General features: G+C 71.4%; 103 protein-coding genes, 1 other RNA gene and 3 pseudogenes (1 of these 107 cut by a window edge). 57 read left to right on the forward strand and 50 right to left on the reverse strand.

Features of this window, described 5'->3' with window-relative positions:
* Positions 1 to 308: 308 nt before the first annotated feature.
* From ABD466_RS21740 to ABD466_RS21760, 6 genes are all read right to left on the reverse strand, one after another.
* On the reverse strand, positions 309 to 1220 hold the full coding sequence (locus tag ABD466_RS21740) for an esterase/lipase family protein (RefSeq protein WP_344658966.1): 912 nt from the start codon (positions 1218 to 1220) through the stop codon (positions 309 to 311).
* A 351-nt stretch (positions 1221 to 1571) separates the two neighbouring features.
* Positions 1572 to 2348 carry a nucleotidyltransferase domain-containing protein gene (locus ABD466_RS21745; protein ID WP_344658967.1) on the reverse strand — a complete coding sequence of 259 codons (777 nt, stop codon included), beginning with the start codon at positions 2346 to 2348 and terminating at the stop codon, positions 1572 to 1574.
* 120 nt (positions 2349 to 2468) lie between these two features.
* Positions 2469 to 4379, reverse strand: a complete 1911-nt coding sequence (locus ABD466_RS21750) for an ABC transporter ATP-binding protein (protein ID WP_344659085.1) — start codon at positions 4377 to 4379, stop codon at positions 2469 to 2471.
* A gap of 290 nt (positions 4380 to 4669) precedes the next feature.
* Positions 4670 to 6403, reverse strand: coding sequence for an ABC transporter ATP-binding protein (locus ABD466_RS21755; protein ID WP_344658968.1), 1734 nt, complete (start codon positions 6401 to 6403; stop codon positions 4670 to 4672).
* Positions 6404 to 6682: 279 nt separating this feature from the next.
* Positions 6683 to 7096 carry a GIY-YIG nuclease family protein gene (locus ABD466_RS44445; protein WP_425558700.1) on the reverse strand — a complete coding sequence of 138 codons (414 nt, stop codon included), beginning with the start codon at positions 7094 to 7096 and terminating at the stop codon, positions 6683 to 6685.
* Positions 7097 to 7143: 47 nt separating this feature from the next.
* Complete coding sequence (locus ABD466_RS21760) at positions 7144 to 7758, reverse strand: NADPH-dependent FMN reductase (RefSeq protein WP_344658969.1); 615 nt, start codon at positions 7756 to 7758, stop codon at positions 7144 to 7146.
* Between the two features lie 84 nt (positions 7759 to 7842).
* Between ABD466_RS21760 and ABD466_RS21765 the strand changes: the two genes are divergently transcribed.
* Positions 7843 to 8595, forward strand: a complete 753-nt coding sequence (locus ABD466_RS21765) for a TetR/AcrR family transcriptional regulator (protein ID WP_344658970.1) — start codon at positions 7843 to 7845, stop codon at positions 8593 to 8595.
* A gap of 72 nt (positions 8596 to 8667) precedes the next feature.
* On the forward strand, positions 8668 to 9675 hold the full coding sequence (locus ABD466_RS21770; RefSeq protein ID WP_344658971.1) for a hypothetical protein: 1008 nt from the start codon (positions 8668 to 8670) through the stop codon (positions 9673 to 9675).
* 6 nt (positions 9676 to 9681) lie between these two features.
* Here the strand turns inward: ABD466_RS21770 and ABD466_RS21775 are convergent, their stop codons facing one another.
* Positions 9682 to 10587 carry a LysR family transcriptional regulator ArgP gene (locus tag ABD466_RS21775; RefSeq protein ID WP_344658972.1) on the reverse strand — a complete coding sequence of 302 codons (906 nt, stop codon included), beginning with the start codon at positions 10585 to 10587 and terminating at the stop codon, positions 9682 to 9684.
* 66 nt (positions 10588 to 10653) lie between these two features.
* On the opposite strand from ABD466_RS21775, the gene ABD466_RS21780 reads away from it, so the two are divergent.
* Together ABD466_RS21780 and ABD466_RS21785 are read left to right on the forward strand one after the other, a co-directional pair.
* Complete coding sequence (locus ABD466_RS21780) at positions 10654 to 11268, forward strand: LysE/ArgO family amino acid transporter (RefSeq protein WP_344658973.1); 615 nt, start codon at positions 10654 to 10656, stop codon at positions 11266 to 11268.
* Between the two features lie 45 nt (positions 11269 to 11313).
* Complete coding sequence (locus tag ABD466_RS21785; protein WP_344658974.1) at positions 11314 to 11793, forward strand: hypothetical protein; 480 nt, start codon at positions 11314 to 11316, stop codon at positions 11791 to 11793.
* On the opposite strand, the gene ABD466_RS21790 is transcribed toward ABD466_RS21785, so the two are convergent.
* The 4 genes and pseudogenes from ABD466_RS21790 to ggt form a co-directional block, all read right to left on the reverse strand.
* Positions 11771 to 12637, reverse strand: coding sequence for a MetQ/NlpA family ABC transporter substrate-binding protein (locus ABD466_RS21790; RefSeq protein WP_344658975.1), 867 nt, complete (start codon positions 12635 to 12637; stop codon positions 11771 to 11773). The genes ABD466_RS21785 and ABD466_RS21790 overlap by 23 nt on opposite strands.
* Before the next feature lie 62 nt (positions 12638 to 12699).
* Positions 12700 to 13353, reverse strand: a pseudogene (locus tag ABD466_RS21795) (methionine ABC transporter permease); the annotation flags it as partial.
* Positions 13350 to 14402 (reverse strand): methionine ABC transporter ATP-binding protein, encoded by a 1053-nt coding sequence (locus ABD466_RS21800; RefSeq protein WP_344658976.1) that lies wholly within the window; start codon positions 14400 to 14402, stop codon positions 13350 to 13352. The pseudogene ABD466_RS21795 and the gene ABD466_RS21800, both read right to left, overlap by 4 nt.
* A gap of 460 nt (positions 14403 to 14862) precedes the next feature.
* Positions 14863 to 16719, reverse strand: coding sequence for a gamma-glutamyltransferase (ggt, locus tag ABD466_RS21805; protein ID WP_344658977.1), 1857 nt, complete (start codon positions 16717 to 16719; stop codon positions 14863 to 14865).
* 182 nt (positions 16720 to 16901) lie between these two features.
* On the opposite strand from ggt, the gene ABD466_RS21810 reads away from it, so the two are divergent.
* Positions 16902 to 17846, forward strand: a complete 945-nt coding sequence (locus ABD466_RS21810; RefSeq protein ID WP_344658978.1) for a DMT family transporter — start codon at positions 16902 to 16904, stop codon at positions 17844 to 17846.
* Here ABD466_RS21810 and ABD466_RS21815 read toward each other — a convergent pair.
* Positions 17836 to 18582, reverse strand: coding sequence for an SDR family NAD(P)-dependent oxidoreductase (locus tag ABD466_RS21815; protein WP_344658979.1), 747 nt, complete (start codon positions 18580 to 18582; stop codon positions 17836 to 17838). The two genes, ABD466_RS21810 and ABD466_RS21815, sit on opposite strands and share 11 nt — an antisense overlap.
* 54 nt (positions 18583 to 18636) lie before the next feature.
* On the opposite strand from ABD466_RS21815, the gene ABD466_RS21820 reads away from it, so the two are divergent.
* The 4 genes from ABD466_RS21820 (at position 18637) to ABD466_RS21835 (ending at position 23797) form a co-directional block, all read left to right on the forward strand.
* Positions 18637 to 20340: a bifunctional 3'-5' exonuclease/DNA polymerase gene (locus ABD466_RS21820; RefSeq protein WP_344658980.1), complete on the forward strand. Its 1704-nt coding sequence runs from the start codon at positions 18637 to 18639 to the stop codon at positions 20338 to 20340.
* 35 nt (positions 20341 to 20375) lie between these two features.
* Entirely contained in the window at positions 20376 to 20933 is a 558-nt protein-coding gene (idi, locus tag ABD466_RS21825) for an isopentenyl-diphosphate Delta-isomerase (protein ID WP_344658981.1), read from the forward strand.
* Between the two features lie 159 nt (positions 20934 to 21092).
* Positions 21093 to 22088 carry a hypothetical protein gene (locus ABD466_RS21830; RefSeq protein ID WP_344658982.1) on the forward strand — a complete coding sequence of 332 codons (996 nt, stop codon included), beginning with the start codon at positions 21093 to 21095 and terminating at the stop codon, positions 22086 to 22088.
* Positions 22089 to 22249: 161 nt separating this feature from the next.
* Positions 22250 to 23797: an amino acid permease gene (locus tag ABD466_RS21835; RefSeq protein ID WP_344658983.1), complete on the forward strand. Its 1548-nt coding sequence runs from the start codon at positions 22250 to 22252 to the stop codon at positions 23795 to 23797.
* An 89-nt stretch (positions 23798 to 23886) separates the two neighbouring features.
* On the opposite strand, the gene ABD466_RS21840 is transcribed toward ABD466_RS21835, so the two are convergent.
* Genes ABD466_RS21840 through ABD466_RS21850 form a run of 3 tightly spaced genes read right to left on the reverse strand, consistent with a single transcriptional unit; the run spans position 23887 to position 27322 of the window.
* Positions 23887 to 24645, reverse strand: coding sequence for a bestrophin-like domain (locus tag ABD466_RS21840; protein ID WP_344658984.1), 759 nt, complete (start codon positions 24643 to 24645; stop codon positions 23887 to 23889).
* A 45-nt stretch (positions 24646 to 24690) separates the two neighbouring features.
* Entirely contained in the window at positions 24691 to 25881 is a 1191-nt protein-coding gene (locus ABD466_RS21845; protein WP_344658985.1) for a polyprenyl synthetase family protein, read from the reverse strand.
* Positions 25874 to 27322 (reverse strand): family 2B encapsulin nanocompartment shell protein, encoded by a 1449-nt coding sequence (locus ABD466_RS21850; RefSeq protein ID WP_344658986.1) that lies wholly within the window; start codon positions 27320 to 27322, stop codon positions 25874 to 25876. The genes ABD466_RS21845 and ABD466_RS21850 overlap by 8 nt, the downstream gene beginning before the upstream one ends.
* Before the next feature lie 138 nt (positions 27323 to 27460).
* On the opposite strand from ABD466_RS21850, the gene ABD466_RS21855 reads away from it, so the two are divergent.
* The 7 genes from ABD466_RS21855 to ABD466_RS21885 all read left to right on the forward strand — a co-directional run bounded on the left by ABD466_RS21855 (position 27461) and on the right by ABD466_RS21885 (position 34827).
* Positions 27461 to 28612 (forward strand): NAD(P)/FAD-dependent oxidoreductase, encoded by a 1152-nt coding sequence (locus ABD466_RS21855; protein WP_344658987.1) that lies wholly within the window; start codon positions 27461 to 27463, stop codon positions 28610 to 28612.
* Positions 28609 to 28869, forward strand: a complete 261-nt coding sequence (locus tag ABD466_RS21860) for a (2Fe-2S)-binding protein (protein WP_344658988.1) — start codon at positions 28609 to 28611, stop codon at positions 28867 to 28869. The genes ABD466_RS21855 and ABD466_RS21860 overlap by 4 nt, the downstream gene beginning before the upstream one ends.
* The gene (locus tag ABD466_RS21865) at positions 28862 to 30268 is read left to right on the forward strand and encodes an FAD/NAD(P)-dependent oxidoreductase (protein ID WP_344658989.1); all 1407 of its coding nucleotides are present in this window, start codon (positions 28862 to 28864) and stop codon (positions 30266 to 30268) included. The genes ABD466_RS21860 and ABD466_RS21865 overlap by 8 nt, the downstream gene beginning before the upstream one ends.
* A gap of 3 nt (positions 30269 to 30271) precedes the next feature.
* Positions 30272 to 31186, forward strand: a complete 915-nt coding sequence (locus ABD466_RS21870) for a dihydrodipicolinate synthase family protein (protein ID WP_344658990.1) — start codon at positions 30272 to 30274, stop codon at positions 31184 to 31186.
* A gap of 7 nt (positions 31187 to 31193) precedes the next feature.
* Positions 31194 to 32195, forward strand: a complete 1002-nt coding sequence (locus tag ABD466_RS21875) for a proline racemase family protein (RefSeq protein WP_344658991.1) — start codon at positions 31194 to 31196, stop codon at positions 32193 to 32195.
* A gap of 20 nt (positions 32196 to 32215) precedes the next feature.
* Positions 32216 to 32947 (forward strand): GntR family transcriptional regulator, encoded by a 732-nt coding sequence (locus tag ABD466_RS21880; protein WP_344658992.1) that lies wholly within the window; start codon positions 32216 to 32218, stop codon positions 32945 to 32947.
* A gap of 83 nt (positions 32948 to 33030) precedes the next feature.
* Entirely contained in the window at positions 33031 to 34827 is a 1797-nt protein-coding gene (locus ABD466_RS21885) for a DUF6461 domain-containing protein (protein ID WP_344658993.1), read from the forward strand.
* A gap of 144 nt (positions 34828 to 34971) precedes the next feature.
* Here the strand turns inward: ABD466_RS21885 and ABD466_RS21895 are convergent, their stop codons facing one another.
* Entirely contained in the window at positions 34972 to 36411 is a 1440-nt protein-coding gene (locus tag ABD466_RS21895) for an aminopeptidase P family protein (protein WP_344658994.1), read from the reverse strand.
* Positions 36412 to 36591: 180 nt separating this feature from the next.
* On the opposite strand from ABD466_RS21895, the gene ABD466_RS21900 reads away from it, so the two are divergent.
* Positions 36592 to 37095: a SigE family RNA polymerase sigma factor gene (locus ABD466_RS21900; RefSeq protein WP_344658995.1), complete on the forward strand. Its 504-nt coding sequence runs from the start codon at positions 36592 to 36594 to the stop codon at positions 37093 to 37095.
* Positions 37092 to 38009: a hypothetical protein gene (locus tag ABD466_RS21905; RefSeq protein ID WP_344658996.1), complete on the forward strand. Its 918-nt coding sequence runs from the start codon at positions 37092 to 37094 to the stop codon at positions 38007 to 38009. Before ABD466_RS21900 ends, ABD466_RS21905 begins: the two co-directional genes overlap by 4 nt.
* A 63-nt stretch (positions 38010 to 38072) precedes the next feature.
* On the opposite strand, the gene aspS is transcribed toward ABD466_RS21905, so the two are convergent.
* From aspS to ABD466_RS21945, 8 genes are all read right to left on the reverse strand, one after another.
* Positions 38073 to 39416, reverse strand: a complete 1344-nt coding sequence (gene aspS / locus ABD466_RS21910; protein WP_344658997.1) for an aspartate--tRNA(Asn) ligase — start codon at positions 39414 to 39416, stop codon at positions 38073 to 38075.
* A gap of 297 nt (positions 39417 to 39713) precedes the next feature.
* Positions 39714 to 41639, reverse strand: coding sequence for an ArnT family glycosyltransferase (locus ABD466_RS21915; protein ID WP_344658998.1), 1926 nt, complete (start codon positions 41637 to 41639; stop codon positions 39714 to 39716).
* 76 nt (positions 41640 to 41715) lie between these two features.
* Entirely contained in the window at positions 41716 to 42789 is a 1074-nt protein-coding gene (locus tag ABD466_RS21920) for a LacI family DNA-binding transcriptional regulator (protein WP_344658999.1), read from the reverse strand.
* The gene (locus tag ABD466_RS21925) at positions 42786 to 44513 is read right to left on the reverse strand and encodes a glycoside hydrolase family 36 protein (protein ID WP_344659000.1); all 1728 of its coding nucleotides are present in this window, start codon (positions 44511 to 44513) and stop codon (positions 42786 to 42788) included. Before ABD466_RS21925 ends, ABD466_RS21920 begins: the two co-directional genes overlap by 4 nt.
* 7 nt (positions 44514 to 44520) lie before the next feature.
* Entirely contained in the window at positions 44521 to 45351 is an 831-nt protein-coding gene (locus tag ABD466_RS21930) for a carbohydrate ABC transporter permease (protein ID WP_344659001.1), read from the reverse strand.
* The gene (locus tag ABD466_RS21935) at positions 45348 to 46313 is read right to left on the reverse strand and encodes a carbohydrate ABC transporter permease (protein WP_344659002.1); all 966 of its coding nucleotides are present in this window, start codon (positions 46311 to 46313) and stop codon (positions 45348 to 45350) included. Before ABD466_RS21935 ends, ABD466_RS21930 begins: the two co-directional genes overlap by 4 nt.
* Complete coding sequence (locus ABD466_RS21940; protein ID WP_344659003.1) at positions 46310 to 47662, reverse strand: ABC transporter substrate-binding protein; 1353 nt, start codon at positions 47660 to 47662, stop codon at positions 46310 to 46312. Before ABD466_RS21940 ends, ABD466_RS21935 begins: the two co-directional genes overlap by 4 nt.
* Positions 47663 to 47806: 144 nt before the next feature.
* The gene (locus ABD466_RS21945; RefSeq protein WP_344659004.1) at positions 47807 to 49243 is read right to left on the reverse strand and encodes an aminotransferase class V-fold PLP-dependent enzyme; all 1437 of its coding nucleotides are present in this window, start codon (positions 49241 to 49243) and stop codon (positions 47807 to 47809) included.
* Between the two features lie 281 nt (positions 49244 to 49524).
* On the opposite strand from ABD466_RS21945, the gene ABD466_RS21950 reads away from it, so the two are divergent.
* From ABD466_RS21950 to ABD466_RS21980, 7 genes are all read left to right on the forward strand, one after another.
* Positions 49525 to 50289 (forward strand): DeoR/GlpR family DNA-binding transcription regulator, encoded by a 765-nt coding sequence (locus ABD466_RS21950; RefSeq protein ID WP_344659005.1) that lies wholly within the window; start codon positions 49525 to 49527, stop codon positions 50287 to 50289.
* Positions 50290 to 50501: 212 nt separating this feature from the next.
* Positions 50502 to 51425: an SIS domain-containing protein gene (locus ABD466_RS21955; protein WP_344659006.1), complete on the forward strand. Its 924-nt coding sequence runs from the start codon at positions 50502 to 50504 to the stop codon at positions 51423 to 51425.
* Between the two features lies 1 nt (position 51426).
* The gene (locus ABD466_RS21960) at positions 51427 to 52359 is read left to right on the forward strand and encodes an ROK family protein (protein ID WP_344659007.1); all 933 of its coding nucleotides are present in this window, start codon (positions 51427 to 51429) and stop codon (positions 52357 to 52359) included.
* Positions 52356 to 53366 carry a 1-phosphofructokinase family hexose kinase gene (locus tag ABD466_RS21965; RefSeq protein WP_344659008.1) on the forward strand — a complete coding sequence of 337 codons (1011 nt, stop codon included), beginning with the start codon at positions 52356 to 52358 and terminating at the stop codon, positions 53364 to 53366. The genes ABD466_RS21960 and ABD466_RS21965 overlap by 4 nt, the downstream gene beginning before the upstream one ends.
* A gap of 8 nt (positions 53367 to 53374) precedes the next feature.
* Positions 53375 to 54226 (forward strand): class II fructose-bisphosphate aldolase, encoded by an 852-nt coding sequence (locus tag ABD466_RS21970; RefSeq protein WP_344659009.1) that lies wholly within the window; start codon positions 53375 to 53377, stop codon positions 54224 to 54226.
* Between the two features lie 39 nt (positions 54227 to 54265).
* On the forward strand, positions 54266 to 55513 hold the full coding sequence (locus tag ABD466_RS21975; RefSeq protein ID WP_344659010.1) for an MFS transporter: 1248 nt from the start codon (positions 54266 to 54268) through the stop codon (positions 55511 to 55513).
* Positions 55514 to 55625: 112 nt separating this feature from the next.
* On the forward strand, positions 55626 to 56342 hold the full coding sequence (locus tag ABD466_RS21980; RefSeq protein WP_344659011.1) for a hypothetical protein: 717 nt from the start codon (positions 55626 to 55628) through the stop codon (positions 56340 to 56342).
* On the opposite strand, the gene ABD466_RS21985 is transcribed toward ABD466_RS21980, so the two are convergent.
* The gene (locus tag ABD466_RS21985) at positions 56320 to 56823 is read right to left on the reverse strand and encodes a MarR family winged helix-turn-helix transcriptional regulator (RefSeq protein WP_344659012.1); all 504 of its coding nucleotides are present in this window, start codon (positions 56821 to 56823) and stop codon (positions 56320 to 56322) included. The genes ABD466_RS21980 and ABD466_RS21985 overlap by 23 nt on opposite strands.
* A gap of 111 nt (positions 56824 to 56934) precedes the next feature.
* Here ABD466_RS21985 and ABD466_RS21990 point away from each other — a divergent pair, with 111 nt between their 5' ends.
* Entirely contained in the window at positions 56935 to 58398 is a 1464-nt protein-coding gene (locus ABD466_RS21990) for an MFS transporter (RefSeq protein ID WP_344659013.1), read from the forward strand.
* Positions 58399 to 58690: 292 nt separating this feature from the next.
* Here the strand turns inward: ABD466_RS21990 and ABD466_RS21995 are convergent, their stop codons facing one another.
* Positions 58691 to 59311 carry a DUF4253 domain-containing protein gene (locus ABD466_RS21995; RefSeq protein ID WP_344659014.1) on the reverse strand — a complete coding sequence of 207 codons (621 nt, stop codon included), beginning with the start codon at positions 59309 to 59311 and terminating at the stop codon, positions 58691 to 58693.
* A gap of 200 nt (positions 59312 to 59511) precedes the next feature.
* Here ABD466_RS21995 and ABD466_RS22000 point away from each other — a divergent pair, with 200 nt between their 5' ends.
* Positions 59512 to 61164, forward strand: a complete 1653-nt coding sequence (locus ABD466_RS22000) for an AMP-binding protein (RefSeq protein ID WP_344659015.1) — start codon at positions 59512 to 59514, stop codon at positions 61162 to 61164.
* Between the two features lie 63 nt (positions 61165 to 61227).
* Positions 61228 to 62166, forward strand: a complete 939-nt coding sequence (locus ABD466_RS22005; protein WP_344659016.1) for a cation diffusion facilitator family transporter — start codon at positions 61228 to 61230, stop codon at positions 62164 to 62166.
* Between the two features lie 63 nt (positions 62167 to 62229).
* Here the strand turns inward: ABD466_RS22005 and ABD466_RS22010 are convergent, their stop codons facing one another.
* On the reverse strand, positions 62230 to 63258 hold the full coding sequence (locus tag ABD466_RS22010) for an aldo/keto reductase family protein (protein ID WP_344659017.1): 1029 nt from the start codon (positions 63256 to 63258) through the stop codon (positions 62230 to 62232).
* 45 nt (positions 63259 to 63303) lie between these two features.
* Positions 63304 to 64191, reverse strand: coding sequence for a hotdog family protein (locus tag ABD466_RS22015; protein ID WP_344659018.1), 888 nt, complete (start codon positions 64189 to 64191; stop codon positions 63304 to 63306).
* A gap of 105 nt (positions 64192 to 64296) precedes the next feature.
* Between ABD466_RS22015 and ABD466_RS22020 the strand changes: the two genes are divergently transcribed.
* The 5 genes from ABD466_RS22020 to ABD466_RS22040 are packed head-to-tail and all read left to right on the forward strand — an operon-like array spanning position 64297 to position 68383.
* Positions 64297 to 65154, forward strand: coding sequence for a MaoC/PaaZ C-terminal domain-containing protein (locus ABD466_RS22020; RefSeq protein ID WP_344659019.1), 858 nt, complete (start codon positions 64297 to 64299; stop codon positions 65152 to 65154).
* Between the two features lie 18 nt (positions 65155 to 65172).
* On the forward strand, positions 65173 to 66252 hold the full coding sequence (locus ABD466_RS22025) for a Zn-dependent alcohol dehydrogenase (protein WP_344659020.1): 1080 nt from the start codon (positions 65173 to 65175) through the stop codon (positions 66250 to 66252).
* Positions 66253 to 66258: 6 nt separating this feature from the next.
* The gene (locus tag ABD466_RS22030) at positions 66259 to 67164 is read left to right on the forward strand and encodes a 3-oxoacyl-ACP reductase (RefSeq protein ID WP_344659021.1); all 906 of its coding nucleotides are present in this window, start codon (positions 66259 to 66261) and stop codon (positions 67162 to 67164) included.
* A gap of 45 nt (positions 67165 to 67209) precedes the next feature.
* Positions 67210 to 67869, forward strand: a complete 660-nt coding sequence (locus ABD466_RS22035) for a zinc ribbon domain-containing protein (RefSeq protein ID WP_344659022.1) — start codon at positions 67210 to 67212, stop codon at positions 67867 to 67869.
* Positions 67870 to 67894: 25 nt separating this feature from the next.
* Positions 67895 to 68383, forward strand: a complete 489-nt coding sequence (locus tag ABD466_RS22040; protein ID WP_344659023.1) for an isochorismatase family protein — start codon at positions 67895 to 67897, stop codon at positions 68381 to 68383.
* 7 nt (positions 68384 to 68390) lie between these two features.
* Here the strand turns inward: ABD466_RS22040 and ABD466_RS22045 are convergent, their stop codons facing one another.
* Entirely contained in the window at positions 68391 to 69314 is a 924-nt protein-coding gene (locus tag ABD466_RS22045; RefSeq protein ID WP_344659024.1) for an NADP-dependent oxidoreductase, read from the reverse strand.
* 116 nt (positions 69315 to 69430) lie between these two features.
* Between ABD466_RS22045 and ABD466_RS22050 the strand changes: the two genes are divergently transcribed.
* From ABD466_RS22050 to ABD466_RS22065, 4 genes are all read left to right on the forward strand, one after another.
* Entirely contained in the window at positions 69431 to 70276 is an 846-nt protein-coding gene (locus ABD466_RS22050; RefSeq protein WP_344659025.1) for a Nif3-like dinuclear metal center hexameric protein, read from the forward strand.
* Between the two features lie 103 nt (positions 70277 to 70379).
* Positions 70380 to 71060 (forward strand): zinc ribbon domain-containing protein, encoded by a 681-nt coding sequence (locus tag ABD466_RS22055; protein WP_425558704.1) that lies wholly within the window; start codon positions 70380 to 70382, stop codon positions 71058 to 71060.
* Positions 71061 to 71066: 6 nt separating this feature from the next.
* A complete protein-coding gene (locus ABD466_RS22060) occupies positions 71067 to 72407 on the forward strand; it encodes a bifunctional RNase H/acid phosphatase (RefSeq protein ID WP_344659027.1) in 1341 nt (446 codons plus the stop codon).
* A 68-nt stretch (positions 72408 to 72475) separates the two neighbouring features.
* Positions 72476 to 73051 carry a hypothetical protein gene (locus ABD466_RS22065; protein ID WP_344659028.1) on the forward strand — a complete coding sequence of 192 codons (576 nt, stop codon included), beginning with the start codon at positions 72476 to 72478 and terminating at the stop codon, positions 73049 to 73051.
* 57 nt (positions 73052 to 73108) lie between these two features.
* On the opposite strand, the gene yaaA is transcribed toward ABD466_RS22065, so the two are convergent.
* Positions 73109 to 73918 (reverse strand): peroxide stress protein YaaA, encoded by an 810-nt coding sequence (yaaA, locus tag ABD466_RS22070; RefSeq protein WP_344659029.1) that lies wholly within the window; start codon positions 73916 to 73918, stop codon positions 73109 to 73111.
* Positions 73919 to 74030: 112 nt separating this feature from the next.
* Between yaaA and ABD466_RS22075 the strand changes: the two genes are divergently transcribed.
* From ABD466_RS22075 to ABD466_RS22100, 5 genes are all read left to right on the forward strand, one after another.
* Entirely contained in the window at positions 74031 to 74228 is a 198-nt protein-coding gene (locus ABD466_RS22075) for a hypothetical protein (RefSeq protein ID WP_344659030.1), read from the forward strand.
* Positions 74229 to 74269: 41 nt separating this feature from the next.
* Positions 74270 to 75211: a PadR family transcriptional regulator gene (locus ABD466_RS22080; RefSeq protein ID WP_344659031.1), complete on the forward strand. Its 942-nt coding sequence runs from the start codon at positions 74270 to 74272 to the stop codon at positions 75209 to 75211.
* Between the two features lie 121 nt (positions 75212 to 75332).
* Positions 75333 to 76922, forward strand: coding sequence for an RNB domain-containing ribonuclease (locus ABD466_RS22085; protein ID WP_344659032.1), 1590 nt, complete (start codon positions 75333 to 75335; stop codon positions 76920 to 76922).
* Positions 76915 to 77625, forward strand: coding sequence for a VOC family protein (locus ABD466_RS22090; RefSeq protein ID WP_344659033.1), 711 nt, complete (start codon positions 76915 to 76917; stop codon positions 77623 to 77625). The genes ABD466_RS22085 and ABD466_RS22090 overlap by 8 nt, the downstream gene beginning before the upstream one ends.
* 199 nt (positions 77626 to 77824) lie before the next feature.
* Positions 77825 to 78235 carry a VOC family protein gene (locus tag ABD466_RS22100; RefSeq protein ID WP_344659034.1) on the forward strand — a complete coding sequence of 137 codons (411 nt, stop codon included), beginning with the start codon at positions 77825 to 77827 and terminating at the stop codon, positions 78233 to 78235.
* Positions 78236 to 78664: 429 nt separating this feature from the next.
* On the opposite strand, the gene ABD466_RS22105 is transcribed toward ABD466_RS22100, so the two are convergent.
* The 3 genes from ABD466_RS22105 to ABD466_RS22115 form a co-directional block, all read right to left on the reverse strand.
* Positions 78665 to 79192: a flavodoxin domain-containing protein gene (locus ABD466_RS22105; protein WP_344659035.1), complete on the reverse strand. Its 528-nt coding sequence runs from the start codon at positions 79190 to 79192 to the stop codon at positions 78665 to 78667.
* A gap of 11 nt (positions 79193 to 79203) precedes the next feature.
* Positions 79204 to 80106 carry a universal stress protein gene (locus ABD466_RS22110; protein ID WP_344659036.1) on the reverse strand — a complete coding sequence of 301 codons (903 nt, stop codon included), beginning with the start codon at positions 80104 to 80106 and terminating at the stop codon, positions 79204 to 79206.
* A gap of 1055 nt (positions 80107 to 81161) precedes the next feature.
* On the reverse strand, positions 81162 to 81905 hold the full coding sequence (locus tag ABD466_RS22115; RefSeq protein ID WP_344659037.1) for a L,D-transpeptidase: 744 nt from the start codon (positions 81903 to 81905) through the stop codon (positions 81162 to 81164).
* Between the two features lie 187 nt (positions 81906 to 82092).
* On the opposite strand from ABD466_RS22115, the gene ABD466_RS22120 reads away from it, so the two are divergent.
* Entirely contained in the window at positions 82093 to 82464 is a 372-nt protein-coding gene (locus ABD466_RS22120) for a VOC family protein (protein ID WP_344659038.1), read from the forward strand.
* Between the two features lie 278 nt (positions 82465 to 82742).
* Here the strand turns inward: ABD466_RS22120 and ABD466_RS22125 are convergent, their stop codons facing one another.
* From ABD466_RS22125 to ABD466_RS22140, 3 genes and pseudogenes are all read right to left on the reverse strand, one after another.
* Complete coding sequence (locus ABD466_RS22125; RefSeq protein WP_344659039.1) at positions 82743 to 84086, reverse strand: hypothetical protein; 1344 nt, start codon at positions 84084 to 84086, stop codon at positions 82743 to 82745.
* Positions 84083 to 84504, reverse strand: a pseudogene (locus ABD466_RS22130) (ATP-binding cassette domain-containing protein); the annotation flags it as partial. The gene ABD466_RS22125 and the pseudogene ABD466_RS22130, both read right to left, overlap by 4 nt.
* A gap of 812 nt (positions 84505 to 85316) precedes the next feature.
* The gene (locus tag ABD466_RS22140; RefSeq protein ID WP_344659040.1) at positions 85317 to 85778 is read right to left on the reverse strand and encodes a VOC family protein; all 462 of its coding nucleotides are present in this window, start codon (positions 85776 to 85778) and stop codon (positions 85317 to 85319) included.
* Between the two features lie 98 nt (positions 85779 to 85876).
* Here ABD466_RS22140 and rnpB point away from each other — a divergent pair.
* An RNA gene (rnpB, locus tag ABD466_RS22145) (RNase P RNA component class A) lies at positions 85877 to 86279 on the forward strand.
* Between the two features lie 31 nt (positions 86280 to 86310).
* On the opposite strand, the gene ABD466_RS22150 is transcribed toward rnpB, so the two are convergent.
* Complete coding sequence (locus ABD466_RS22150) at positions 86311 to 86619, reverse strand: hypothetical protein (RefSeq protein ID WP_344659041.1); 309 nt, start codon at positions 86617 to 86619, stop codon at positions 86311 to 86313.
* Positions 86620 to 86786: 167 nt separating this feature from the next.
* Here ABD466_RS22150 and ABD466_RS22155 point away from each other — a divergent pair, with 167 nt between their 5' ends.
* Positions 86787 to 87221, forward strand: a complete 435-nt coding sequence (locus tag ABD466_RS22155; protein ID WP_344659042.1) for a hypothetical protein — start codon at positions 86787 to 86789, stop codon at positions 87219 to 87221.
* Positions 87222 to 87298: 77 nt separating this feature from the next.
* Here the strand turns inward: ABD466_RS22155 and ABD466_RS22160 are convergent, their stop codons facing one another.
* On the reverse strand, positions 87299 to 88144 hold the full coding sequence (locus ABD466_RS22160) for a hypothetical protein (RefSeq protein WP_344659043.1): 846 nt from the start codon (positions 88142 to 88144) through the stop codon (positions 87299 to 87301).
* Positions 88145 to 88342: 198 nt separating this feature from the next.
* Between ABD466_RS22160 and pth the strand changes: the two genes are divergently transcribed.
* Complete coding sequence (pth, locus tag ABD466_RS22165) at positions 88343 to 88921, forward strand: aminoacyl-tRNA hydrolase (RefSeq protein ID WP_344659044.1); 579 nt, start codon at positions 88343 to 88345, stop codon at positions 88919 to 88921.
* A 127-nt stretch (positions 88922 to 89048) separates the two neighbouring features.
* A complete protein-coding gene (locus ABD466_RS22170) occupies positions 89049 to 89258 on the forward strand; it encodes a hypothetical protein (protein WP_344659045.1) in 210 nt (69 codons plus the stop codon).
* 485 nt (positions 89259 to 89743) lie between these two features.
* Here ABD466_RS22170 and ABD466_RS22175 read toward each other — a convergent pair whose 3' ends face one another.
* Positions 89744 to 90691 (reverse strand): AraC family transcriptional regulator, encoded by a 948-nt coding sequence (locus ABD466_RS22175; RefSeq protein WP_344659046.1) that lies wholly within the window; start codon positions 90689 to 90691, stop codon positions 89744 to 89746.
* 144 nt (positions 90692 to 90835) lie between these two features.
* Between ABD466_RS22175 and ABD466_RS22180 the strand changes: the two genes are divergently transcribed.
* From ABD466_RS22180 to ABD466_RS22190, 3 genes are all read left to right on the forward strand, one after another.
* The gene (locus tag ABD466_RS22180) at positions 90836 to 91552 is read left to right on the forward strand and encodes an SDR family oxidoreductase (protein ID WP_344659047.1); all 717 of its coding nucleotides are present in this window, start codon (positions 90836 to 90838) and stop codon (positions 91550 to 91552) included.
* A gap of 356 nt (positions 91553 to 91908) precedes the next feature.
* Positions 91909 to 92880: a GNAT family N-acetyltransferase gene (locus ABD466_RS22185; RefSeq protein ID WP_344659048.1), complete on the forward strand. Its 972-nt coding sequence runs from the start codon at positions 91909 to 91911 to the stop codon at positions 92878 to 92880.
* Between the two features lie 648 nt (positions 92881 to 93528).
* On the forward strand, positions 93529 to 93993 hold the full coding sequence (locus ABD466_RS22190) for a hypothetical protein (RefSeq protein ID WP_344659049.1): 465 nt from the start codon (positions 93529 to 93531) through the stop codon (positions 93991 to 93993).
* Between the two features lie 310 nt (positions 93994 to 94303).
* On the opposite strand, the gene ABD466_RS22195 is transcribed toward ABD466_RS22190, so the two are convergent.
* From ABD466_RS22195 to ABD466_RS22220, 6 genes are all read right to left on the reverse strand, one after another.
* Entirely contained in the window at positions 94304 to 94645 is a 342-nt protein-coding gene (locus ABD466_RS22195) for a hypothetical protein (RefSeq protein WP_344659050.1), read from the reverse strand.
* 163 nt (positions 94646 to 94808) lie between these two features.
* Positions 94809 to 95687, reverse strand: a complete 879-nt coding sequence (locus tag ABD466_RS22200; protein WP_344659051.1) for a P-loop NTPase family protein — start codon at positions 95685 to 95687, stop codon at positions 94809 to 94811.
* Positions 95688 to 95724: 37 nt separating this feature from the next.
* Positions 95725 to 99009, reverse strand: a complete 3285-nt coding sequence (locus ABD466_RS22205; RefSeq protein ID WP_344659052.1) for a hypothetical protein — start codon at positions 99007 to 99009, stop codon at positions 95725 to 95727.
* A 123-nt stretch (positions 99010 to 99132) separates the two neighbouring features.
* Complete coding sequence (locus ABD466_RS22210) at positions 99133 to 100230, reverse strand: LacI family DNA-binding transcriptional regulator (protein ID WP_425558702.1); 1098 nt, start codon at positions 100228 to 100230, stop codon at positions 99133 to 99135.
* Positions 100231 to 100357: 127 nt separating this feature from the next.
* Positions 100358 to 101230, reverse strand: coding sequence for a nucleoside hydrolase (locus ABD466_RS22215; protein WP_344659053.1), 873 nt, complete (start codon positions 101228 to 101230; stop codon positions 100358 to 100360).
* A gap of 188 nt (positions 101231 to 101418) precedes the next feature.
* A complete protein-coding gene (locus tag ABD466_RS22220; protein ID WP_344659054.1) occupies positions 101419 to 102051 on the reverse strand; it encodes a hypothetical protein in 633 nt (210 codons plus the stop codon).
* A 148-nt stretch (positions 102052 to 102199) separates the two neighbouring features.
* Here ABD466_RS22220 and ABD466_RS22225 point away from each other — a divergent pair, with 148 nt between their 5' ends.
* Both ABD466_RS22225 and ABD466_RS22230 read left to right on the forward strand, forming a co-directional pair.
* On the forward strand, positions 102200 to 103462 hold the full coding sequence (locus tag ABD466_RS22225) for an ATP-binding protein (protein ID WP_344659055.1): 1263 nt from the start codon (positions 102200 to 102202) through the stop codon (positions 103460 to 103462).
* The gene (locus tag ABD466_RS22230) at positions 103455 to 104123 is read left to right on the forward strand and encodes a LuxR C-terminal-related transcriptional regulator (protein ID WP_344659056.1); all 669 of its coding nucleotides are present in this window, start codon (positions 103455 to 103457) and stop codon (positions 104121 to 104123) included. The genes ABD466_RS22225 and ABD466_RS22230 overlap by 8 nt, the downstream gene beginning before the upstream one ends.
* Before the next feature lie 195 nt (positions 104124 to 104318).
* Here the strand turns inward: ABD466_RS22230 and ABD466_RS22235 are convergent.
* A pseudogene (locus ABD466_RS22235) lies at positions 104319 to 104675 on the reverse strand (DUF805 domain-containing protein); the annotation flags it as partial.
* Between the two features lie 108 nt (positions 104676 to 104783).
* Here ABD466_RS22235 and ABD466_RS22240 point away from each other — a divergent pair.
* Positions 104784 to 105359, forward strand: a complete 576-nt coding sequence (locus ABD466_RS22240; protein ID WP_344659057.1) for a YciI family protein — start codon at positions 104784 to 104786, stop codon at positions 105357 to 105359.
* Between the two features lie 34 nt (positions 105360 to 105393).
* On the opposite strand, the gene ABD466_RS22245 is transcribed toward ABD466_RS22240, so the two are convergent.
* Positions 105394 to 106197: a response regulator gene (locus ABD466_RS22245; protein WP_344659058.1), complete on the reverse strand. Its 804-nt coding sequence runs from the start codon at positions 106195 to 106197 to the stop codon at positions 105394 to 105396.
* A complete protein-coding gene (locus ABD466_RS22250) occupies positions 106194 to 107780 on the reverse strand; it encodes a sensor histidine kinase (protein WP_344659059.1) in 1587 nt (528 codons plus the stop codon). The genes ABD466_RS22245 and ABD466_RS22250 overlap by 4 nt, the downstream gene beginning before the upstream one ends.
* Before the next feature lie 135 nt (positions 107781 to 107915).
* Between ABD466_RS22250 and ABD466_RS22255 the strand changes: the two genes are divergently transcribed.
* Genes ABD466_RS22255 through ABD466_RS22265 form a run of 3 tightly spaced genes read left to right on the forward strand, consistent with a single transcriptional unit; the run spans position 107916 to position 111297 of the window.
* Positions 107916 to 108884: an ABC transporter ATP-binding protein gene (locus tag ABD466_RS22255; protein ID WP_344659060.1), complete on the forward strand. Its 969-nt coding sequence runs from the start codon at positions 107916 to 107918 to the stop codon at positions 108882 to 108884.
* Positions 108884 to 110515, forward strand: a complete 1632-nt coding sequence (locus ABD466_RS22260; protein WP_344659061.1) for a DUF1349 domain-containing protein — start codon at positions 108884 to 108886, stop codon at positions 110513 to 110515. Before ABD466_RS22255 ends, ABD466_RS22260 begins: the two co-directional genes overlap by 1 nt.
* The gene (locus ABD466_RS22265; protein WP_344659062.1) at positions 110512 to 111297 is read left to right on the forward strand and encodes an ABC transporter permease; all 786 of its coding nucleotides are present in this window, start codon (positions 110512 to 110514) and stop codon (positions 111295 to 111297) included. Before ABD466_RS22260 ends, ABD466_RS22265 begins: the two co-directional genes overlap by 4 nt.
* On the opposite strand, the gene ABD466_RS22270 is transcribed toward ABD466_RS22265, so the two are convergent.
* Both ABD466_RS22270 and ybiA read right to left on the reverse strand, forming a co-directional pair.
* Positions 111294 to 111929 (reverse strand): hypothetical protein, encoded by a 636-nt coding sequence (locus ABD466_RS22270; RefSeq protein ID WP_344659063.1) that lies wholly within the window; start codon positions 111927 to 111929, stop codon positions 111294 to 111296. The two genes, ABD466_RS22265 and ABD466_RS22270, sit on opposite strands and share 4 nt — an antisense overlap.
* Positions 111930 to 112439: a riboflavin biosynthesis intermediates N-glycosidase gene (gene ybiA / locus ABD466_RS22275; RefSeq protein WP_344659064.1), complete on the reverse strand. Its 510-nt coding sequence runs from the start codon at positions 112437 to 112439 to the stop codon at positions 111930 to 111932.
* Positions 112440 to 112501: 62 nt separating this feature from the next.
* Here ybiA and ABD466_RS22280 point away from each other — a divergent pair, with 62 nt between their 5' ends.
* Positions 112502 to 112903, forward strand: the 5' portion of a protein-coding gene (locus ABD466_RS22280) for a nitroreductase family deazaflavin-dependent oxidoreductase (protein ID WP_344659065.1). The gene runs 33 nt beyond the window's last position; 402 of the gene's 435 nt are visible here — the first part of the coding sequence; it begins with the start codon at positions 112502 to 112504; its stop codon lies off the right edge, out of view.

Consider the following 112903-nt stretch of genomic DNA (forward strand, 5'->3'; position numbering starts at 1 on the left):
TCCCCGAGGGAACTGAGGCCCTGCCGGGAGGCCCGCCTTTGATCTTCCGCAGCCCTTACACGCTGCCGCCACCCGCCAACGCACCCGGACACGCACCCGCCAACGCACCCGGACACGCACCCGGACCCCGACCCGCGCCCGGACACGCGCCCGGACACGCACCCGCCAACGCACCCGCCAACGCATCCGCACCACCAAACTGCGAGCCCCCGCGCACCAGCTACGCCACCGCGAAAAGCCCGCCGGCGGTGTCGCGTCAACGAGAACCGCGACACCGCACGGCGGGCCGCCGCACGCCGGGCCCCGTGCTACGAGAGCGCGGCCCAGCAGTCGGTGGTGGTGGCGTGCGCCGGGTCCAGGGCGTTGACCGCCTCGTGCAGGGCGATCTTGTCGGTGGTTCCGATCGCCACGTGCTCCGAGAGATCGGCGGCGCACAGGTCCTGCAGCACGACGTTGTGCACGTCGGATCCGCTCAGGAACTGCGACTGGTACGGGGTCACGACCTCGTCATACCGCGTGGCGATGACCGTGTAGTGCACGCCGGGGACCGTGTCGCCGCCGGCGTTCAGGCTCTGCATCAGCGGCGAGCCGATCACCTGGTCGGTGCATGCCGGGCAGGCCGTGCCGACCAGGTCGACCGCGCCGGGGAAGTACTTCGCGGCCAAGGTCTCGATGCCGTCCAGCGTGGTGCCGTGGTTGGACGGCGCCAGCCCGACCAGGGTGTGCACCTTCGCCGCTCCGCCGAGGAACTTGAGGTAGTACCGGGGCATCATCCCGCCCTGGCTGTGCCCGACGATGTCGACCTGCGTGGCGCCGGTGGCGGACAGCACCTGGTCGACGTAGTCCTTCAGCTGCTGCGCGGACTGCGCGACGGGGGCGATGCCGTGGAACAGGGGGACGCCGGGCTCCTGCCCGTAGTCGAGTTCGAACACGCAGAAGCCGCGCGAGGCGATGTACGGCGCCCCGACGAGCCAGTTGTCCCAGGCGTTACCGAACGTTCCGTGCACCAGCACCACCGGGCGCGGATGGGCGGTGCTGGGCTTGCAGGAGAAGTCGTTGATTCCGGAGGACGTGGTGGCGCGTGCCGGGGTCGCCAGAGCGGCGAACGGCGCGGCCAGGAGCAGAGCGATCAGGGCGCGGGTGATACGGCTCGGGCCCCTGGGAAACGAGCGGCGTGCGGACTCCGCTGGAATCCACCCGCGAGAACGGTAGGGACGCATGCTGACTCCTTCAGACCGGTAAGTGGGGGATGCGGGGTGTGGTGGGGGTCACACCCGGCGGGTTACCGGTCGGTAAAGCTACTCGCAAGTAGCGGAGAAGTCACGGGTTACGCGTGACGGTTCGGTGTGTCGCGGAAATGCCGCGACGGGCGGTGGACCTGCAAGATCCCTGGCGCACTGCCAGTCGCCAGTCGCCAGTCGCCAGTCGCCAGTCGCCAGTCGCTCATCGCTTGCTGCTTGTCATGCGCTGTGCGCTGTGCGCCGTAGCCCCGCCCGACCTTCGCCTGGCCGCCGATCGCGCAGACCTCCGGCCTCTCGTGCTTGACGTTCGGCAGCTGCGACACACCAAGTTCAGGGCAACTTGCGCGCCGAGTCGCACACCGCTTCCACCAGGTCCAAAGCCCGCAGCGCCTCGGAAGCGGTGTGTGTGACGGTCTGATTGCCGAGCCGGTACGCCATCGCCCGCGCGCACAGGTCCGCGTAGTGCGGGAACAAGTCGGCCGTGTAGTCGGCCGCCGCCTCCTTGGAGATGATCTGGCCGGTCGCGATCGTCGCGTGGAGCCGTCCCGGGCCGGTCACGTCCCAGGCCAGCAGGTACGGGTCGATCGCCGACTTCGGGTCCCGGGTGGCCAGCCTGCTGCGGTGCGTGAGCTGCGACCTCCAGTACGACTCGAGGTTCCGGTGGTTCCACTCCCGCAGCCACGCCGGATCGGGGGCGGCGCCGAGTTCCGACGCCTTCGGCCCCCGCAGGGTGATGCCGTTGCGGTCCAGCAGGGCCCACAGCACCGGATCCGTGCGGTGCGGCTCCGGATCGAGGACGCCGTCGACGACCGTCGGCACCCCGGCCTCGCTCCGGACACCGAGCGTGTCGGGGGTGACGTAGTGTCCGTCGGAGTGCGGGCCGGCGCCGCGGCTGGCTTCCAGTTCGGCGTGCATCGCGCTGACGGCTGCGAGCTCTGATGCGGTCAGGGCGCGCTCCAGCAGCACGAGCACGTCCAGGTCGCTGCGGCCCGGGCGCCAGCTCCCCAGCGCGGCCGAGCCGACGACGTAGAAACCGCGGACCAGACCCGGGGCGAGGGTCGCGTTCAGGGACCTCAGGAAGCGGTTCGCCGCGAGTTCATACGCCATCTTCGAAAGGTTAACCGAAACGTCTGGATCCGTCCCGAACGCGATGCGGGCCGGTCGGTCCCCTGGGTGGGGGAGCGGCCGGCCCGCTGTCAGGATCCTGGGACGCGGTGCTTCGCCGGGTCAGTCCACCTCGGCCAGCGCCTGGGCGAACTGGGCGGCGTAGAGCCGGGAGTACGCGCCGTCGGCTTCCAGCAGCGCCGTGTGCGTCCCCTGCTCCACGATCCGGCCGTTCTCCATGACCAGGATCAGGTCGGCGTCCCGGATGGTGGACAGCCGGTGCGCGATGACGAACGACGTCCGGCCCTCGCGCAGTTTGTTCATCGCCCGCTGGATGAGCACCTCGGTGCGGGTGTCCACCGAGGAGGTGGCCTCGTCCAGGATCAGGATCGCCGGCTGGGCCAGGAAGGCGCGGGCGATCGTCATCAGCTGCTTCTCGCCGGCCGAGAGGTTCGAGCCCTCCTCGTCGACCACCGTGTCGTAGCCGTCCGGCAGCGTGCGCACGAAGTGGTCCACGTGGGTGGCCGCGGCCGCCGCGCGGATCTCCTCGTGGGTGGCGCCGGCGGTGCCGTAGGCGATGTTCTCGGCGATCGTGCCGCCGAACAGCCACGCGTCCTGCAGCACCATGCCGGTCTGGGACCGCAGGTACTCGCGGGACATGGTGGCGGTGTCGACGCCGTCCAGCAGGATCGCGCCGGAGTCGACCTCGTAGAACCGCATCAGGAGGTTGACGAGGGTGGTCTTGCCGGCGCCGGTCGGGCCGACGATGGCCACCGTCTGCCCGGGCTGCACGGTCAGGGACAGGTCCTCGATCAGCGGCCGCTCCGGGGAGTAGCCGAAGTCCACGTCCCGGAACTCCACGCGGCCGCGCACGTGCTCCAGCTCCACCGGCCGCGCCGGCTCCGGCGTCATCTCCTCGGCGTCCAGGATCTGGAAGATCCGCTCGGCCGAGGCCACGCCGGACTGCATCAGGTTCGCCATGGCGGCCACCTGGGACAGCGGCATCGTGAACTGGCGGGTGTACTGGATCGAGGCCTGAACGCTGCCCAGCGACAGCGCGCCGGCCGAGACCCGCAGGCCGCCGACCACGGCCACCAGCACGTAGGTGACGTTGCCCAGGAACATCATCGCCGGCTGGATCAGGCCGCTGATGAACTGGGCGCGGAAGCTGGCGTCGTTCAGCGCGTCGTTCTGGGTCTTGAACTCGGCCGCCGCCTCGTCCTGCCGGCCGAACGCCTTCACCAGCTGGTGGCCGGTGTACATCTCCTCGATGTGCGCGTTCAGCCGCCCGGTGGCCGCCCACTGCTTCACGAACTGCGGCTTGGACTTCTTGCCGATCCGGCCGGCCACGAACACCGACAGCGGCACCGTGGCCACCGCGATCAGCGCCAGCAGCCACGAGGTCCAGAACATGAAGACCGTCACGCCGATCAGCGTGAAGATCTGCATGACCACCTGGGCCAGCGACTGCTGCAGCGACTGCGCCAGGTTGTCGACGTCGTTGGTGGCCCGGGAGAGCACCTCGCCGCGCGGCTGCTTGTCGAAGTACGACAGCGGCAGCCGGGTCAGCTTGTCCTCGATGTCGGTGCGCAACCGCGCCATCGCGCGGTTCACCACCACGATGACCAGCCGGGACTGGAGCATCATGCACAGGAACACCAGGACGTAGATGCCCAGCAGGATCAGCAGGACGTGGCCGACCGCGGTGAAGTCGATCCCCCGGCCCGGTGTGAAGTCGACGGAGTTCACGAGGTCCGCCATCCGGCCCTGGCCGGTGGCCCGCAGGTGCTCGACCGCCTGCTGCTTGGTCGGGTACGTGCCGTTCGGCAGGGGCTTGACCGAGCGGCCGATCACGCCGGCGAAGATCAGGTCGGTGGCCTTGCCGAGCAGCTTGGGGCCCCAGACCGTCATCCCGACGCCGAGGGCCGCGAGCACCATCGAGGCGATGAGCAGCGGGCGCTCGGGGCGCAGGTAGCCCAGCAGACGGCGTCCGGAGCCCTTGAAGTCCTTGGACTTGGCCGCCGGCCCGGACATGAAGGCCGCCGGCCCTCGCAGGGCGCCGCCCTGCTGGGGGCGGGGCGCGTCGCCCTCCTTCTCGGTCTCCAGGCGCTCGGTGTCCGACGCGCCCCTCGCGGTACCGTTCGCGCCCGCCTCCGCGGTGGGCGCGGTGGGCGCAGTGGGCGCGACGGACACGGTGGGCGCGGTGGGCGCCGACGTGGCGCCGTTCCGGGTGATCGCCGCGCCGTCGGGGGCGAACGCCGTCCCCTCGGCACCGTTGTGCTGGACCGGTGCGCCGTTCAGCTCGGTCTCGCCGATGTCGTCGCTCACGCCGCCGCCTCCTCTTCCGTCAGCTGCGAGAGCACGATCTCCCGGTAGGTCTCGTTGGTGTCCATCAGTTCGCTGTGCGTCCCGGACCCGACCACCACGCCCTGGTCCAGGACGATGATCCGGTCCGCGTTGCGGATCGTGGACACGCGCTGCGCCACGATGACGACCGTCGCGTCCCGGGTCTGGTCCACCAGCGCCGCGCGCAGCCGCGCGTCGGTGCTGTAGTCCAGGGCCGAGAACGAGTCGTCGAACAGGAAGATCTCCGGCCGGTGCACGAGGGCGCGGGCGATCGCCAGCCGCTGCCGCTGTCCGCCGGAGACGTTGGTGCCGCCCTGGGCGATCGGGGCGTTCAGGCCCTCGGGCATCCGCTCCACGAAGTCCCGGGCCTGGGCGATCTCCAAGGCCTGCCACAGGTCCTCGTCGGTGGCGTCCGGGCGGCCGTAGCGCAGGTTCGAGGCGATGGTGCCGGTGAACAGGTACGGCTTCTGCGGCACGATGGCCACCGCCTTGGTGAGCACCTCGGGGGCCAGGTCGCGGACGTCCACGCCGTCCACCAGCACCTGGCCGTCGGTGACGTCGGCCAGCCGCGGCACCAGGTTCAGCAGCGTGGTCTTGCCCGAGCCGGTGGAGCCGATGATCGCGGTGGTCTCCCCGGGCCGCGCGGTCAGCGACACGTCGGTCAGGACGCGCTCCTCGGCGCCGGGGTAGCGGAAGCCCGCGGAGCGCAGCTCCAGGGTGCCGCCGCCGGCCTTCCGCTTCGGTGCCGCCGGCGGCACGACGCTGGACTCGGTCTCCAGGACCTCGCCGATCCGGTCGGCGCACACCGCGGCGCGCGGGACCATCATGAACATGAAGGTGGTCATCATGACCGACATCAGGATCTGCATCAGGTACGACAGGAACGCGGTCAGCGAGCCGACCTGCATGCCGCCGGAGTCGATGCGCATGCCGCCGAACCACAGCACGCCGACGCCGGCGACGTTCACGATCCCCATCACGACCGGGAACATCAGCGCCATCAGCTTGCCGACGCGCAGCGACACGTCCATCAGCTCGTCGTTGGCGACGCCGAAGCGCCGCCGCTCGTGGCCGTCCTTCACGAACGCGCGGATCACCCGGATGCCGGTGATCTGCTCCCGCATCACGCCGTTGATCTTGTCGATCCGGACCTGCACGATGCGGAACAGCGGGCCCATCCGCCGGATGATCAGGCCGATCGCCAGCGCCATCGTCGGGATGATGGCCACCAGCAGCCCGGACAGCGGCACGTCCTGGCGCAGCGCCAGGATCACGCCGCCGACCATCATCACCGGGGCGGCGGCCGCCATGGTGAAGGTCATCAGCACGACCATCTGGACCTGCAACACGTCGTTGGTGGTGCGGGTGAGCAGCGAGGGCGCGCCGAACCGGCCGACCTCCCGGGTGGAGAAGGCCTGGACCCGGTCGAAGATGCCGGCGCGCAGGTCCCGGCCCAGCGCCGTCGCGGTCCGCGCCCCGAAGTAGACCGCGCCGATCGAGCAGGTGATCTGCAGCAGCGAGAAGGCCAGCATCACCCCGCCGGTCTTGAGCACGTAGCCGGTGTCGCCCTTCACCACGCCGCCGTCGATGATGTCGGCGTTCAGCGTGGGCAGGTACAGCGCGGCCAGCGTCTGCACGAACTGCAGCACCAGCACCAGGGTGATGGACCCGCGGTAGGGCCGGAGATAGTGTTTCAGTAGTTTGACAAGCATGGCGGTCGATCCCATCTCTCTCGGCACGCCGGACGGGGGTCCGCGCGGCGGGGCCGGGCGAGCACAATAGGCGAAATCAGGGCTTTGTGTTTTCCGGTAGACTGGCCCCGGGAGGGCAGGACGGTCCCGGCGGGTGGTCTCGGTGCTCGGCCGGGGCCGGGGCGACGGTCATCGCCCGGCGCAGCAGGGCAGTGTAAGGGGCGTCGACGTCCTCGCGCAGCTGAATTTCGGGCCGGTCATCTCAGCCGCCCATCAGGGCGGCCAGGAGTTCGGCCGGACTCAGGGACGCCGGCGCCGTTCCGCCGAGCGCTGTTGTGGACCCGCTCGTCGCCGTCCTGCGATACCTGGTCGGACCGGCTTTTCCACGCCGGGCGCCAGGCGGGGAACGCGGGCAGCCGGGGGTTCGGGCGACGCGGTGAACGCGTTCGCCGCGGCCTCGATGAGGGCGCACGCATCGGCCTCACGGAAATCGAACCACTCAGCATGCCGCCGCCTCTCGCGGAAAACCCGATGGAGGTGTTGTTCCAGGTCTCGCCCGCCGGTGGTGCGCCAAAGGAGCTCCAGGGCGACCGGACTCGCGGCCCGGAGCTCGGCGAGGCGTCGTTCGACCCTCACGCTGTGCCCGATCTTCACGCTGTGTCCATCCATGGTGCCGATCGCGTAGACGAAGGCGGTGCAGCTTTGGTTTCGCATCTGTTCCGGACTCCCAGCCCCGCAGCCGAGTGAGCGGACGGTTGTCGCTATGCTCGCACGGCACTCGCGGCAAGCGTGGTACGCCCGCCGCGCAGCGTCGCCCCCATCCAGGTCAGCTGATCGAGCAGGGAGCGCACGGCCCGGTCCCGCGCCTCGGCCGGACGCGGCCACGAGCCGTCCTCGGCGAACTGGCCCCAGTACTCGTGGAAGCTGACCGAGTCCCGGATCGGGACGGCCTGCAGCTCGATGAAGACCTGGCGCAGGTGCTGGACGGCGCGGAGGCCGCCGGACAGGCCGCCGTAGGAGACGAAGGCGACCGGCTTGTTGCGCCACTCGGCGCTGTACCAGTCGACGGCGTTCTTCAGGGCGGCGGGGAAGCTGTGGTTGTACTCCGGCGTGACGACGACGAACGCGTCGGCGCCGGCCAGGCGCGGGGCCAGGTCCTCGACGGCGGCCGGGCGCGGCCGGCCGAAGCCGGACATGGTCAGCGGCAGATCGGCCTCGGCGAGGTCGATCACGTCCAGGTCCAGATCGGGATGCGAGTCCGCGGCCTGTTCGGTGAACCACGAGGCGACCCTCGGGCCGAACCGGCCGTCGCGGGTGCTGCCGATGATGACGGCGACGCGGAGCGGGTGTGCGGACAGGTCGGCGGTGCCGGTCACGGTCGTCCCCCAGGGAGTGCGGCGGTTGATGCGTACGGCGTACGCGCCAGCCGTACTCTACACAGCGACGCGTATGGTGTACACATGGGCAAGACGAAGAGCGCCGGTGCCCCGGCGAAGGAAGCCGATGTCCCGCGCAGCATCTGGGAACGGTTGGAGACGGCACCGCGCAGCGGCCGGGCGACCCTGACGCATCCGCAGATCGCCGCCGCCGCCGTGGCGCTCGCCGACGCCGAGGGGCTGGAGGCGCTGTCGATGCGCAAGCTCGCCGAGAGCCTCGGCGTCGCGACGATGGCGCTGTACCGGTACGTCGACAGCAAGGACGAGTTGCTGGAACTGATGATCGACGCCGTCGTCGACCCCTCGGTGCTCACCGCGGACCTCGGCGACTGGCGGGCGGTGTTCCGGGAGATCGCGACGCGGCACCGCGAGACCTCGCTGGCCCATCCCTGGCTGGTCGCGGCCCAGGCGCAGGTGCCGAACCTGCTGACGCCAGCGCGGAACGAGGTCGCCGAGCGGATGATCGGGGCGCTGGATCCGTTGCCGCTCACCGGTGACCAGAAGATGCAGTTCATCCGCGCGATCGACGGCTTCGCCCGCGGCGCGTCGGGCGCCGAGGTGAACCGGCGGATGATGATGGAGCGGCGGGGCTACGGTCCGGACGGCGATGTCAGGTTGCTGCTTCGCGGGAGCATGCAGTGGCTGCTGCGGAGCGGGCGCTATCCCCGGATGGCGAAGCTGGTGCGGGACGGGCTGGCGCCGGTCGACTCGGCGGCGGAGTTCGAGATCGGGGTCGACGCGATGCTGGACGGGCTGGCGGTGCGGTTCGGGATCTGACATACCGGGGGAGCCGTCCCGGCGCGAAGGGGTAGGGTCCAAGCGCCGGCTGGACCCAGGGGAGGGATTCGCATGACGGGGAACGGGTGGAAGCGGAGCGCCGTCGCGCTCGTCGCGGTGGCGCTGACGGCGGCCGGGTGCTCCAGCGGCGGGTCGTCGGACTCCGGGTCCGGCGGTGCGCCGAAGAGCCTCGCCGAGGCGCTGAAGAGCGTGCACGCCACCGCCGCCACCAGGACCGAGCTGGGCTGGGGCGACGACGGCGGGGGGAACGGGCGCGACTTCGACCAGGTGCTGTCGCCGGTGCTCGGATTCAGTGTGACCAAGCAGCCGTTCGTCCTGACCGTCGGCAGACCGCCGAACCAGTTCAACGTCGTGTACGGGAGCTTCGATCCGGCGGCGATCGGCGCCAAACTGCAGGGGCTGGGCTACAAGCCGACCGATCGGGGCCACGGGGAGACCCAGTGGCTGATCCGGGACGACCACCGGATCGACATGAGCCAGCAGCCGGAGGAGCTGGCCATGACGGTGAGCACCTACAACGTGATCCGGGTGTCCAAGGACCGGCTCGTCTACGGCGGCGCGACCTCCGACCTGGACGCGGGCCTGCCCGCGCAGTCGGCGTCACTGGCCGACGACCCGGTGGTGGGCGGCGTGGCCAAGTGCCTTGATAAGGACGCCACCGGCATGTACGACGCCACCACGGTCCCCATCGCCGTGGGCGTCGGGCCGAACGGCACCGAGACGATCTGCGTCTCGGCGCCCGACGACGCCACCGCCAAGAAGTACGGCGACGCCTTCACCAAAGCGGTCACCAGCGGCAAGTCCACGGTCACGGAGCAGCCGTGGAGCGCGATGTTCACCTCGCCGAAGGTGGAGTCGCTCGGCGGCAAGGGCCACGTGATGCGGCTGACCGTGACCGACGTCGAGGCGTCGCACCCGCGGCTGGAGAAGGCGATGGTGACGCAGGACCTGATGTCGCTGATCGGGCTGCCGGTGCCGCTCGGCAAGAACCGCACGCCGGCCATGAGCCAGACCGGCTCCTCGTCGCCGGACGACGCGACGAGCAGTTCGGCGGGCTGAGCGAGCTCACGCCAACCGCCGCGCCGCCACCTCCGCCGCCGCCTCCCCGACCTCGGTGAGCAGCGGCGGCGCCAGCTTCCACTGCTGCCAGTACAGCGGCACGTCCACCGGCTGCCCCGGCGCCAGCTCGACCAGCTCCACCTGCCCGAACTGCGCCGCCTGCACATCCGGGATCAGGCCCCATCCGAGCCCGATCTCGACCGCGTACAGGAACGCGTCGGTGGCGGGCACGTAGTGCCGCGGTCCGCTGCCGCCGGCGCCGAGCCGGCGCAGGAATCCGTCCTGCAGGTCGTCCTTGTGGTTGAAGACGACCACCGGGGCGGTGCCCAGGGACGCCGCCGTCGTCCCGCCCGGCAGCCACCGCTCCACGAACCCCCGCGTCGCCACCGCGCGGTAGCGCATCCGGCCCAGCGGCCGGACCACGCAGCCCTGCACCGGCTTCGGCGACGACGACACGGCCGCCATCACCAGTCCGGCGCGCAGCAGTTCGTCCGTGTAGTCCTGGTCCTCGCGGTGCAGATCGAAACAGGCTCCTGATTCGGGTCCGAACCGGGCCGCCACCTCGGGGAACCATGTGCTCAGCGAGTCCGAGTTCACCGCGATCGACAGGGTCGTCGGCACCGGTGCGCCGGCTTCGGCGTCCGAGCCGGTCAGGCCGAGCTCGGCGCGGGCGTTGTCCTCCAGCCACGCCAGCTGCCGGGCGAACCGCACCACCGCGACGCCGGAGTCCGTCGGTCGCAGAGGCTTGGAGCGCACCAGCAGCACCCGCCCCGTGCGCTGCTCCAGGGCTTTGACGCGCTGGCTCACCGCGGACGGTGTCACGTGCAGGATCCGCGCCGCGGCCTCGAAGGTGCCCGCGTCGACCGCGACCAGGAGGGTGCGCACGTGGTCCAGCGGCAGATCCGTCATCATGATCTCTCATGATACCGAAGAAAGATGAGCTGGCCTGAGGAAATGCCCCTTCCTAGCATCGTTCTCATGAGCACCCCCCTCGCCGCCGCCGCGGCCGGACTCGGCACCGGCCTGTCACTGATCGTCGCCATCGGAGCCCAGAACGCCTACGTGCTGCGCCAGGGCGTGCGCCGCGAGCACGTCGGCCCGATCGTGGCGATCTGCGCGGCCTCCGACGCGGTGCTGATCGCGGCGGGGATCGGCGGCCTCGGCGCGGTGGTGCGCTCGATGCCCACGGCGGTGACCGTGATCGCCTGGATCGGCGCGGTGTTCCTGGTGACCTACGGGCTCCTCGCGGCGCGGCGGGCCTGGAAGCAGAACGACCACCTGGACTCCGGCGGGAACGCCGAACAGTCGCCGCGCACCGCGATCCTCACCTGCCTGGCGCTGACCTGGCTGAACCCGCACGTGTACCTGGACACGGTGCTGCTGCTCGGAACGGTCGGCAACAGTTATGGCGCGGCGCACTGGTACTTCGCCGCCGGCGCCGTGACCGGCAGCGTGATCTGGTTCTCCGGCCTCGGATTCGGCGCCGGTCGGCTCGGGGGGCTGCTGGCCCGGCCCCGGGCCTGGCGGGTGCTGGACGGGATCATCGCGGTCACGATGATCACGCTGGGGGTGGCGATGGTGACCCGCGCCTGAACGGCCCTGGTGATGGTTTTTTGGCGGGCTGGGTACCATCGCGACGTGGAGGACTTGGTCTTCAAACGTCCGCGCAAGCTCAACCAGTGGGGAACCTATCCGCTCGCCATGGCCGGCTGGCTGGTGATGAAGCTCCCCAGCGTGGTCTACGAGCTGGCCGTCGTGGTCCCCGCGATACCGTTCGCCGTCCTGGCGGCCCGGGTCAACTCCACCACCGTCACCGCCGACGGCGTCCTGATCCGCTCGGTGCGCGCCCGGTTCGTCCCGTGGGACCAGATCAAGGCCATCACCGTCGCAGACGGGGCCGGCGACCGTTCGATCGACCTCCGCCTGGTCGACGGTTCCCACCGCCGCCTGCCCGCCCCGGTCGAACGGCACTGGCGGTCCCACGACGCCGAGTTCGACGCCAAGTACGCCGCCCTCATGCAGGCGTGGCTGCGGAGTTCCGGCCCGGGGGACGATGACCGCGGCCCGGGCCGGAAGCGGGGGATCGAGGGGACGCTCAGCCGGCGGCGGCCGGAATGACCGACCCGTTGAACGTCGTCTCGATGTACTTCTTCACGTCGTCCGACGTCAGCAGCGTCGCCAGCTTCCTCACCGCCGGGTCGTTCTCGTGGCCCTTCTTCACCACCAGGATGTTGACGTAGGGGTTCCCTTGCGTCTTCTCCAGCACCAGCGCGTCCTTGCTCGGCGTGAGCTTGGCCTCCAGCGCGTAGTTGCCGTTGATGACCGCGGCGTCCACGTCCGGCAGGGTCCGCGGCAGCTGCGCGGCCTCCAGCGGCTTGAACTTCAGGTTCTTCGGGTTCGAGGCCACGTCCTTCTCCGTGGCCTCGGCGCCGACGCCGTCCTTCAGCGTGATCAGGTTGTTGTCGGCCAGGAGCTTCAGCGCCCGGCCCTCGTTGGTGGCGTCGTTCGGCAGCGCGACGGTGGCGCCGTCCTTGAGCTGGTCGAGCGACTTGGCCTTGTTGGAGTACAGGCCCAGCGGTTCCAGGTGCACGCCGACCACCGGGACCAGGTCGGTGCCCTTGGACTTGTTGAAGTCGTCCAGGTAGGGCTGGTGCTGGAAGAAGTTGGCGCCGACCTCGCCGTCCTGGGTGGCCAGGTTCGGCTGCACGTAGTCGGTGAACTCCTTCACCGTCAGCTTCAGCCCGGCCTTGGCGGCCAGATTGTCGCGGACGTAGTCCAGGATCTGCGCGTGCGGCACCGGGGAGGCGGCGACGATGATCGAGTCGACGGCGGCGCCGGCCGGGGCGGCCGCGGCGGAGGAGCCGGAGGAGCCGGAGGACTTCGAGGAGGAGCAGGCGGTGAGACCCACGGCCAGGACGCCGGCGACGGCGGTCAGGGACGCGGCGAGCTTCTTGTTGCGCATGAACAAGTTCTTCTTTCTTCCGTGTACTGAGGGGTGGGGGTGTTGCTTGGCCGGGGTGTTCACCGGTGAGCCAGCCGCTTGGCGGCGAAGTCGCCGAGCCACTGGACGATCTGGACGAGGACGACGAGCAGCACGACCGTGGCGATCATGAGGCCGTTCTCGAAGCGCTGGTAGCCGTAGCGGATGGCCAGGTCGCCCAGGCCGCCGCCGCCGATCGCGCCGGCCATGGCCGAGTAGCCGACCAGCGCGATCACGGTCGTGGTGAGTCCGCTGACCAGCGCGGGCAGCGACTCCGGGAGCAGGACCTTGCGGACCGTGGTCAGGTGCGAGGCGCCCATCGCGGCCGAGGCCTCGATCAGGCCCCTGTCGACCTCGCGCACCGCCGTCTCGACGAGCCGGGCGAAGAACGGCACCGCGCCGACGGCCAGCGGCACGATCGCCGCGTCCACGCCGATGGTCGTGCCGACGATCCCGCGGGTGAACGGCGTGATGGCGATCAGCAGGATGATGAACGGCAGCGAGCGGCCGACGTTGACCACGGTGCCCAGCACCTTGTTCGCGGCCTGGTTCGCCAGCAGCCCGCCCTTGTCGGTCAGCACCAGCGCCAGACCCAGCGGCAAGCCGATCAGCACCGTGAACAGGGCCGACCAGCCGACCATCTGGAACGTCTCCAAGGTCGCCTGCCACAGCAGCGGCCGCATCTCCGACCAGCTCACGACGCGACCTCCTCAAGGCGTGCGGTGCCGGCGCCCGCACCGGTCTCGCCCACGGTCTCCACGCTCAGCCCCCGCTCCCGCAGGAACCCGATCTGCACGACGTTGTCCTCGTACCGGCCCGGCAGCCCGATCCGCATCCGTCCGACCGTCTGCCCGTTCACCGTCTCGATCGCGGCGCCCAGGATCGTGACGTCGATCGCGTACGTCCGCGACAGCTGCGCGATCAGCGGCCGCGCCGTGGCGTCGCCGTGGAACGTGACGTCCAGCACCGTGGTGTCCGGCAGCGCCGTGTGCGCCGGCGCCTCGCCGAGCTGGAACAGCTCCCGGGCCAGCTCGGAGCGCTCGCGGGTGAGCAGGTCGCCGATGGTGCCGGACTCGGCGATCCGCCCGTCCTCCATCAGCGCCGCGCTGTCGCACACCGCCTTCACGACCTCCATCTCGTGCGTGATCAGCAGCACCGTCACGCCGAGGTGCTCGTTGACCCGCTTGAGCAGCTTCAGCACGCTGCGCGTGGTCTCCGGGTCCAGCGCCGAGGTGGCCTCGTCGGACAGCAGCACGTGCGGGTCCGCGGCCAGCGCGCGGGCGATGCCGACCCGCTGCTTCTGCCCGCCGGACAGCTGCGCCGGGTGCGCGTCGGCCCGGTCGGCCAGGCCCACCACGTCCAGCAGCTCCAGGGCCCGGGTCCGGCGCTCACGCCGGGTCAGGCGCGCGCCGCCCGGCCCGATCTCCAGCGGCAGCTCCACGTTCTCCCGCGCGGTGCGGCTGGAGAGCAGGTTGAAGTGCTGGAAGACCATGCCGATGCGGCGCCGCTCGGCGCGCAGCTGCTTGGGGGACAGGGCGGTCAGTTCCCGGCCCGCCACCCACACCGTGCCGGAGGTGGGGCGCTCCAGCAGGTTCACGCAGCGGATCAGGGTGCTCTTGCCGGCGCCCGAGCGGCCGACGACGCCGTACACGGAGCCCGGCGCGACGCTCAGGTCGACGCCGTCCAGGGCGGTGACGGCCCCGCCCCGTGACGGGTAAACCTTTGTCAGATTCTTGATTTCGATCATGATGCTTTCCGCAAGGTCCGCACACGACGGTGCGGCGGGCGCGCGCAGGGGCGGCCGCGAAGCCTACAAGAGAGAAAGTGCTGCTAAAACCAGGTCTGGGAGTGAGAACTCAGCAGCTGTGCATTCGACACGAAAGCAGGCAGCGCATCATCCGCGGCGCCATGGCGGCGGCGGACATGCGGCGGCTCTCGTTCGTGATCATGTCGATGACTATAGGTGCCGGGCGGCAGCGGGGATTACCGCGTCCAGTCCCTGAGACGGCGCATCCGGCGGTGATTGGCGATACTTGGCCCGACCTGCGCAGATATCCCCGATCCGGGGCCATCGCCCGGGCTCGCGCCGCGCCCCTGCCGACCGCGCTGGTGTGCGCCGCCTCACTCGTCCCCCGTGCGTCGGTGTGGCCGGACCGGAAGCTGCCGCGAGCCCCGGTCCAGCCACAGAGGAGTCGTCCCCGGTGCGCCTACCGCGCCGGGTGCACGACCATCGCCGCACCACCGCCGCGCCGGGCGGGCTCGGCCGCGGCCTGGATCTCGCCGTTCGGCAGGAACTGCAGTCCGGTCGCCGCGCCGATCTCCGGCGTCGGGGTGCCCGACGGCGCGACGAGGACGAAGTTCTCGCCGAGGGCCTTGAGCGCCGGGACCTGGGGCAGGTTCAGGAAGGCCGGTTCGGCGTCGGTCACCGACCGGTCGCGCTGCGAGGCCCGCGGCGCCGCGATCGCGTCCGGGAGGCTCATGCCCAGATCGAGGTGGTTGACCAGGATCTGCAGCACCGTGGTGATGATCGACGCGCCGCCGGGGGAGCCGACCGCCATGTACGGGCGGCCGTCCTTCAGCACGATGGTCGGCGACATGGACGAGCGCGGCCGCTTGCCGGCGTCCGGCAGGTTCGGGTCCGGCGCGCCGGGGTGGATCGGCGTGAAGTCGAAGTCGGTCATCTCGTTGTTCAGCAGGAAGCCGCGGCCGGGGACGGTGATGGCCGAACCGCCGGTCTGCTCGATGGTAAGGGTGTAGGAGACGACGTCGCCCCACTTGTCAGCGGTCACCAGGTGCGTGGTCGACAGACCTTCGGTGCCGGTGACCTCGGTGCCCACGGGGGCACCGCCGGGGCACGTGGTCCCGCCGCCGGGAGCCGACGGGTCGCCGGGCGCCACCGGGCTCGTCAGAGTGCTCGTCGGGCTGATCAGGCAGGACCGCTCCTTGCCGTAGGCGGCCGAAGTCAGACCCTTGACCGGGACGTCGTTGAACGCCGCGTCGCCGACCCAGCGGTTGCGGTCCGCGAAGGCGATCCGGGACGCCTCGTCGTACAGGTGCAGCGCCTGGACCTGGTCGGCGGGGGAGACGTCGAAGTTCGACAGGATGTTGAGAGCCTCGCCGACCGTGGTGCCGCCGGAGGACGGCGGGGCGATCGAATAGACGTCCAAGCCCTGATATCGCACGTGGGTCGGTGCCTGCACCGGCGCGGTGTACGCGGCGATGTCCGCCGCGGTCAGCACGCCCGGGCGGAAGTTCATCGTCGGGTTCGCGATCGTCGGCGGGTGCTGCGCGGTGTTCGCCACCTCCTGGCCCAGGACGCCCTTGTAGAACACGTCAGGGCCGTCTTTGGCGATCAGCTTGTAAGTGTTCGCCAGATCAGGGTTCTTGAACACGGAGCCGACCGCCGGCGGGGCGCCGTGGGGCAGGAACAACTGCGCGGTCGGGGCGATCTGCGAGAACCGCGTCTGGTTCAGCGCGGTGAAGCCGTTGAAGGTCGGGTCGACGATGAACCCGTTCTGGGCCACGTCGATGCCGCCCTGCAGGGCCTTCTTCAACGAGATGGAGCCCCACTTGTCCAGGGCGGTGGTCCACGTCTTCAACGTGCCCGGCACGCCGACCGAAAGGCCGGAGTTGACCGCGTCCGTGAAAGCCAGCGGCTGGCCGGTCGCGGGGTCTATGAAGAAGTCGGTGTTCATCGCGGCGGGGCCGGTCTCGCGGCCGTCGATGGTCGAGACCTTGTGGCTGCGCGCGTCGTAGTAGACGAAGAAGCCGCCGCCGCCGATGCCGGCGGAGTACGGCTCCGTGACGCCCAGGGCCGCCGCGGTGGCGACGGCCGCGTCGACGGCGTTGCCGCCGTGTTTCAGGACGTCCAGGCCGACTTGGGTGGCGTAGGGGCTGACGCTCGCCACCGCGCCGCCGTAGCCGGTGGCGACCGGGGTGCGGGGCGGCTCGCCGGGATGGCGGCCGTCCGGAGCGGCCCGGGCCGCGCTCAGACTGGTGGTCAGGGCGGCTGCCGTGACCAGAGCGGCGACCGTTCTGGAGCGTCTGCGTGTCGGCGTGGGCATTGACCTACCTCCGCGTGATCGTCTTGTAGCTCCCTGCAGGGTCCCCACTCTGGCAGAGTGCTCATTTCCTGGGAAGCGGCGGTGGAATAAGCTCAGGCGGCCCACGGCTGTTACAAAGGGCCCGGGAACAGGCTCGATCCGCGGTTCGTCTCTCGTCTATTTCGTCCTTTTAGGGGGTCCAGGTGTCCAAGCGCGGGTGGTTGCTGTTCGCCGCGATGTCGGTGATCTGGGGCATCCCCTATCTGCTGATCAAGGTCGCCCTGGAAGGCATGCCGGCGCCGTTCATCGTCTTCGCCCGCACGGCGATCGGCGCCGCGGTGCTGCTGCCGGTGGCGATGAAGCGCGACCTGGTCCGGCCGGCCCTGAAGTACTGGCGGTACATAGCGCTGTTCGCCGCACTGGAGATCGCCGGCCCGTGGCTGTTGCTGGGCGACGCCGAACAGCACATGACGTCCTCCCTGGCCGGGCTCCTGATCGCGGCCGTGCCGTTCTTCGTCGCCCTCATCATGTGGCGCATCCTCGGCGAGAAGGACGCCGTCTCCGGCACCCGCCTGGCCGGCCTCTTCATCGGCCTGGCCGGCGTCGTCGCGATCGTCGGCCTGAACGTCGGCGAAGTGAACGTCTGGCGCATGCTCGAAGTGATCGCCGTGGCCCTCGGCTACGCCGTCGCCCCGACCCTCGTCCTGCGCCGCCTGGAGGACGTCCCGCCCCTCGCGGTGATCGCCCTCTCCCTGGCCGGCGTCGCGGCCCTCTACGTCCCCATCGCCGCCTTCAGCCTCCCGAAGCACACCCCCCACGCCAACGCCATCGCCGCCGCCGTGGCCCTCGGCCTGATCTGCACCGCTCTGGCGTTCCTCTTCTTCTTCGCCCTGATCGCCGAAGTCGGCGCCGCGAAGTCCTCGATGATCACCTTCGTGAACCCGGCCATCGCGGTCGCCGGCGGCGTGATCTTCCTCGGCGAGGACCTCAAGGCCGGCGTGATCGTCGGCTTCCCGCTGGTGATGATCGGCCTGGTGCTGTCGACGCTGCGCAAGGGCGGGGCGGTGGCGCCTGAGGGCGTCGACGCCGCGCCGGCGGCGGTGGTCCCGGTCGCCGACGCGGGGCTGGCGGAGCCCGCTACCCCGTGACCCGATGCACCTTGTGCTGCGCCGCCTGCGCCCGCGGCCGCACCACCAGCAGGTCCACGTTCACGTGCGCCGGGCGCGTCACCGTCCAGGCCACGCAGTCCGCGATGTCCTCGGCCAGCAGCGGTTCGGCGACGCCGGCGTAGACGGCCGCGGCCTTGGCGGTGTCGCCGGCGAAGCGGTTGAGGGCGAACTCCTCGGTCTTGACCATGCCGGGGGCGATCTCGATGACGCGGACCGGCTGGTCGAAGAGCTCCAGGCGGAGGGTCTCGGCCAGGACGTGGGTGCCGTGCTTCGCCGCGGCGTAGCCGGCGCCGCCTTCGTAGACGATGTGGCCCGCGGTGGAGGACATCATCACGATGGTGCCCGCTCCGGTGGCGATCAGCTTGGGGAGCAGGGCCTGGGTCAGGTGCAGGGAGCCCAGGACGTTGACCTCGTACATCGCGCGCCAGTCCGCGGCGTCGGCGGTGGCCACGTAGTCCGCGCCGACCGCGCCGCCGGCGTTGTTCACCAGCACGTCGCAGGCTTCGAGCCCGGCCGCGAAGGCCTGGACCGCCGCGGCGTCGGTGACGTCCAGCGCCACCGCCTCCGCCGCGTCGCCCAGCTCCGCGGCCAGCGTCTCCAGCCGGTCCCTGCGGCGGGCGACGAGCACCACGCGGTAGCCCTCGGCGGCCAGGCGGCGCGCGGTGGCGGCCCCGATGCCGCTGCTGGCTCCGGTGACGACGGCGGTCTTGGTCATGGGCGGTCCCTCGGGCTGCGGAAACTTGTCGGTGCGATCGCGGACAATCATCTCGTGCCGATCGCCGCGACCTACGACCCCGAGGGTTTCAAGGATCGCGGTTTCGTTCAAGAGATCTCCGAGGGGGGAGACGCCGCAGGTCCGGCGCGTGCCGTCGCCGACCTCGAAGCGGAGGTCGGCGTGCTGGAGGCCGGCGCCCCGCGCTGGGTCTGGCCCGCGACCGCCGACCTCGCCCCGGCCCTGCTGCGGCGCGGCGTCCGCGTCGACCGCTGCCACGATCTGGCGCTCACCGAGGCCCTGCTGCTCGCCTCCGAGGGCCGGTGCGGGGAGCCGCGCTCGCTCGGCGCCGCGTGGGCCCGCCTGCACGGCCTCCCGGTCCCCGAGGACCGCGCCGAGGGCACGCTGGAGGCCCCCGCCGACAACCCGACCACCCAGCCCGCGCTGTTCGAGCCGGACCGCTCCGGCCTGCCGCCGGACGCCGACCCGTTGCGCGCCGTCCGCGAGGTCTACGCCGACCAGCTCCGCCGCATCGCCGCCACCGGGCATCCCGGGCGGTTCCGCCTGCTGGTCGCCGCCGAGTCCGCGGCGTCGCTGGCCGCCGCCGAGATGGCGCACCACGGCCTGCCCTGGCGGGCCGACGTGCACGGCCGGATCCTGGAGGAGGTCCTCGGTCCCCGGCCGGTCGACGGCTCCCCGCCGCGGGAGATGGCCGCGGTGGCCGCGCAGCTCGCCGCGGCCCTCGGTGTCCGGGCCCTGAACCCCGACTCCGCCCCGCAGGTCACCAAGGCCTTCGCCGACGTCGGCGTGAAGCTGCCCTCGCTGCGCAAATGGGACCTCGAAGACGTCGACCATCCGGCGATCCCGCTGCTGCTGAAGTACAAGGAGCTCTCCCGCCTGTACTCGTTCAACGGCTGGGCCTGGCGCGACACCTGGGTCGTCGCCGGCCGCTTCCGCCCCGAGTACTCCGTCGGCGGCGTCGTCACCGGACGCTGGGCGGCCCGCGGCGGCGGCGCCCTGCAGATTGCGCGCCGGTTGCGCAAAGCCGTCATCGCCGACCCCGGCTGGATCTTCGTGTCCGCCGACGCCGCGCAGCTGGAGCCGCGGATCCTGGCCGCGATGGCGCAGGACCCCGGCATGGCCGAGGCTACGCAGAGCGATGACATGTACGCCGCCCTGGCCGGCGTCTTCGAGGGCTCCCGCGATCAGGCCAAGCTCGGTCTGCTCGGCGCCATGTACGGCCAGACCGGCGGCGGCGCCGCCGAGCCGCTGGCCCTGATGCGCCGCCGCTTCCCGAAGGCCACCGCGCTGCTCGACGACGCCGCCCGCGAGGGCGAGCGCGGCCGCCTGGTCCGCTCGCACCTGGGGCGCACCTGCCCGCCGCCGTCGGAGCGCTGGCAGAGCGTGGTCGCCGGGGACGCCGAGGCCGACGCCGCAGACGACAGCAACCGCCGCTCCGGCCAGGTGGCCCGGGCCCGCGGCCGCTTCACCCGGAACTTCGTCATCCAGGCCACCGCGGCCGAGTGGGCCGAGGTGCTGCTGGCCCTGCTGCGGCGGCGGCTGCGCCCGCTCGACGGCCCCGAGCTGGTCTTCTTCCAGCATGACGAGGTCCTGGTGCACACACCGCGGGAGCACGCGGAAGCCGTGGCCGCGCTGATCGCCGAGTGCGCCACGCTCGCCGGGAGCCTGGTCTTCGGCCCGAACCCGGTCCGTTTCCCGATGAGCGTTCACTCAGTCGGGTGCTATGGCGACGCGAAATAACAGACCGGAGGTGACATGTGGGTATCGCTGTGGGCATGCGTGACATCGTGGAAGTCGAAGAAGTCGTCCTGCTGGCCGAGGACGGGACCCCGGTCGGCACCGCGCCCAAGGCCGGGGTGCACACCGAGCACACCCCGCTGCACCTGGCGTTCTCGTGCTACGTGTTCGACGACGACGATCGGCTGCTGGTGACCCGGCGGGCCCTGGACAAGCGCACGTGGCCCGGCGTCTGGACCAACTCCGCCTGCGGCCATCCGGCCCCGGGGGAGGAGATCGAGGACGCGGTCCGGCGCCGTCTGGACACCGAGCTCGGGCTCATGGTCGACCGGGTCTGGCCGATCCTGCCCGACTTCCGCTACCGGGCCGTGATGCCGAACGGGATCGTCGAGAACGAGATCTGCCCGGTGTTCCGGGCGGCCGTGCCGTCGGGCACCGTGCCGGACCCGTCGCCCGACGAGGTGGCCGAGGTCAAATGGATCCCATGGGCGGATTTCTCGACTCGCGTGCTATCAGGTGATTTCGATGTGTCTCCGTGGTGCCGGTTACAAGTCGAACAGCTCGCGGAGCGTGATACGAGCACGTGGATGCCATGATCACCATTTGTTGATCATGTAGTCACACAGGGGCTTGTTCGGCACCTGTGATGTCGGGCATCATTGCGCGGTGCCCGATGCCATTGCGTGGTCAGGTGATAAGCGCTGCGTCGCCTCGCCTTCGCTCACTCACCCCCCACCGCACACCCCCCGGACGCCATGAGCGCCGACTTCAAACCCGTCATGCACCCGGCGGGCTTCGACGAGGCCCTCGCCCGCATTCTGGGCGAGGTCCGTACCGGCCATTACTTCTCCATGGCCGAGCTGCTGGCCGCTCCCGGACAGGACCGGCAGCTGCGGTGCTCGCGCACCGCGCTGCTGGCCCAGGTCGCGGCCGGCTCCAACGCCGTGGACCAGTGGGCCGCCGAGCGGCCGCGGGACCCCAACGCGATCATCATGGCGGCCCGGGTGGCCGTCGAGCGCGCCTGCCGGGCCGTGGCCAACGACGCCCCGCAGGCCCAGGTCCTGGGCCGGCGCGCGGCGGAGCTGTGCGCCGAGGCCGCCGCGAGCAGCCCCGGCGACCCGGTGCCGTACCTGGGCCGGCTGGCCCTGGCGGCCGGCTTCGACGAGCGCATCGACGGTCCCGCGTCCTGCCCGGTGCCCGGTCCCTGGCACGCGTTCCGCGACCTGTGGCGCGTCGACCCCGCCAACCGCGAGGGCTGTCACCGGATGCTGGCCGCGGTCGGCAACGGTTCCGGGCCCAGTCCGGCCGACGCCCAGCTCTTCGCCGCCAGCATCGTCGGCAGCGTCGGGCTCAGCAGCACGTCCCCCCTGCAGCTGCTGCCGCTCTACGCGCTCGTGGTCGCCTACGAGTACCGCAAGGCGAACCGCGACAACCTGGCGCACCTGATGTGGAGCACCGACGCGGCCCGCGCCGAGATGGCCCGCGGCTGGAACTGGTTCACGAGCACCAGCAAGGACGACTGGCTGGTGGTCGACCTGTCGCACCTGGCGCACGCCCTGGTCGCCGGCGGCCGGTCGGACCTGGCCCACGACGTGTTCCAGGCGCTGGGCCCGTACGGAGCGACCAAACCCTGGGCCTCGGTGTCGTCGACGGGCGACGCCGTGGAGGAGTTCACGCGTGCCCGCACCACGGCGTTGTCCTCGGGCTCGCGCCGCCGCGAGCCTCCCGGACGGTCGAGAGGCGGCGCGTAGCGACGGCGGCGGCGCCCCACCAGGGTCAGCCCTTTGATGTCCCCCCTTACTGTCCCCCCACCAGCAGTAAAGAGTTGTAAAGCACCGAAGGCAGTACCCATCTCGTCCCACATCACCAGGTGGCCCACCCCCCGGGCCTTGAAGGGAACACGAACGACGTTATGTCGACGACTCAATCAACCAATCCGGCCTGGAGCGAGGCCGACCAGGCGGATGCCGACCAGTTGCGCGCCATCGGCTACGAGCCGGTGCTGTCCCGCCGGATGTCCGGCTTCGGCAACTTCGCCATCAGCTTCTCGATCATCTCCATCCTCTCCGGATGTATGACCCTGTTCGGCTTCGGCATGGCCACCGGCGGCCCCCGGGTGATGGTCTGGGGCTGGGTCGGCGTCACCCTGGCCGTGCTGCTCATCGGGCTGAGCCTGGCCGAGGTCACCAGCGTCTACCCGACCTCCGGCGCGCTGTTCTTCATGGCCCACCGCCTCGGCGGCAAGGGCTGGGGCTGGATCACCGGCTGGCTGAACATGCTCGGTCTGTTCGGCGTCATCGCCGGCATCGACTACGGCGCCGCCGAGTTCATCGGCGCCTTCACCGGCATGGCGTTCGGCTGGACGCCGGACAAGTACGGGCTGATAGCCGTCTTCGCCGGCGTGCTGCTCCTGCACGGTGTGCTGAACAGCTTCGGCGTCAAGGTGCTGGACCTGCTGAACCGGGTCAGCGTCTGGTGGCACCTGCTGGGCGTGGCGTTCATCGTGGCCGTGCTGTTCGTCGTCCCGGCCCACCACCAGAGCGCGTCGTTCGTGTTCTCGCACTACGCCAACAGCACCGGTTTCAAGAGCGCGATCTACGTCAGCGCCATCGGTCTGCTGCTCACCGGCTACACCCTGACCGGCTACGACGCCTCGGCCCACATGTCCGAGGAGACCGCCCAGGCCTCGGTCCTGGCCCCCAAGGGCATCGTCCGCTCCATCTGGGTCTCCGGCATCGCGGGCCTCGTCCTGATCGTGGCCTTCCTGTTCGCGATCCAGGGCGGCGACGACAACTACGCCACCGAGGCGGCCGGCTCCGGCTACGGCGGATCCGTGACGGCGCCGTCCCTCATCATGATCGACGCTCTCGGCCAGCACTGGGCCGAGATCCTGACCCTGGTCATCATCGTCGCGCAGCTGTGCTGCGGCCTGGCCGCCATCGGCTCCGCCGCCCGCATGGTCTTCGCCTTCTCCCGTGACGGCGCCCTCCCCGGCTCCCCGACCTGGCGCAAGGTGAACCGCTCGGCCGTGCCGACCAACGCCATGTGGCTCGTCGTGGCGGTGGCCTTCGTCCTGGCCCTGCCCTCGCTGTGGACCATCCAGGCCTACGGCGCCGTGACCGCCATCGCCTCCATCGGTCTGGCGCCCGCCTACGTGATCCCCGGCTTCCTGCGCGCCCGTCAGGGCAAGAACTTCAAGAAGGGCGCCTGGAACCTCGGCAAGTGGGGCCCGCTCGTCGGCTACGCCGCCACGGTGTGGGTCGTGATCGAGACCGTGCTGTTCTGCCTGCCGCAGGCCGCGCCGGGTACGACAGCGCTCACGTTCAACTACGCGCCCATCGCCCTCGTGGCGGCGCTGCTGCTGTCCGGCGTGTGGTGGCTGGTCCGCGGGCGCGACTCGTACGCGCCGCCGGCCGGTTCGGTCGAGGCGGAGCAGTTCGCCGACCTGGACGTGATCTGATCACGGCTGTGATCGGTTTCTGAGTCCGCTCACTGATACGGCGCGCTCCGGGGATGCCCGGGGCGCGCCGTATCGCGTTCGCGAACTCCTCACCGTGGCACCGGCAATCGCGCCAGGAACACCTCGAACGCCGTCGGATGCACCTTCATCGTCCCCGCGTACGGGTAGCTCATCTCCCGGACGGCCACCAGCGACACCACGACGAGCCCCGCCAACGTCAGCACCATCAGCGTGTGCGCGAACGAACTCGACAGCCCGAACAGGAACGTGAACACGATCGTGATCAGCGCGCTCCCGATCAGGATCGCCCAGAGCAGCTTCGGCAACGACTCCTCGGCCTGGTTCAGCCGCTGTCTCCGTTCTCCCGCCAAGGCCTCCACGTGCGTCAGCGCGTGGTCGTACTCCACCTGCTCCGCCGTGTTGCGCGGCTTGAAGGCGAACATGCTGTCCCGCATCTGGTAGACCAGCGCCGTCGCCTGCGGGCTCGTCTCGTGCTTCGCCAGCAGCGGCCACTCCTGGTCGACGACGGTTTTCGCGTACTCCAGCGTCTGGTGCTCGACCTGGGAACCGAGGGGGAGCGGCATCTGGCGGGCGATCCAGTAGACGCCGGCGAGCTCGTTGGCCTCCTTGAACGTCGTCTGTTTGGCGGTGTCGTTGTTCGTCCAGAGCGCCACGACGACGAAGGCCAGCGGCACCGCGAACACCACGCTGACGGTGGCGAAGATGAAGCCGGCCACGTCGTTGTGCGGTTCGCGGCGGTGGTGCGGGATGAGGCGCTGCGTCAGACGCAGGGCGACGAAGGTGAGGAGGAGGACGGCGACGATGATGCCGTAGTCCTTCGCGGTCATGCGGACGTCTCCCGAGTGTTCACAGTGCGATGGCGGACGGGCGGACTAGAACGTCCGCCCGGTGATGAGATCGGCTATCGCGCGCAGATCGCGGACCGCCGCCTGGTGGACGCCGGGTGCCTTCCCCAGGTGGGCGTGCGCTTTCGCGACGCGGGCGGAAGCCTCCGCGGCGGCCCACGCGCGGCCGCCGGCGCGGTCCACGGCGTCGGCGGCGTGGCGGAGTTCGGGCTCGGTGAAGTCGCGGGTGAGCGCGTAGAGCCCGGCCAGGTCGGCGGCCGCCGCCGACCTGGCCGACAGCGCCGCCACCACCGGCAGCGACTTCTTGCGGGCGGCCAGGTCCGACCCCACCGGTTTGCCGGTGGCCGCCGGGTCGCCCCAGATCCCGAGCAGGTCGTCGGTGAGCTGGAAGGCCATCCCGAGCTCGCGGCCGAAGGCGTCCAGCGCCGCCACCGCCGCCGGCTCCGCCCGGACCGCCAGCGCCCCGAGCGCGCAGGCGCAGCCGAGCAGGGCCCCGGTCTTCTTCCCGGCCATGGCCAGGCACTCGTCGAGGGTGACGTCGTCACGCTGCTCGAAGGCGCAGTCCTCGTACTGGCCGTCGCAGATCTCGATGACGCACTCCGCCAGCCGCTCGGCGGCCTCCCCGCCGACCAGCCGCAGCGCCAGCGCCAGCATCGCGTCCCCGGTCAGGATCGCGTTCTCGGCGCCGAACACGGTCCACGCGGTGGGACGGTGGCGCCGGGTGCGGTCGCGGTCGATCACGTCGTCGTGCAGCAGCGTGAAGTTGTGGGCGAGCTCGACCGCGGCGGCGGTGGCCAGCAGCGTCCGGCCGGCTCCGGCGACGGTCGCCGTGGACAGGCCGGGTGGCCGGCCCGGGGACGGTCCCGAGGACGACGCGGCCGCCACCCCGCCCGATGACCTCGCCGCCCCGATCGCCGCCGCCACCGCGGCCGGTCCGGCCACGGCGGTGGCGGCGGCCAGCACCAGACCCGGCCGGAGCAGCTTCCCGCCGGACCCGCCGATTTCAGCGGCGCTCCCGTCACCCTCCTTGTCCGGCTCCGCCCCCGGCTCCCGCCCCACCTCCCCCCACCCCAGGTGATACGCGGCGATGGTCCGTATCCTCCCCGGCAGCGTGTCCACCGCCAACCGCATCACCGGCTCGACCGCCTCCCGGGCCCGCCGTAACGCCTCCCGTGCGGAGGTGCCCGGATCGGCGGCCACCCCGGCCGGCTCAGCCACGGGGCCGCGCGATCTCGACGTTCTCCAGAACGCCCAGCGCGTCCGGCACCAGCACCGCCGCCGAGTAGTAGGCGCTCACCAGATAGCTGGTGATGGCCTTGTCGTCGACGCCCATGAACCGGACCGACAGCCCCGGCTGGTACTCGTCCGGGATCCCGGTCTGGTGCAGCCCGACGACGCCCTGCTCCTCCTGGCCGGCGCGCATGGCCAGGATCGACGTCGTGTGCCCGTCGGCGACCGGGATCTTCGGGCACGGCAGCAGCGGCACCCCCCGCCACGACGGCACGTGGCTCCCCATCAGGTCCACCGTCGGCGGGTAGACGCCCCGCTTCGTGCACTCCCGCCCGAACGCGGCGATCGCCTTGGGGTGGGCCAGCAGGTAGTGCGTGTCGCGGCGCAGCGACAGCAGCTCGTCCAGATCGTCCGGCGTCGGCGGCCCGGAGTGCGTGTGCAGCCGCTGGCCGAAGTCGGCGTTGTGCAGCAGCCCGAAGCTCCGGTTGTTGACGAGCTCGTCCTCCTGCCGCTCGCGCAGCGCCTCGATGGTGAGCCGCAGCTGCTCCTCCATCTGGTTCATCGGCTTGTTGTAGAGGTCCGCGACGCGCGTGTGGACCCGCAGCACGGTCTGCGCGACCGAGAGCTCGTACTCGCGCGGCTTGAGCTCGTAGTCGGCGAACGTGCCCGGCAGCACCGTCTCGCCCTCGTGCCCGGCGGCAAGCTCGATCTCGGCCTCGCCGTGCCGGTTCTGGGCCTTCGCCCGGGTCCGGCGGTGCGCGGCGAGGTGCTCGCGCAGCGTGTCCGACCGGTCGATCAGGGCCCGGATCTCCGCGGCCGGGACCGCCAGCGCGATGACCGGCGTGGCGGCCCGGGCGGTGGTCTTCCAAGACGGGACGCGCCCGTTCGATCCGCCGTTTCCAGCTCCGGCGTGGAACACCTCGTCGCCGAGATGGTCGCCGTCGGCGAGGTGCCCGTGCACCGCGTGGTCCCCGTACTTCCCCCGGCCGGACAGGTCCACCTTGCCGTGCGCGATCAGCCAGAGCGTCGCGATCGGCGCACCGGCCTCGGCGATCGTGTCCCCGGTCCGGAACTCGCGGACGACGAACCGCGAGGCCAGCTCGCTCAGCAGCGCCTGGTCTTCCAGACCGCGCAACGGCGGCAGCTCGGCCAGCGTCGGCGGCACCACGGTGACGTCGTCGTCCCCGGCCTGCCCGAACGCCACCCGGCCGCGTCCGACGGCATGGCTCAGCCGCCGGTTCACCCGGTACGCGCCGCCGTCGGCCTGCACCCAGGGCAGGACCCGCAGCAGCCAGCGCGAGGTGATGCCCTGCATCTGCGGCGGCGTCTTGGTCGTGGTGGCCAGGTTCCGCGCCGCCGCGGTGTCCAGGCTGAGCCGACCGCCCTCGGCCGCGCCCCCCGGTGCCGCCGTGCTCTGCTCGACCGTCATCGTGCCCCCTCCAGGCGATGGATGCTGTGGCCTTCTCATCGTGGAGGCGGGGGGTGATCCGGTCTATTACCGCAAAGGGTGACAAAAATCGAACAAGTGCCGCTGGCGGAGGTCTAGAACATGTGACATAGTACTGGGGTGAGGGCAACGGACGTGGTGGTGATCGGCGCCGGCATGGTCGGCGCCGCCTGCGCGCTGTACGCCGCCCGCGCCGGGTTCTCGGTGACGGTCGTCGACCGCGGCCCGGTCGGCGGCGGCACGTCCGGGGCCGGCGAGGGCAACCTGCTGGTGTCGGACAAGGAGCCGGGACCGGAGCTGGACCTCGCGCTGCGGTCGCAGGACCTGTGGCGGGAGCTGGACGCCGAGGGCTTGGGGGAGAGCTTCGAGTACGAGGCCAAGGGCGGACTGGTGGTCGCCTTCTCCCCGGCGGACCACTCGGCGTTGCGGGCTTTCGCGGCGACACAGCGCGACAGGGGGGTCGTCGCGGAGGAAGTCGCCGCCGATCGTTTGTCAGAGTTCGAACCGCATCTCGCGCCGGGCCTGGCCGGCGGCTTCTTTTACCCGCAGGATTCGCAGGTGATGCCCGCCCTCGCGGTGGCCCGGCTGCTGAAGGCGTCCAGGGCCGAGGTCCGGCTCGGCAGCGCGGTCACCGGACTGCTGATCACGGACGGCGCGGTGCGCGGGGTGCGCACGACGCTCGGCGAGATTCCCGCGCGGTACGTGGTCAACGCGGCCGGTTTGTGGGGCGGCGAGGTCGCCCGCCTGGCCGGGTCCAGGCTGCCGGTGCAGCCGCGGCGCGGTTTCGTGCTGGTGACCGAGCCGCTTCCGCCGTTGATCCGGCACAAGGTGTACTCGGCCGCGTACGTCTCCGACGTTTCGAGTTCCGACGCCGCGTTGCAGTCCTCCGGGGTGGTCGAGGGCACGCCGTCCGGGCCGGTACTGGTCGGGGCCAGCCGGGAACGTGTGGGCCTGGACCGGACGCCGTCCTACGACGCGCTGGGCCGGCTGGCGGGTCAGGCCGCTGAGCTGTTCCCGTTCCTCGCTTCGGTCGATGTCCAGCGCTACTACTGCGGATTCCGGCCCTATCTGCCGGATCACCTGCCGGCCATCGGCCCGGACGCGAACGTCGCAGGACTCTTCCACGCCTGCGGGCACGAAGGCGCCGGGATCGGGCTGGCCCCGGCGACCGGCGAGCTGATCGCGGCTCTGCTGGCCGCGGACAAGCCGATGGTGGATCCCGAGCCGTTCCGGCCCGCGCGGTTCGACAGCCCCGAGGAGGCGGTGGGATGAGCGTGGATTTCACCTTTGACGGGCGGCCGATGACGGCCCGCCCGGGCCAGACGGTCGGCGGGGCGCTGCTGGCCGCCGGCGTGCAGTCGTGGCGCACGACGAGGTTCGGGGGCAAGCCGCGGGGCCTGTTCTGCGGGATCGGGGTGTGCTTCGACTGCCTGGTGACCGTGAACGGGGAGCCGAACGTGCGGGCTTGTCTGGCGCCGGTGTCAGCCGGGGACGTCGTCGTGACACAGGTGGGTGACGGCCGTGAGTAGCGAAGCTTTCGACCTCGCCGTCATCGGTGCCGGTCCGGCGGGGATGGCCGCCGCGGCCACCGCCGCCGAACAAGGGCTGCGGGTCGCGCTGATCGAGGGCGGACGCCAACTAGGCGGCCAGTACTTCCGGCAACCCGGGCCCGGACTCACCGCGCCCTGGCTGCCGAAGCTGCACCACGGCCGGTCGCGGTTCGAGCGGCTGGCGGCGCGCGTCGAGACCTCGCCGCGCATCGAGGTGCTGTTCGAGCACCAGGTGTGGGCGGTCGAACCCGGATTCACCGTCCTGACGGACCGCGGCCCGGTCACCGCCGCCGACGTCGTCCTGGCCACGGGTTCCTACGAGCGCGTCGTCCCCTTCCCCGGCTGGGACCTGCCGGGCGTCTTCACCGCCGGCGGCGCCCAGGCGCTGCTGAAGGGCAACCTGGTGCTCGCCGGACGCCGGGTGGTCGTCGCCGGCACCGGACCGCTGCTGCTCCCGGTCGCCGCCGGGCTGGCCACGGCCGGGGCGAAGGTCCTCGGCCTGTTCGAGGCCAACCGGATCCGCGGCTACGCCAAGCACCCGCTGCCGGTGCTGACCAACCCCGCGAAGCTCGTCGAGGGCATCGACTTCGCCCGGCAGTTCATCCGCAACCGGGTACCGGTGCGCAGCGGCTTGATGGTCGTGGAGGCCCAGGGCACGGACTTCCTCGAAGCAGTCGTGGTCGCCCGGCCTGACGGCTCCGGCCGCCGCCGTATCGCGTGCGACGCGCTCGCCGTCGGCTACGGCCTCGTCCCGCAGATCGATCTCGGCCTGACCCTCGGCTGCGAGCACAGGATGCTGGCCGACGGCACCGTGGGGCTGCGCGTCGACACGAACCAGCGCACGAGCGTCCCCGGCTTCTACGCGGCCGGGGAGACCGCGGGCATCGCCGGTGTGGAGACCTCCCTTGTCGAGGGGGAGATCGCCGGGCTCGCTGTCGCCGCCGCGTTCGCCAGGAGCCGCGCGCGTCAGGCCGCTGTTCCGGATGCGGCTGCCGCACCGGCCGACTTGCGCCGTCGCCGCGACCGTCAGCGCGGCTTCGCCGATGTCATCCGCGTTCAGCACCCCGTACCGGCGGCGTGGCGCGACCACCTCACCCCCGACACCCTCGTCTGCCGTTGCGAGGAGGTCCCGGCGCGCGCCGTCACCGAGGCCGTCGAAGACCTCGGGGCCTGCGACGCCCGCACCGTCAAGCTGCTCACCCGCGCCGGCATGGGATGGTGCCAGGGCCGGGTGTGCGGGTACGCCGTGGCATGCCTGGCTCGCCGCGATCCCACCGAACCGCCCGCTGCCACCGACCTCCTCGCCGCCGCCAAGCGACCCTTGGCGCGTCCCGTCCCGCTCGGCGTGTTAGCCGAGCAAGACCGAAGGAACAAGTGATCCATGTCCCTGCGCAAGCCTTGGCACGGTGTCGTCGTCGCCACCGCCCTGCCGTTCCGCGACGACCTGTCGGTCGACCTCGACAAGTACGCGGAGAACCTCCGCGGGCTCATCGAGGCCGGCTGTGACGGCGTCTGCCCCAACGGCTCGCTCGGCGAGTACCAGACGCTGACGCCCGAGGAGCGGGCCGCCGTGGTGCGCACCGCGGTCGAGGCCGTCGGCGGGGACCGGGTGCTGGCCGGCGTCGCCGCCTACGGATCCCAGGAGGCGGCGCGGTGGGCCGAGCAGGCCGCCGAGGCCGGGGCCGGCGCCGTCATGCTGCTGCCGCCGAACGCCTACCGCGCCGACGAGCGCTCGGTGGTCGCGCACTACCGCGCGGTCGCCGAGGTGGGCATACCGGTCGTCGCCTACAACAACCCCATCGACACCAAGGTCGACCTCGTACCGGAACTGCTCGCCGAGCTCCACGCCGCCGGCCACATCCAGGCCGTCAAGGAGTTCTCCGGCGACACCCGGCGGGCGTACCGCATCAAGGAACTGGCCCCGGAGCTGGACCTGCTCATCGGCGCCGACGACGTGCTGCTGGAGCTGGCGCTGGCCGGCGCGGTCGGCTGGATCTCGGGCTACCCGAACGCGATCCCGTACGTCTGCAACGAGCTCTACCGCGCCGCCACCGAGGGCGACCTGGTCACGGCGCTGCCCCTCTACCGCGAGCTGCACCCGCTGCTGCGCTGGGACTCCCGCACCGAGTTCGTCCAGGCCATCAAGCTGTCCATGGACCTGGCCGGCCGGCACGGCGGCGGCTGCCGTCCGCCGCGCGTCCCCCTGCTCCCGGACCAGTACGAGACCGTCAAGGCCGACACCCTCCGCGTCCTGCCGCTGGAGGACAAGGCCCGCGCCCAGAAGGCGGGGTTGTAGAGCAGCGATGCGGACCAAGAACGTCTACCACGCCGTCGACTCCCACACCGAGGGCATGCCGACCCGGGTCATCACCGGTGGCGTCGGCGTCATCCCGGGCGACACGATGACGGCCCGGCGGCTGTACTTCATGGAGCATCTCGACGACCTGCGCACGCTGCTGATGTACGAGCCGCGCGGCCACGCCGCGATGTCCGGCGCGATCCTGCAGCCGCCGACCCGGCCGGACGCCGACTACGGCGTGCTGTACATCGAGGTCTCCGGGCTGCTCCCGATGTGCGGGCACGGCACGATCGGCGTGGCGACGGTCCTGGTCGAGACCGGGATGGTGCCGGTCGTCGAACCGGTGACCACCGTCCGGCTGGACACCCCGGCCGGGCTGGTGCTGGCCGACGTCCACGTGGAGGACGGCGCCGCGCGCTCGGTGACCATCCGCAACGTCCCCAGCTTCGCCGAGCGGCTGGACGCCGAGGTGGACGTCCCCGGCTTCGGGCGGATCCGCTACGACCTCGCCTACGGCGGCAACTTCTACGCGATCGTGGACCTGGACGACTACAAGCTGCCGTTCGACCGCGGGGCCAAGAACGAGATCATCGCCGCCGGACTGGCCACGATGGACGCCGTCAACGAGGCCGACGAGCCGGTGCATCCCCTCGACGACGGCATCCGGGCGGTCCACCACGTGTACTTCCGTGCCCCCGGGTCCACCGCGCGGCACTCCCGGCACGCGATGGCCATCTTCCCCGGCTGGTTCGACCGGTCGCCGTGCGGGACCGGGACCTCGGCCCGGATGGCGCAGCTCCACGCCCGCGGCGAGCTGGCCCTGGACACCGACTTCACGAACGAGTCGTTCATCGGCACCCGCTTCATCGGCCGCCTGGTCGAGGAGACCGAGGTCGCCGGCCGCCGCGCGGTGATCCCCACCGTGACCGGCCGCGCCTGGATCACCGGCACCGCCCAGTACTTCCTCGACCCGACGGATCCGTTCCCTGCTGGGTTCTTGCTCTGATCGCGAGATAGGGTTCGGGCATGCCTGACAGGAGTACCAGCGGCACCGGCCTCATGGGTGCATCGGCGGCCGGGGCCGCCGGCGACCAGAGCCCGTCCCTGAACCTGCCCCGCGTGCTGGGCCACCACTCGCTGCGCGAGCAGGTCTCGCACGCGCTGCGGGCGGCGCTGATCGCGGGCGAGCTGCGGCCCGGCGTGGTGTACTCCGCGCCGGTGCTGGCCGCCGGCTTCGGGGTGTCGGCCACCCCGGTGCGCGAGGCCATGCTGGACCTGGCGAAGGAAGGGCTGGTCGAGGTCGTCCGGAACAAGGGCTTCCGGGTCACCGAACTGTCCGAGGCGGACCTGGACCAGTTCACCGAGATCAGAGCCCTGATCGAAGTGCCGGTGGTCGCGGGCCTGGCCCGCACCGCCGCCGCCAAGGACCTGGCGGCCCTCCGTCCGGCCGCCGAGGCCATCGTCGCCGCCGCCCAGGCCCGCGACCTGATCGCCTACGTCGAAGCCGACCAGGCGTTCCACCTGAGCCTGCTCGGCCTGTCCGGCAACCCCCACCTGGTCGCCGTGGTGAGCGACCTGCGCAACCGCTCACGGCTCTACGGCCTGCCGTCGCTGGCGGACGCCGGAGCGCTGGCCGCCTCGGCGGAGGAGCACGTGCAGCTGGTGGACGCGCTGGTCGCACGGGACGAGGCGGCGGTCGAGGAGCTGATGCGGACGCACCTGACGCACGTGCGGTCGCTGTGGGCGGGGCGGGAGTAGCGGGGGCCTCGAGGCGCACTCCCGGCTTGTCGGTGAGCTCCGTCATGCTGTGAGCTTCCGGATCACCGCAATGGGGGGTGCCTATGTACGGGCCGACGACCGAGCTGTCAGCGGAGGTGGTCGACGCGATCGCGGAGGTCGTGGCGGCCGAACTGGAAGCGGTGGCGCGGCTGATACCGGCGCCGGCGGCGGAAGCGCTGGGGCGACTGGGCCTGGCGCAGCTCGCGGAGCGCTCGTTTCCCTCGCGGTACACCAACGGCGGGCGCGTGTCGGAGGCGTGGAACGGTTCCGTGGACGCTCTGCCGCCGCTGGTCGTCGCGCAGTTGCTGGGCGCCCTGAAGACGCCCGTGGCGGCCCTGGACCTGTCGGTGCCGCAGCTGATCGAAGCTCTGCCGGAAGCCGCCGCCCGGTCGGGATACGTGACCATCGCGTACTTCGGCCGTCCGAGCGAGGTTTCCCACGAGCTGGCCACCCTGAACGGTTTCGTGCCCGGCGCCGCCGACATGGTGACGCACGTCGTGGCCGCGCTCGCCGGGCATCCGTCGATCGTTCCCCTGCTCGTCGCCGACGGTTCGGACGAGGCCGCCATCGTCGCGTCCCATACCACGGGGTACCTGGCACTGGCGGTCGTCACCGCCACGGTCGTGCTGCGCCCGCTGTCGCCTCGCGTCACGCCCCCGGCCATCGTCGGGGCGGCGCTCACAGCGGTGGCGCCCGTCCTGCGGAAGACGACCATGCCGGCCGCCTATGCCGAAGCCAAGCTGGCCAGGCGTCGGGCCGAATACCTGATGCCACGGCACATCCACGTCTCGGCCGACGTCACGGATCACGTCTTCGTCCTGGCCGAAGCGCCGCTGGAGCGGGGCGGTCTGGACTTCTCGGGGAACGGGCTGGTCGCGGTGCTTTCCGACGGAGTCGCCGTTCGCTGCCGCCAAGAGTCTGCTTCGGTCCCGGTCGCCGTACATGTGGTCGAGAAACCGGGACAGCCGGATTTCTCACGGTGGGAGGAGATCGTCGAGGTCAGCTGGCACGCCCCGGTCGGTGGAGCGGGCTTCGCCGGCGGCGCGCACTCCGGCAACGGCCTCCTCCCGCCCGCACAGATCGCTCCACCGTGGCCCGGCGATTACCGGGTCCGGGTCTCGGCTCGCGGCCGGGACGGGGGCTGGGAGTCCTACGAGCTCGTGGTGTGGCGTGCTCCCGCCGCCGATCCCGTGGTGCACAAGCGTTCCGACCGGCTCGGCCACGTGCTGCGCGGCGAGCCCGAGCCACCTGTCGACCTCATGCCCGACCTGGCCTACCGCTGGGTCGAGACGGGGTCGTTGGTGAACGGCGCGGCCTTCACCTTCGTGGCCGGCAAGTCCAGTCGCGAGGTATTGCGCGACTTCGGCGCCGACGAGTCCGCGCCGACCCCGCTCGACGTGTTCTATGACCGGCTCGCGGAGGGGACCATCGACTCGTGGGTCTGCGTCCTCGACGTGCCCGGCGGTTCGGTCGCCGTCGAGTTCGCCGGCTGGCGCGGTGGCGACCACCAGACGCTGCGCGCCCTGTCGTCCCCGGACACCAAGGTCGCCAGCATGTACTGGAACGTCAACGCACACCGCAGGTTCTCCTTGGCCCGTGCGGGACACGTACTCGACAGCTTTGAGCCCGCATACGAGGGACCCACGTCTTCGGAGGCCCAAGAGCTGCTGGCGGACCTCGATTGGCGGGGTCTGCACCGCGACGCGGTGGGCATGGTGGCCGCCTCCCGGTACACCGGGGTCTCCATCTCCGCCGAGGACGTGGCGCGCATCGAGGCCGTCGGCATCGGCTATCCGGTCCTGCCGTTGCTGCCCGAGCTGCGCCCGGTGGACCGTCGTCCGGACGGTTCTGTGACCTGAACCTCGTGGAAGTCCCCGCAGCCTGCGTCCACGACCCGGTGACCACGCCGCCCGAGCTCCTCGAGCAGCGTGGTCTTGCCGGTCCCGGACATGCCGGTGACGGGCACCCGGGTCACGGCAGCCGTTCCGTGCGGCCGCTCCGCGTCAGCCCGCGTGCTGCGCCATCCACGCCTCGACCTCGTCGGCCTCCCGCGGCAGCGCCGCCGACATCAGCACCGAGCCCTCCTCGGTCACCAGCAGGTCGTCCTCGATCCGGATGCCGATGCCGCGCAGCTCGGCGGGCAGCGTCAGGTCGTCCGGTTGCAGATACAGGCCCGGCTCCACGGTCAGCACGTTCCCGGCCGCCAGCGTGCCGTCCACGTACTCCTCGGCCCGCGCCTTGGCGCAGTCGTGGACGTCGATCCCGAGCATGTGGCCGCTGCCGCACAGCGTGTACCGGCGGTACACCCCGACCTCGGGGTCCATCGCCTCCTCCAGGGACACCTTCAGCACGCCCATGTCGATCAGACCGGAGGCGATGGTGCGCATCGCGGCCCAGTGGAAGTCGCGGAACTTGGCCCCGGCCCGCAGGGTCGCGATGCCCGCGCTCTGGCCGGCCAGCACCAGGTTGTAGAGGTCCCGCTGCAGTGGCGTGAAGGTCCCGGAGATCGGCAGGGTCCTGGTGATGTCGGCCGTGTAGAGCGAGTCGACCTCGACGCCGGCGTCGAGCAGCAGGAGCTCGCCGGCGTTCAGCGTGCCGTCGTTGGCCGTCCAGTGCAGGACGCAGGCGTGCGAGCCGCCGCCGACGATGGTGTTGTAGCCGACCTCGTTGCCCTCGACGCGGGCGCGGGTGTTGAAGGCGCCCTCGACCCAGCGCTCGGCGCGCGGCTTGCCGATCACGCCGGGGATGGTGCGGGCCACGTCCTGGAAGCCGAGGGTGGTCGCGTCGATCGCGGCCTGCATCTGCTCGATCTCCCACGCGTCCTTCACCAGACGCAGTTCGGACAGGAAGGCGGTGAACTCCACGTCGGCCTCGGGGCGCTCGGCGACCAGGCTGTCGACCCTCGGGTCGACGCCGCGGACGACGCGCGTCGGCACCACGGCGCCGGACAGCTTGTCGGCCAGCCGGTTCAGGTTCTCCGTCGGCACCCCGTACAGCTCCGAGCTCTCGCTCAGCGACGGCCGCCGGCCCTCCCACATCTCGCCGAGCCGGCGGTCGCGGAACGCCTCGCCGTTCTCGCGGGACGAGCGCTCGTGCGCGAACAGGACGGCGTCGTGGCCGGAGCCGTTCGGCTCGAAGACCAGCACGCCTTCCAGCGCCTGCCCGCCGGTCAGGTGCGCGAAGGCGCTGTGCGCGCGGTAGCGGTAGAAGGTGTCGTTGCTGCGCAGCCGCTCGACGCCGGCCGGCACGATCAGCCGCTCCCCGGGGAACCGCTCGGAGACCGCGGCCCGGCGGCGGGGCGTCCACGCCGCGGCGGGGACCGGGCCCAGGTCCGGCAGCGGCGTCGGCGACCACTGCGTCGCCATGAACGCGGCCAGCGCGTCGCTGACCGGGAGGTCGTGGCTGCCGGTGGCGAACTTCGCCGGGTTCGGGTCGCTGGACACTGCGGCTCCTGGGGGTGTGAGGACGGGTGGGTACCGTTGTGCAATGTTACATTCCACACGGTCCGGCGGTAACCCCCGAAAGGGTGGGACGAACGCTACGCGCTCGGCGGTCCGGCGCGCACCCCGCAGGAACCTTCCGCCCGCGAAGAACCTCGCGGGCCCGGCCATCGTCTGGTGGGTGTGAGAGACGACGACTTCGCGGCGTTCGTCGCGGCGCACGGCTCCCGCCTGGTGCGGCTGGCCGAGCTGATGTGCGGCGACCCGCACCGGGCCGCCGACCTGACGCAGACGGCCCTGGAACGTGCCTACCTCCGGTGGCAGCGCATCGAGGCCGACGACCCGCTGGCCTACGTACGGCGCATCATCGTCAACTCCTACCGCGACTGGTGGCGCCGCCGGGGCCGCGAGTGGAGCACCGACGCTGTGCCGGACCGGCCGGTCCCGTGGGACGTCGCCGACCGGCACGCCGAGCAGGCCCGGGTGCGGACCGCGCTGGCGTCCCTCACACGTCGGGAACGCCAGGTCGTGGTGCTGCGGTACTACGCGGACCTGAGCGAGGCGGCGATCGCGGCGGAGCTGGGGATAGCGCCGGGCACGGTGAAGAGCTGCCTGTCCCGGGCGCTGACCCGGATGCGCGCGATGCCGGAGTTCGCAACGGAAGCAGGAAGGAGCAGGACGGGATGAACGACCGGGACATCGGCGACGCCGAGTTCGAGGACCGGATCAGAGCGCTGCTCGGAGGCGGCGACGCGCGGGCCCTGTCCGCGGGCGACGTCATCGAGCGCGCGAAGCGGAGGCGGAAGCGGCGGCGGGCGACCGCCGCGGGGTCGACGGCGACGCTGGCGGTGGTGGGCGTCGCCGCGGGGGTGGTGGTGCTCGGCGGGGGATCGCGCGGGACGACGGGCGTCGAGGGAACGAAGCCCGCGGTGACGACGCCGCGGCCGACGGTTCCGACGACGCCTACCACCGCGCTCACCACCACCACTCCTCCGCCCGAGCCCAAGACCTGTTCGGCGTCGGTCACCGGCACGGTGCCGCAGCCGGACACCTCGACGGACGAACAGGGGCTGCGCTGGGACACCTTCTCGGGAACGGCCGCGGGCTCCCCGTGGTCGATCCAGGTGCACGTCTTTCCGGACGCCACTTCCTACGGGAAGTTCGCGAACAAGGTGCCGGGCAGTGTGCCGACGCAGGCGCTCACCTCGTTGCATCCCGGTGCGGACGCGGTGTTCCGGACGCCGGGCGAGACCGGCTGGTCCATGCACGGGATGCCTGACTCCAACAGCTCGCCGCAGGAGTTCTTCGGCGGCTCCGCATCGGGCCTCGGAGGGGGGCCGCCGACCGGCAAGGACAAGGTCTACCCCGCGTACCTCACGGAAGGTTGGGTCGCTACCGACGTCGACCACATGTGTCTGCAGTATGCGGACCGGGCCGAGTTCGTGCCGGTGGTCAAGGTGCAGGGCGGCACGTTCACGTTCTTCGGCGTCGTCACCGGGGACAAGCCGAAGACGTTGTTCGCCTACGACGCGCACGGACGCGAGATCGGGCGCGAGAAAGCCGTCCAGCCGATGCCCGGCGCGTTCTTCTTCGTGCCCTGAAACGTGCGGGCTGTCTCGTCGCCATGCGACGTCGACGAGACAGCCCGCGCTTCCGCGTGCGGATCAGGGCGTCAGCCGGTGCAGGTCGCGCGGGAACAGTGCCGTCCGCCGCAGGTTGTCGGCCTCGGTGAGGCGCATCGTCCACCGCTCCAGCCCCAGCGCGAACCCGCCGTGCGGCGGCATCCCGTGCCGGAAGGCGCTGAGATATCCCTCGTAAGGCTCCGTCGACTCCCCGCGCGCGGCCAGGGCGGCGACGTAGTCCTCGTACTTGTGCAGCCGCTGGCCGCCGGTGATCAGCTCCAGGCCGCGGAAGAGCAGGTCGAAGCTGTTCGAGTACTGCGGGCGGCCGGGTTCGGCGTGGGTGTAGAACGGCCGCTTCGTCATCGGATAGCCGGTCACGAACAGGAACTCGCTGCCGAACTCCCGCAACGCCCACTCGCTCAGCGTCCGCTCGTCGGACGGCGCCAGGTCGGGCTCGTCCTGCCCGAGCATCGCCATGGCCTCCGAGAAGTGGATCTCGGGGATCTTCTCCGGAACGGTCGGCAGCTTCACGCCCAGCAGCTCCACGGCCGCCGGCGCGCGCTCCGCGACCGCCGCGACCATCCCGGCCAGCGCCTCCCGCACCACGGCCATCACGTCGCGGTGGTCCTGGATGAACCCCAGCTCAGCGTCCAGGCTGGTGTACTGGGCCAGGTGCCGGGCGGTGTCGGAGGGCTCGGCGCGGAACACCGGGCCGGTCTCGTAGACGCGCTCGAACACGCCGACCATCGCCTGCTTGAAGAACTGCGGGGACTGCGCCAGGTAGGCCGGGTGGCCGAACCAGTCCAGGGCGAAGACGTTCGCCCCGGACTCGGTGGCCGAGCCGACGATCTTCGGCGTGTGGATCTCGGTGAAGCCCAGCGCGTCCAGGGCGCCGCGGAAGCCCGCGACGGAGGCCGCGGTGATCTGGAACGGGGCGCTCAGGTGCGGGTGGCGCAGGGTGACGGGCGAGCCGTCGAGGATGGTGGGCAGCGAGGCGGTGACGGTCGGGCGGTAGATGTCCAGGGGCGGGGTCGCCGCCGGGCTGGACAGCACCTCGACCTGCGGACCGCCGGCCGGCGCGACCAGCTCGACGCCACCGGGGGCCTGGTCGTTGGCGGTCACGACGCCGACGAAGGAGATGACGGTCTCCTCGGGGATGTCGTGGAGCCGCTGGCCGTGCGGCTGTTCCCCCTGCTGCTGTTCCTGTTCCTGTTCCCGTTCCTGCTCCCCGGCCCCGGGCAGCACGGCCTGGGTCAGGCCCGTGCGGTCGCGGATGATCAGGAACGTGACGCGCTTCAACTCGCGGCGGCGATGGAGCCAGCCGGAGACCTGCACGGTTTCACCCACGTGCGCCGACAGGTCGGTCGCCAGTACGCGGTGGATCATTTGAGGCCCTCCAAGGGCGTCGACGTGATCCCTTGGGGGTGCGGGCGATAAGGGAATCGCGGTACCACCGCACCTTCGTCGCGGCTCGGCCGGCGTTGCGGCACCGGCCTCCACCACGACCTCGTGGCGGCCCGATGACGAGGGCCAGTCGGCGGGGCATTTCCTCCCCGCACTCGGGAGGGTCTTCACTCCGGAACGCGGGACCGTCTTCCCAGCTGCCGACGGCTCTCTCTGCCCGCGTCGACCCGGAGCTACTCGTCTCCGTCAACGTGTTGCCCGTGATCTTAGCCCTCGCCCTCACGCGCAGTCGAATAATTTCGACCCACCCGAGAACTCCGGCACCCCGTGGCAGTTCTCGGCGACCCACCCGTCCCGTGCGGCCGCCTGGGGCCCGCTCTTGCCCATGCGCAGCCCGGTGAGGACGACGTAGCGGAGCTGCCCGCTGCGCACGAGCTCGGCCAGCCCGCCGACGGTCGGCGCGGGGGCGTCGCTGGTGAAGCCGCCCATCGGCAGGACCGCGACGCCCTTGGCGAGGTAGGCGGCCGCCGCCATGGACCCGTCGACGGCCGCCGCGTAGGGCCGGGCACCCCGCCGGCGGCTCAGGAAGCGGATGAGCCGCGGATCGGGCCCCCGCTCGAAGTCCCGCATGCCGCGTTCGATGTCGGAGTTGACGGACCGGCTCGTGAGCCGTCCCGAGAACATGTTCTGCGGCGGCCCCGCCGAGGCCATGATGCTGCCCATGGTGCTCCCGTGCCGGACCAGCACCGAACCCGCCCACACCGCGGGCGCCGCGAACACCGCCGCCGCGACCGCCACGGCGGTGGTGACGCCCAGGGCCCGGCTGCGGACCAGACGAGCCCAGGGGAGCAGCACGATCGCGGCCACGGCGGCCACCACCACGAACCACCGCAGCCACGGCTGGTAGTGCGGCGTCTCGCGACTGGCGAGGAACGCCCAGCCGGCCGTCAGCGCGACGAGGGCCGGCAACCGCCAGGCGGCGCCCCGCGCGGCGGCCACGAACGCGGCCCCGGCGAGGGCGGCGACCGGCGGGGCGAGGGTGGAGGTGTAGTACGAGTGGATGCCGGTCGCGGTGCAGAAGGCGAGGGCGTAGATGGCGAGCCAGCCGCCCCAGAAGAGGTAGCCGGTGCGGAGGTGGGTCGCCGAAAGCGGCACCGCAGCGTTTGCGACTCCGACGCTGGCTTCGGCTGTGCTGGTACCCAGCGCTGCTGTGGTGTCTGTTCCTGCGCCCTTGCCCGAGCCCGCGCGCCGCCGCGCGGCCCACAACCCCAGCACCGATCCCACCGCCGCCGCCGGAACCAGCCAGCTGATCTGTCCCGCCGACTGCGCGCCGAACAGCCGCCCGAGCCCGGCCGGACCGCCCGCGCCCGACAGCACCGCTCCTCCCGCCAGCGGGTCGGCGCCGGCGTCCTGGCCGCCGATGCGGCCGAAGCCGTTGTACTGGAAGACCATCTCCCAGACCGAGTTGTGGACCGAGCCGTCGATGTAGGGGCGGCCGGCCGCCGGAGTCAGGGTCACGAAGACCATCCAGGCCAGCGACACGCCCGCGACCGCCGTCCCGTACGCCGCCGCGCGGCCGAGGCGGCGCCATCGCGGGCCCGCTCCCAGGAGATAACAAGCCCCTGCGAACACCGGGACCACCAGCAGTGCCTGGCCCATCTTCACGTTGAACGCGACGCCCAGCCACATCGCCGACGCCGCCAGCCACCAGAGCGCGCGGCGCCCGCCGTCGGCCCAGCGCCACAGCGCGTGCGCCGCCACCACCAGGAAGAACACCATCAGAGCGTCGGGGATGTTGGTGCGGGAGAGGGCGACCGTCACCGGTGTCAGCGTGTAGCAGACGGCCGCGGCGTACCCGGCGGCCCGGCCCGCCCAGCGGCGCACCGTCACGAACAGCAGCGGCACGCACGCCGTCGCCGCCAGGACCTGCGGCAGCAGCACCGCCCACGCGTGGAAACCGAACAGCCGCACCGACAGCGCCTGCACCCAGAACGCGCCGGGCAGCTTGTCGGTCGTGATGAAGCCCGACGGGTCGAAGGCCCCGTACACGAAGTCGTGCCAGTTCGCCCCCATCGACCGCACCGCGGCGGTGTAGTACGGGTGGGTCCGACCGCGGTCGAACCCCCACCCGAACACCACCGCCGCCACCGCTGTCAGCCCGCCGACCAGGGCACGGTCCGACGACCGCCGAGCAATCCACGCCATGCCCGGTTCAACGAGACGAACCGGGCCTGGTCACCGCAGAGTTACGAAACAGTCACCGAATACAGAAAAAAGCGCGCTATCGGGGCGGACCGGAACTCTCCCGCACCACCAACTCCGCGGCCAGCGACAGCCCCTCCGCAGGCCCCGCCTCACCACGCACCTGCCCCACCAGCCGCCGCACGATCTCCCCGGCGATCGCCCGCAACGGCAGCCGCACCGACGTCAGCCCGGGATGCAGCACCCGCGCCACCGGAGCGTCGCCGAAGCCGGTGACCGCCACGTCCGCGCCGACCGCCAACCCCTCCGACCGCACCGCTTCATACGCCGCGAGCGCCAGGCTGTCGCTCTCGGCCACGATCGCCGTCGGCCGCCGCCCCAACGCCTCACGCGCCACCGCCACCACCCCCGCCGGATCGTCGAGCGGCGCGACCGACTCGAGCCGCTCGAGCCCCGCCGCGGACGCCGCCCGCCGGAACCCCGCACGCCGCTCCTTCATCCACGGCAGACCGGTCTCCGATCCCAGATACACCACCCGGTGATGTCCCAGCCCGGCCAGATGCGCGACGATCGCCTCCACCGCGGCCGCGTTGTCGACGTCGACCCAGGAGGCGGAAAGGGGCAAGGCGCCGCCGGCGGCCGCGCCGCCGCCCGGCGCCTCAGCCCGTCCGAACGTCACGAACGGCACGCCGGCCCGAGCCACATGCTCGACCCGCGCGTCCCCCTCCAGCACGTCCGACAACACGAACCCGTCCACCTGCCGCGCCGCGATCACCTCGTCCAGCACCGCCCGCGCATCGCGCGCACCCGGCGCCGGGCGGAACAACAGCACCCGGAACCCCTCCGCGCCGGCCGCGTCGACCAGCGCCTCCAGGAACCCGCCCATCAGCGGGTTCGGGTCGAACGGGTCGTCGGCCGGCGCCAGGTAGCCGAGCGCCCGGCGCTCGCCGGTCCGCAGCGACCGGGCCGACGAGTCCGGCTGGTACCCGAGCTGCTCGATCGCGTCCATCACCCGGGCCAGCGTCGCGTCGCGCACCCGCTGCGGGGCGTTGAGCGCGTTCGACACCGTCTGGCGGGACACGCCGGCGGCGCGCGCCACCTCCTCGATGGTCGCCTTCCCGCGGCGCGGCCCGGGCTCCGGAGCTCGGATCATGCGCCCGCGGTCCGGCTCAGCGTGAGGAGCCCGCCCCGCGGCACGTACGGCGACACGTCCCCCAGCTCCAGCGTCCCCTCCCAGACCTCCGCGCCCCGGCAGTCCCGCACCACGGCCCGCACCGGTCCGCTCCCGCCGCGGATCCGGACGTACGGATCGGCATCGGCGTTGGCCACGAGCAGCTCCTCCCAGGTTCCGGCGGCGTCCACCGGCAGCGCGGCGTAGCGCGCGACGATTTCGGTCGTCCCATCGTAGGCGCGCACCATCGGATACCCGAGGTCCGGCCGCACCGGCTCCAGGGTCCCGAGTTGCAGCACGTCACGGTACCGGCGGAACACGCCGAGCCAGAACGCCAGCGCCTCCCGCTGCCCCGTCTGGAGCTCCGAGAGGTCGACCGACACCTGCGGCACCGAGAACAGCACGTTGACGAGATGCGACGCCACCTGCTCCGGGGGCTCGGCCGCGTGCCACAGCAGCATGTCGCAGTGCACCGGCACCTTCCCGGCCGCCAGCCGCACGTCGACCGTCCGCTGCCGGTTCTCCGCCGGGCTCAGCGGGCAGTCCACGGCCCGGACCATCGTCGTGTACGGCCACAGCCCCGGGCTCACATACGGCTGCCGGAACTCCACCAGCGCGGTGGGCTTGGCCGCCCGGATCCGCAGGAAGATCTCCGCGAGCAGCCGCTCCACACCTTCGGAAACCGTCGCGCAGTCCGCCGCGGGCCCGGCTTCCGGCGCGTCCGCGTCCGTCCCGAACCAGTCCACGAAGTCGATCTTCAGCCCGTCCATGCCCCACGCCTCGACCGCCCGGGCGTGCCGCTCGACCAGGTGTGCGCGGACGACCGGATACCGCGGGTCGACGACCATCGTGTCCAGGTGCTCCACCTGCCGCAGCGCGTACGGCTGGAACGCCTCCCACATCGAGCTCTCCCGCCCGACGAACGGGATCGCGTACCAGAGCATGTACTCGACGCCGAGGTCGTGCACCCGCGCGACGTGCGCCGCCGTGTCCGGCAGCGAGACCGGGTCCCAGTCCCCGCAGTGCCCGTACCCGCGCCGCCGGTCCGTGGTCATCCACCCGTCGTCGACGATGATCACGTCCAGCCCCAGCGCCTTGCCCAGCGCGGCCTGCCGCTCGACCTTCTCCGGCGTCACGTCCTGGTGCATCGAATACCAGGTCGAGTACGCGGGCATCCGAGCCGAGTCCGGGAACGTCAGCTCCTTCCCCCCGCTCCACCACGCGGTGATCCCCGCGAGGCAGTGCGCGAAGTGCCGCACCGAGAAGTCCACCCGCAGCGTCAGCCGCCGCTGGGCCTGCACCCAGAACCGGAACTCGCCGGTCTCCTCGTGCACACCGCCCGTCGCCAGCACCTCCGCCTCCAGCGCGGCGAACGTGCACCGGCTGACGTTGCCGACGCCGACCAGCGACGCCACCGGCGCGCCCCGCGTCAGCGCCACCTGCTTCGGCGCGGTCCACGCCGCCGGGATCCACCCGCGTCCGGTGGTCTCCGGGGTCCACAGCGCGGTGACGTCGGTGCACGGGAAGTGCCACGCGGCCCGGATCGGACCCGGCCCGACCAGCTCCAGCTCGACGATCCCGTCGTCGGTCGCGGTCGCCGTGACGACCTCCTCGGCGCCGGTCACCGTGAACGCGTACGCGCCCACCTCGACCGTGCGCACAGCGCCTTCGGCCTTGGCCGCGTAGGGCTCCCAAATGTCGGTCATGGCCGTGTCATCCCTTCGTGGCGCCGGCCAGCAGGCCGGAGATGAACTGCTTCTGCAGGACGAGGAACAGGATCATGATGGGCACCGTGGACAGCGCCGTCCCGGACAGGATCGCCCCGTAGTCGGTGTTGCTCTCCTGGCCGTGCAGTGTCGCCAGCGCGACCGGCAGGGTGTGCATCTCCGGGCTCCGCATGGCGATCAGCGGCCACACGAACGAGTTCCAGGACCCCAGGAACAGGAACACGGACATGGCCGCCAGAAACGGGCGCATGACCGGGACCACGACGTTGAGCAGCACCCGGAGCTCGCCGGCGCCGTCCACCCGCGCCGCGTCGAGCAGCTCGTCCGGCAGCCCGGACAGCGCCTGCCTCATCATGAAGATGGCGAACGGCACGCACAGTCCGGGCAGCACCAGCGCCTGGTAGCTGTCGAGCAGGTGGAACGAGCGCATCATCTGGAACAGCGGGACCAGCATGACCTGGTCCGGCACCACCAGCGTGGACAGCAGCAGCCCGAACAGGATCGTGCGGCCGCGGAAGCGGAACTTGGCGAAGGCGTAGCCGGCCAGCAGCGCCACGAACAGCCCGCCGAGCGTCTGCAGCGAGGCGACCGCCAGCGAGTTGCCCAGCACCCGCCACAGCCCGATCTTGTCGTTCAGGTCGCGCAGGTTGGCCAGGAAGTTGGAGCTCGGGACGAGCTTCGGCGGCCAGGCGAAGATGTCGGAGTCCTTCTGGGTGGCGCTGACCACGAGCCAGTAGAAGGGGGCTACGGACAGTCCGGTGACGGTGGCCAGGACCAGCGTCAGCGGCCAGCCCTTCAGCCTCTTGGTGAGAATCACTTGTCTCGGTCTCCCATCAGCCGCATCTGGACCACACCGAGGATCACCACGAGCAGTGTGAGCGCGTAGGCGATCGCGGAGGCGTATCCGAAGTCGAAGTAGTGGAAGCCGTTCTCGTACAGGTACATCGACACGGTCAGGGTGGCGTTGTCGGGGCCGCCGCGGGTGAGGATGTAGGGCTCGTCGAACAGCTGGAGCGTGCCGATGCTGGACAGCACGACGGTGAACAGGATGATCGGCCGCAGCGCCGGGACGGTGATCGAGCGGAAGCGCCGGACCGGACCGGCGCCGTCGACCATCGCCGCCTCGTAGAGGTCCTTGGGCACGCCCTGGAGCCCGGCGAGGTAGATCACGGCGTTGTAGCCGGTGTAGTGCCACGTCAGCACCAGCACGACGGCCATCCGCGCACCGCTGCCGCTGCCCAGCCAGTCGACCTTGCCCAGGCCCACGCCGTTCAGCAGCCAGTTCAGCGCGCCGGAGTCCTTGTCGAGCAGGAAGCCGAACATCACGCCGGTGGCGACCAGGCCGGTGACGGCCGGCATGAAGATGCCGAGCCGCCAGACCGCGCGCCACTTCACCAGCGCCGAGTTGATCCCGAGGGCCAGCAGCAGGGCCAGCGCCAGCATCAACGGGACCTGGACCACGAGGATCTCGGCGGTGTTGCGCAGGGCCTGCCAGAACAGCGGGTCGTGGACGAGCCGCTGGTAGTTGCTCATCCCGGCGCCGCGCGTGGCGGCCCCGGCGCCGGTGGTCGTGGAGATCCGCAGCGAGTCCAGGATGGGGTAGGCCTTGAAGACGGCGAACGTCAGCAGGGCCGGCGCCAGCAGCAGGTACGGCACCGCCTTGCGCCGGGCGGAGGCGCGCTTGGCCCGCCTCCGCCCGGCGTCCGCGAGCGCCGCCGTGTCCCGGTGTGGGTTCCCGCTGTTCTCGTCCCGCCGCCTACCGGTCACGGCGACGCTCACGCGGCGATCTTCCGTCCGGTCTGGGACGCCAGCTGGTCGGCGGCGTTCTTCAGCTCGGTCGCCGGGTCCGCGCCCTTCAGCAGGACCTTGACCTGCGCGTCGGAGGCGAGCTTGAGGGCGCGCGCGTAGTCGCCGGAGTAGTTGGTGGCGTCGGCGCCGTCGGTGAGCAGGCCGGTGAAGGTCTTCAGCGGCGCCTGGCCGCCGTAGAAGGGGTCCTGGGCGTCGTACAGCGGGTCGGTGTAGGCCGCGGTGAGGGCCGGGAACACGCCGCCCGCGTTGAACATCGCGTTCACCGACGCCGGCTTGGTCAGCGCGTACTCGACGAACTTCCACGCGGCCTGCTTGCGCGGGCTGGAGTTGGCGACGGCCAGGTGGGTGGAGTTGACGATCGCCGAGCGCTTGCCGCCCTTGGTGACCGCCATCGGCTTGGCCAGCCGCCACTTGCCGCTCTGGTCGGGGAACTTGGTGGCCAGGTAGTGCGCGGCCCACGCCGGCAGGGGCGCGACCGCGACCTTGCCGGCCTGCACCAGCTTGCTCCAGCCGTGGTCGCCGGCGGCGTCGCCGATGAGTCCGGCGTCGTTGAGCTTCTTGATCGTGGTCAGCGCGTTGACGCAGGCGGCGGAGGAGAGGGAGATGTCGCCCTGCAGGTTGAAGTAGAACGCGCCCTGGAGCTGCATCAGCGACTGCAGGAAGTCGCAGTCCGGGGAAGCGGCCGCGGGCTTGTCGATGCCGAGGAAGGAGACGCCGGGGTTGGCGGACTTGAACGTGGCGCCGGTGGCGATCAGGTCGTCCCAGGTCTCCAGCGTGGTCGGGTCGATGCCGGCCTTGTCGAACATGTCCTTGCGGTAGAAGAAGCCGAGCGGGTTCACCTCCCACGGCAGCGCGTAGGCGTGGCCGTCCTTGCCGCTGATGGCCGGCCACAGGCCCTTGGCGAACTCGTCCTTGTGCGCGTCGGCCCCGAGCGCCGACAGGTCGGCCAGCCCGCCGGGGAACTTCTCCAGGTAGCCGGGCAGGTAGTCGCAGCCGATGTGCAGCACGTCGGCCAGGCCCTGGCCGCCGGCCGCCATCCCCACGGTGATCTTGTCCCAGATCGCCGGGTTGCCGACGTCCTGGACGTCGACGGTGATGCCGGGGTTGTCCTTCTGGAAGGCGGGGACGACGCCCTTGAGCGCGGCGGCCGCGGTGGTCCAGGACCACACGGTGATCTTGCCGGTGGCGGCGCCGCCACCGGAGGCGGAGGGAGTGCTGCCGCCGTCGCCGGAGCAGGCGGCCAGAGCCGGGCCGGCGGCGAGGGCGGCGAGGCCGAAGCCGGAGGCGCGCAGGAGGCCGCGGCGGGAGATGTCGGACATGGGGGTCCTCTCGGTGAAAGCGATCTGAGGGATGATCTTGAATGTGTGACGTGTGACGTTGCACTGATGATCGTGATGCTGCCTTGCCGGTGGAGCGTGATGCGCCGGGCGGAGCCGGTCCCAGCGGGTCCCGCGGTCGGACGATCAGCCGGTGCGCACGCCCCGGAGCACGGCACCGATCCGGTCCGCGACGTCGGGACGGCTGCTGGCGTGCGGCGAGACGCGGATCCACGCGCCGCGCAACGTGGTGGTGAGCCCGGCGTCGGCGAGGGCGGCGTGCACGGCGTCCGGATCGGCGCCCGGCACCCGCAACCGCATGATGCCGCCGCCGTACGTCTCGACCTCGGCCCCGGCACCCTGTGCGGCCTCCGCGACCGCCCCCACCACTTCCCGGATCAGGGCGTTGATCCGCTCGACGCCGGTATCGAGCACGAGCCGCAGCCCCGCCCCGAACGCGGCCACGGCGGGCCCGTCCGGATTGGTGAACATGTGCGCCGTCCCGCCCGGTCGAGGCGGATGCGGATGCGGAGCCTCCCCGAGCGGATCGTCGACCCCGGCCCACCCCCCGATCCCCGGCCGCACGAACTCCGCGACCCGGTCCCGCACCGCCAGCAAGGCGGCCCCCCACCCGGCCCGCAGAAACTTCTGCCCTCCGGCGGCGACCACATCGGCCCCCGCCACCTCGAACGGCGTCGCCCCCAACGCCTGCACGGCGTCGACGACCAGGACCCGTCGCGCCCCGATCAGCTCCTTGAGCTCCCCGACCGGTGCCACGAACCCGCTCCCGGCATCGACCGCGCACACCGACACCGCCCGCACCGACTCGTCCAGCAACGGCCGCAACCGCTCCGCCGTGAGCGGTCCGTCCGCGAAGCGCACGGTCAGCCCACCCCGCTCCGCCGCCCGCAGCCACGGGTAGACCGCGGCCGGAAAGTCGGTCCGCGCGACCACGACCGTCCCCGGCCCCCGCAACGCGAACGCGGCCGCCGCCAGCCCGTGCGACGTCGAGCTGACCAGCCCGACCTCATGAGGCGCACACGCCAACAGCTCACCGGCCGCGGACTTGGTGCGCTCCGACTCCCCGTCGTACTCGTCGAGCGCGTCCCACCCGCGAACCCGCACGGTGGTGGCGGCCCGCTCGAGAACGGACGCGACGTCGGACGACACCGGCCCGAAGCGTGCGAAGTCGAGATAGCCGTCGGGCTCGGCGAAGCGGGACAAGTAGGAGTCGACGGTGATCTGATGGGCCCGGCCGGGCCCGGGGCGGCCCGGCGCCGCCGTCGTCGTCGACGGCGAGCGCCGAACCTGTGCGGCGCCGGCGCCGGCCGTCGCCGCGCCCGACTCGACCGGCGAGTCGGACAACTGTGCTTGCGACTGTGCTTGCGACTGCGCTGGCGACTGCGCTTGTTCAGCGATGGTCGCCGGCGGAGAGGCCGAACCGGTCAGCGCGTTCGCGGTCGCCGCGGGACGCGCGGGGCCGGCTGGCGAGTGGTGTCGTGGCTGCTCGATCGGGTTCTGCTTCCCGAAGGCCGAGCCGGTCGGCCCGTCCTCCGTGGTCGCAGCGGGGGCGCCGTGCGTCATGGCGCCTCCCTTTCTCGTGGCTGGTGGGGATCCGGGGTCCGGTTCGGCGGTCCGGCCGCGTCCGCCGCCGGCCGGGGTGGGGCCGGGGATCGGGTCCGGTCCCGTGTTTTGAACGTTCATATCGCCGATCGCCGCCCCTCACCGTCCTGATCACCGGGATTTGAACGTTCAAAGTAGAGGGTCGGGGACGTTCTGACAAGACCCCGGGTGGGATGATCAGTGATGCTCGGATTTTGCGCGAACGAGCATCTTGGTGAGCGATCGCGCGCTACTGTGTCCCCATGCGCCAAGAAGACCGCCTCGGAGCCATCCTCGCCCTGCTGGCCGACCATGGGTCGGTCGGTGTGGTGGAGACCGCCGACCGCCTGGGCACGTCCCAGGCCACCATCCGCCGCGACCTGCAGGCCCTTGAGGAGCAGGGTCTGGTGAAGCGCACGCACGGCGGCGCCGTCCCGGCCGGCGTCCTCTATGAGCTGCCGATGCGCTACCGCGGTGCGCGGCAGCAGGAGGAGAAGGGCCGGATCGCGGAACTGGCGGCCGGGCTGATCGACGAGAGCGCGGCGACCGTGGGCCTGTGCGGCGGTACGACCACCAGCGAGGTGGCGCGGTTCCTGGGCATGCGCGGCGGCCTGAAGATCGTCACCAACGCCCTGAACATCGCCGCCGAGCTGGCCCTGCGCCCGGCGATAGACCTGGTCGTCACCGGTGGCACGGTCCGCACCGAGTCCTACGAGCTGATCGGCCCGGTCGCCGAGCGCGCGCTGGAGGGCTTCAACCTGGACGCCTCCTTCCTCGGCGTCGGCGGCGTCAGCGCCACGGCCGGCGTCACCACCCACCACGAGGTGGAGGCGCAGACGAACCGCGCGATGATCCTGCAGTCCTCGCGCGTGATCGTGGTCGCCGACGGCACCAAGGTCGGCCGTCGGGCCTTCGCGCGCATCGCCGAGGCCGCCCTCGTCTCGGATCTGGTCACCGACCCGAGCGCCGACCCGGCCGAGTTGGAGGCGCTGGCCGAGCTCGGTGTGCGCATCCATGTGGCGGAGTGACCGAGTGAGACCGAGTGAGACCGGGCGGGACCGGGTGGGACCGCTGAGCCGGGTGACGCGCGGCGGTGCGCCGTCCCCGCGCCCCGGCGCGCACAGCGGGTGAGCCGGGGCGCGACACGCCGTCACCGTCGATAATCTATGCTTGATTCTGCTCGACTTCTCTGGCTATCGTTCAGATACAAGCACGATCGCCGTCAGCCTGGGGAGTGACCATGTCCGGATCCGCACACGTCGAAGCCGAGATAGCCAGCCAGCCGGACACCTGGCGCCGGGCCGCCGCGATCGCCGTGAGCCCGGCGGCCGCCGCGCTGCCGGCCCGGGGCGAGCGCGTCGCCGTCGTCGGCTGCGGCACGTCGCTCTACATGGCGCAGTCCTACGCCGTCCTCCGCGAGCAGGCCGGCCTCGGCGAGACCGACGCCTTCGCCGCGTCCGAGTTCCCGTTCGGCCGCGCCTACGACCGCGTGGTCGCGCTGACCCGCTCCGGCACCACCACCGAGGTGCTCGAACTGCTGCAGGGCCTCAAGGGCGTCCTCCCGACCGTCGCCGTCATCGCCGACCCGGACACCCCGGCGCCCGCCCTGGCCGACGAGACCATCGTCCTGGACTTCGCCGACGAGAAGTCGGTCGTGCAGACCCGCTTCGCCACCACGGCCCTGACCCTGTTCCGCGCGCACGTCGCCGCGCAGTCCGGCGGCGTCTTCGCCATCGACGAGGCCGCCGCCGACGCCCACGCCTGCGTCACCGAGCCGCTCCCGGACGGCATCCTGGACAAGACCCAGTTCGCCTTCCTCGGCCGCGGGTGGACCGTCGGCATCGCCAACGAGGCCGGCCTGAAGATGACCGAGGCCTCGCTGACCTGGACCCAGTCCTACCCGGCGATGGAGTACCGCCACGGCCCGATCAGCATCGCCTCCCCGGGCACCGTCACCTGGATGCTCGGCGACGCCCCGCGCGGTCTGGCCGAGCAGGTCGGCGCCACCGGCGGCGCCTGGATCGACGCCTGCGCCGACGGCCGCGACCCGCTCGCCGAGCTGATCCGCGTGCAGCGCGTCGCGGTGGCCCTCGGCGCCGGCAAGGGCCTGGAGGTCGACAACCCCCGCAACCTGACCCGCTCGATCATCCTGTCCGAGGTCTGAGATGCCCGGTCCCGCGCAGCCCCCGCTCCACGCGCTCGCCCTGGACGTCGGCGGCACCGGCATGAAGGCCGGCCTGGTCACCCGCGACGGCGAACTGACGCGCACCTGGCGGCGCGCGACCCGCATCGAGCGCGGCCCCGAGGCGGTGGTCGCGACGATCGTCGACTTCGCCGCCGAGCTCGCCGAGCAGTGTGCCGCCGAGGGCACGCCCGTCGCCGCGGCCGGCTTCGCGCTGCCCGGGATCATCGACGAGACGACCGGCGTCGGCGTCTTCTCCGCGACCGTCGGCTGGCGCGACGTCCCGTTCCGGACGCTGCTCACCGAGCGCCTCGCGGTCCCGGTCGCCATCGGCCACGACGTCCGCGCCGGGGGAGTGGCCGAAGCCCGGATCGGCGCCGGACGCGGCTCGTCCCGCTTCGTGTTCCTGCCGCTGGGCACCAGCATCGGCGGCGCGATCATGATCGACGGCAAGCCGGACCTCGGAACCCACGGCATGGGCGGCGAGTTCGGACACTTCGTCGTCCGCCCCGGGGGCATCCCCTGCGGCTGCGGGCTGTCCGGCTGTCTCGCGCAGTACTCCGCCGCCGGCGCCGTCGCCGCCCGCTACGCCGAGGCCGCCGGCACCGAGAACACCGGCGCCCTCGACGTCGCCGCGAAGCTCGGCACCGGCGACCCCGTCGCCACCCGCATCTGGGACGAGGCCGTCGACGCGCTCGCCGACGCCCTGCTCACCATCGTCGCGATCCTCGACCCGGGCCGCGTGGTCATCGGCGGCGGCCTGGCCGAGGCCGGCGACGCGCTGATGGTGCCGCTCGACGAGGCGCTGAAAGCCAAGGCCACCTACCACGTGCTGCCGGAGCTGGTCACCGCAGGACTCGGCGACCTCGCGGGCTGTCTCGGCGCGGGTCTGCTCGCCTGGGACCTCGTGCCGTGATCGTCACGGTCACGCTCAACCCGGCTCTGGACATCACGTACACCGTCCCGGAGCTGCGAACGGGAACGACTCATCGCCCACAGGTCATAGCCCAGGCCGGCGGCAAGGGCGTGAACGTTGCGCGCACCCTGCACGCCCTCGGGCGGGAGACCGTCGCGGTCCTTCCGCTCGGCGGCTTCGACGGCGAGGCCGTGCGCGCGGAGCTGGAGACGGCGGGGGTCCCCCACCTCGCGATACCGATCAGCGGCGCGACCCGCCGCACCGTCACGGTGGTCGAAACGGAGTCTCCGCACGGCCTCGCGACCGGCTTCAACGAGGCCGGGCCCGAACTCACCGCCGAGGAGTGGGCCGAGATCCGCGCGGCGGTGGCCTCGTTACTGGAAACGGCGACGCTCGACACCGCCTCCGTCCTGGTGCTCTCCGGCAAACTGCCCCGCGGTCTGGCCGACGACGCCTACACCGGCCTCATCACGCTCGCCGCCGGCCTCGGCGTCCCGACGATCCTCGACACCGAAGGCGCGGCGCTGCTCGCCGGCCTGGCCGCCCACCCGGCGATCGTGAAACCCAACGCCCACGAACTCCTCGACGCCACCGGCCTGGACGACCCCGCCCGCGCCGCGGCCGAACTGCTGAAGCTCGGCGCCGGCGCCGTGGTCTCCTCCGACGGCCCCGCCGGCCTCACCGCCCTGACCCCCGACGGCGCCTGGACCGCCCGCCCGCCCCGCATCGACGGCGGCAACCCCACCGGCGCCGGCGACGCCACCGTCGCCGCCCTCGCCGTCGGGCTCGCCGACGGGACCCCGTGGCCCGAGACCCTCGCCGACGCCGCCGCGCTGTCCGCCGCGACCGTGCTCACCGACCGCGCCGGGGTGTTCGACGCCGACGCGTACCGGCGGTTCCGGTCCGCCATCGTCGCGCGCCCCCGGGACGCGCACCCCCACGACGCGCACCCCCACGACACGCGCCCCCACGACGCGCACCCCCAGAGCCCGCGTCCCCGAAGCTAAGGAGCCCCATGCCCCTCAAGCCCACCGCCGACCTGATAGCCGCCGCCCGCGCCGGCCGGCACGCCCTGGCCGCCTTCAACGTCATCACACTCGAACACGCCGAGGCGATCACCGCCGCCGCCGAGACCGCGCAGGCCCCGGTGATCCTGCAGATCTCCGAGAACGCCGTGAAGTTCCACCACGGCCGCCTCGCCCCGATCGCCCGCGCCTCCGCGGCCGTCGCCGAGACCGCGGGGGTCGACGTCGCCCTGCACCTCGACCACGTCGAGGACCCCGACCTGCTGCGGCAGGCCGCCGATCACGGCTTCGGCTCCGTCATGTTCGACGGCTCGCACCTCGACTACGCCGCGAACGTCCGCGCCACCCGCGAGGCCGCCGACTGGGCCCACGCGCACGGCCTGTGGATCGAGGCCGAGCTCGGCAAGGTCGGCGGCAAGGACGGCGAGCCGCCGCTGTCCGCGCACGCCCCCGGCGCCCGCACCGACCCGGACGAGGCGCGCGAGTTCGTCGCGGCGACCGGCGTCGACGCGCTCGCCGTGGCCGTCGGCAGCTCGCACGCCATGACCGACCGCAGCGCCGTCCTCGACCACGAACTCATCGCCCGGCTGGGTGAGGCCGTCGGTGTGCCGCTGGTCCTGCACGGATCCTCCGGCGTGCCGGACGGGGAACTCGCCCGCGCCGTGGCCGGCGGGCTGGTGAAGGTCAACATCGGGACCGCGCTGAACATCGCGTTCACCGGCGCGGTGCGCGCGTACCTGGAGCAGGCTCCGGCCGACGCCGTGGACCCCCGCAAGTACCTCGTCTCGGCTCGCGAAAACATGGTGAAAACCGCAGCACATTTCATTAGCGTTCTCGGCTGATCGCCCGTCGGACGGGTCGGGTCTGCTGTCGAGGGGGCCATGTTTCATCGCGCCGAGTTCCAGTTGTTCCGCTTGCGGCCCTATCGGCTGTTCTTCACGGCGCGCGTCACGTCCGCGTTGAGCGACGCCATGATCCCGGTGGGCTTGGCGGTGGCCGCCTTGTCGGCCGGATACGGCGCCGGCGGACTGGGGCTGGTGCTGGCCGCGCAGGTCGGGATGTTCGTGGTCTTCGTCATGGTGGGCGGCGTGTTCGCCGACCGGTTCGGGCCGCGGCGGCAGATGATCGGCGCGGACGTGCTGCGGTTCGTCCTGCAGGGGACGCTGGCGGCGTATCTGGCGTTCGTCGGGCACCCGCCGTTCTGGTTCTTCCTGCTCGGCTCGCTGGTCCACGGAACCGCCACGGGGATGTTCCAGCCCGGGCTGGGGAGCGTGCTGCCGGCCATCGCGCCGGGACGGGTCCAGGAAGCGTCCGGCCTGTTGTCGTCCTCGGCCGCGCTGACGGCGGTGATCGGCGCGGCGGCCGGCGGTGGGCTGGTCGCTGTGGGCGGGCCGCAGACGGTGTTCCTGGTCGACACCGTCGCCTACGGCGTCAGCGCGGTGTGCCTGCTCCGCCTGCGGCTGGCCTCACCCCCGGAGCGCGAGGTGGCGCAGCACTGGCGGCAGGACATCGTGGAGGGCTGGCGCGAGTTCCGCAGCCGGACCTGGTTCTGGGCCGTGATCGTGGTGTTCGCGCTGATGAGCCTGGTGGCGTTCGGACCGTTCTTCGTACTGTCGATCAGCGTCCTGACGACCCGTCACGGCTCGACCGCGTTCGGCGTGATGCTGGCCCTGGAGATGGCCGGCGGCGTGCTCGGCGGGCTGAGCGTGGCCCGCGTCCGGCCGCAGTTCCCGCTGCGCACGGCGTTCCTGCTGGCGATCCCGATGGCGCTGCCGATGGTGACGATCGGCGTCGACGCTCCGCTGGCGGTCACCGGCGCGGCGATGTTCGTCAGCGGCTGGACCCGCTCGATGGAGCTGGTGCTGTGGACCACGACCGGCCAGACGCAGATCCCGCCGGCGATCCTGAACCGCCTCTACGCCTACGACGTGGCCGGCTGCACGTCCCTGCTGGCGGTGGGCCAGGCCCTGTCCGGCCCGGAGGCGGCCCTGATCGGCGAACGCGGCGCCCTGCTGCTGTCCGCGGCCGCGACGGTGATCGGCTGTGCGGCGCTGCTGGCGGTCCCGGCGGTCCGCCGGCTGCGCGCCGTGTCCCCGGACCCGCTGCCGCTTCCGGCCTTGGCCGGATGACTCAAGACTTTCCAAAACTTGCGCCCGCGGGAGCAGCCCGGGTGGCGCGCCGGGGGTCGGCTGCGCCAGCATAAGCGGACACCCGACCGCGCATCACGAAGAACGGCGACCAATGGCGAACCCTGAGATGTCCAGCGCGCAGGAGCAGACCCTCGGGGCGGTGCCGCCGCAGGGGTCGCGCGTGGAGGTCGGGCCCGCGGGCGGAGCGCGCGAGGACGCGGTCAGCGGCGCGGTCGAGGACGCGGTCAGCGGCGCGGTCACCAGCGCGGTGCCGGCCATGCGCGGCGGCGACGACCGCGAGGCCGGCGGCTCATCCGGCGCTCCGGCGTCCACCGGGACCTTCGCCGACCAGCCGGACCACTCGGCCCGGTCAGACCACTCGGCCCGGTCAGACCGGTCAGACCGGTCTCAGGTGTCTGAGCCTTCTGGGCTTTCCGGCACCGCCGCGTCCGCCCCGCACCTCCAGCGCGAGCACTCGGCCGCCCACCCCCACCTCGACCCCGCCGGTCGCACCCTCCCGCTCATGGCCCGCGTCCTGCTCGCCGACTTCGGCGTCGCGATCGTGGCGTTGATAGCGCTGACGGTCATCGAGGTGCAGCGCATGGGTGAGGCCAGCCTGCACCTGCGGCGCCAGGCCTACGCCGAGGACCTGGTCGTGCTCTTCGTGGTGGCGGCGGTGTTCGGGGTCGTCGCGTTCCTGCTGTTCCGCGCCGGGCGGACCCGGGTGGCGCTCGTGCAGGCCGTCGTGACCGCGCTGGTGCTCGGCGTCGCCGTCACCTCGGCGGTCACCGGCGACCCCAAGCCGGTCACGGTCGAGCAGGACCACTAGCCGCGCCGCGCTCGGCGCCCTCGCCGGCGGCGCGGTCCGCCGGCACCAGGCGTTGCAGCAGGTCGCGCAACGTCTCGCGCTCGGCCACGCTCAGCGCGCTCAGCGGTTCGGCGGCGAACGTCAGGCCGGACCACACCGCCTCGAACGACTCGCGGCCGAGATCGGTCGCTGTGATGTTCTTCACGCGCCGGTCCTCCGGATCCGGCTCGCGGGTGACGAGTCCGCGCGCCTCCATCCGGTCGACGAGGCCGGTGATGTTCGAGGGCTCGCACTTCAGGTGCTCGGCCAGCGACCGCATGGGCTTGGGTCCGGACAGCAGGTGGGCCAGCATGAACGCCTGCATACGGGTCAGGTCGTGGCGGGACGCGGCCTCGTCGTAGTTGTCGAAGAAGGCCTGCGAGACCATCCAGAACAACTCCAGGACCTGAGCCGTCAGGGGGTCGCGGCGGTCCAGTCCGGCGGGGCGTTCGGCGGGGTTCACGGCAGTCACGGTACGCACGGCGGGGGGAGGGGCTCAACACCCGGTCCGCCGGTCGTGGTTAAATACTTCATGAGATTAACTGTAGACCAAGGCAAGTAATTGGAGCACCGCATGTCCGACCAGATGCGGCGAGGCAGGGGCGTCCTGCCCGCACTCGTGCTGTCCGTTCTGGCGTTCTCCCTCGTCCAGACCTCCGTGGTCCCGATCCTGCCGACGCTGCAGAAGGACCTGAACGTCGCCGGGAGCGGCATCACCTGGCTGATGACCGCCAACCTGCTCTCCGCGGCGGTGCTGACGCCGCTGCTGGCGCGCATCGGCGACCTGCGCGGCCGCAAGCCGGTGCTGGTGATCGCGATCGCCGGCGTGCTCGCCGGCGGGATCATCGGCGGCATCGGCGGCTCCTTCCAGGTGCTGCTGATAGCCCGCATCCTGGCCGGCACCGGCGGCGCTATCCTGCCGCTGGCGGTGGCCGTCGTGCGCGACGAGCTCCCGCGCGAGAAGGTCACCGGCGGCGTCGCCCTGATCTCCGCCTCCCTCGGCATCGGCTCCGGCCTCGGCCTGGTCGCCACCGGCGCGGTGGTCGAGCACTTCAGCTACGAGGCCGTGTTCTGGATGGGCGCGATCCTCGCCGGCGTCGCCTTCGCGCTGGTGCTGCTGCTGGTGCCGCACGACCCGGTGACCGCCGAGGGCAAGGCCGACCCGCTCGGCGCCCTGCTGCTGGCCGGCTGGCTGTCGGCGTTCCTGATCGCGGTGAGCCAGGGCAACGACTGGGGCTGGGTCTCGGCCCGCACCCTCGGGCTGTTCGTCACCGCCGCGGTGGTGCTGGCGGTCTGGGTCGTGGTCGAACGCCGCGTGAGCTCCCCGCTGGTGGACATCGCGATGCTGGCCAAGCCCACCATCGCGGTCACCAACACCGCCGCGGTCCTGGTCGGCTTCGCGATGTACGGGGCCTTCCTGCTGATGTCGGACTTCACCCAGACCCCGAAGGCGGTCGGCTACGGCTTCGGCGCCTCGGTCCTGTCCTCCGGCTGGATGCTGTTCCCCTCGGCGGTCGGCTCGTTCGCCGCCGGCCTGGGCGGCGCCTCCCTGATCAAGCGCGGCGGCCCGCGCCTGCCGCTGGTGCTCGGCGGCGCCGCCACCGCGGTCGCCCTGGGGCTGCTGGTGTTCGTCCACGGTTCCGCGTGGGACGTCGTGATCGCCTCCGGCGTCCTGGGCGTCGGCGTGGGCATGGCGTACGCGGCCATGCCGGCCTACATCAACGCCTCGGTCCCGGTGCAGCAGTCCGGCATCGCCAACGGCATGAACGCGGTCCTGCGCACCGTGGGCGGCGCGATCGGCACGGCGGTGATGGGCGCGGTCCTGACCGCCGACATGAAGCCGGTCGCCCCGGGGGTGAAGCTGCCGACCATCGACGCCTACACCCACAGCTTCGTGATCGCCGCGGCCCTGGCCGTGGTCGCCGCCGCGGTGCCGTTCCTGGTGAAGGCACCGACGATGGGGTCGACGTCGTCGACGCCGATCGCGGCGCAGGACGGCGGGCCGGCACGGTCGGAGCTGGCCGGGGTCAACGCCTGACAGGCTGGTTCCGGAGCTGAGAACCGGAGCTGACAACGGGAGCTGGTGCCGTAGCTGCCGATACCCGCCCTGCCGACGCGGTGACCGTGTCGGCAGGGCGGGTATCGCACCCCGCTCCCGCAGTTCCCGCGACCACTCCCGCACCTGTTCGTCGTCGAGCAGCCACCGGGCCGCCCACCGGTCGGCCTGGTCCCGGCTCATCCGGCCCTCGACGACCGCGACGAAGCAGGCCTCGATCTCTCCCAGCTCCGGCTGACCGTGGTCCACGTTCCTAGCCCCCCACGGCTGACCGTCAGCGCCAGTGGAAGCTCCAGCGCGGACCGGACGCCTGGAACGGAACGGACTGGCAGTACCCCACCTGTTCCCCGGCCACGGCCTTGACCTCCTCACCATCGCGTGGCGGCCGCGGCACCTCCAGCTCGATCCGATCGCGGGTCAACGTCAGCAACTGCGCACCGAACCGCCGATGCCAGTCGGCCAGCACCGCCGTGTGCTCGAGGCCGGACACTCCCGGCGCGCCGTCCCAGTCGAGCAGGCCGGGGATCTCCACGCCGCCCCACTCGGCCGCGATCAGGCCGATGGACGTCGCCGTCGCTTCGGCGGCGGACAAGCTCTCTGCGTTCTCTGCCCGTTCTGGTCCGTCGTGGAAGACGATGCTCATGAGCGACGCCCGCGCGAAGATCTCAGCCGCCCCACGGTGCCGCTCCCGCACCGTGCCGGCAGCCGGAAGCCGGTCCGGCAGCGTGGGGCCCTCCTGATCGATCAGGAACGGCCACAGGCCCGTTTCCGCGTGCCGCTCGCGCAGGGCCTCCCACGCTTGCCGCGCCGTGCCCGCCTCGACCGTCACGGCCAGCACCTCGGTGCCGTCCGCGAGCGTCCCCAACACCACCGCCGAGTCGGTCAAGTCCTTCATGGTGGTGACACTAGACGTTTGATCAGTCCCACCAGAAGTCCCAGCGGTGCGAATAAACCTGCTGTTCAGCCAAAGCCGCCGGTGTCTCGCCACCTTGGTCCACGAGGCAGGCGGCGCCACCCCTCCGGGGTCGTCCCCCGCTCCACCCTCATGGCAGATGACCCTAGAGTTCTCAACCCACAGTCCCTACCCTGCGCGGCATGACGGGACGCTGGAACACCTCCGTGGCCGAGCTGCTCGCCGCCCGCGTCGGCGACCACCGCAGTGCCCTGACCTGGAGTGGTCAGGACGGCGTCGTGCGGCGTGTGTCGTGGGACGAACACGTCCGGCGCAGCGCGGCGCGCGCCGCGTGGCTGGCCGGGCGGCTGGCGGCCGTGGGGGAGGGGACGGCGGAGGGCCCCCGGCACGTCGGAATCCTGATGGAGAACGTTCCGGAGTTCTCGTTCCTGCTCGGGGCGGCGGGCCTCGGCGGGTTCACCTTGGTCGGGCTCAACCCGACGCGCGGCGCGGCCGAGGTGGTGCGGGACGCCCGCCACACCGACTGCGCTCTGATCATCACCGAGACCCCGTTTCTGGCCATGGTGCGGGACAGCGGGATCCCGGTGGTCAACATCGACGCGCCGGACCAGTGGAACCCGAGATCCGCACCGGGATCGAGCGGATCGAGCCACGCCGTCTCACTGAATGCGGCCGAGACGCCGTTCATGCTCATCATGACCTCCGGGACGACGTCCGCCCCGAAGGCCGTCGTCTGCACGCAGGGCAAAGTCGCGAGCCAGGGTTCGACGTTGGCCCGGCAGCGCGGCCTGACCGCGGACGACGTCCTGTACTGCGCGATGCCGCTGTTCCACAGCAACGCCGTGATCGCCGCGTGGATCCCGGCGGTGGCGACCGGCGGGACGCTGGCGCTGCGCCGGCGGTTCTCGGCGTCCGGGTTCCTGGCCGACGTGCGCCGCTTCGGCGCCACCTACGCGAACTACGTCGGCAAACCGCTGGCCTACATCCTCGCCACCCCCGAGCGGCCCGACGACTCCGACAACACCCTGCGGCAGGTCTTCGGGAACGAGGCGGCGCCGGCCGACGTCGACCGGTTCGCGAAGCGGTTCGGGTGCGCCGTGACCGACGCCTTCGGCTCGACCGAGGGCGGGATCTCGTTCTACCGGCTGCCGTCGACACCGTCGGGCGCGCTCGGGGTGCCGGTCGGGGACGTGCGGATCGTCGACGTCGAGACCGGTGCGGAGTGCGGGGCCGGCGAGATCGGGGAGATGGTCAACTTCGCCGGAGCCGGGGCGTTCGAGGGCTACTACCGGCATCGGGAGGCCGACGAGGCGAAGCTGCGTGACGGCCGCTTCTGGTCCGGGGACCTGGCTTACCGGGACGAGCACGGGAACTTCTTCTTCGCCGGCCGGTCCGGGGACTGGATCCGGGTCGGCGGGGAGAACTTCGCGTCCGGGCCGATCGCGCGGGCGGTGGAGGAGTGGGAGGGGGCGGTGGCCGCCGCGGCGTACGGGGTGCCGGACGCGGTGGCCGGGGACCAGGTGATGGTGGCGTTGGAGGCGTCCGGAGGGGCCGGGGGGTTCGATCCGGAGGCGTTCGCGGCGTATCTGGAGTCCCGTTCCGAGCTTCCGGAGCTGTGGTGGCCCCGTTACGTACGGCTCGTCCCCGCGATGCCGCGGACGGCCACGAACAAGATCGTCGTCCGCGATCTGGTCGCCGAGGCGTGGCGCACGGCGGATCCGGTGTTCCTGCGGGACGGGCGACGCGGGCCGTACCGGGCGATGACCGACGGAGATCGTTCCGGGCTGGCACGCGAGTTCGACGAACACGGCCGAACTCCGCCCGGCCACCGTTAGATCGTTGTTACGCTGCTTCCTTTCGGGCCCGGGGAATCGTGAAGGAGCAGGTGAGTCTCGCGCATGAGCGCAGGAGGTAGTACCAAGGCGGTCGTGGCGGCGCTGGGTGCCAACATGGGGATCGCCGTGTCGAAGTTCGTGGCGTACGCCTTCACGGGGTCGGCCTCGATGCTGGCCGAGGGCGTGCACTCGGTCGCCGACTCCGGCAACCAGGTGCTGCTGCTGATCGGAGGGAAGCAGGCCAAGAAGAAGGCGGACGAGGAGCACCCGTTCGGGTACGGCCGCGAACGGTTCGTGTACGCGTTCATCGTCTCGGTGGTGCTGTTCAGCCTCGGTGGCCTGTTCGCCCTCTACGAGGGCTGGCACAAGATCACCCATCCCGAGAAGGTCGAGAGCTGGTACTGGGCCGTCGGGGTGCTGCTGTTCGCGGTCGTGATGGAGGGTCTGTCGTTCCGCACCGCCGTGCGGGAGTCCAACCACCTGCGCGAGGGCCGGTCCTGGGCCGCGTTCATCCGCCACGCCACCACCCCGGAGCTGCCGGTGGTGCTGCTGGAGGACTTCGGCGCCCTGATCGGTCTGTGCCTGGCCCTGTTCGGCGTCGGCATGGCGGTCGTCACCGACAACGGCCGCTGGGACGGCGTCGGCACCCTGGGCATCGGCGCCCTGCTGGTCTGCATCGCCATAGTGCTCGCCGTCGAGATGAAGAGCCTGCTGGTCGGCGAGGGCGCGGGCAAGCACGACGTGGCCGCCATCCGCGCCGCCGCCGTCGACGGCCACACCGTCACCGACGTGATCCACCTGCGCACCATGTACCTGGGCCCGGAGGAACTGCTGGTCGCCATGAAGATCGCGGTCGACCACGACGAGACCGCCGAGCACATCGCGAAGGCGATCGACGAGGCCGAGGCCCGCATCCGCGCCTCGGTGCCGGAGGCGCGGCTGATCTATCTGGAGCCGGACATCCGGCGGCCCGGGCCGCTGCCGGAGCCGGCGACCGGCTGAGGGCGCGAAGGCCGCGCACCGGGGAAACCGGGGCGCGGCCTTCACCGTTCTGAGAACGCGACTCTACGAACGCGACGCCCGCCACTCCGGCCTGACGTCCATCATCTTGCCGGTCTTCGCCGGATCGCGGTCGACCAGGTCGCCCAGCACGTCGTCGATCCGCTTCAGCGTCTCGGCGTCCAGCGTCACGCCGGAGGCGCCCGCGTTGTCGCGGACCTGCTCGGGGCGGGTGGCGCCGATGATCGCGGCCGAGACGCCCGGCCGGTTCAGGGTCCAGGCGACGGCGAGCTGGGCCATGGTCAGGCCGGCGTCGGCGGCGATGGGCCGCAGTTCCTGGACGCGTCGCAGGAGGGTGTCGCCGAGGACGCGGGAGATGAACTGCGGGGCGCGGCCGCCGGCGTCGGCGCGGGAGCCGGCCGGGGCGGGCTCGCCCGGGAGGTACTTGCCGGTGAGGACGCCCTGGGCCAGGGGCTGGAAGACGATCTGGCCGATGCCCTCGCGCTCGGAGAGCGGCACGACCTCCGGCTCGATCACCCGCCACAGCATGTTGTACTGCGGCTGGTTCGCCACGATGCGGCTGCGCAGGCCCAGGTCGCCGGCCAGGCGGAGGGCCTCGGCGATCTGCCCGGCCCGCCATTCGGAGACGCCGAGGTACAGGACCTTGCCGGCGCGGACCAGGTCGTCGAAGGCGATGAGGGTCTCGGCCAGGGGTGTCTCGTCGTCGAAGCGGTGGGCCTGGTACAGGTCGACGTAGTCGGTGCCCAGGCGGCGCAGGGAGGAGTGGCAGGACTCGATGACGTGCTTGCGGGACAGGCCGCGGTCGTTGCGGCCGGGGCCGGTGGGCAGGCACACCTTCGTCGCGATCTCCAGCGACTCGCGGCGCACGCCCTTCAGAGCCTGGCCGAGCACCTCCTCCGCGGCGCCCTGGGCGTAGACGTCGGCGGTGTCGAAGGTGGTGACGCCCGCGTCGAGTGCCGCCTGCACGCACGCCGCCGCCGTGTCCCGCTCCACGCCTTCGCCATGGGTGAGCCAGTTGCCGTAAATGATCTCGCTGATGAACAGGCCGCTCCGGCCGAGTGCACGATGTTCCACGCCCCGGACCCTAGCGGGGGCGGGGCGTGGAGGGGTGATCTTTTGTCAGGCGGCCGAGCCGTGGCCCACGCCGCCGAACGCCGGGATCACGAACACGCCGGTCGCCTCGGCGGTCAGGTGGCCGTCGGCGTAGCAGCGGCCCCACGCGTGGATCTTGCGGCCCTCGCGGTGGGAGAAGCCCGCTTCGTAGGTGATCTTCGTGTAGAGCGGTGTGGCTCGGCGCAGGGTGATCGTCAGCGTGCCGGTGAAGCCGAACGCCCCCGAAGCCCCTTGTGCGCAGCCGAGGATCTCGTCGAAGCACGCCGCCACCCACGCGCCGTGGACGCGCCCCGGCGGGCCCTCGTACGGCGCCGTGAAGTACGCCTCGGCACGGATCAGGTCGCCGTCGGCCCACATCCGCACCGGCGGGGACAGCGGGTTGCCCCGGCCGTTGATCGTCGACCGTTCCACCAGCAGCGCGTCGTGACGGCGCGCCTGGCTGGCGTTGACGCCGCCGACGTCCGCGCGCGGGACGCGCGGCAGGGCGGCGACGCGGTCGGCGAGCGACTCGGCCTCGGCGGCCAGAGCCTCGAAGTACGCGGCCCGCTCCGCGTCGGCCCGGGTCCGGGGGTCGCCCTCGGGCGCCGTCACCGTGTCGCCCTCGCCTTCGCCGCCGGCCTCCGCGCCGCCTTCGCCGCCGGCCTCCGCACCGGCGGCCCCTTCCCGCGCCCTCGACGCCACCGCGCGCCGATCGAACACCGCGGCGATCCCGTCCGCGTCCCCGTATCCCGCGTCCCCGCAGTCCAGCTGGAACGCCGCGTCCACCAGCCGCCGCACCTGTTCCACCAGCCGGTGCTTCGCGATCCTCGCGCCGGAGAGCCCGGCCTCGGGCTCGTCGAGCCAGGCCCTGCGGACGTCGTCGCGCCGCCCGTCGCGCTGTGCCGCTTCCGTCATGCGGATCTGACTCCCCATCAGGTTGTCTCGGTGACCATTGCATCCGACAGTAACGTGTTCTAGTTTGCCCGGGACAGTGGCGCCCACCGAAGGGACTCCCCGCGCATGCCGATCGACCCCGACAAGGCCCTGGCCGCCCCGGCGGGCACCGCCGAGCTGGCCTGGACCCCCAAAGACGTCCAGCTCTACCACCTGGGCCTGGGCGCGGGCGTCCCGGCGACCGACCCGCGCGAGCTCGCCTACGTCTACGAGAAGGACCTCAAGGTCCTCCCGTCCTTCGCGGTCGTGGCCGGCGGCGCGCTGGGTTTCTCGCTGTTCTCCAACCCGGGGCTGGACATCCAGCTGGTGAACGTCCTGCACGGCGGCCAGTCCATCACCGTGCACCGCCCGATCCCGGCCGCCGGCCAGGCCACCGCCACCAGCCGCGTCACCGACGTCTGGGACAAGGGCAAGGCCGCCGTGATCCGCACCGAGAGTGTGATCGCCGACGCCGACGGCCCGCTGTGGACCAACCACTCGCAGATCTTCGTCCGCGGCGAGGGCGGCTTCGGCGGCGAACGCGGCCCCTCGACCGTCGACACCACGCCCGACCGCGAGCCGGACCACGTCGTCGAGATCGAGACGCTGGAGCAGCTCGCCCTGATCTACCGCCTGTCCGGCGACTGGAACCCGCTGCACGCCGACCCGGCCTTCGCCGCCATGGCCGGCTTCGACCGCCCGATCCTGCACGGCCTGTGCTCCTACGGCATCACCTGCAAGGCGGCCGTCGACACGGTTCTGGACGGCGACGTGAGCCGGGTCACGGAGTACTCCACCCGATTCGCCGGGGTCTTCTTCCCGGGCGAGACGATGCGCGTGAAGATGTGGGACGACGGCGCGGGACGGGTCGACATCGTCTCCTCGTCGGCCGAGCGCGACGACGCCGTCGTCCTGGCCAACACCGTGTTGACCTACCAGAGCTAGAAACGGGTGGAGCACACCATGCGCGCAGCAGTCCTGTTCGAGACCGGCCACGAGACCCTGACCGTCCGCGACGACCTCACCGTCGACGACCCGGGCCCCGGCCAGGTGAAGATCCGTATCCGCGCCACCGGCGTGTGCCACTCGGACCTGTCGGCGATGACCGGCGTGCTGCCGCAGCCCGCACCGTTCGTGCCCGGCCACGAGGGGGCCGGCGAGGTGGTCGCGGTCGGCGAGGGCGTGAGCCGGGTGGCGGTCGGCGACCATGTCGTCGTCTGCTGGAACCCGCCCTGCGGCGAATGCGGCGACTGCCGTCGCGGCGAGGGCAACCTGTGCGTCCACATCTTCTTCGGCATGACCTTCCAGCCGCACTTCAAGCTCGACGGCAACGCCGTCTACGGCTTCGCCGGCAGCGGCACCTTCGCCGAGGAGATGGTCGTGCCGTGGCAGTGCGCCGTGAAGATCCCCGACGACGTGCCCTTCGAAGTCGGTGCTCTGATCGGCTGCGGCGTCACCACCGGCGTCGGCGCCGTGCTGAACACCGCGCGGGTCGAACCGGGCTCCTCGGTCGCGGTGATCGGCGCCGGCGGCGTCGGCATCGCCGTGATCCAGGGCGCGCGCATCGCCGGCGCGGCCGAGATCGTCGCCGTCGACCCGGTCCAGGCCAAGCACGAGGCCGCGCTGCGGTTCGGCGCCACCCGCGCCGTCCGCCCGGAGGACGCCGACGCCGCCAAGGCCGAGGTCACCGGCGGCGCGGGCTTCGACTACGTCTTCGAAGTCGTGGGCCGCTCCGCCCTCGTGCGGCAGGCCTACGCGCTCACCCGCCGCGGCGGAACCGTCACCGTGGTCGGCGCCGGCAAGAACGACGACCACGTCACCTTCGACATGTTCCAGCTCTTCTTCGACAACAAGAAGATCCTCGGCTCCTACTACGGCGGCACCGACCCGCGCCGGGAGTACGACCGCCTGATCGCGCTGTGGCGCGCCGGACGGCTCGACCTGGAGGGCATGATCACCGCCCGCCTCAAGCTCGACGACATCAACCAAGCCCTGGACCTGCTCCGCTCCGGCGCGGCGATCCGGACGATCATCGAGGTCTGATCCGACATGACGACATCCCTCACGGGCCGCGCGGCCATCGTCACCGGCGCGGGCCGCGGCCTCGGCCGCGCCGAAGCGCTCGAACTGGCCCGTCAGGGCGCCGCCGTGGTGGTCAACGACCACGACCCCGTGATCGCCGAGGAGACCGCCGCCGCCATCGTCAAGGGCGGCGGCCAGGCCGTCGCCTCGGCCGGCGACGTCTCCGACTTCGCCTACGCCGAGTCCCTCACCCGCCTCGCGATCGAGTCCTTCGGCTCGCTGGACATCCTGGTCAATAACGCCGGGATCCTGCGCGACCGCATGGTGTTCTCGATGTCCGAACAGGAATGGGACGACGTGCTGCGGGTGCACGCCAAGGGCCACTTCGCCATGACCCGGCACGCCACCGCGCACTGGCGCGACGCCTCCAAGGCCGCCGGCGGACCCGTCTACGGACGCGTCGTCAACACCTCCTCCGAGGCCTTCCTCGCCGGCGCCGCGGGCCAGGCCAACTACGCCGCCGCCAAGGCCGCGATCGTCGGCCTGACCACCGCCACCGCCAACGGCTGCGCCCGCTACGGCGTGCGCGCCAACGCGATCTGCCCGCGGGCCCGCACCAAGATGACCGAGGACGTGTTCGCCGGGTTCGAAGTGCCCACCGAAGGCATGGACCCGCTGGCCGTCGAGCACGTCGCCCCGCTGGTCGCGTACCTCGCCTCCCCGGCCGCCGACAAGGTCAACGGACAGCTGTTCGTCGTGCACGGCGGCATGGTGCTGCTGATGCAGCGGCCCGTCGTCGAACAGCGTTGGGATGCGGCCCAAGAGACCTTCACCGTCTCGGAGCTCGAAACGGGGATGAGTTCGTACTTCGAAACCAAGACTCCCGGCGAGGGATTCTCCGCCACAGAGGTGTTGTCTATGCGTCGTCAGTGAGCCCTAAGCTTTCCCCGAAGGAACGTTCACTTGGGGGGTTCGGGCATGGCCGACACACTGTGGTTCAGCAACAACCACCGCGACTACTCCGTCACCTACGGCAACGACGCCGGCTTCGAGTTCGAGTTCTACTGCCAGCGCTGCAACGACACATGGCGCAGCGGATTCGAGCCCTACCGGACCGCCCGCGCCGCCGGCTGGATCCGCCGCGCCGCGAACATGGCCTCCGGCGCGGCGTCCTCGGTGGGCTGGGACGTCGCACAGGGCGTCGACGGCCTGGTGGAGAGCGGCTGGCACAAGGCCCGCGACGCCTCGTTCAAGAAGTCGATCGAGGCGGCGGCCGAACACTTCCACCGCTGCGCCCGCTGCGCGTACTACGTGTGCGAACGCTGCTTCAACGCCGACCGGGGCCTGTGCACCTCCTGCGCGCCGGACCTGGCCTCCGAAGTCGAGTCCGCGCGGATCCACGGCCAGGTCGACGCCGCGACCTCGCGGGCGCGCGACGTCGGCGCGGCGATGGCGGCCGAGGTCGACGTCACCACCCAGAAGCAGCTGGTGTGCCTGTCCTGCGGCCACGAGACGCACGGCGCGAAGTTCTGCCCCGAATGCGGCGCGAAGCAGAACGCGCCCGGGACGTGCGGCGGCTGCGGCGTGCAGGTGCCGGCCGGATCGAAGTTCTGCCCGGAGTGCGGCGCGCCCCAGTGACACCGGACGCCGTAGGGTCGGGCGTGTGACAACAGCACTCGTGCTCATCGATCTGATGCCGCGCCTGATCGCCCTGCCCGTGGCACCCCACGGCGGCCAGGACGTGCTCGACCGGTCCCGGCGGCTGGCCGCGGCCTTCCGCGCCGCCGGGCGGCCGGTCGTGCTGATCCGCGTCGACCGGCCGAACGTCGCCGAGCAGCCGCCCGGCAGCGGCTTCGCCGACGGCCTCGTGCAGGAGGGCGACATCACGCTCGTCAAGGGCAGCATCGGCGCCTTCGCCACCACCGACCTGGAAGCCCGCCTGAAGGACCTCGGCGCCGACACCCTCGTGCTCGGCGGCCTGATGACCAACATGGGAGTGGAGTCGACGGCGCGCGTCGCCTCGGACCTGGACTTCGAGCTCGAGTTCGTCGAGGACGCGATGTCCGCGCTGACCGCCGAGGAACACGAGTTCGCGGTGCGGGTGACCTTCCCGCGCTTCGGGAAGGTCACCGAGGTCGCGGACTATCTCTGACCACGCTTCAGAGCTTGACGATCGTCTTGCCCCGCGCGCCGCCGCCCTGGATCCGTGCCACGGCCTGCGGCGCCTGTTCCAGCGGCACCTCCGCGTCCACGAACACCTTCAGCGTCCCGGCGTCGACCTCCTTGGCGAGCGCGGCCAGCACTTCGGCGGTCGGCTCCACCAGGAACGCGATCTCCTCCACCCCGGACTGCACGGACCCGTGTTCGCTCACCGCGCCGCGGGTGCTGACCGCCACGCCGCCGTCGTGGACCATCTTCTTGTTCGCCGCGAACGCCGCCTTGTCGGACGACACCAGGTCCACCAGCACGTCCACGCCCTCCGGGTACTCGTCGCGCTCCATGCGGTCCGGCACGCTCTCGGCGGTGGCGTCGATGGTCACCGCCGCCCCGAACAGGCCCATCCGCACACTCTCGTCGCCGCGCGTCACCGCCACCACGCGGACGTCGCGGGCGGAGGCCAGCTGGGTGAGGAACGTGCCGACGCCGCCCGCCGCGCCGATCAGCAGCAGGCTCTCCCCGCCGCGGACCTTGGCGCGCTCCAGGATGCCCAGGGCGGTGGCCCCGGCGGTGGGCAGCGCGGCGGAGGTCTTGAGCTCGACGGCGTCCGGGGCCGCGGCGACCGGGCCGGTCTCGTCGACGACCACGTATTCGGCGTAGGTGCCCTGGGCACGGCCGAACACCGCGTCGCCGACGGCGTAGCGGGAGACGCCGGCGCCGAGGGCCTCGACGCGGCCCGCGAAGTCCACGCCCATCACGAGGGGCAGGGGCGGCTTCCCGTAGACGCCGGCGGCGATGATCGAGTCCACCGGGTTGATCCCGGCCGCCTCCACGCGCACCAGCAGCTGCCCCGGCCCCGGGGTGGGCTTGGGCACGTCGAGCAGCTCGGGCGTGGTCCCGTACTCCTTCACACCGACCGCGCGCATCTGACGCCTCCCTCGCGAAGTGAACCTGTGAGACGAATCTGCGGCCTGAGGCGCCTTCTCGCACGCCGGATCGGTCAATCGGGGAAGCACGGCGCCGGGCCGGTAGCCTAGCGGCCATGCCCGAGCCCCAGAGCGCCCCCGCGCCCACCCTCCGCGACGTCGTCACGCTCCTGGAACGCGTCTACGACCCGGCGTGGGCCGAGCCGTGGGACGCGGTCGGACTGGTGTGCGGCGACCCGGACGAACCGGTGCGGACCGTGGCCTTCGCCGTCGACCCGGTGGCCGCCGTCGTGGACGAGGCGATCGAGCGCGGGGCCGACCTGCTGGTGACCCACCATCCGCTGTTCCTGCGCGGCGTGCACGGGGTGCCGGCCACCGACTTCAAGGGGCGGCTGGTCCACAAGCTGATCCGGGGCGGGGTGGCGCTGTTCACCGCGCACACCAACGCCGACTCCGCCGACCCCGGGGTGTCCGACGCGTTCGCGCAGGCCCTGGGCGTGCGGGACCTGGTGCCGCTGGACGCCCGCGCCGGGAACCCGGAGCTGGGCATCGGACGGGTCGGCGAGCTGCCCGAGGCCGAACCGCTGGCGGCCTTCGCCCGCCGGGTGGCCGCCGCGCTGCCGGCGACCTCCGGCGGGGTCCGGGTGGCCGGGGACCTGGAGCGGCCGGTACGCCGGATCGCGGTCTGCGGCGGGGCCGGCGACACGTTCTTCGGCGCGGCGCGCAAGGCCGGCGCCGACGTCTACGTCACCGCCGACCTGCGCCACCACCCGGCTTCCGAGGCACTGGAGGCGGGCGGACCGGCGCTGGTGGACGTGGCGCACTGGGCCAGTGAGTGGCCGTGGCTGGAGCACGCCGCCGGCACATTGCGTTCCACGCTCGGGGCTGCCGGTACTAACGTGGAGACGTACGTTTCCACGCTGGTCACCGATCCGTGGACCGCGCACGTGGCGGCCGGCTGAGCGCCGGCGACAAGTCAAGAGAGTCATAGAGAGAGGCACTGCCCTGAACGCGAACCCCGCCGACCAGCTCCGGCTGCTGGACCTGCAAGGCCTGGACGTCCGGCTGGCCCAGCTGGCGCACAAGCGGCGCACCCTGCCGGAGCTGGCCGAGGCCGAGAAGGTGGACCAGCGCCTCGCCGACCTGCGCGACGTCCTGATCGCCGCCGAGACCGCCCAGGGCGACGTGGCGCGCGAGCAGAAGAAGGCCGAGGCGGACGTCGAACAGGTGGTGAACCGCGCCGCCCGGGACCGGCAGCTGCTGGAGTCCGGCCGCGGCTCGGCCAAGGACCTGGAGAACCTGCAGCACGAGCTGGAAACCCTGGCCCGCCGCCAGTCCGACCTGGAGGACGTGGTGCTGGAGGTCATGGAGCGGATGGAGACCGCCCAGGCGCGGGTCGCCGAGATGACCGCCCAGCGGGACGAGGCGCAGGCCCGCCGGGACGCGATCGGCGCCGCCATCACCGCCGCCACCGACGGCATCGACGCCGAGGCCGCCAAGCTCACCGGCGAGCGCGCCACCGTCGCCGGCACCATCCCCGAGGACCTGCTGGCCCTGTACGAGCGGGTCCGTGCGGCCCACGCCGGCGTGGGTGCGGCGGCGATCCGCCAGCGCCGCTGCGAGGGCTGCCGGCTGGAGCTGGACATCAGCGAGGTGAACGCGATCAAGGCGGCCCCGGCCGACCAGGTCGTGCGGCACGAGGAGTGCGGCCGCATCCTGGTGCGCGTCCCCGACTCCGGCCTGTAGGCGCCGGTGGCGCGCACGTTCGTCGTCGAGGCCGACGGGGCCTCCCGCGGCAACCCCGGCCCGGCCTCGTACGGCGCGCTCGTCGCCGACGCCGCCACCGGCGAGGTCCTGGTCGAACTGGCCGAGGGCCTGGGCGTGGTGACCAACAACGTCGCCGAGTACCGCGGCCTGATCGCCGGCCTGCGCGCCGCCTACGCCCTCGACCCCGACGCCGAGGTCGAGGTCCGCATGGACTCCAAGCTCGCGGTGCAGCAGATGAGCGGGCTCTGGCAGATCAAGCACCCCGCCATCCGCCCCCTGGCCGCGGAGGCGCGCACCGCCTTCCCGCGGGCCGGCGCGGTGCGCTACACGTGGGTGCCGCGGGCGCAGAACAAGAGGGCTGACGCGCTCGGGAACCTGGCGCTGGACGATCCGGCGGCGGCCGCGGCGAAGATGGCCGAGGCCGAGACGATGATCGCGGCTTTCCGGGCGGCACGGGAGCGCGGCTCCGTGAACGGGCTGGACACCCTGCCGAGCGCTGAAAACCCTGCTCAAGGGCAGGACGGCACAGCTTCCGTTGCCAGCTCCGGTGTCGTCACCGCCGTACTCGGGCCTGGACCCGGACCCGCGGTCGCCCCCGGACCCGCGGTCGCTCCTGGACCCGCAGCCGCTCCTGGACCCGCGGCCGCACCCACCCCCGCAGCCATGGCCGCCCCCGCCCCGCCAGCCTGGTCCCCGGCGCCCGACCTCGGCCCGCCGACCACGCTCATCCTCCTGCGCCACGGCGCCACTCCGCTCACCGCCGAGAAGCGCTTCTCCGGCGCCGGCGATCCGGACCTGGCCGACGCCGGGCGCGCGCAGGCCGCCGCCGTCGCCCGCCGGCTGGCCGCGCGGGGCGGCATCGACGCCGTCGTCGCCTCGCCCCTGGCCCGCACCCGTCAGACCGCGCAGGCGGCCGCCGACGCGCTCGGCCTCCCGGTCGAGATCGCCGAGGGCTTCCGGGAGACCGACTTCGGGCTCTGGGACGGCCACACATTCGCTGAAGTGCGCGAACGCTGGCCCGAAGAGCTCCAGGCGTGGCTGGCGTCCCCATCGGCGCAACCCCCTGGGGGCGAATCGTTCGACGCCGTCGCGACGCGTGTGCAGGCGGCCCGGGATCAGGTGCTCAAGCGCTTCGCGCGCCGCACCGTGCTCGTCGTGTCGCACGTCACGCCGATCAAAACCCTGATCCGAGACGCGCTGGGTGCGCCGCCCGAGGCGTTGTACGCGATGGAGCTGTCGGCGGCGTCGCTGTCGGTCGTGACTTACTACGGCGACGGCCGTAGCTCGCTGCGGCTGTTCAACGACACCGCGCATTTGACCTTTTAGGCGCAGGTCCCCGGCGATCTTCCGGGGTATCCCTCGCGTGCCGGTGATCGTGGATAGACTCCCGGCTCATGGAACGGATGGGGCCGGGGAACGCAAGGCACGACGACGAAGGACGGAACCCGGCCGGACGGACGGTCGCCGCCGCCCGGGCCGCGGCGGTGACCGCCGCCGCGGCCGTCCTGCTCGCCGGCTGCTCGGTCACGGTGCAGCCGAAGAACGCCGCCGCGGCCCGCACCCTGGCCCCCAGCACCCCCTCGGCCTCCGCCGCGACGCCCGCCACACCGAGCGCGGACCCGACGCCCACCCCGGACAAGCCGGCCAGCACCCCGTCCGTGGGCAAGGACGTCGACCACACCGCCTGCACCGCCGTCCGCCAGGCGCTCCTGACGGCGCAGCAGAAGGTCGAGACGGACAAGGACTCCCCGAGGCGGATGGGCCAGGACTACAAGACCGCCGCGACCGCCCTGCGGACCCAGGCCACGAAGACGAAGAACTCCGAGCTGAAGTCGACGCTGGAGACGCTCGGCACGGCCTACTCGGCGCTCGGCACCGACACCACCGCGCACGCCTCCACCGAGGCGGACCAGAAGAAGGTCGCGGAGGCCTCCAAGCCGCTGGACACGCTCTGTGGAGCTAAGAGCTGAGAGCAGAGCGCGCGTCGGCTCGCCAACGCTCAGCCGAAGGGTGCTCTTCCCTCTCCCTCAGGCCACTGAGTCGACCACCACGTCGATCGTCCACGCCGTCCCCGGCTTGGCCGGCGCCGCGGTCTCGGTGCGGAATCCCAGGTCCTGCAACGCCACCGCCAGTTCCTTCGGCGTGTCGGCCGCCACGTCGCCGACCAGCAGCGCCCGCGCCAGACGGCCCTTGGTCGCCTTGTTGAAGTGGCTCACGACGCTGCGCTTCGGGACGCCGTCCACCAGGCGCTCGTGCAGCACCCGGACCGTCGCCGCACGGTCCGCGACGTCCGCCGGCACCCGCCACATCGCCGCGTACGCCGACGAGCGCAGGTCCACCACCAGCCCGTTCGCGACGACCGGGGCGAGCGCCGGCGTCAGTGCCTGCCGCCAGAGCTTCGCCACCGAGCCGGCCTTGGGCAGCGTCACGCCGCCCGAGCAGCGGTACGCCGGGATCGCGTCGGTCGGCCGCACCACGCCCCACAGGCCGGAGAACGTCAGGACCCGGGCCTCGGCGCGGGCGTACGCCTCCGGGGCGTCGTGGCGCAGGCCCGGCAGGTCGAGGGCGTCGTAGAGGACGCCGGTGTAGCGGTCGGCGGCGGGCAGCGTCGGGGCGGTGGCCAGATCGCGGTTCGCCTCCAGCTCGGCCGCCTGGTTCGGCGACAGGCCGAGCACGGTCAGCGCGGTGGCCGCGCGGCCCTTGGCCAGCCGGCCCAGCTCCGCCATGAGGGCTTTGCGGGGCTTGGCCAGCTCGGGGAACGCCAGCGCGGCCAGGTCGACCGCGGGGCCGGAGCCGTCGGCGGCCTTGCCCTCGGAGGGCGGGAGCAGGATCAGCACGGCGATCATTCTGGCGCATGGCGGCCGGGACTTGCGCGGCGACAGTTAACGACATATCGTTGAAGTATCGAAGACGTAGTTCGGACAGTCGTCCAGTGAGGGGGAGGCGATCATGATCGCAGGCGAGACGCTGGTCGTGAAGTACCGGTTCCGCAGCCGTGCCGAGCGCGGTCCACGGACCGCACGCGAGATCGAACAGGACATCCGGCGCCGCGAGCGGGAGCTCCGGTCGCGGTGCGGACGGGCTCCGGGTGGCGAACGGGCGGCCTATCTGGCGGTGTCGCCGCTGGACGGCGCGTCATATCGTTGAGAGGCGACGACAGTCGCCGGTGAGTGGAACTGGAGGCGGCGATGACCGACGAGCGGAACGACCGCGACGAGCAGGAAGACCAGGATGAGGGCGGCACGCTCGCGCACGAGCTGCGTGAGCAGGTGCGGGCGCTTCAGGAGGAGAGCCGCCGCATCCAGCGAGAGGCCGCTGAGCGGGAGCGGGAACTGAAGGAGCGCCTCCAGCGCGAGGCCCGTGAGCGCGAGCAGGACTTCGCCAGGGGCCGGCGCGACGAGCGCGGAGAGCGGAGCGAGCGTCGCGACCGGGGCGACCGGAGCGAGCGGGGCGACCGTCGCGGCTCCGGCCGCGGCCGCGGCGGCCACGGCTGGGCGATGGGCCCGATGGGCCCCGGGCCGATGCCCCCGATGCCCCCTCTCCCGCCGCTGCCGCCGATCCCCGGGGCCGGCGGGACGTTCACGCCGTTCGACGTGCTCGGCGGCTTCGGCGCGATGTTCGGCGGCGGGCCCGGGCCCGGCGGGCGGCTCTGGCACGGCGGACGCGGCCGCGCCGGCCGCGGAGACGTGCGCATAACGGTCCTCATCCTGCTCGACGAGGGGCCGGCCAACGGCTATCAGCTGATGCAGGAGATCGAGAAGCGCACCAACGGCGGCTGGAAGCCCAGCTCCGGGTCGATCTACCCGGCGCTTCAGCAGTTGGAGGACGAGGGGATCGTCCGGACCACGGAGGGGGAGGGGCGCAAGATGTTCGCGCTCACCGAACAAGGCCGGCAATACGTGCACGAGCACCGGGCGGAGTGGACCGCGCCCTGGGAAGGCGTCGAGGAGGACGAGGGGGCCACCGAGGAGGCCGCCAAGATCCGGGACGTCATCGCCCAGCTGGCGATGGCCTACATGCAGGTGATCCAGGTCGGGACCGAGAGCCAGCGGAGCGAGGCCTCGCGGGTGCTGGTCGGAGCGCGCCAGGCGCTGTACCGCATCCTCGCCGGCGACTCCTCAGAGGGTTGACAGCCGAACCGGGGGTGGCGTGGGACACCGCGTTCCACCCCCGGGTAAGCCACCCCCGACGCCGCGTGATGATGATCGCAGGACACGTGTAATCGCGGCCCCGGCCCCGTAGGGTGCTGGCATGCCGCAAAGAGTGCTCACCGTCGAGGCCGCCGTACCGGCCGCCGACCTGGTCGCCGGGTTCGACGCGATCCGCGCCGAGCTGCAGCTGCCCGGCACCTACCCGCCGGAGGCGCTGGCCGAGGCGGAAGCCGCCGTGAAGGCGCCGCGCCTGCCCGGGCTCGACGCCACCGACCTGCCGCTGGTCACTCTGGACCCGGCCAGCTCGATGGACCTGGACCAGGCCATGTACCTGGAGAAGCGCGGGGGCGGCGGCTACCGCGTGCACTACGCCATCGCCGACGTCGCGGCGTACGTGACCCCCGGCAGCGCGCTGGACCTGGAGACGCACCGGCGCGGCGAGACGTACTACATGCCGGACATGCGCATCCCGCTGCACCCGGAGGTCCTTTCCGAGGGCGCGGCCTCGCTGCTGCCCGGCCAGGAGCGACCCGCGCTGCTGTGGCGCATAGACCTGGACTCCTCGGGCGAGACGACCGACGTCGAGGTGCGGCGCGCGCGGGTCCGCAGCCGGGCCAAGCTCGACTACGCCGGGACGCAGGCCGCACTGGACGCGGGCACCGCCGACCCGGTGATCGAGCTGCTCCGCGAGATCGGCACGCTGCGTCAGGAGCGCGAGGCCGACCGCGGCGGGATAAGCCTGAACGTGCCGGCGCAGGCCGTGGTCGCGCACGGCGACAGTTGGGCGCTGGAGTACCAGACGCCGCTGCCGGTCGAGAACTGGAACGCACAGATCTCGCTGCTCACCGGCATGGCCGCGGCCAGCCTGATGGTCTACGGCGAGATCGGGCTGCTCCGCACCATGCCCGAGCCGCCGCCGCTGGCGTACCACCGGCTGCGCCGCGTCGCGCGCGCCCTGCGGATCCGCTGGTCCGACGGCGTCACCTACAGCGAGCTGATCCGCACCCTGGACCCGGCGGTCCCCGCCCACGCGGCGTTCCTCCAGGAGACCACGACTCTGATGCGCGGGGCCGGCTACACCGCGTTCGACGGCGGCGTTCCGGAGCAGGCCGGGCACTCGGCGGTGGCGAACACCTACGCGCACGTCACCGCCCCGCTGCGGCGCCTGGCCGACCGCTACGCCGGCGAAGTGTGCGTGGCGCTGTGCGCGGGCGTCGACGTGCCGGAGTGGACCCGCTCGGAGCTGCCGAAGCTGCCGGCGGTGATGGAGGGCGCCGACCGCCGCGGCAACTCGGTGGACCGCGAGTGCGTGGACCTGGTCGAGACGATGCTGTTGAAGGACCGAGTCGGCGACGAGTTCGACGCCGTGGTCATCGACCTGAACGAGCGGATCGACTGGGACCGCAACGGCAAGCCGGACGTGGGCGTGGTGCAGCTGGCGCAGCCGGCGGTGCGCGCCCGCTGCGACGGCCACGACCTGCCGCTGGGCCGCGAGATCCAGGTGCGGCTGGTCGACGCGGACCTGAAGACGCGGCGGATACTGTTCGAGGCTACGGACCCGAAGTACACGGTGCGGGACCGGCCGGTGAAGAACCCGCCGCCGGTGGTGGTGGAGACGGCGCCAGCGGTCGAGACAGCCCCGGTGGTGGAGACGACCCCGGCTTCCCCTTCCCAGGATGCTGATGCCTGAGCCCGAGCGAGTCCTGCGGTTCCGGGAGGCGTCCGAGGCGGTCGAGGCGATCGGCTGGCGCTACCTGCTCGGCGAGCTGCGGACCACGGTCGTGGTCGGCTCACTGGCACGGGGAGCGCAGGCCGCGGGGATCGCGGTCGAGGCGTGCGGTGACGACGCCGACCGGCATCTGCGGTTCGACGTCCGGCCCGACCGGGTCGTGCTCGCGCTTCAGTCGGCTGACGCCGTCCAGGTCACGGACGCCGACACGGCGTTGGCGGCCCGTATCTCGCAGGCGTTGGGCCCGGCCGGGTTCGTGACGGATCCCGACGTCGGCAGCGCGGACCCGCGCGTGCGGTCGCTGCAACTCGTGGAGATCGCCGTGGACGCGATCGACATCCCCGCGGTCCGCCCGTTCTGGAAGGCCGTCTTCGCCTACGTCGACGAACCGGGCAAGGACGGCCCGACGGACGCCCTGGTCGACCCCCTCCGCCAGGGACCGGCGATCTGGTTCCAGCAGATGGACGCCCCACGACCGCAGCGCAACCGCATCCACTTCGACGTCAGCGTCCCCCACGACGAGGCCCGAAGGCGGGTCGCGGCCGCCGTGGCAGCCGGGGGACGGGTGATCTACGACGGCCGCGCACCGGCGTTCTGGGTACTGGCCGACCCGGAGGGCAACGAGGTGTGCGTCACGACGTGGCAGGGGCGGCAGGACGACTAGGAACTGTTCGGGGTTCGGATCATGTGGTTGAGGTGAGGAGTTTCAGCCACATGATCGAGCCTCGGAGGTGGAGTCCGGCCTCGTAGCTTTCCGGGGACTTGTCGTAGCGGGTGGCCAGGCCCCGCCACGTCTTCTCCGGCGGCGGGGCTGCTCAGGATTTGTCTCGAAGTCGGGTGCGAGCTTGTGACAAGATCGCGGGATGCTGCGACTCACCGATTTCATTGTCGACTGCCCGGACACGATGAAGCTGGCGGCGTTCTACTCAGAGGTGACGGGCCGTCCGGTCAAGGAGGGCAGCTCCGAGGAGTGGGCTGGCATCCAGTTCGGCGAGATCGAGCTGGCATTCATCCGGGTCGACGACTACCGTGCCCCGCAGTGGCCTGACATCGAGCACCCCAAACAGTTCCACCTCGACTTCGAAGTGGACGAGATCGAGTCTGAGCAGCGCCGCGTCCTCGACCTCGGCGCGACACTGAAGCAGGACTTCATCGGCCCCAACGGATACGGCTGGCAGATCTACACCGACCCAATCGGCCACCCCTTCTGCCTGTGCCGCAACAAGGGCGTCATCTGGACCGACCAGGGCCCGATCTGGCCCAAGCGCGGCTAGACGGCTTGGATGAGGGCCGTTGCCGGCTGTCGGATCCGGTCGTTTGATGGTTCATGGCCTGGTCGACGGCCTTGCCGATGGCGTCGGTGCTGGTCTGGACGCATTGCGGGTAGTCCTGGTCCTTGTCAGCGGAGATCGGTTCCCAGGTCACGACCGGTGTGCAATCTGTGTTGCCCAGCCGTGCGGCCTGCCGGAAGAATCCCGGGCCGTGACTCCTCTCGTATATCACGTGACGTTCGACTGCTCCGACCCGTACACGCTCGCGTCCTTCCGGGCCCAGGTCTTCGGGACCACGGCTCACCCCGAAGCCAGCCGGGCGACGGCGAGGCCTTGGTCCTCATGCCCGAGGGCAACTCAGTCTTCGAGCAACGGCGCGCGATCAGGAGTGGGGTGGCGTCCTTCGCGGTAAGGCCGTCGGGGCATATCGCGTCATCCCTGATCCGTGCCGGGCCTCGGGGGGACGGCAGCGGCGATCTGTCGTGCCCAGGCCTCTATCTCAGGCCAGTTCCGATAGTCACCGTACCTGCCGCCGATCGCTTTGAAGAGCACACGGCCGGTTCCGGGTAGATGGCCCGGCGCGATCACGCCGGAGAACAGACGGTGGGCGACGGGCCTGATCACTCCTTCGAACTGTGCCAGAAGCTTGGGTTCCTCCGCCGTGGCGAACTGGCTCAGCGGCCATCGCAGCGCACCCGGCATTCCCACGCTGAACAGCCACACGGGGCGGCGCGCCAGTGCTTCGGCGTGTTCGTGGATGAAGTCCTGTGCCGCGGGGAGCCATTTCTGGTCGTGGACGGCGCTGCCGAGGACGAACGCGTCGTAACCTACGGGGGCATCGACTGAACTGAAGGACCGGACCTCGGCCTGCAGGCCTTGCCCGGCGAGCACGCTGCCGATGCGCTCGGCCAGGCCTCGGGTGGATCCGTGGTCGCTCGCGTACGCCACCAGCACACGCATCACAGGCCTCCTCAGGGCTTTGTCCCGTCGCTGCCCGCAGGCGCCGGTGCGACGGCCACCGGGCATTCGGCGTGGTGCAGCACCGCGGCGGCGACCGGTCCGATGCGCATACCGGGGTGGTCGTGGCTGTGCCGGCGCGCGCCCACCACCAACAGGTCCGCGTACTGGGACTCGGCGACGAGCAGGCCTGCCGGTGAGGCGGTCGCGGCGTGGTGGGAGGAGGCCACTTCGGGGTGGCGTGCGCCGGTCTTCTGGACGAGCGCGGCCAAGCGGTCATCGCAGGCTGCGATGATGGTCTGGGCGGCTTCGCCGAGGGCGGCGGTGCCCAGCGTGGCGTCGAGGATCAACGGTGCGTCCTGATCCCACGCGTAGGCCGCGACGAGGTCGGCGTGGTGCAGGGATGCCTCGTCGAATGCGAAGTCCAGGACTGTTTCGGCGGCGGGGCCGTCGATGTCGACGGCGGCCACGACGCGTCCGCGCGGTCCGTGCTCACCGCCGCGGACCACGACGACCGGGCAGCGTGCGGCGCCGAGCGTTCGCATCGACACCGACCCCAGCAGCAGGCCGGTGAACCCGCCACGGCCCCGGTTGCCGACCACGATCAGGTCGGCGTTCTCGCCGGCTTCGGCGAGCATCCGGGCGTGCAGCCCGGCCTCGGCCCCGGACCGCACGGCCAGGTCGGGGAATCGCGAACGGACGTGTTCCACGCCGATTTCAGCGATCCGGAGTCCCGCGTCTTCGTACACCTGTTGCAGCGCCGCGGGCGGGATCAGCGCGGCGCCGCGCCTGGTGAAGTGGTAGCCGTGGAAGACCACCAGCGTCGCGCCCCGCAGCTCGGCTTCCCGGGCCGCGAACATCAGGGACTGCTCGCTGGGCTCGGACTGGTCGTATCCGACGATGACAGTGCCGCTCACGCTGCGTCTTCCATCCGTCGCCTCAGGGAGGAGGACACCCCGCTTCCATGATGGCCGCAGTGGTCCGAGCGCGCTCGTCGGGAACGCTCGTCGGGAACGCCCCTCGGGGTCCGCACGGCCCCAGCTGTCCGTTCATGCCAGGTCTGGGCGTCATGCCAGGTCTGTGCGCCAGGCCGGCCGTGGCCACCGCGGCAAGCCTTACCGGGGCTTGAGCCGCTACTGGCCTCAGCACCTGCGCGCCTCCCTGCCGGCGCTCTGATGCCCCGTGTTCCGCTGCATCGCGCTGGCTTTCGTCGCCTTGGTGACGGTGTCGCTGGCGGTGGACGCGGCGACTGCGCCGCCGTCCGCGACGCGTCCGGGTCATTGGTCACCTCGACCGTATGCGGCACGGCGACCGATCCGGTCGCGCGGGCCCCGGCCGGCGGATCGGGCTGGTGCCTGCCCGCAAGGTCGTGGTGCGTGCCGAGGGTGACATCACCGTCGCCGAGGCATCGGACCCGCAGATCATGGTCGGACGCACCGGGCAGGCCGGCCTGGCGCCGGTCGCCGACCAAGCCGCAGCGCGGCTCGCAGCGGCGCTGGACGCCCTCGGCGCGAGGGGCCGCGCCGCTGCGGCAGGTAACTCCTGGGGTATCTGTGACTTACCCCCGGGGGGGTATGCCTACGCTCGTCGAGCGATACCCGCGCGGGGGTATCCGAAGGGAGCGGGCGGTCATGACGGTCATCGACAGCGCGGCACGTGAGCCGCGTGCGGACGGCGGCGCAGCCGCCCCCGATCGGCACAGGACGGGCCTGCTCGGCCGCCTCGGCTCAGTTCTTGCGTGGCAACTCGACCAGCGGCCCGCGTACCATTCGTTCGCACGTGCGGCGTGGCTCAATGCGGCCGAACCGTCCGACGACCCGTCCCATCAGGTCCCTGAACAACCCTTCGGCAGGTCCAGACTTTAAGGTGTGGCCGGCGGGCACCGCAGCGTTCTTCGTTGTCTTCACAAATCACGATGGATAGCGGTGGCCGTCGCGTCAGCCACACCAGCAACGAAAGTCAGCTGGAGTACCTAGAACACCTGGACGCCGGCAGCGGAGTTGGACAGCCACTGCGACCACGACAGCGTGTAGTCAGCGTAGCCGTTGGACTGGCTCACCTTGTGGTTGGTGCCGTTGATCGTCACCGGGTCTCCGACTTGGACTATGTTCCACAGATACGCCGCGTCGGCCTCCGAGAGGTGGACGCAGCCGTGCGAGATGTTCGCCTTACCCAGCGAGTTGTCCCACCACGCCGAGTGGATGAAGGTGCCGCTGTCGGTGAGTTGCAGGTCGTGGTACGTCTGGAGGTCGTACCAGCCGGGCCCGCCCTTGGTGCACTGGAGGCCGATGGCGCACGAGGTCATCTCGATGTGCGGGACCATGTCCATGATGGCCATCGTGCCGCCGTAGGTGGCATCGCCCGGCTCGCCCGTGCCGCTGGCCAACTTCTTGATCAACGTGCCGTTCTCGTAGACGCTCATCATGTGCGTCGTCGCATCGACGACGATCTCGTGGTCGTCACCGATGGAGAAGTCCAGCGTGCGGCTGGTCGAGCCGAACTGGACGGAGACCTTGGTACCGGCCGGCCAGAAGCCCTGCGGGCGGAAGTCGACCGTGGTCGAGTCGACCCAGGACCACGCGCCGTCGACGTGCGGCGTCGTCGTGACCTTCATCGCCCTCTCGATCGCAGCGCGGTTCGTTGACGCCACCGCGGAGCCGAAGTTGACGCGGACTGGCATCGCGACGCCGACCTTGGAGCCGTTGTCCGGTGTCACCGAGGATATAGAGGGCAGCGCGACCGTCGATGTCTCGGTGGCCGGAAATGCCGAACTTGCCGGCAGGGATGTTCCTGCGAGCCTTCGGGGTATGTGGCACTTTACACACCCAAGAAGCCCAGGTCAGCGCTACGGGGCTGTCGAATACGTGTTGCCCAGCCGACTCGTGAACCGAGAGAATCGCGCCATGACTTCTCTCGTACGTCACGTCACCTTCGACTGCGCTGACCCGTACAAGCTGGCCTCTTTCTGGGCCGAGGTCTTCGGGACGACGCTTCATCCCGAGGATCAGCCCGGGGACGGCGAGGTCGGGCTCGTCGGTTCCGATCTGCTGTTCATCCAGGTCCCCGAGTCGAAGGCAGTCAAGAACCGCGTCCACGTGGACCTTCAGCCTCAGGACCGTACCCGGGATGAGGAAGTCGAGCGGCTTCTGGCCCTGGGCGCCACCCTGTTTGCGGACCACCGCAACCCTGACGGCACGGGATGGGCTGTCCTGCTGGACCCGGAAGGCAACGAGTTCTGCGTGGAGCGGAGCCGCGCGGAGCGCGAGCAGAGCTAGGACGAGGTGTCGAGTGTGACAAACTGCGAATGACCGCGAGGCCGTAGGACACCGGATGGTTGAAAATGTAGGTCGTCGCTCACCTTCCGTGCACGTTCGGGTGGTTTGCTCTTCGTGACGTTCTCGGCGCTCTTCGGTCGGACTGTCACTTCGTGTAGCGGGCGACGACGGGAGTTGGGTGCTCTCCCAGGACGAGGACGTTGAGGTCCGCGCTCTTCGGCGGAGAGGCTAGTCGATCATGGCGATCGCGCGTCATCTGAACCGCGATCCCCGGACGATCAAGGCGTACCTGACCGGTGAGCGAGCGCTGGGGTATCGACGCCGGCCGGTCGGCGCGTTCCTGCCGTTCTTGGAGTTCTGCCGCCTCCGGCTGAACGACGACCCGCACCTGTGGTCGTCGGACTCGCCGCCGAGCCGGAATCCGGGCTGTTCACCATCCCGCGTCCGCTCGTCGGCGGCTGAACCGCGTCACTGTCGGACGGAGCGGAACGGCTTGAAACGAACTGCTGGCGCGGGATACTAGTCCCGCTTGGAGTCCCTCGCGCCGAACAGTGTGATGGCCGCCATCGCCACGAGGAACACCAGCCCGGCGCACAGGGCCGCGCCGTGGTCGTGGGGTGGGCGGGCTGGCCAGACCCAGGGGGTGCGAAGGCCGGGTGCACGCAGACCGGGATCGCGGCGCCGGTGCACACCGGGTGATAAACGATCGGCTGGTCCTCGGCTGACTGATGCAGGGCGGGGACGCTCATCATGCCGGTGGCTGTCGCCTGGGCGGTACCGGCCAGATGGACGGCGGTGCCGGTCAGCGCCAGGCCGGCGACGGCTGCCAGGGCCGCGATGACGCGCAGCCGCGGGCCGCCGGCGACCGCGGGCAGGCCCATCAGGCCCAGCAGGACCACCGTGATGCCGATTAGGAACATCACCTGGACGATCGACAGGTCCGGCGAGTCGGGATAGAAGAGCCCGAGGTCCGGAAAGAGCGTCACGGTTTGGGACTCCGCGTTCGTCGGCGACAGCAGGGCATACGAACTGCGGTTGCTGACGGCGACCGACCGGCTCCCCACCTCGACGAGGAGCAGGGCGATGATCGCAATCACCGGGGCGGCGAACCGGCCGGGAAAGAACACCCCCGCGACGAACCCGAGTGCGCACAGCACGATCACGCTCGCCGCCCCGACCACGAGCGGCCACCAAGGGACGGTCCCGAAGGGATGACGTCCCGCGATCGCGCTGTAGAGCGCAGCCACGCAGACCGCGTAGCCGAGCAGGGCCCAGCCGATCGTCGCGGACAGGGAGGCCAACAGGGTCACCCACCGCGGCCGGGAGGTGATGGTCACCATGTCGAGCATGTCGCGCCGGCTGTCGCGCGACCCCGACCACGCGGCGGCTCCGGCGATGAACGGCGCGAAGTCGAACAGCAGATGCCGTTGGAAGATGTAGCCGCGGGTGCCCCACACGTTCGGGGTCGCCATCGCGGTCTGATAAGTGTCGAACCAGAACATGGCCACCACCAGCGGCAGCAGCAGGAGCATCGCGTTGCGTCGCGCTTCCAGACGCACCAGCCGCCCCGGCGCCACGAAGACGGCGCGCGGCGCCCGCGGCGCGGTGTCGACGGCGGTCATGCGCGCGCCGCCTGGATGACCGCGGTGTAGCCGCGCTCCAGCGGCGCGTCGCCGACGCCGCGGTCGCCGCCGCGGGCGATCAGCTCCTCCGGCGTGCCGTGAAAGATGATCTTCCGCTTGTTCATCAGCGCGACCTCGGCGCACGCGGCGCCGACGTCCTCGACCAGGTGTGTGCTGACCACGACGGTGGCGCTGCGGCCAGGTCCCGCATCAGGTCCCGGAACTCGACCCGCTGCTCGGGGTCCAGGCCCGCGGTCGGCTCGTCGAACAGCAGCAGCTCCGGGCTGTTCACGATGGCCTGCGCGATTCCGACACGCCGCAGCATGCCGCCGGACAGGGTCTTCAGCTTGGCCCGGGCCTTGTCGCCCAGGTCCACCCGCTCCACCGCTGACGCCACCGCGGCCGGGAGTGTGGTCGCGGTGGTCGCGCATGTGGTCGGTGGCTGCGGCGATGTTGGTCCAGCCGGTCAGCTTGAGTAGGGCGATGGCCAGGTTGTGCAGGCTGGCCAGGATGCGGGGGGTGGTGCCGGTGCGGACCCGGCTGGCGTCTTCGGCGAAGGTGACGTCGCGGATGTGGTGCAAGGCCTCGATGCCCCAGTGGTCGTGGGCGGCCTGAGCCAGCTGGTCCCGGGCCGGCTTGTTGTGGGGTCAGGTCGGTGATGCGGTCTGAGCCGACGGCTTGGTGGGGTTCGCACTGGCGATCGTCGGCCGCGCATTGGACGGTCATGCCAGATCCGTGATCGCGGTATCCGCTTCACCGAAGTGCACCCCGCTACATCTCGGGATACAACTCCGTGCCGCTCTTGAGCGGGGGCTTCCGCTCTGTACGGGCATCCCAGACCGGGCGTAACCTGCGCTCAGGACTGAAATTACGGGGGGTCGAGATGGTCCAGGGTCTTTCACGCAGAAAGCTCCCGCGCTGGCTGTTGCTCCTCAAGACATGGGGAGTGCCCACCGGCTTCATCTGCGCGGCGATAGGGACGGCAACAAGCGCAGTAGAAGTTTTCTACACGGGCGCGGGCCTGTTCCTCGTCGCAGTTATTGTCAGGCTCGTCAACATCTGCCTCAGGAACGAGCCGCTGATACCAGTAAACGAACGCCGTCGTAAGCGTTGGCCCAACATTTCAAAGTACTAGCAGCCAGTCGGCGAATAGCAGGAGCGGGACGCGAGTGCCCAGCCGGCCGACCCACCTTCAGAACTTCGGCAAGCTTCTCGGTCAGGACGCCGGCGCTACACGCGTTTCTTGCTCGGCAATGTATCGGGCGTCCGGACCGGCGACCGCGGTGATGGTCTCCTCGGCGCACATCGCCGCGCCAACGGTCGTACGATCTCCCGCGACCAGCTCCGGTCTGCACCGGCATACCCCTCCGGGTCCTCGCACCAGACCCAGCCGGCACCGTCGGCCTTGCGGTGGTCCTCGACGACCTTGGCGCCCAGGGCGAGCACCCGCGCCAGTTCCTCGTCGCGGGTGGTCTGCGGCATCAGGTCGAAGTGCATGCGGCTCTTGGCCGTCTTCGGCTCCGGCACCTCGATCAGCAGCAGACCCGGCAGGCCCTCGGGGGCCCGCAGCAGCACCTCGCCGTCGCCGGGGGCGCACTCGGCGTCCATCGGCCAGCCGAGCACCGCCTCCCAGAACTTGCCGAGCTCGTAGGGGTCGTTCGCGTCCAGAGTGATGTTGCGTATCACGGTCATGGCCGCAACTTTCGCGTCAGCGGCGGCCACGGCGCAAATCCCTTGAGGACCGGCCCCACCCCGCCCCGCACCCCGCCGACCGTATACTGGACCGGCGGCGAGTCGGCGAGGCGACCGCGGCGTCGGACCCCCGACGTCGAGGAAAGTCCGGACTCCACAGGACAGGGTGGTTGGCAACACCAACCCGGGGTGACCCGCGGGACAGTGCCACAGAAAACAGACCGCCCGCCCATCCGGCGCCAGCCGGGCGGAGCGGGTAAGGGTGAAACGGTGAGGTAAGAGCTCACCAGCGCCCGGGGTGACCCGGGCGGCTAGGTAAACCCCACCCGGAGCAAGGTCAAGAGGAGCGCGGGAAACCGCTCTCTGCGCAGGTGTTCGAGGACGGTCCGTCCGAGCCTGCGGGTAGACCGCACGAGACGCGCGGCGACGCGCGTCCTAGATGGATGGTCGCCACTGCGCTTCGGCGCAGGACAGAATCCGGCTTATCAGCCGACTCGCCGCCTGACCTGTGGAGACAGGTCGAGTCTGTCGGTTAAGTCTCGGAGACCTCTTGCACGGTTTCGCCGAGGACTTCGCCGACCTCGGCGATCGACATGCCCTGTGCCGGCAGCAGGGAGGCCACATGGTGGCGCAGCTGATGGATGCCGGTGGACTTACCCGGATCGCGCCGGACGATGTCGACACGGATGCCTACGGTGGCGCCGTGCTCGATGACGGACTGTTTGTAGCCGCCGTCGACCCAGGCCAGCGACACGGTCGGGGCGACGGCGGCCACGTGGTCCAGGACCTGCTTGCCGGCCGGGGAGTCCTGCACGCTCGCCGCCGACAGTCCGAGTGCCACCAGCAGAGCAGCCGCTTGAATGCAACGGCACCGCCAGCACCTTGACGGCCCTGGGAGTGACGATCAAGTCTAGGGCCGTCGGGCCGCCGACCAACCAGGCAATCGGTCATGCACGACTGGGATGATCGTGCGGTCGGTGCCAGACGGGACGAGGATCGGGTGCTCCAATGGTCTATCGGTTGAAGTTCTTCTGCCGAGCAGGTGAGATCGGTGCCGAGGAAGCGATGACACGCCTTCTCGACGAACTACGCGCCACCGGCGACCCTCTGCTGGGTGAGTGGTTGGGTCCGTTCGGTGACGGCGTGGCTGCCTACTCCCTGGCGACGAGGGGGCCCGACGGGACAGCGCGGGCAGACTGGCTCGCCATCGAAGTGCACGTCGGAGTGGAGCAGATCGCCGACTCGGTGATCCACGCAGATCCCGACTGCGACAAAGGCGTGTGGGGCTGCGACCTGCTCGCCGAGATCTCCCTGAGCGGAAGCAATCCCGACTGGGAGCTCGTCAACCGGATCTGGTCAGCGGCGGCCTCCCACTGGTCGGCCGTTGCCTGGGACGAGATGTCCGGCTTCGACATCCAGAACAGCGCTCCCGAGACCGGCTGATCGCGTCCGACCCGACAGCCCCCATCATCGTGAGCACCCCAGCACCTAGGGAATAACGCGATCGCCCACACTGCGGGTCAACCGCCCCGAGGAAGTAGGGGATGACCCTGCCCTGGTAGCTCCACGCGAAGCTGTCGGCCGACGCGAGGTGCGGGCCGTAGATCCCCAAGCCTGCGGTCTTCACACCGATTCTCTGCCCGACAGGTGTGTCGGAATCGGCCGCTGACGGGAAGCTTATCGAGCTGTTGATGTTCGGCTCCTTGGAATCGTGGGCCGAGCGCAGGCCGCGGCGTGCCTTGTCCGCGTCCACCAGCGCGATCCCGGGCTCGCCGGGAGCTGTGGCACGCAGGTGCGGTGCCGGCAACTCTGACGGTGTCGACAGGTTCATCCCCGTCAGCCCCGGCCAGCAGCACCCCGAACCCCCACGCCTCCTTCAAGCTCAGATGCGCCGACGGAAGCGACACCTCCTCAGCGTGACCGGCGGCGTCCGACTGCCAGTGCTCGAAGAGTCGGTCTCTGGCGCGGCGGACGATGCCGCGGGCCAGCACGCTGATCTGCTCGAACTCCTCGGCGCTGTAGGGCTGGCGAGCGCTCGTGCCGCGATTTCTGAGCATGCGGGCCAGCGCCTGCTGTGCCGCAGGCTTGACTACCGGGCTGTAGCGCAGCAACGCCCGCAACGTCGCGGTCAAACCCTCGCCGGACGGCACTCGGAACGAGTGCGCGAGCATCGAGGCGTCGGCGGCCGACAGCTGGCCGAGGCCGGTCAGCTCCGGCCGTGTCTGCTCGATCCACCGGGCGGCTTGCCGTGCCGCCTGCCACAGGTTGTCCGCGCCTTTCACGCGCTTCCAGGTCCCCAGCGGACCGGTGGCCGCCTCGAACGCAACCGCGAGGTCCTCGGCGATCTCCGGGCGACCAGGCACCATCGCGAAGTCATAGCCCAGTGCGGCGGGCCGGTGGGCTCCACCCGGGCGGTGGCTGCTCGGCCGGTCGTCCGCTGATGCGGCGGCGTCGATGCTCTGTGCTCGTCGCGCACCACCGGGCCGACGGGCAGCGACAAATATGCCTTCGGCATACTGTCGTCCTCCGGGCCTCTGAACTGCCGCTTTCGGTAAGGTTCCCAGGTGACTTCGAACGAGCGTTGGCTCATAGTCGGCCTTGGCAACCCCGGCCCCTGGTTCGCCGGGACCCGACACAATGTGGGCTTCTCCGTTGTCGGACATCTCGCCGAGCGTGCGGGAGCCCGGTTCAGAATGCGCGGACCGCGCTGCCGCCTGGCAGAGATCGGGGTGGCCGACCGGTCCGTGCTGTTGGCGAAGCCGCTGTGGACGATCAACCAGTCGGGCCCGCCGGTCGCCGGGCTCATGCGCTCTCACGCGGTGCCTGCGACAAGACTGCTCGTGGTTCAAGACGATCTGGACTTCCCGTTTGGTGTCGTCCGCCTCAAGCGAGCCGGTGGGCCCGGTGGTCACAACGGCGTGCGCTCGGTGTCCGACGCCGTCGGCACCCATGACTACCTTCGGCTGCGCTTCGGCGTTGGCCGTCCCGTCAAGGGGCAGAAGATCGGCCGGTTCGTTCTCGGCCGGTTCACCACGACCGAGGCCGAGCAGTTCCCTGACTTGTTGGAACGGTGCGTCACCGCGGTCGACAACCTCATCGAACACGGTCTGGACAAGGCGCAGACGGCACTGCACACCCGCTGACAGCACCGTCCCAGTCGCGGCCGAGTGCTCGGGCTCGACGCCGGTTTCCAGGCTGAGCGGCATCCCGTTTGAGGCGCGGAATGTGCCGGGTTCCTGAATGTCGGCGATGATCTCTAACCATGCGGGCATGGGATTCAACGGAGAGGTCCTGGTCGGCCGCGGCGAAGCGTTCATCAGCGCGCTCAGCCAGTTCTGGAACTGGGAGGAGGAGGTGAGCGCGGACTGGCCGCTGCGCGATGGTTGGCGGGCGGTGCATGTCCGGACGCCGGCGTTCGGTGAACGAACTGGCAGAGTTCGCGCTTGCGGCGCCAGTAGACCAGGTCTGCGCCGGACATGACAAACTTGTCGCAGTTGTGGCAGTCGACGTTCCAGGGGCAGGCACCGCCTTGGACGATGGGCCGGAAGGTGCAGAACCCGCCCTCGGCCGGGGTGGTGGTGTGGCTGAGATCCAGGGCCAGTGCCTTATCCGTAGGGCGTCGCTCGCGTGCACCACATACTGCCGTGCAGCACCCGGTGAAAGAGGGGCAGGAAGTGACGCGGCGGCCTGGTATCCGGCTGTGTTCCGTTCGCGCTCGTCCTTCGAGAACAGGCGCAGATCGCCCGACCGCACCAGGTCCTCCAGCGCAGCCTCGAAAGCGATGCGCTTGGGACCAAGTCCTCGGCCGCGCCGAAACGGTCACGTGGAGGCCTTCCCGCGGGGCGCGGTATCTGCTGTCTGCTCCACTTGTTCTTCGGCGTCGGAGGCGAACTCCGGTGCAGATAGCGGTCCTTCAGCCTCGTGGCTTCTGCTGGTGCGCTGGCGAGTCCTGTAGAAGCAGAGCGTCATCTGTGACCATCGCTCTGGTCTCCTGCCGCCTTGACCTGCTTGCGGTACACCCCGGGTGGCGATCCGAAGCGTCGTTTGAAGGCTTTGGCGAAGGCGAACTCCGACGTGTACCCCGTGCGTTCCGCGATCGTGCTCAGCGCGGCCGGCGACTGGTGCAGCAGCCGCGCTGCGGTGGCCATGCGCCAGTTCGTCAGGTACGTCAACGGTGGCTCGCCGACCACTGAGGTGAAGCGGCGGGCGAATGCGGCGCGGGACAGCCCGGCGTGGGTGCCCAGCGATTCCACGGTCCAGGGATGGCCGGGGTCGTCGTGAATCGCTTTCAGCGCCGGGGCGACTGCCGGGTCGGTCAGCGCGGCCGTCCAGCCCCGGGTCCGGTCCTTCGGCACCTCGGCGTACCACGAGCGGAGGATGTACAGCAGCAGCAGGTCGATGAGCGCCGTGACGACCGCGTCCGAGCCCGGCTGCGGCGCGTGGAACTCAGCGCACAGCTGGTCGACCGCCGAGCGCAGCACCGGGTGGCGGCCGGGAACTGCGGGGAGGTGGATGACCTCCGGTAGATCGGAGAACAGCGGATGCGGGCGATCGACGTCGATGGCGTAGGCGCCGCACACCAGCACGGTGCGCGGCCCGGGTCCGTCTATGGTGACCTGGCCGATCGGTGAGGAGCGGTCCACGCGCTCCGGGACGAAGTCCACCGGATCGCGGCCGGGCACGTCGCACAGCGTGTGCCCGCTGCCGCGTCGGAGGAACACGATGTCGCCGGGGCTGAGCGCGAGCGGCTGGCCGTGCGGTGGCAGCAGGTGGCAATGCCCTTCCACGACAACATGGAATCCAGCTCCTGAAATGGGCTGGAACCGTAGGGCCCACGGGCCGTGTGCGTCGGTGCGCGTCACCATCGGGCGTCCCGTGCGCAAGACTTCGAGGGTGTCGCTCAGGATGTCCATGGCGTCACTCTAGCGCCTGTGCAGCGAGACGATATGACAGGGAATCGAGATCTTCAGCCATTCATCGTCTCGCCATAGAGCCGTAGGTTCATTCCAGCGCGGTCGCCGAACCCCGGCACCGCATCGACGAAGGAACGGATCGGCATGGCTCTCACCGGCAAGAAGATCGTGATCATCGGTGGCACCTCCGGCATCGGCTTCGCCGTGGCCCGACAGGCCGCGGCGGCCGGCGCGCACGTCGTAGTCGCCTCCAGCAACCAGGACCGCGTGGACGCCGCGACGAAGCGGTTGGGCGAGCCGGCCGAAGGCCACCGCCTGGACGTCGCCGACGGCGACGCCATCGCCGCGTTCTTCGAGCAGGTCGGCGAGTTCGACCACCTCGTATACACCGCAGGCGAATCCCTGGTGATCAAGCCGCTGTCCGACACCACCCCGCAAGAGGCCAGGGCCGTCTTCGAGCGCCGATTCTGGGGCGCGTTCCTCGCCGCCAAGCACGCCGCGCCGCGACTGCGCCCCGGCGGCTCGATCACCTTCAGCTCCGGCGTCCTGGCGGTCCGCCCCATGTCCGGAACCGCGGTCACGGCAGGCATCACCGGCGGCATCGAGGCTCTATCCCGAGCACTCGCCGTCGAACTCGCCCCGCTGAGGGTCAACGTGGTCCGGCCCGGCGTGATCCACACAGAGTTGTGGGACGGCAGCGTCCCGGATCCGCAGGCTTTCCTCCAGGACCACGGCTCCGAGCTGCTCACCCGGCGTGTCGGTACAGCCGAGGAAGCCGCGGCCGCCTACCAGTTCGCTATGTCCAACGCCTACGTCACCGGTACCACGATCGCGATAGACGGCGGCGCAGCACTGGTGTGACCGCCGGTGTGCAGCAACTGCACCCTCCCCGTCACCATGGCGAACCCGGCGAGACGTCAGCACTTCATCCTCAGTGGCACGCTTCAGACCTGGGTGTGGCACCGGGAATCTGTCGCGGCCCAAGCCACGGTCTTCAGTTGCCCTCGACCCTCAAACGCACCGCCCGCGATCAGGAGGCTGCGATCCGCGCCCTTTCTGACTAGCTGGCCGCTGCCCGCGAGAATGACCGCTTCGTCGACCGCCGCATCGTTGACCTCGAGACCCGCGTGCTGGACATGCAGCCATGACAAGGTGCAGCTCACCGCTGCCGAGAAACAAATTGGCAGCCCGCGCACGCGGCGGTTACCGTCGGCCGCATGGTCGAAGAATCCAGCTCGCTCACATGGCGGCCGCTCACCGTCGAGGACGCCCAGGCGGCGGCCGACCTGCTCAACGCCATGGAGGCCGTCGACCGGATCGGCCAGCTCTACACCGCACAGGACACTTTGCAGGAGTTGATCGACCCCTATTTGGACTTGGAGCGTGCGACCCTCGGCGCCTTCGACGGCGACGTGATGGCCGGCTACATGAAGGTCAGCTACAAGCCGGCCACCGACGACGTCCACCGGGTCCTGGTCAACGGCGGGGTCCACCCCGACCACCGCCGCCGTGGCATCGGCACCGAACTCGTGGAGGCCGGGGTGGCGGCGGCGAAGGCACTGCACGCACGACACAGCCCGGCGACGCGGCTCGTGATCGATCTCTACCGGGCCGAGCACATCGCCGGCGTGGCCGAACTGTTCCGGTCCCAGGGCTTCGCGCCGGCCTGGTACGACCAGCAGATGGAGCATCCGCTCGGTGACGCGATCCCCGAGACGATGGTCCCCGACGGGCTGCGGGTCGAGCCTTGGACGCAGCAGAACGACGAGGAGTTCCGGATGATCCGGAACGAGGCGTTCAAGGACGCGGGGTTGGCGGAGACGCCCGTGGACAGCTGGAAGAACTGGATGATCAACCACACCTTCCAGCCCGAGGTCAGCTTCCTGCTCCGGGATATGGCGAACGGGGCTCCGGCGGGCATGCTGCTGACCAAGTGCTGGGAGGCCGACACGGCGGTCACCGGCTTCCGCGACGCGACCTTCTTCCTCATCGGCACTCTCCGGGACTACCGGCGGCGCGGCGTCGCCAGCGCGCTGATCGGCCACGCGCTGCGGGCCGCCGCGAATCAGGGCTACGACCGCGCAGTCTTGCGCGTGGACTCGGCGACCCCTTCCGGGGCGTTCGGGATCTACGAGAAGGCAGGGTTCGTATCCAAGTCGCGGTTCGTGCGCTGGGCGCTCGAGAGCTGAACGATCCGGCGTGGTCGCCGGCGAAATAGGGCGAACTGCTTCATCGGCGACAGGCTGACTCGGCATCAGCCCTGCACCCGTCGCGGACATATCCGCTATGTCCCAGCGCAGCTCAGAGGCGATACGAACACCGGGCCACCCGGAAAATTCGTAGAACAGGAGCCGGGTCGAATGATCCGTACAGCCTCGGCGATGGTGAACCAGAGTCCTGAGCTTTCACCGGTGATGCCCTTCCGTGTTCCGGCATCGGAGATGTCCTCCCCGACCCGAAGGAGATCGCCGCCCTCGCCGAGGCCCGCGCTGCGGTGTACGACCGCCTGGCTGCCGACCACGCCGACGACGACCAGGCCGATCGGCGCCGCACTTTGGGCCAACGCGGAGAGGCTTGGTCCTGGGTCCACAAGGCCGGGTCGGCCGGACCTTAGGTGCGTTTGAGAAGTGGGCGGGTCCATCATGGAGCCTGTGACGGCTGCTTGGACTTCTCGCTCTGGTGTCACTCCCAACTGGGCCCAGTACTACGACGAGATTGTGGACCGCCACGGCCCGATGCTGACAGCGGCTGTCGGACGCTGCCTGACCGGGATATGGACTCCGACACAGGGCCTTCTGGGTCGCCGTTCTGCACACGCCTGGGGCAGCCGCTCGCCTATGCTGTTCGTCTTCGAAGGGCTCCAGCTCGAGTTCGCCTGGCACGTCGAGTCGCGGATTGTCACCTACGCTGAAGTGGACACGGCCGTCCTGGCCGAGCAGCGCGGCGACCCCGAGGGCTGGTATGAGCTCGGCGACGACCCGGCAGACCCCGCCGATCTGGCGGCGCTGGCCGGCCAGCGGCTGTGGGCGGTGGAGGTGCTCGAGGTGGACGGTGAGCGACTCGACCTCGGCTTCGCCTTCAGCCGTAGCTACCTGGCCATGACCTCCGCCTGTTGCTGCACTCTGATGCTTTCCTGCGGCCCGCAACAGCGCCGTAGGTTACGTCTGGCAACGGCCGGGCCGACCAGCGACGGGTACCCGCCCAAGGGGGTCGTAGCGCCGCGAGGCCGACCAGCCTGGCCACCGCACGGCACCGACCCGTCCCGGGTCTGGACAGGACGGCCCGGGTCCGGGAAGCACTGAGCTCGCATTCGAACACGGCCTGGGCCGCGCCAGCGGAGCCGTCCGTCGGATCTGTAGATTTTTCTCCACCACTCCCAAAGAATTCTGACCAGTGCAAACGCCAACGACAGCCGACTCGCTGCCTGATCCGTGAAAACAGGTCGAGTCTGCCGATTTGGCCGTTAACCCGGCCGGGCAGCGTCGGCCCGGGGCGGGTCAACGAGGGCGGGATCCCTGCCCGCTTCAGTGATCGTAGAGAAGGCGCAGAAGACCACCACACGGCGCGCTGCCACCCACAAGATCTCCGCGGGCCGACGCCGTGACCGCTCGCTCAGGCTGTCGTATTGCTCGTCGACGAAGCCAAGTAAAGCAGGAGGCTGCCGATCGCTAGGGCTCCGACGATCAGTACGACGGTCAAAGCCGACCGCAACCTTGGCCGCAACGGAGCTAGCAGCCAGGACATGGCCACGATAGCCAGCCCCGACGGAAACAGCACCGCAAACCTGAAGAGGAGCTCCAGGGAGTTGTTCGCCAACTCCTCCTCACTCTTGGCATAGGACCCGAGCCCATGGAAGCGTGTCAGGAAAACGATCCAGGCAGCCATCGATACGACGACGTACGTCCCCGTTCCGATGATCGGCCACTGGTAGCGACGCACATACTTGTCATTCACACCTTGGTGACGCGAAGAAGACTTCGGCGGTTGCCTCAGCCGTCGGCGACGCCACTCCCAGTACGGCAGCAGGAGGTTGTTGTTAGGGGAGTAGCTGTGAGGATGGGGTCAGCGGCCCGGCAGTGCTCCTTCGTGCCTTGATCGCTGGGCTGCCGTCCTCAGGTCAGCCGCTCGCCGCGATCCAACGTTCGGACCAGTCCGTGAGGTAGTTCCGATATTCGGGGTCCAGACAGTTGTCCCAGTCGTCGGCCGAGCGATGTTCCCACTCCGCAGGCTCGTCGCCGGGCATGTCGTCGTCTTTGTCGTCGAGCCACCAAACCGGGTACATCTGTGCCCGGTGGACAAGGCGGTTCCGCCAGAACAGGTCGACGCGCTCGATCTCCGGATGCGGCGGTGTCCCGTCGTCCGCCAGCAGCGGTTCGAGCCAGGACGGCTCGAAGTCCGGGGCGCCGGTCGCGTGTCGCGCCGGGGTCGTCGGGGTCGTCAGCTCGAACGGATGGACGGCCGGCCTGCCGGGTTCCCATCCGGCGTCCTTGATCCAGGCCGAAGGGCCTTCGCGCATGTCGGTGCGCTCGTTCAGGCCCTGGTAAGACCCGCGCGCCGTCGACTTCCACATGCGCGGGCCGACTTCGGACCAGGTGTCGGCGGCATCCGGTGGCTCGGGGAGCGCCGCGCGGGGCCCGGTCACGATGACGTGATCGAACCCGTAGCGGACCGGGCGGGAATCCAGCGCGTGGAAGTACTCCGCACGCAGGCTGTGCGTGATGGTGTCGGGCCAGCCGCCTTCATTGCTGAACCGCTCCCACATCGAGTCGAACTCGTCACCGCGGTGCTCCCAGAACTCGGGCCATCCGGGGTTCTTCGCACTTCCCAACTGCACGTCCAGCCAGCATCCATTCGGTCCCGACGCGGCCGTCACCGGGACCCAGTACGAGCCGTTGTCCGCCTTCATGGCGGCGAGGATCTCTTCGGCGACCGCTCTGGTGAGCGGCTTGCCCGGCTTGGCGAACACGCGCACGGCAGAGGTGAAGATGTTGGACACAGCCGTCACGCCGTCCCGGCCCGCAGACGTCCCGAGTTCACTGCGGCACGTCACCCCCGACCACACGGTCCCGCGCCGCCGCGAACAACTCCGGCAGCGGCCGGAACGGCCAGTCGAAGCTGTGGTGCAGGGACATCGTCCTCAGGAGGGCGAGCTTCCAGGCCTCCATAGGCCGCGCATATTTGTAGTCGGCAGCCTTCTCCCATGTGCCGGGCAGGAACACCTTGCGCCCGGACTTCGGACGCTTGTCCTCCACGACCAGGCCCCGGGCCAGGATCTCGGACACCGCGTCCTTGTGCTGGGCGGTGCTCCAGCCGTTCCAGATCCGAACCTGCGCGTCGCTCGGATGAGGCATGGCCAGGAGTTGGAGGTACAGGGCCGCGGCGTCGGTGCTCAGTCCGAAGTGGCCGGCCAGGTCCGCGACGATCTCCGGCGCGCTGGCGCGGGGATCGGCCTCGCGCGCCCCGGCCGCCAGCCCGCCCGATGCCACGCGCTCGACCATGCGGTCACATTCCGGGCCGGTGAGGAACCGGACCGCGGCGAGGGTGCCCAGATGCCAGGTGTTGAGCGCGTCGAGTTCGGCGGTGCGGGCGGCGTCGACGCGGTACCGGGACGGCCGGAAGTAGAACCAGGACTTGCCGGCGCGGTGGGCCACGACGATCAGGCCGTCGTCGAACGTGACGTCCGGCAACGGAACCGGACCGGAGTAGGGGACCGGGCCGAATCGTTCCGCCAGCGAATCCACGGACCTGTCGTTGTGGATGGCGTACAGCAGCAGGCCGGGATGGGCGAACCGCTCGCGGAGCAGCCGGACGGCCTCCGGGATGCCGGCCCGCACCGGATCGCCCTCGGGCAGCGCGGCGTAGGCCCAGGCTATGGCGTGGGTCAGGCCGGAAAGCCAGCGGTCGAACTCGTGGACCGTCTCCCCGTCGCTGGTGATGTACGCCACGGCGTCTTTTTCGCGCCCGGGCCTGAGCCAGACATCGATGTCCCGCGTCAGAATCGGCGATCGGTCGGGTCCGGCCAGGGCGGACAGGATCCGGCGGATGGAGCGGTCCGGGGACAGGTTCGGCGGTGCGGCGCTGAGTGTCTGTTCGGGCACCGCCGCACCACCGCCGAGCTGAGTCGTCCACGCGCGGGCCAGCCGTTCGGCCACGGCGACCATTCCGCCGGGCCGCCACAGCTCCGCCGGATCGTCCGGCAGGACCCCGGTGAGCACGGTCAACCGCTGATCGGCCGTAAGCCACGACACCTCGCGGGCGATCTCGCCGCCCTGCTTGGCGTCGATGCCCAGCACAGCGGCCGCCTCGGGAGACAAGGTGGCGCGGTCGTTGCGGCCGTCGGCGCCGAATATTCCGGCCAGCACCATCTCGGCGCCGCCGCGGCTCAGGCCCGTGCCCCGGTCGACGAGCGCCGCGGCGGCCGCCGGGTCGTGCGGGACCGGCCCGTGCTCGCAGAGCTGGTCCAGCACCCGCCGCAGTCGTTCCGCGGTGCCCCAGCCCACGGAGCGTTCGGTCACGGTCTCCACCGGGCCCAGGGACGGGGGCTCGGAGCCGGTCGCGCCGTCGGTCACGGCAACGAACGGCTCGGCGGTCCGGTGCGTGTGATACGACGCCAGCGCCAGGCCGTGCTCGTCGGCCGCTACGTCGCGGTCCAGGTGCGCGGTTCCGTGGTAGATGCGGGTACCGGGATCGGTGAACACGGATTCGGCCCAGACTTCGAGGAAGGCCCTGAGCATCGCGCGGCGCTCGGCATGGGTGGCGGGCGAGACGGCGCGCAGCACGGCCCACTCCACGCGGCCGGCCAGGCTCATGGTCACGCCGAACCCGCGCGCCTGCTCGACGGTGTCCGGGGCGGTGCCCTCCCGAAGAGCGCGGGTCAGCACTCGGATGGTGTGCAAGGTGTTCGGGACCCGCCGGTGACCTCCCCACGGTTCCCTGACCTCGTCGAAGTCATGCACCGCCGAATGCATCTTGGGGCCGTCGAGCGGGTGCCGGTCGGTCTCGGTCCCGGCCGGTTCGGGGAGGAATCGCCGGAGCGCGGGAATCGTCCACAGCCGGACCGCGTCGCCCTTCTCCGCCCAGCTCCGCAGGATCGGGGCGAACCGCGGATCGGCCGCCGTCGCGGCCAGGTCGTCCTCGGGCCCGCGGAGCCGCAACCACGATTCCAAGGCCAGACCGCTGCCCGGGGCCAGGTCGGCGACCGGGACGCCGTGGGCCAGACAGGTCTCCAGCACGTTCACGTCCACGTACTTCGCCCAGTAGTCCGGTCCATGCAGCCGCACCGGTACGCCGTCTTCCCGCAGAGCCTGCGCCATCCGCACGATCAGTTCGCTGATCTGCGGCACCAGCAGGGCTGTGGACCGCTTCCTGCGGCGCAGGGTGGCGTTCATGTTCGGGTGCCAGACGGTCCGTTCCAGCCACGCCGCCCGGCCTCCAGCCGGCTCCGCCCCGGGCTCGGCGGGCCCGAACAAGCCCGCGCTCGCCCCGCATCCGTCAAGGAACTCCAGCCACCAGCCGTCGAGTTTCTCCGGCTCGGGCAGCAGATTCAACAGCAGCCCACGTGCTTTGGGCGACTCGGCGCAGACCCGCACCAGAATCGGCTCCCATGTGGTCCACAGCGCCACGGCCGACTCCCCCAGGGATTCGGCACCGACCAGCTGTTCCACCAGGTCGCGGTGGGCCGCAAGCTCATCGCGCTTCGCAGCCTTGGCGAACGCCGACACCTGTTTGGGCAGCTGCGGCCACGGCGCCTGCCCGGCGTGGGCACGCAGCACCGCGACGCGGATCAGGGCCTCCAGCGCGGTGTCCGGTTCGGCGCGGTTCGGCAGAGCCTTGACGAAGTCGGCCACGGACTTGGCGCTCAGGACTCCCAGCGCGGCGAAGTCGAAATGCACCCCCAGCCAGGCCTGATCCGTGATCGGCAACCCGTGCTCGGCCTCGGCTGCCCGAGCCCGGGCGAAGAAGCTCGCGGCCCGCTTCTTGTCGCCGTAACTCCGGTCAAGCTTGCGCGCCGCCTGTTCGAAGAAAACCGGAAGGTGCTCGGCGGGCAGGTTGTCGGCGGCACGCTCGTAGCCCGCGGCCACCACGACGGCCTGTCTGCCCCACAGCCCCTTCACCACGGCTTCCGAGGCATCCGCGAGATCGGCCTCGCCGGGCCGGTTGACCAGCGCCCACGCCGGATAGCTCCGAGTGTCCAGCACGGCCTGCGGCACGGGCACGACGGGGTTCCGCTCTCGGTCCCGGCACACCAGCTCGCGGCCGTCCAGGGCTATCTGAAAGCCGTTCTCCACCGGCCACCACGTCAGATCACGGTTCGACATGTCTGAATCATGGCAGGCACTTGCGACACTGGGGCGGCTCGGGCGTATCGCATGCAGACGCTCTGGCCGCCGGTTACCTGTCCGGCCGTGGACACGGCCCGATCCTTCGACGCCGAACTGGCGTCAGGCGGACAACCGTCGCACCAGACGTGTGGGGATGGTGATCGACTCTGGTCTCGGTTCGCCGGGCCCGGTGATCGCCTGAGTCAGGAGATCGACCATGAGACGACCCATCTTCTCGATGTCCTGGTGGATGGTTGTCAGGGGTGGGCTGGTCCGTTCGGCGACCGCCGCTATGCCGTCGAACCCGACGACGGCCACATCGTCCGGGACTCGCCGCCCCTGTTCCCGCAGTACGTCCAGCGCTGCGGCGGCCATCAGGTCGGAGGCGACGAAGACGGCGTCGAGATCAGGGTGGCGTTCGAGGAGAAGGTGCATGGCGCGTGCGGCGCCGTGCCGGCTGAAATCAGCCTCGACGATGAGCGAGTCGGCAAGGTGCGGCAGCTCGTCGCGAAAGCCGAGCAGGCGGTCCACCGACGCGGCCTGGTCCATCGGGCCGGTGATCGTGGCGATCTTGGAGCGGCCCAGGGACTGGAGATGGCGTGCGGCCGTGGCGCCCCCGCCTCGGTTGTCGGCGTTGACGAACAGAACGTCGTCCCCGGCCTGATGCCGCGGCCAGTCGGGCCGGCCGCTGAACACGGCGGGCAGGTCCAGCCCCGTGACTGCGGCCGGCAGTGCGTCATCGGACTTCAACGAGAAGATCAGCGCACCGTCGACGTGACCGCCGGCCAGATAGCGCACCACGCTGTCCCGGTCGGTGGTCCCCTCGAGGAGCAGCAGGACGAACTGCAGGCCGTGCTCGGCCAACGCCTTGCCCACGCCCCGGAAGATCGTGCCGAAGAACGGGTCGATGAAGACCCGCTCTTGAGGCTCGGCCACAACGACCGCCACCGCGTCCGTCCGGCGCGTGACCAGTGATCGGGCAGCCTGATTGGGGACGTATCCCAGCTGATCGATGGCGGCGCGAACGCTCGCGGCGGCGTCGGCGCGGACCCGGTGGTCGCCGTTGATGACGCGGGAAACCGTCGCCCGGGAAACGCCGGCGACGGTTGCGACAGCCTCCAGCGTCGGGCGCGAGCGCGCGGGTGGCCCTACTGTAGACGTCTCCGGCCTCCTTTTTCGCAGCCTCGCCCCACTCCGCCAGGCTGACCGGCTCAGCATCCGACTCCGCAAGGCTACCGGCAGACCACGTCGCCATGCCCGCGGCATACCTGCGCTTGTGCACCAAGATATTGCTCAATTGTGTACGTGACACAGGCTCTACCACGCTCACTCAGAGCGAAGGCCGTCACTCGGTAGCCGCGAGGACATCCAGGAATCGCGCGTGGTCGACCGAGACCGAGATCCGCGTCCGGGTGTCGGCCGCCAGACGTGTACCCCAGGCGCCGCGTTCGCGGTACACCTCGACCTCGCGGAACGTGCAGACGGATTCATCGAGCGCCACGGCCGCGGCGAGCGGGTCGTGGAAGGCCTTGCCGGCGTGGCGCTTGGCCAGGTAGACCCCCATGCCCTCCCGGACGAGCGCCATGCCGGGGGTGAGCCGCCGCGCCGACAGGGCGGCGTGCATCGCGCCGTCGTAGACGACGCCGTGGCAGACGTTCTTCGAGACGAGCACCCGCTCACCGACGTAGGGCGACTCCAACAGCTTCAACGCAGCCTCCGGAGCGCCGTTGAAGTTGTAGGTCCCGCAGGTCTCGCGTCCTTCGAACTTGGGGAGACGGTGTTCGGGCGGCACGACGGAGTCGCCGGCGAAGCCGCCCTGCGCGACCCAGCGGGTGATGCGCACGTCCGGTTCCCGTTCCAGGAGCATGCCGGGATTCTTCAACGGCGCCCCCGTGAGCAGCGTCGCGCCCTCGCTGACGAAGGCGTCCCGGAGCAGCTGCCAGGCCTCGGCGTCAGGCTCGCGGGGCGGAACTCTCCCAAGCCATCGGCGATGGAAGCCCGACACCGGCCTCACGTCAGCGCCGGGCCGGTACGCGCCGACCGGCACGGTCACCCCAAGGCGCCCGAGGAGGTGCTTGACGATACCGATCTGCTCGTCCGATCCAGGCATGACCGTCACCGCCACCAGGCGCGCCCACGGATGCGTCGCGAGGGCACACAGGGTGAAGACGTCGTCGGGGTCGGCGGTCTCCATGTCGAACGCGATCGGAATGGCCATGCCCGCGACCGTACCGATCCGGCGAGACGTACCCAACGGAATATCGCAGCAGGGCCCTGCGATCGGCTGCGATACGGCCGAACCCCAGCCGCCACGAGAACAGAGCCCCATCAGGATGGATGCTTATCGATTTCTCCGGACGGGACTTGGGGGAGCACCGCGACGGGACGCCGTTGGACGCCGCCCGGCTAGTGTCGTTCGGCCTGGTAGATCTGCTGGGCGGCGGTCACGGCGCGGGCGCGGACTCCGTCGAGGTCGCCGGATGCGAAGACGACCAGTTTCTGAACCTCGCCGGCCTTCCATACCACTGCGATCGTGGCGTCGGGGGTGTTGGAGGTGTCGAGGATGACGACGGCGTCGGGACTCAGTCCGGCCACGGGCTGGACGGCGTTCGGGTGGCGGGTGATTTCGCTGACCTCGGTCTGGACGGTGACGTCGGCGCCCACCCATTTGTCGATGGCCAGCGTCACGCCGTCGCCGTAATCGTCGCCGTGGAGGCTGTAGCCGCACGTGGTCGGCCCTTCGACGTCGGCGGCCGGCACCGGCTTTCCGAGGATCTGGCCGGCCAGGGACTGGGGCAGCAGGTCGCAGGGGGAGGCGGAGGACGTCTTCGGCGTGGAACCGGCCGAGCCGGCTGTCGCCGTCGCGCCGGTGGCCGCGATTCCCCCGGCGACTGGCGCCGCCGAGGTGCCGGAGCCGCCTGCGTTGTCGGAGCCGTTGGAGCCGCTGCGATCACCACCGCAGCCTGCGACCGCGCTTACACACGCCACACCGACCGCCGCCATGACGGTGCGCCCCGGCCTGCGTCGCGTACCACTCATGAGACCCCTCCCCTTCCCCAGGCCGGCCGGCGCCCTCGCCGAACGGCTTCCGATGCCGCTGAGCTGCCAGTCTCGCCGGTTTCGGGGGCCGGCAGAACCCGGATTCCTCCGGGGTCCGGTCCGATGGTGATTGCGGCAGGATGGGGCTGTGGCAGCACCCTCACCCGCCCCCGTCGCCCAGCCGTCGACACCGCACGCGGTATCGCCCGGTTCCCGGCTCAGGACGCTGGCGCTGCGCTACCGGATCGGCGACCGGACGGGTCTGCCGACGACCGCCGCGGGGGCGGAGCTGGCTGTGGTGATCGCGTTCGTGTCACTGCGGATCGGCACGTTGCTGGAGATCCTGCCCGCTGCGCCGCACGGGTTGCGGCAGGCGTCCGGCGGCGGCCTCGACGCGGCCCTGATGGGTGTCGCCCTGGTCGAGTCGGCGGCGATGTGCGTGCTCGCGGTGCGGCGGCGACGGTATCCGGTGGGCTGGTGGGGTTGCGTCGATGTGGTGGTCGCGATGGCGGTGCTGTTGTGCGAGCCCTGGTATCTGCGCAGTGAGGACTGGGTCGGGACGTGGACCGCCTGGGGCGGCGCGCTCAGCGTGAACGCGGTGTTCGGGGCGGCGATCGGGTTCCCGGCGCGGTGGCAGACCGTGCTGGCGACGTGCGGGGTCTCGGTCGCGTATGCGGTGCCCAGCCTGGTCCTGGCCGACGCGCACGCGTCGACGGCTGCCAGCAACCTGGTCGGCTACGTGGTGTTCGCCGTGTCCGCCCGGTCGTCCGCCACCTTCGTGCGGCGCCTGGGCCGGGACGCGGACCATGCGCGGCGCGAGGCCGCCCTCGCGGCCGGGCAGGCCGAGCGCGACCGGCACCGGCTGCTGCTCCACGACCACGCCACGATCCTGCGTCTGCTGTCCGAGCCAGGGCTGGAGCCCGGGCTCGTGGAGGCGCTGCGCCGACAGGCCGCCGCCGGGGCGGTGCGGGTGCGGAACTTCCTGGACCAGCCCGATGGTGTGTCGCCGGACGGGCCGGAGGATCTGGCCGCCCTGGTACGGCGGGCCGGCGAGGCCTTCAGCGATCTGCCGATCGACTATGCCGTGGACCTCGCCGCCGGGGTGGTGATCGCCCCTGCGGTCGCCGTTCCACTGCGCGAGGCGCTGGCGACGGTGCTGCACAACGTGCGCACCCATGCCGCGGCCGGACAAGTCGTCGTCCACGCCGACGCCCCGCCCGGTCTGGACTGCTGGGAAGTCAGTGTCCGTGACGACGGTCGCGGGTTCGACCAGGCCAGCCGCCCTCTCGGCTTCGGCCTGCGGGTCCAGGTGAGCCGCGAGCTGGCCGAGATCGGCGTCGAGTCGGAGATCCGCTCCGTACCCGGCGCGGGCACCGTCGTCCTTCTGCGCGGGAGGCTGGATCATGGATGACCTCGACCGCCGGATCCGTGTCGCCGTCGTCGACGACGACACGGTGATCCGCGAAGGCCTGCCACACCTGCTCCCGGACCTGCACGTGACCGCCGCCGTGAGCAGTGTGGAGGAACTGCTGGCTGCCCCGCCGGAAGCGGATGTCATTCTGCTCGACCTGGTCCTGACCGGAACCGGCCGTACCGGCGTGCGGCAGGGGGCCGCCGCGGTCGAGGCGGTGGCACGGGCCGGATTCCGGACCCTGATCTACACCAACGAACGCCGCCGCGAGGTCCTGGTCGGCTGCGTGGCGGCCGGCGCCCACGGCGTGGTCCACAAAGCCGAACCGCTCGCGACCCTCGCCTCAGCCGTGGCCGAGGTGGCGGCCGGCCGCGTGGTCATCACCCAGGCCCTGGTCGGCCTGGCCGAACTGGCCGAACGCCGCGGCGGCCTGGCGAGCCTGACCCCACGCCAACGCGAGATCCTCTCGGCCAGGGCCCGCGGCGAGACGTTCCGCAGCATCGCCGAACGACTGTTCATCAGCAAGAAGACGGCAGAAGAGCACATGGCGGTGGTCACCGCGAAGTTCGCCGACTTCCTACGCGACCACTCTCCGGCCGACTTGGAATGGGAGCTGGGGCTGGGCCCCGGGGACTTACTCGATCGCCGGCCGATGAGCTGAGCGGACGGCGAGCCGGGCGAGCTGGGGCGACTACCGGCTGCCGTACGGCGGCTGGTCGCCGTAGCGGGGCTGCTCGCCGTAAGCCTGGCCGTAGGGCTGCCCGTACGGCTGCCCGTACGGCTGGCCCCCGGGCTGGCCGTAGCCCGGGTACGGGGGAGCGTCGTAGCCGTTGCCGTAGAAGCCGAAGCCGGTGCCCTTCGGGTTGGGACCGTACTCGTTGTCGGGCTTGCTGTCCTGGCAGCAGAGCACGAGCAGGATGATGCTGCCCACGTACGGGACGAAGCTGATGAAGAACCAGCCGCCCGAGCGGCCGGTGTCGTGCAGGCGGCGCACCGTCACCGCCAGGCCGGGCAGGAAGGTCGCCAGGAAGTAGCCGATGAGGAGCAGCAGCAGTGGCGCGGGCGAGTGCGTCGCGACGGTCAGGATCCCCCCGACGATGCCCGCGACGATCGCGAAGATCGCGGTGAACAGGGAGTACATCCAGTACTCCTTGCGGCGCGCACGACCTTCGAACTGCGCGTACTTCTTCAACGCGCCTATGTACCAGCCCACGTGTTCCTGCCTTTGGACGAGAGAGAGACCCCGGCCGCGATCGACCCGGGTGCGGGCACGCTAGCTTGGGAAAGCTTCGCCGCGCTAGATCGATTGATAGGTTGCCGCATGGATTTCTTCTGCTACCACCGCGACCGGGCCGGGTCGCTGCCACTGCGGCAGGCGCTGCTGGAGGAGCACTGGTCCTATATGGACCGGTTCGAGGAGCAGATGATCGCGCGGGGGCCGGTGTTCGAGGAGGAGGGCGACGACGCGGGCCTGCTCGGCAGCGTGCACATCGCGACGTTCTCCGACGCCGCGGCGGCGAGGACCTTCGCCTTCGAAGAACCCGGATACCAGGCCGGGGCCTATCGGGACGTGATGCTGCGGCGCTGGCGCAACGACCTCGGACGCACGATGTGGGAGTTCCCCGGCGGACGTCCCGACGGCGACGGCTACGTGGTCGTGGGGCTGGGAGTGACGGCTCCGGTGGCGCAGGCCGTGGGTCCGGCGGACGCCGGCGGCCTGGTCGGCGGCCTGATCGCGTACGGTCCGCTGCTGTCGGACGACGGCCGGACCTGGGTCGGCACGGCGGCGCTGCTGCGGGCGCCGGACCGGGACACGGCGCGCGCCGTGCTGGGCGGGGACGCCGGGCGGTACACCGAGATCGAGGTGCACAGCTGGGAGTTCGGCGGGCGACGGTAGCGCCGGTCGGAGGCGCGCGGGTTCGTGGGCGGCGTCAGCGGGCCTCACCTCCCGGGGTGACCAGTCCCGACTCGTACGCCGCCACCACCGCCTGGGTCCGGTCGCGCAGGCCGAGCTTGGTCAGGATCCTGCTGACGTGGGTCTTCACCGTCTCGTCGGTGACGACCAGCTCCGCCGCGATCTCCGGGTTCGACAGGCCCCGGGCGATGAGCAGCAACACCTCGGTCTCGCGCGGGGTGAGCGCGGTCAGACCCGGACTCGGCGGAGGATGCGGCGGAGGATGCGGCGACCGGGTCACCGAGACCGAGGCGGCAGTGCGCGTCTCACCCGCGCCGGCCGGAGGCCCGGCCACGGGCCGCAGCCGGGCGAACTCGCTGATCAGACGCCGCGTGACGCCCGGCGCCAGCAACGCCTCGCCGGCCGCGACCACGCGCACCGCCTCGAACAGGCGCTCCGCGGTGGCGTCCTTGAGCAGGAAGCCGCTGGCGCCGGCGGACAACGCGTCGTAGACGTACTGGTCGAGGTCGAACGTGGTGAGGATCAGGATCCTGGGTCCGCCGTCCCGGCGCGCCGCCGCCTCGGTCACGACCCGGCGGGTGGCCTCGATCCCGTCGGTGCCCGGCATCCGCACGTCCATCAGCACCACGTCCGGCCCCACCTCGCGGCACAGCCGCACCGTCTCCTCACCGTCGGCCGCGGTGCCGACCACGGCGAAGTCCGGCTGGGTGGCCAGCAGGGCGGCGAACCCGGTGCGCACGACGTGGTGGTCGTCGGCGATCACGATGCGGATCGGCGGCGCCGCCTCGACGGTCTCCGGACCCCGCGGCGCGGCGGTCATCGGCCGCCCCTGTCGGCGGGTGTCGCGACCGGGTCGGCCGGAAGCCAGGCCTCGACCAGGAAGCCGCCGGCCGGACCGGGACCGGCGGCGAGCCGGCCGCCGACGGACGCGGCGCGTTCCCGCATGCCGGACAGTCCGTGGCCGCCGGCCGTGGCCGCCGACTCCGCGTCCCTCGACGTCGCGCCGGTGCCGGCGTCCAGGATCCGCAGCCGCAACGCCTCGGGGGCGAACCGCAGCTCGACGTCGACCGGGGCCCCGCGGGCGTGGCGGCGGGCGTTGGTGAGCGCCTCCTGCGCGATCCGGTACGCGGCCAACTCGACCCCCGGGTCGAGCGGCGTGGGAGAGCCGGAGACGATCAGGCGGGTGGCGGTGCCGGAGGTGCGGCGCGCGTCGTCGACCAGCGTCAGCAACTGGTACAGCCCGGGCTGCGGATGCCGCTCGGCGGCCTGGTCCGCCGAGCCCACGTCCTCCTTCAGCACGCCGAGCAGCCGCCGCATCTCGGTGAGCCCGGCACGCGCGGTGTCGCCGATGGCGAGCAGCCGCTCGGCGCCCAGCGGAGGCAGGCCGGGGGTGGCGAGCCGGGCGGTCTCGGCCTGCACCGCGATCATCGAGATGTGGTGCGCCACGACATCGTGCAGCTCGCGCGCGATCCGGGCCCGCTCCCCCCGCGCCGTGTGCTCGACCAGCGAACGGGCCACGGCCTCCCGCGCCGCGTGGTGCACGCGCGCCTGGGTCCGGGCCTGCGCCGCGTTCCCCGCCAGCGCGGCGGCGGGCGCCAGCACGCTGAGACAGACGGCCAGCACGCCCGCGTCGGAGTCGCGGGCGCCGGCCAGCGCGATGACCGCGAACGGGAGCGCCAGGACGGCCGGCGCCGCGAACGCCGCCCGCCGGAACCGCTGCGCGTCGGCAGCCCAGCCCAGCCGGTACGCCGCCAGCACCACGGCCAGCGCCGCGCCCACGGTCGGCGACCGGGTGGTGGCCACGGCCAGGACCGCCGCCGCGCTCGTCGCGGTCGCGGCCCCCAGGGCGCCGAGGAAACCGAGCGGGACCGTCGCGCACAGCGCCAGGAACAGCGTGCTGGGCAGCGTCGCGGGCGTGGCCGTTCCGTCCGCGATCCGCACCGACGAGCGGATCAGCGCCTCCGCGGACGCCGCGACGGTCAGGGCCACGACCGGCAGCGCCGGGACGTGCGGCGCCTCGACCAGCCGGCGGCCGCGCTCGGACCAGGTCGCGGAATCAGGCGGCTGAACCGGGGGAGCGGAGGACTGCGGCCGGGCCGGCGACAGAGGGTCCGCGTCGTGCGGCGGGGCGTGCGAGCTGCCGTCGCCGCCGGACCCGTTCGCGGTGCGGCCGGCGATGGGCGGGGCCGGCGGAGGCGATGGCGGAGGCGAGGGGGGAGGCGATGGGGGAGTGGGCGGCCCGGCGACGCCTCCGACCCCCGTGACGAGGCGCGCCGGCCGATCGGGGCCGGCACCCGCCCCGGCTCCTCCCGCGGCGCGCGCCACCACTGCCGCCGCGCCCGGCCGGTCGTCACCCGTCGGCGCCGCGGGGCGGTCTCGGCTCTCGCCGCGTTCCTGGAGCATGCCCTCATTCTGGTCGGCGGGGGGCCGGGGACGCCTCCCCCACAGTGGGGATCGATCTCCCCCATACGGGGGACGTGCAGGATTGCTCGCTCGCGGGACGATTCCGGTACCCGCCCGAACCTAGCCTTCAGGACCATGACCTCCATGACCGCACCATCCCCGTCGGCCGCGATAGCGGTCCAGGGTCTGCGCAAGCGCTACGGCGCCACCGCGGCCCTCGACGGCATGACCTTCACCGTCGCCCCCGGCACGGTGACCGGGTTCGTCGGCCCGAACGGCGCCGGCAAGTCCACCACCATGCGGGTGATCCTCGGGCTGGACACGCCGGACGAGGGGCGGGCCCTGATCGGGGGTGTGCCGTACGCGCGGCTGCGGCGGCCGCTCAGCCACGTCGGTGCGCTGCTCGACGCCGCCGCCCTGCAGCCCGGGCGCAGCGCCCGCAACCACCTGCTGTGGCTGGCGCACTCGCAGGGGCTGGGCGCGAAGCGCGTGGACGAGGTGGTCGAGCAGTCCGGGCTGGGCGCCGTGATCGGGCGCAAGGCCGGCGGGTACTCGCTGGGCATGCGGCAGCGGCTCGGGATCGCCGCCGCGATGCTCGGCGACCCGCCGGCGCTGCTGCTCGACGAGCCGTTCAACGGTCTGGACCCGGAGGGCATCGTCTGGATCCGCGGCCATCTCAAGGCGCTGGCCGCCGAGGGCCGGGCGGTGCTGGTCTCCAGCCATCTGATGAGCGAGCTCGAGGGCTGCGCCGACCACCTGGTGGTGGTCGGGCGCGGCGCCGTGATCGCCGACACCGCGGTGGCCGAGCTGATCGCCCGCTCCTCCGGGGGCCGGGTGATGCTGCGGACCCCGGCCCGGGCCGAGGCCGCCGCCGCGCTGGCCGGGGCGGGCGCGACGGTCGCGGTCACCGGGCCGGACACCCTGACCGTCGACGGCCTGGGGTCCGAGGAGGTGGTGCGGGCGCTGAACGCGGGCGCCGTGCCGTTCTCCGAGATCTCCGCGCACCGGGCCTCGCTGGAGGAGGCGTACATGGACCTCACCCGGGACGCGGTCGAGTTCCGGGCGGCCGGATCCGAGGCCGCCCGGTCCGGGGAGGTGGCGTGATGGCCGCCGCCCCGCCCCGCGACGCGTTCCGGCATCTGGTGCGCGCCGAGTGGACCAAGCTGCGCACGGTCCGCGGCTGGATGGCCGGACTGCTGGTCGCGGTGTTCCTCACCGTCGGGATCGGCCTGCTCGGGCCGGCCGGCAGCCAGATCGACTGCGCCCGGGGGGACGGCAAGCCCGGCACGTGCGGCCCACAGGCCCCGCCCCGGGGCCCGGACGGCCGGGAGGTCGTCGACGAGAAGACCTTCGTGCACCGCACGCTGTCCGGCGACGGCACCATCACCGCGCGCCTGACGGCCTTCAGCGGTCGGTACGACCCGCAGGGCGGCCGGCCGCCGAGCGAGGACCCGCGGGCCGGCCTGGCCGCCGGCCTGCTGCCGTGGTCCAAGGCCGGGGTCCTGGTCAAGGACGGCACCGCGGAGGGCTCCGCCTACGCCGCCGTGTTGGCCACCGGCGGGCACGGGGTGCGGATGCAGTACGACTACACCGCCGACCTCGCCGGCCCGCCCGGTCCGGTCTCCGCCGCCGCGCCACGCTGGCTGCGCCTGACCCGCGCCGGGGACACGCTCACCGGCTACGACTCCGCCGACGGCGTCACCTGGACCGTCCTCGGCACCGCGCACCTGGCCGGCCTTCCGCACGACGTCGAGGTCGGCGTGTTCGCCGCCTCCCCGCAGTACTCGGTCGTCAGGTCCTCCTTCGGGGGCACCAGCGAGAACGGCGGACCGAGCCTGGCCACCGGCACCTTCGACCGGATCACCGTGACCGGCCGGAGCCCGGGGACGTGGACCGTGCCGCCGGTCGGGGCCATGGCCGGGGGACCGGGCGCGCCGCAGGGAGCGCTGGCGCTGACCGGCGCGGTGGCGAACAGCACGAGCGGCACGAGCGGCACGAGCGGCACGAGTAGCGCGAACGATGCCGACGGCTTCACCGTCACCGGCAGCGGTGACATCGCCCCGGCCTCGATCTCCCCGGGCGCCGGCAAGTCCGTGGAGGGCGCGCTGGCCGGCACCTTCGCCGGGCTGATCGCCGTGATCGTCGTCGCCGCGCTGACCATGACCTCCGAATACCGTCGGGGCCTGATCCGGACCTCGCTCGCGGCCAGCCCGCGCCGCGGCCGCCTGCTGGCCGCCAAGGCCGTGGTGCTCGGCACGGCGGCGTTCGCCACCGGACTGATCGCCGCGGCGGCGGCGGTGCCGGCCGTGACCGCCCTGGAACACAGCAAGGGCCTGTACGTCTTCCACGCCTCCGTCGCGGCCCAGGTCCGCGTGGTGGCCGGCACCGCGGCGCTGCTCGCGGTGGCGGCCGTGCTGGCCCTGGCCGTGGGCGCGATCCTGCGCCGGGGCGCGGCCGCGGTGGCGGCGGTGATCGTGGTGATCGTCGTGCCCTACATCCTGGCCGTCGCCTCGGTCCTGCCGGCCGGCGCCGCCGAATGGCTGACCCGCCTCACCCCGGCGGCGGCCTTCGCGGTCCAGCAGACGGTGATCGCCTGGCCGCAGGTCACCGCGGTCTACACCCCGAGCAACGGTTACTTCCCGCTCTCACCCTGGCTCGGCCTGGGCGTCCTCGCCCTCTACGCGGCCGCCGCCTACGGGCTCGCACACCGGCTGCTGGCGCGGAGGGACGTGTGAGCGGGGTCTTCACCGACGCCGTGCACGCCGAGTGGACCAAGCTCCGCACCGTCGCCGGCACCGCCTGGCTGCTGGCCGCCGCGGTCGTCCTCACCGTCGGCCTCAGCGCCGCGTCGGCGGCCGGAGTCAGCTGCGACGGCCCGCACTGCGGCCAGGACCCGGCCAAGGTGGGCCTGCTCGGGGTGATGCTCGGGCAGGCGGTGGTGGCCGTGCTGGCGGTGCTGGCCGTGGGCGAGGAGTACGGCACCGGCATGATCCGGGTGACCTTCGCCGCCGTCCCCCGGCGCGAGGCGGTGCTCGCGGCCAAGGCACTGGTGGTCACGGTGCTGACGGCCGCGGCGGGGACCGTGGCGGTGCTGGGCTCGGCGCTGACCGCGCTCGTGCTGTTGCCCGGGAACGGCTTCACCGCCGCCAACGGCTACGGTCCGCGCCTGGCCACGGCCGCGACGGCGCGCGCGGCGTGCGGCTCCGTGCTCTACCTGGTGCTGGTGGCGTTGCTCGCGGTGGGGATCACGGCACTGGTGCGGGATTCGGCGTCGGGGATCGGGGCGGTGCTGGGGCTGCTCTACCTGTTCCCGATCGTGGCGATGGTGATCTCGAATCCGGACTGGCACCGGCACGCGGAGCAGATCGGGCCGATGCAGGCCGGTCTCACCATCCAGGCCACCACCGATCTCGCGCAGCAGCCGCTGACACCGTGGCAGGGCATCGGGGTGCTGGCGGTGTGGGCGTTCGGAGCGCTGGCCGTCGGCGGGGTGACGATGCGAGTGCGCGACGCCTAGCGGTACACCTGCTCCGCTCCGGCCACTGCCACCGTGAGGTGATGCAGCACCTCCATCAGCTGACCGCGTCGAGAGAACCCGACGCGGTCAGCATCCCAGCTGGCGAAGCTTCGGTCGCCGTCGATGCGACCGAGCACCGCGGTGATCCGCGTCGCGAACGCCGGATCCCGGCTCGCTGCTCCGAAACAGTAGGCGTCGACCAGAGCATCGACGTCGGGAACCACCGGATCGCCCTCCGCCCCCATCAACGCCGGCCGCCGCACCCGCCGCCAGTAGCCCACCGCGAACGCCGCACCCGCCTGCGGATCCGCGTGCCACCGGTCGCACCGGTAGACGTTCCGCACCGCCGATCCCAGCGTCCGCCGCCCCACCGCCTTCTCCGCCTTCCGGAGCGCGGCGAACTCCTCCTTCTCCCGCCGCCACACCTGCCGACTGCGTTCGAGCAGCTCCAACGACGCCAGCATCGTGGCCTCATCCCGCCGCAGCGGCCCGACCTGCGACGCCACGAACGCCAGCGTCGCGTGGAACCCCAGCGGCCCATACCGCTCCACGCAGCTGCGCACCGAGGACACCCGCCAGGCGAACGGCACCTCCGGATCCCGGGCCCGCTTCGCGTGGCAGCTGAAGCTCACTCACTCACCCCGCAGCGTGGCCCGGGCCCGCATCAGAGCCTCGCCGAGCAGGTTCAGCCCCCGCCACCGGGCCGGGTCCTGCGCCCGCTCGTCGTCGGCGGCCAGGCCGATCCCCCAGATCCGGTCCAGGGGACTGGCCTCGACCAGCACCCGGTCCTTCGTGCCCAGCAGGAAGGTGAGCATCTCCGGGTTCTGCCGGAACTTCTCCACGTTCCCCGCCGTGACGATGTCCAGCCGGTTCGCGACCCACGTCTCCTCGTCGAACCCGCGGATCGCCGACCGGCCGAGGGCCTTGGCCTGCCGCGGGTGGTTCGCTTTGAGGATCTTCTCGCCCGCCTCGGCGTCCCCGAACAGCTGCGCCTTCCCCCACATCATGGAGTGCTCGGCCGTCGCGAACCGGTTCCCGTCCACGACGAACGGCGACGGGAACCACTGGCTCAGACACTCCTGCCCGAGCACCCCCGCACGCTTCGGCGTGTGACCCCAGAAGAACAAGTACTTGGTCGCCATGGCCGGAAGTCTCCCGCACGCCTCCGACACAAGCGACGGGATTTGCTATTGACTGGACTACCATGACCGCAGGCCACGAATATGCCCCGAGCCCTCGAGACTACGTCCGCGAGACCGTCGAGCTCTACGAGAGCTCCGGTGGCACCCAGGGCAACACCTTGATGGGCAAGCCCACCGTCATCCTCACCACCATCGGCGCCAAGTCCGGCAACATCCGCAAGACCCCGCTCATGCGCGTCGAGCACGACGGCACCTACGCCGTCGTCGCCTCAATGGGCGGCGCCCCGAAGCACCCCGTCTGGTACCACAACATCATCGCCCACCCCGAGGTCGAGCTGCAGGACGGCGCCACGAAGAAGCCGTACCTCGCGCACGAGGCCACCGGGCAGGAGAAGGAGGAGTGGTGGGCGCGCGCCGTCGAGGCGTGGCCGGACTATGACAACTATCAGGCCAAGACCGACCGG

The organism is Catenulispora subtropica (assembly GCF_039531675.1).
Lineage (GTDB): Bacteria > Actinomycetota > Actinomycetes > Streptomycetales > Catenulisporaceae > Catenulispora > Catenulispora subtropica.

Coding starts and splice junctions, on each gene's coding strand:
- ABD466_RS21740 (WP_344658966.1), bottom strand. CDS start 1,220: ATGCGTCCCTACCGTTCTCGCGGGTGGATTCCAGCGGAGTCCGCACGC.
- ABD466_RS21745 (WP_344658967.1), bottom strand. CDS start 2,348: ATGGCGTATGAACTCGCGGCGAACCGCTTCCTGAGGTCCCTGAACGCG.
- ABD466_RS21750 (WP_344659085.1), bottom strand. CDS start 4,379: ATGTCCGGGCCGGCGGCCAAGTCCAAGGACTTCAAGGGCTCCGGACGC.
- ABD466_RS21755 (WP_344658968.1), bottom strand. CDS start 6,403: ATGCTTGTCAAACTACTGAAACACTATCTCCGGCCCTACCGCGGGTCC.
- ABD466_RS44445 (WP_425558700.1), bottom strand. CDS start 7,096: ATGCGAAACCAAAGCTGCACCGCCTTCGTCTACGCGATCGGCACCATG.
- ABD466_RS21765 (WP_344658970.1), top strand. CDS start 7,843: ATGGGCAAGACGAAGAGCGCCGGTGCCCCGGCGAAGGAAGCCGATGTC.
- ABD466_RS21770 (WP_344658971.1), top strand. CDS start 8,668: ATGACGGGGAACGGGTGGAAGCGGAGCGCCGTCGCGCTCGTCGCGGTG.
- ABD466_RS21775 (WP_344658972.1), bottom strand. CDS start 10,587: ATGATGACGGATCTGCCGCTGGACCACGTGCGCACCCTCCTGGTCGCG.
- ABD466_RS21780 (WP_344658973.1), top strand. CDS start 10,654: ATGAGCACCCCCCTCGCCGCCGCCGCGGCCGGACTCGGCACCGGCCTG.
- ABD466_RS21790 (WP_344658975.1), bottom strand. CDS start 12,637: ATGCGCAACAAGAAGCTCGCCGCGTCCCTGACCGCCGTCGCCGGCGTC.
- ABD466_RS21800 (WP_344658976.1), bottom strand. CDS start 14,402: ATGATCGAAATCAAGAATCTGACAAAGGTTTACCCGTCACGGGGCGGG.
- ggt (WP_344658977.1), bottom strand. CDS start 16,719: ATGCCCACGCCGACACGCAGACGCTCCAGAACGGTCGCCGCTCTGGTC.
- ABD466_RS21815 (WP_344658979.1), bottom strand. CDS start 18,582: ATGACCAAGACCGCCGTCGTCACCGGAGCCAGCAGCGGCATCGGGGCC.
- idi (WP_344658981.1), top strand. CDS start 20,376: ATGCGTGACATCGTGGAAGTCGAAGAAGTCGTCCTGCTGGCCGAGGAC.
- ABD466_RS21830 (WP_344658982.1), top strand. CDS start 21,093: ATGAGCGCCGACTTCAAACCCGTCATGCACCCGGCGGGCTTCGACGAG.
- ABD466_RS21835 (WP_344658983.1), top strand. CDS start 22,250: ATGTCGACGACTCAATCAACCAATCCGGCCTGGAGCGAGGCCGACCAG.
- ABD466_RS21840 (WP_344658984.1), bottom strand. CDS start 24,645: ATGACCGCGAAGGACTACGGCATCATCGTCGCCGTCCTCCTCCTCACC.
- ABD466_RS21850 (WP_344658986.1), bottom strand. CDS start 27,322: ATGACGGTCGAGCAGAGCACGGCGGCACCGGGGGGCGCGGCCGAGGGC.
- ABD466_RS21860 (WP_344658988.1), top strand. CDS start 28,609: ATGAGCGTGGATTTCACCTTTGACGGGCGGCCGATGACGGCCCGCCCG.
- ABD466_RS21870 (WP_344658990.1), top strand. CDS start 30,272: ATGTCCCTGCGCAAGCCTTGGCACGGTGTCGTCGTCGCCACCGCCCTG.
- ABD466_RS21875 (WP_344658991.1), top strand. CDS start 31,194: ATGCGGACCAAGAACGTCTACCACGCCGTCGACTCCCACACCGAGGGC.
- ABD466_RS21880 (WP_344658992.1), top strand. CDS start 32,216: ATGCCTGACAGGAGTACCAGCGGCACCGGCCTCATGGGTGCATCGGCG.
- ABD466_RS21885 (WP_344658993.1), top strand. CDS start 33,031: ATGTACGGGCCGACGACCGAGCTGTCAGCGGAGGTGGTCGACGCGATC.
- ABD466_RS21905 (WP_344658996.1), top strand. CDS start 37,092: ATGAACGACCGGGACATCGGCGACGCCGAGTTCGAGGACCGGATCAGA.
- aspS (WP_344658997.1), bottom strand. CDS start 39,416: ATGATCCACCGCGTACTGGCGACCGACCTGTCGGCGCACGTGGGTGAA.
- ABD466_RS21915 (WP_344658998.1), bottom strand. CDS start 41,639: ATGGCGTGGATTGCTCGGCGGTCGTCGGACCGTGCCCTGGTCGGCGGG.
- ABD466_RS21920 (WP_344658999.1), bottom strand. CDS start 42,789: ATGATCCGAGCTCCGGAGCCCGGGCCGCGCCGCGGGAAGGCGACCATC.
- ABD466_RS21925 (WP_344659000.1), bottom strand. CDS start 44,513: ATGACCGACATTTGGGAGCCCTACGCGGCCAAGGCCGAAGGCGCTGTG.
- ABD466_RS21940 (WP_344659003.1), bottom strand. CDS start 47,662: ATGTCCGACATCTCCCGCCGCGGCCTCCTGCGCGCCTCCGGCTTCGGC.
- ABD466_RS21945 (WP_344659004.1), bottom strand. CDS start 49,243: ATGACGCACGGCGCCCCCGCTGCGACCACGGAGGACGGGCCGACCGGC.
- ABD466_RS21950 (WP_344659005.1), top strand. CDS start 49,525: ATGCGCCAAGAAGACCGCCTCGGAGCCATCCTCGCCCTGCTGGCCGAC.
- ABD466_RS21955 (WP_344659006.1), top strand. CDS start 50,502: ATGTCCGGATCCGCACACGTCGAAGCCGAGATAGCCAGCCAGCCGGAC.
- ABD466_RS21960 (WP_344659007.1), top strand. CDS start 51,427: ATGCCCGGTCCCGCGCAGCCCCCGCTCCACGCGCTCGCCCTGGACGTC.
- ABD466_RS21970 (WP_344659009.1), top strand. CDS start 53,375: ATGCCCCTCAAGCCCACCGCCGACCTGATAGCCGCCGCCCGCGCCGGC.
- ABD466_RS21975 (WP_344659010.1), top strand. CDS start 54,266: ATGTTTCATCGCGCCGAGTTCCAGTTGTTCCGCTTGCGGCCCTATCGG.
- ABD466_RS21980 (WP_344659011.1), top strand. CDS start 55,626: ATGGCGAACCCTGAGATGTCCAGCGCGCAGGAGCAGACCCTCGGGGCG.
- ABD466_RS21990 (WP_344659013.1), top strand. CDS start 56,935: ATGTCCGACCAGATGCGGCGAGGCAGGGGCGTCCTGCCCGCACTCGTG.
- ABD466_RS21995 (WP_344659014.1), bottom strand. CDS start 59,311: ATGAAGGACTTGACCGACTCGGCGGTGGTGTTGGGGACGCTCGCGGAC.
- ABD466_RS22000 (WP_344659015.1), top strand. CDS start 59,512: ATGACGGGACGCTGGAACACCTCCGTGGCCGAGCTGCTCGCCGCCCGC.
- ABD466_RS22005 (WP_344659016.1), top strand. CDS start 61,228: ATGAGCGCAGGAGGTAGTACCAAGGCGGTCGTGGCGGCGCTGGGTGCC.
- ABD466_RS22015 (WP_344659018.1), bottom strand. CDS start 64,191: ATGACGGAAGCGGCACAGCGCGACGGGCGGCGCGACGACGTCCGCAGG.
- ABD466_RS22020 (WP_344659019.1), top strand. CDS start 64,297: ATGCCGATCGACCCCGACAAGGCCCTGGCCGCCCCGGCGGGCACCGCC.
- ABD466_RS22025 (WP_344659020.1), top strand. CDS start 65,173: ATGCGCGCAGCAGTCCTGTTCGAGACCGGCCACGAGACCCTGACCGTC.
- ABD466_RS22030 (WP_344659021.1), top strand. CDS start 66,259: ATGACGACATCCCTCACGGGCCGCGCGGCCATCGTCACCGGCGCGGGC.
- ABD466_RS22035 (WP_344659022.1), top strand. CDS start 67,210: ATGGCCGACACACTGTGGTTCAGCAACAACCACCGCGACTACTCCGTC.
- ABD466_RS22045 (WP_344659024.1), bottom strand. CDS start 69,314: ATGCGCGCGGTCGGTGTGAAGGAGTACGGGACCACGCCCGAGCTGCTC.
- ABD466_RS22050 (WP_344659025.1), top strand. CDS start 69,431: ATGCCCGAGCCCCAGAGCGCCCCCGCGCCCACCCTCCGCGACGTCGTC.
- ABD466_RS22065 (WP_344659028.1), top strand. CDS start 72,476: ATGGAACGGATGGGGCCGGGGAACGCAAGGCACGACGACGAAGGACGG.
- ABD466_RS22075 (WP_344659030.1), top strand. CDS start 74,031: ATGATCGCAGGCGAGACGCTGGTCGTGAAGTACCGGTTCCGCAGCCGT.
- ABD466_RS22080 (WP_344659031.1), top strand. CDS start 74,270: ATGACCGACGAGCGGAACGACCGCGACGAGCAGGAAGACCAGGATGAG.
- ABD466_RS22085 (WP_344659032.1), top strand. CDS start 75,333: ATGCCGCAAAGAGTGCTCACCGTCGAGGCCGCCGTACCGGCCGCCGAC.
- ABD466_RS22090 (WP_344659033.1), top strand. CDS start 76,915: ATGCCTGAGCCCGAGCGAGTCCTGCGGTTCCGGGAGGCGTCCGAGGCG.
- ABD466_RS22100 (WP_344659034.1), top strand. CDS start 77,825: ATGCTGCGACTCACCGATTTCATTGTCGACTGCCCGGACACGATGAAG.
- ABD466_RS22105 (WP_344659035.1), bottom strand. CDS start 79,192: ATGCGTGTGCTGGTGGCGTACGCGAGCGACCACGGATCCACCCGAGGC.
- ABD466_RS22120 (WP_344659038.1), top strand. CDS start 82,093: ATGACTTCTCTCGTACGTCACGTCACCTTCGACTGCGCTGACCCGTAC.
- ABD466_RS22125 (WP_344659039.1), bottom strand. CDS start 84,086: ATGACCGCCGTCGACACCGCGCCGCGGGCGCCGCGCGCCGTCTTCGTG.
- ABD466_RS22140 (WP_344659040.1), bottom strand. CDS start 85,778: ATGACCGTGATACGCAACATCACTCTGGACGCGAACGACCCCTACGAG.
- ABD466_RS22155 (WP_344659042.1), top strand. CDS start 86,787: ATGGTCTATCGGTTGAAGTTCTTCTGCCGAGCAGGTGAGATCGGTGCC.
- ABD466_RS22160 (WP_344659043.1), bottom strand. CDS start 88,144: ATGGTGCCTGGTCGCCCGGAGATCGCCGAGGACCTCGCGGTTGCGTTC.
- ABD466_RS22170 (WP_344659045.1), top strand. CDS start 89,049: ATGGGATTCAACGGAGAGGTCCTGGTCGGCCGCGGCGAAGCGTTCATC.
- ABD466_RS22175 (WP_344659046.1), bottom strand. CDS start 90,691: ATGGACATCCTGAGCGACACCCTCGAAGTCTTGCGCACGGGACGCCCG.
- ABD466_RS22180 (WP_344659047.1), top strand. CDS start 90,836: ATGGCTCTCACCGGCAAGAAGATCGTGATCATCGGTGGCACCTCCGGC.
- ABD466_RS22185 (WP_344659048.1), top strand. CDS start 91,909: ATGGTCGAAGAATCCAGCTCGCTCACATGGCGGCCGCTCACCGTCGAG.
- ABD466_RS22190 (WP_344659049.1), top strand. CDS start 93,529: ATGCTGTTCGTCTTCGAAGGGCTCCAGCTCGAGTTCGCCTGGCACGTC.
- ABD466_RS22205 (WP_344659052.1), bottom strand. CDS start 99,009: ATGTCGAACCGTGATCTGACGTGGTGGCCGGTGGAGAACGGCTTTCAG.
- ABD466_RS22210 (WP_425558702.1), bottom strand. CDS start 100,230: ATGCTGAGCCGGTCAGCCTGGCGGAGTGGGGCGAGGCTGCGAAAAAGG.
- ABD466_RS22215 (WP_344659053.1), bottom strand. CDS start 101,230: ATGGCCATTCCGATCGCGTTCGACATGGAGACCGCCGACCCCGACGAC.
- ABD466_RS22220 (WP_344659054.1), bottom strand. CDS start 102,051: ATGAGTGGTACGCGACGCAGGCCGGGGCGCACCGTCATGGCGGCGGTC.
- ABD466_RS22230 (WP_344659056.1), top strand. CDS start 103,455: ATGGATGACCTCGACCGCCGGATCCGTGTCGCCGTCGTCGACGACGAC.
- ABD466_RS22240 (WP_344659057.1), top strand. CDS start 104,784: ATGGATTTCTTCTGCTACCACCGCGACCGGGCCGGGTCGCTGCCACTG.
- ABD466_RS22245 (WP_344659058.1), bottom strand. CDS start 106,197: ATGACCGCCGCGCCGCGGGGTCCGGAGACCGTCGAGGCGGCGCCGCCG.
- ABD466_RS22250 (WP_344659059.1), bottom strand. CDS start 107,780: ATGCTCCAGGAACGCGGCGAGAGCCGAGACCGCCCCGCGGCGCCGACG.
- ABD466_RS22255 (WP_344659060.1), top strand. CDS start 107,916: ATGACCTCCATGACCGCACCATCCCCGTCGGCCGCGATAGCGGTCCAG.
- ABD466_RS22260 (WP_344659061.1), top strand. CDS start 108,884: ATGGCCGCCGCCCCGCCCCGCGACGCGTTCCGGCATCTGGTGCGCGCC.
- ybiA (WP_344659064.1), bottom strand. CDS start 112,439: ATGGCGACCAAGTACTTGTTCTTCTGGGGTCACACGCCGAAGCGTGCG.